103 protein-coding genes and 4 pseudogenes (2 of these 107 only partly in view) are annotated in these 115,343 nt (G+C 45.2%); 19 read left to right on the top strand and 88 right to left on the bottom strand.

The genetic code is table 11. The features are described 5' to 3' along the window. The 4 genes from E6W40_RS12375 to E6W40_RS12360 form a co-directional block, all read right to left on the bottom strand. A protein-coding gene (locus E6W40_RS12375) for an undecaprenyl-diphosphatase (RefSeq protein WP_136605728.1) crosses the window boundary here: on the bottom strand, positions 1–397 show its 5' portion. Its footprint begins 227 nt before the window's first position; only the first 397 of its 624 coding nucleotides appear in the window; it begins with the start codon at positions 395–397; its stop codon lies beyond the left edge, outside the window. A gap of 113 nt (positions 398–510) precedes the next feature. Then, positions 511–1,917: a HAMP domain-containing sensor histidine kinase gene (locus E6W40_RS12370; RefSeq protein ID WP_136605727.1), complete on the bottom strand. Its 1,407-nt coding sequence runs from the start codon at positions 1,915–1,917 to the stop codon at positions 511–513. Beyond that, positions 1,914–2,324: a winged helix-turn-helix domain-containing protein gene (locus E6W40_RS12365; RefSeq protein ID WP_136605726.1), complete on the bottom strand. Its 411-nt coding sequence runs from the start codon at positions 2,322–2,324 to the stop codon at positions 1,914–1,916. The genes E6W40_RS12370 and E6W40_RS12365 overlap by 4 nt, the downstream gene beginning before the upstream one ends. A gap of 313 nt (positions 2,325–2,637) precedes the next feature. Further along, positions 2,638–3,396, bottom strand: coding sequence for an NlpC/P60 family protein (locus tag E6W40_RS12360; protein ID WP_136605725.1), 759 nt, complete (start codon positions 3,394–3,396; stop codon positions 2,638–2,640). Positions 3,397–4,027: 631 nt separating this feature from the next. On the opposite strand from E6W40_RS12360, the gene E6W40_RS30370 reads away from it, so the two are divergent. Beyond that, a complete protein-coding gene (locus E6W40_RS30370; RefSeq protein ID WP_136605724.1) occupies positions 4,028–5,539 on the top strand; it encodes a COG4705 family protein in 1,512 nt (503 codons plus the stop codon). Positions 5,540–6,198: 659 nt separating this feature from the next. Here the strand turns inward: E6W40_RS30370 and E6W40_RS12350 are convergent. The 23 genes from E6W40_RS12350 to E6W40_RS12240 form a co-directional block, all read right to left on the bottom strand. Then, positions 6,199–6,486 carry a DEAD/DEAH box helicase family protein gene (locus E6W40_RS12350; protein ID WP_136605723.1) on the bottom strand — a complete coding sequence of 96 codons (288 nt, stop codon included), beginning with the start codon at positions 6,484–6,486 and terminating at the stop codon, positions 6,199–6,201. Positions 6,487–8,271: 1,785 nt separating this feature from the next. Continuing rightward, a complete protein-coding gene (iolB, locus tag E6W40_RS12345) occupies positions 8,272–9,084 on the bottom strand; it encodes a 5-deoxy-glucuronate isomerase (RefSeq protein WP_136605722.1) in 813 nt (270 codons plus the stop codon). Positions 9,085–9,138: 54 nt separating this feature from the next. Further along, entirely contained in the window at positions 9,139–10,608 is a 1,470-nt protein-coding gene (locus tag E6W40_RS12340) for a CoA-acylating methylmalonate-semialdehyde dehydrogenase (protein WP_136605721.1), read from the bottom strand. A 53-nt stretch (positions 10,609–10,661) separates the two neighbouring features. Beyond that, positions 10,662–11,675 (bottom strand): 5-dehydro-2-deoxygluconokinase, encoded by a 1,014-nt coding sequence (gene iolC / locus E6W40_RS12335; RefSeq protein ID WP_136605720.1) that lies wholly within the window; start codon positions 11,673–11,675, stop codon positions 10,662–10,664. A 61-nt stretch (positions 11,676–11,736) separates the two neighbouring features. Then, positions 11,737–13,602, bottom strand: coding sequence for a 3D-(3,5/4)-trihydroxycyclohexane-1,2-dione acylhydrolase (decyclizing) (gene iolD / locus E6W40_RS12330; RefSeq protein ID WP_136605719.1), 1,866 nt, complete (start codon positions 13,600–13,602; stop codon positions 11,737–11,739). A gap of 40 nt (positions 13,603–13,642) precedes the next feature. Beyond that, entirely contained in the window at positions 13,643–15,097 is a 1,455-nt protein-coding gene (locus E6W40_RS12325; protein WP_136606966.1) for a leucyl aminopeptidase family protein, read from the bottom strand. Next, positions 15,094–15,999, bottom strand: a complete 906-nt coding sequence (locus tag E6W40_RS12320) for a metallophosphoesterase family protein (protein WP_136605718.1) — start codon at positions 15,997–15,999, stop codon at positions 15,094–15,096. Before E6W40_RS12320 ends, E6W40_RS12325 begins: the two co-directional genes overlap by 4 nt. A gap of 130 nt (positions 16,000–16,129) precedes the next feature. After that, entirely contained in the window at positions 16,130–17,092 is a 963-nt protein-coding gene (locus E6W40_RS12315) for a carbohydrate kinase family protein (protein ID WP_136605717.1), read from the bottom strand. A 276-nt stretch (positions 17,093–17,368) separates the two neighbouring features. Beyond that, entirely contained in the window at positions 17,369–18,379 is a 1,011-nt protein-coding gene (locus tag E6W40_RS12310) for a LacI family DNA-binding transcriptional regulator (protein WP_136605716.1), read from the bottom strand. A gap of 152 nt (positions 18,380–18,531) precedes the next feature. Further along, on the bottom strand, positions 18,532–19,419 hold the full coding sequence (locus E6W40_RS12305) for a CehA/McbA family metallohydrolase domain-containing protein (protein WP_136605715.1): 888 nt from the start codon (positions 19,417–19,419) through the stop codon (positions 18,532–18,534). 21 nt (positions 19,420–19,440) lie between these two features. Further along, positions 19,441–20,349, bottom strand: coding sequence for a carbohydrate ABC transporter permease (locus E6W40_RS12300; RefSeq protein WP_136605714.1), 909 nt, complete (start codon positions 20,347–20,349; stop codon positions 19,441–19,443). A gap of 108 nt (positions 20,350–20,457) precedes the next feature. Then, positions 20,458–22,167 carry an extracellular solute-binding protein gene (locus E6W40_RS12295; protein ID WP_136605713.1) on the bottom strand — a complete coding sequence of 570 codons (1,710 nt, stop codon included), beginning with the start codon at positions 22,165–22,167 and terminating at the stop codon, positions 20,458–20,460. 73 nt (positions 22,168–22,240) lie between these two features. Next, positions 22,241–23,191, bottom strand: a complete 951-nt coding sequence (locus tag E6W40_RS12290) for an ABC transporter permease (RefSeq protein WP_246072979.1) — start codon at positions 23,189–23,191, stop codon at positions 22,241–22,243. 239 nt (positions 23,192–23,430) lie between these two features. Beyond that, complete coding sequence (locus E6W40_RS12285) at positions 23,431–24,150, bottom strand: glycerophosphodiester phosphodiesterase (protein ID WP_136605711.1); 720 nt, start codon at positions 24,148–24,150, stop codon at positions 23,431–23,433. 53 nt (positions 24,151–24,203) lie between these two features. Next, entirely contained in the window at positions 24,204–27,320 is a 3,117-nt protein-coding gene (locus tag E6W40_RS12280) for an alpha-mannosidase (protein ID WP_136606965.1), read from the bottom strand. A gap of 97 nt (positions 27,321–27,417) precedes the next feature. Continuing rightward, positions 27,418–28,185 carry a sugar phosphate isomerase/epimerase family protein gene (locus tag E6W40_RS12275; protein ID WP_136605710.1) on the bottom strand — a complete coding sequence of 256 codons (768 nt, stop codon included), beginning with the start codon at positions 28,183–28,185 and terminating at the stop codon, positions 27,418–27,420. Next, a complete protein-coding gene (locus E6W40_RS12270; RefSeq protein WP_136605709.1) occupies positions 28,182–29,114 on the bottom strand; it encodes an aldo/keto reductase in 933 nt (310 codons plus the stop codon). The genes E6W40_RS12275 and E6W40_RS12270 overlap by 4 nt, the downstream gene beginning before the upstream one ends. Positions 29,115–29,452: 338 nt before the next feature. Further along, the gene (locus tag E6W40_RS12265) at positions 29,453–29,965 is read right to left on the bottom strand and encodes a hypothetical protein (protein WP_136605708.1); all 513 of its coding nucleotides are present in this window, start codon (positions 29,963–29,965) and stop codon (positions 29,453–29,455) included. A 207-nt stretch (positions 29,966–30,172) separates the two neighbouring features. After that, on the bottom strand, positions 30,173–30,589 hold the full coding sequence (locus tag E6W40_RS12260; protein ID WP_168928902.1) for a winged helix-turn-helix transcriptional regulator: 417 nt from the start codon (positions 30,587–30,589) through the stop codon (positions 30,173–30,175). Between the two features lie 100 nt (positions 30,590–30,689). Further along, complete coding sequence (locus E6W40_RS12255; RefSeq protein ID WP_136605706.1) at positions 30,690–31,109, bottom strand: cupin domain-containing protein; 420 nt, start codon at positions 31,107–31,109, stop codon at positions 30,690–30,692. 643 nt (positions 31,110–31,752) lie between these two features. Continuing rightward, complete coding sequence (locus E6W40_RS30480; RefSeq protein WP_136605705.1) at positions 31,753–31,971, bottom strand: helix-turn-helix domain-containing protein; 219 nt, start codon at positions 31,969–31,971, stop codon at positions 31,753–31,755. Further along, on the bottom strand, positions 31,910–33,076 hold the full coding sequence (locus E6W40_RS12245; RefSeq protein WP_136605704.1) for a YhgE/Pip domain-containing protein: 1,167 nt from the start codon (positions 33,074–33,076) through the stop codon (positions 31,910–31,912). The genes E6W40_RS30480 and E6W40_RS12245 overlap by 62 nt, the downstream gene beginning before the upstream one ends. Positions 33,077–33,188: 112 nt before the next feature. Beyond that, positions 33,189–33,968 carry a nuclear transport factor 2 family protein gene (locus tag E6W40_RS12240; RefSeq protein WP_136605703.1) on the bottom strand — a complete coding sequence of 260 codons (780 nt, stop codon included), beginning with the start codon at positions 33,966–33,968 and terminating at the stop codon, positions 33,189–33,191. Positions 33,969–34,162: 194 nt separating this feature from the next. Between E6W40_RS12240 and E6W40_RS12235 the strand changes: the two genes are divergently transcribed. Beyond that, positions 34,163–34,768, top strand: a complete 606-nt coding sequence (locus E6W40_RS12235) for a TetR/AcrR family transcriptional regulator (protein WP_136605702.1) — start codon at positions 34,163–34,165, stop codon at positions 34,766–34,768. A gap of 50 nt (positions 34,769–34,818) precedes the next feature. Here the strand turns inward: E6W40_RS12235 and E6W40_RS12230 are convergent. Then, positions 34,819–35,099, bottom strand: a pseudogene (locus E6W40_RS12230) (cation efflux transmembrane domain-containing protein); the annotation flags it as partial. A 4-nt stretch (positions 35,100–35,103) separates the two neighbouring features. Here E6W40_RS12230 and E6W40_RS30065 point away from each other — a divergent pair. Further along, positions 35,104–35,301, top strand: a pseudogene (locus E6W40_RS30065) (MFS transporter); the annotation flags it as partial. A 575-nt stretch (positions 35,302–35,876) separates the two neighbouring features. Here E6W40_RS30065 and E6W40_RS12220 read toward each other — a convergent pair. Then, positions 35,877–36,149 (bottom strand): DUF2277 domain-containing protein, encoded by a 273-nt coding sequence (locus E6W40_RS12220; protein WP_053493401.1) that lies wholly within the window; start codon positions 36,147–36,149, stop codon positions 35,877–35,879. 639 nt (positions 36,150–36,788) lie between these two features. On the opposite strand from E6W40_RS12220, the gene E6W40_RS12215 reads away from it, so the two are divergent. After that, positions 36,789–37,547 (top strand): FG-GAP repeat domain-containing protein, encoded by a 759-nt coding sequence (locus E6W40_RS12215; protein ID WP_246072978.1) that lies wholly within the window; start codon positions 36,789–36,791, stop codon positions 37,545–37,547. A gap of 161 nt (positions 37,548–37,708) precedes the next feature. Here E6W40_RS12215 and E6W40_RS12210 read toward each other — a convergent pair whose 3' ends face one another. Together E6W40_RS12210 and gap are read right to left on the bottom strand one after the other, a co-directional pair. Further along, positions 37,709–37,948, bottom strand: coding sequence for a NifU family protein (locus E6W40_RS12210; RefSeq protein ID WP_136605701.1), 240 nt, complete (start codon positions 37,946–37,948; stop codon positions 37,709–37,711). A gap of 123 nt (positions 37,949–38,071) precedes the next feature. Next, the gene (gene gap / locus E6W40_RS12205; protein WP_136605700.1) at positions 38,072–39,082 is read right to left on the bottom strand and encodes a type I glyceraldehyde-3-phosphate dehydrogenase; all 1,011 of its coding nucleotides are present in this window, start codon (positions 39,080–39,082) and stop codon (positions 38,072–38,074) included. Between the two features lie 232 nt (positions 39,083–39,314). Here gap and E6W40_RS12200 point away from each other — a divergent pair, with 232 nt between their 5' ends. Beyond that, positions 39,315–39,920, top strand: a complete 606-nt coding sequence (locus tag E6W40_RS12200) for a TetR/AcrR family transcriptional regulator (protein ID WP_136605699.1) — start codon at positions 39,315–39,317, stop codon at positions 39,918–39,920. A 206-nt stretch (positions 39,921–40,126) separates the two neighbouring features. Here E6W40_RS12200 and E6W40_RS12195 read toward each other — a convergent pair whose 3' ends face one another. From E6W40_RS12195 to E6W40_RS30360, 7 genes are all read right to left on the bottom strand, one after another. Then, on the bottom strand, positions 40,127–40,861 hold the full coding sequence (locus E6W40_RS12195; RefSeq protein WP_136605698.1) for a response regulator transcription factor: 735 nt from the start codon (positions 40,859–40,861) through the stop codon (positions 40,127–40,129). A 67-nt stretch (positions 40,862–40,928) separates the two neighbouring features. Then, complete coding sequence (gene cydC, locus E6W40_RS12190) at positions 40,929–42,659, bottom strand: thiol reductant ABC exporter subunit CydC (RefSeq protein ID WP_136605697.1); 1,731 nt, start codon at positions 42,657–42,659, stop codon at positions 40,929–40,931. Beyond that, positions 42,656–44,431: a thiol reductant ABC exporter subunit CydD gene (cydD, locus tag E6W40_RS12185; RefSeq protein WP_136605696.1), complete on the bottom strand. Its 1,776-nt coding sequence runs from the start codon at positions 44,429–44,431 to the stop codon at positions 42,656–42,658. Before cydD ends, cydC begins: the two co-directional genes overlap by 4 nt. A 68-nt stretch (positions 44,432–44,499) precedes the next feature. After that, positions 44,500–45,516, bottom strand: coding sequence for a cytochrome d ubiquinol oxidase subunit II (locus E6W40_RS12180; protein ID WP_136605695.1), 1,017 nt, complete (start codon positions 45,514–45,516; stop codon positions 44,500–44,502). Continuing rightward, positions 45,513–46,877: a cytochrome ubiquinol oxidase subunit I gene (locus E6W40_RS12175; protein ID WP_136605694.1), complete on the bottom strand. Its 1,365-nt coding sequence runs from the start codon at positions 46,875–46,877 to the stop codon at positions 45,513–45,515. The genes E6W40_RS12180 and E6W40_RS12175 overlap by 4 nt, the downstream gene beginning before the upstream one ends. Before the next feature lie 441 nt (positions 46,878–47,318). Further along, positions 47,319–47,672 carry a TetR family transcriptional regulator C-terminal domain-containing protein gene (locus E6W40_RS30365; protein ID WP_425464920.1) on the bottom strand — a complete coding sequence of 118 codons (354 nt, stop codon included), beginning with the start codon at positions 47,670–47,672 and terminating at the stop codon, positions 47,319–47,321. A 33-nt stretch (positions 47,673–47,705) separates the two neighbouring features. Further along, positions 47,706–47,918: a TetR family transcriptional regulator gene (locus E6W40_RS30360; RefSeq protein WP_342774694.1), complete on the bottom strand. Its 213-nt coding sequence runs from the start codon at positions 47,916–47,918 to the stop codon at positions 47,706–47,708. Positions 47,919–48,160: 242 nt separating this feature from the next. Between E6W40_RS30360 and E6W40_RS12165 the strand changes: the two genes are divergently transcribed. The 4 genes from E6W40_RS12165 (at position 48,161) to E6W40_RS12150 (ending at position 51,350) form a co-directional block, all read left to right on the top strand. Continuing rightward, positions 48,161–48,871, top strand: coding sequence for a response regulator transcription factor (locus tag E6W40_RS12165; RefSeq protein ID WP_136605693.1), 711 nt, complete (start codon positions 48,161–48,163; stop codon positions 48,869–48,871). 434 nt (positions 48,872–49,305) lie between these two features. Beyond that, positions 49,306–49,950, top strand: a complete 645-nt coding sequence (locus tag E6W40_RS12160) for a DUF2306 domain-containing protein (RefSeq protein WP_246072977.1) — start codon at positions 49,306–49,308, stop codon at positions 49,948–49,950. Between the two features lie 144 nt (positions 49,951–50,094). Next, positions 50,095–50,364, top strand: coding sequence for a hypothetical protein (locus tag E6W40_RS12155; RefSeq protein ID WP_211147002.1), 270 nt, complete (start codon positions 50,095–50,097; stop codon positions 50,362–50,364). Between the two features lie 5 nt (positions 50,365–50,369). After that, entirely contained in the window at positions 50,370–51,350 is a 981-nt protein-coding gene (locus E6W40_RS12150) for an NAD-dependent epimerase/dehydratase family protein (protein ID WP_136605692.1), read from the top strand. A gap of 389 nt (positions 51,351–51,739) precedes the next feature. Here the strand turns inward: E6W40_RS12150 and E6W40_RS12140 are convergent, their stop codons facing one another. The 9 genes from E6W40_RS12140 to E6W40_RS30050 all read right to left on the bottom strand — a co-directional run bounded on the left by E6W40_RS12140 (position 51,740) and on the right by E6W40_RS30050 (position 61,732). Further along, a complete protein-coding gene (locus E6W40_RS12140; RefSeq protein ID WP_136605691.1) occupies positions 51,740–52,618 on the bottom strand; it encodes a PhzF family phenazine biosynthesis protein in 879 nt (292 codons plus the stop codon). 176 nt (positions 52,619–52,794) lie between these two features. Beyond that, a complete protein-coding gene (locus E6W40_RS12135) occupies positions 52,795–54,000 on the bottom strand; it encodes an MFS transporter (protein WP_136605690.1) in 1,206 nt (401 codons plus the stop codon). Between the two features lie 25 nt (positions 54,001–54,025). Next, positions 54,026–54,844, bottom strand: a complete 819-nt coding sequence (locus E6W40_RS12130; RefSeq protein ID WP_136605689.1) for a MerR family transcriptional regulator — start codon at positions 54,842–54,844, stop codon at positions 54,026–54,028. Positions 54,845–55,937: 1,093 nt separating this feature from the next. Continuing rightward, the gene (locus E6W40_RS12115; protein WP_136605688.1) at positions 55,938–56,732 is read right to left on the bottom strand and encodes an SDR family NAD(P)-dependent oxidoreductase; all 795 of its coding nucleotides are present in this window, start codon (positions 56,730–56,732) and stop codon (positions 55,938–55,940) included. A 41-nt stretch (positions 56,733–56,773) separates the two neighbouring features. After that, on the bottom strand, positions 56,774–57,802 hold the full coding sequence (locus E6W40_RS12110) for a helix-turn-helix transcriptional regulator (protein ID WP_136605687.1): 1,029 nt from the start codon (positions 57,800–57,802) through the stop codon (positions 56,774–56,776). 1,644 nt (positions 57,803–59,446) lie between these two features. Continuing rightward, positions 59,447–60,103: an NAD(P)-dependent oxidoreductase gene (locus E6W40_RS12100; RefSeq protein WP_136605686.1), complete on the bottom strand. Its 657-nt coding sequence runs from the start codon at positions 60,101–60,103 to the stop codon at positions 59,447–59,449. 74 nt (positions 60,104–60,177) lie between these two features. Then, positions 60,178–60,993, bottom strand: a complete 816-nt coding sequence (locus E6W40_RS12095) for an SDR family NAD(P)-dependent oxidoreductase (RefSeq protein ID WP_136605685.1) — start codon at positions 60,991–60,993, stop codon at positions 60,178–60,180. 275 nt (positions 60,994–61,268) lie between these two features. Then, on the bottom strand, positions 61,269–61,451 hold the full coding sequence (locus E6W40_RS30055) for a hypothetical protein (protein ID WP_246072976.1): 183 nt from the start codon (positions 61,449–61,451) through the stop codon (positions 61,269–61,271). Further along, entirely contained in the window at positions 61,448–61,732 is a 285-nt protein-coding gene (locus E6W40_RS30050) for an NmrA family NAD(P)-binding protein (protein ID WP_246072975.1), read from the bottom strand. The genes E6W40_RS30055 and E6W40_RS30050 overlap by 4 nt, the downstream gene beginning before the upstream one ends. A 104-nt stretch (positions 61,733–61,836) precedes the next feature. Here E6W40_RS30050 and E6W40_RS12085 point away from each other — a divergent pair, with 104 nt between their 5' ends. After that, positions 61,837–62,250: a MerR family transcriptional regulator gene (locus E6W40_RS12085; protein WP_136605684.1), complete on the top strand. Its 414-nt coding sequence runs from the start codon at positions 61,837–61,839 to the stop codon at positions 62,248–62,250. Positions 62,251–62,819: 569 nt separating this feature from the next. On the opposite strand, the gene E6W40_RS12080 is transcribed toward E6W40_RS12085, so the two are convergent. The 6 genes from E6W40_RS12080 to E6W40_RS12055 all read right to left on the bottom strand — a co-directional run bounded on the left by E6W40_RS12080 (position 62,820) and on the right by E6W40_RS12055 (position 68,275). Then, positions 62,820–63,266, bottom strand: a complete 447-nt coding sequence (locus tag E6W40_RS12080; RefSeq protein ID WP_168928900.1) for a chromosome partitioning protein ParB — start codon at positions 63,264–63,266, stop codon at positions 62,820–62,822. 409 nt (positions 63,267–63,675) lie between these two features. After that, positions 63,676–65,553, bottom strand: a complete 1,878-nt coding sequence (locus E6W40_RS12075) for a M56 family metallopeptidase (RefSeq protein WP_136605682.1) — start codon at positions 65,551–65,553, stop codon at positions 63,676–63,678. Continuing rightward, positions 65,553–65,966 carry a BlaI/MecI/CopY family transcriptional regulator gene (locus E6W40_RS12070; RefSeq protein WP_136605681.1) on the bottom strand — a complete coding sequence of 138 codons (414 nt, stop codon included), beginning with the start codon at positions 65,964–65,966 and terminating at the stop codon, positions 65,553–65,555. Before E6W40_RS12070 ends, E6W40_RS12075 begins: the two co-directional genes overlap by 1 nt. A gap of 225 nt (positions 65,967–66,191) precedes the next feature. Continuing rightward, the gene (locus E6W40_RS12065) at positions 66,192–66,932 is read right to left on the bottom strand and encodes a hypothetical protein (protein WP_136605680.1); all 741 of its coding nucleotides are present in this window, start codon (positions 66,930–66,932) and stop codon (positions 66,192–66,194) included. A 420-nt stretch (positions 66,933–67,352) separates the two neighbouring features. Then, entirely contained in the window at positions 67,353–67,598 is a 246-nt protein-coding gene (locus tag E6W40_RS29750) for a hypothetical protein (RefSeq protein ID WP_136605679.1), read from the bottom strand. A gap of 98 nt (positions 67,599–67,696) precedes the next feature. Then, on the bottom strand, positions 67,697–68,275 hold the full coding sequence (locus E6W40_RS12055) for a TetR/AcrR family transcriptional regulator (protein WP_136605678.1): 579 nt from the start codon (positions 68,273–68,275) through the stop codon (positions 67,697–67,699). A 155-nt stretch (positions 68,276–68,430) separates the two neighbouring features. Between E6W40_RS12055 and E6W40_RS12050 the strand changes: the two genes are divergently transcribed. After that, the gene (locus tag E6W40_RS12050; RefSeq protein ID WP_136605677.1) at positions 68,431–69,117 is read left to right on the top strand and encodes an SDR family NAD(P)-dependent oxidoreductase; all 687 of its coding nucleotides are present in this window, start codon (positions 68,431–68,433) and stop codon (positions 69,115–69,117) included. A 319-nt stretch (positions 69,118–69,436) separates the two neighbouring features. Here E6W40_RS12050 and E6W40_RS12045 read toward each other — a convergent pair whose 3' ends face one another. After that, positions 69,437–70,003, bottom strand: a complete 567-nt coding sequence (locus E6W40_RS12045; protein WP_136605676.1) for a helix-turn-helix domain-containing protein — start codon at positions 70,001–70,003, stop codon at positions 69,437–69,439. A 542-nt stretch (positions 70,004–70,545) separates the two neighbouring features. Between E6W40_RS12045 and E6W40_RS12040 the strand changes: the two genes are divergently transcribed. After that, complete coding sequence (locus E6W40_RS12040; RefSeq protein WP_136605675.1) at positions 70,546–70,965, top strand: VOC family protein; 420 nt, start codon at positions 70,546–70,548, stop codon at positions 70,963–70,965. A 79-nt stretch (positions 70,966–71,044) separates the two neighbouring features. Here E6W40_RS12040 and E6W40_RS12035 read toward each other — a convergent pair. The 8 genes and pseudogenes from E6W40_RS12035 to E6W40_RS11995 form a co-directional block, all read right to left on the bottom strand. Then, positions 71,045–71,469 (bottom strand): annotated as a pseudogene (locus E6W40_RS12035) (SRPBCC domain-containing protein). A gap of 18 nt (positions 71,470–71,487) precedes the next feature. Then, the gene (locus E6W40_RS12030; protein ID WP_136605674.1) at positions 71,488–72,444 is read right to left on the bottom strand and encodes a sigma-70 family RNA polymerase sigma factor; all 957 of its coding nucleotides are present in this window, start codon (positions 72,442–72,444) and stop codon (positions 71,488–71,490) included. Between the two features lie 664 nt (positions 72,445–73,108). After that, a complete protein-coding gene (locus E6W40_RS12020; protein ID WP_246072974.1) occupies positions 73,109–74,479 on the bottom strand; it encodes an MATE family efflux transporter in 1,371 nt (456 codons plus the stop codon). Positions 74,480–74,485: 6 nt separating this feature from the next. Continuing rightward, the gene (locus E6W40_RS12015) at positions 74,486–75,313 is read right to left on the bottom strand and encodes an ROK family protein (protein ID WP_168928899.1); all 828 of its coding nucleotides are present in this window, start codon (positions 75,311–75,313) and stop codon (positions 74,486–74,488) included. Positions 75,314–75,336: 23 nt separating this feature from the next. Then, positions 75,337–76,107 carry a DeoR/GlpR family DNA-binding transcription regulator gene (locus E6W40_RS12010; protein WP_136605671.1) on the bottom strand — a complete coding sequence of 257 codons (771 nt, stop codon included), beginning with the start codon at positions 76,105–76,107 and terminating at the stop codon, positions 75,337–75,339. A gap of 444 nt (positions 76,108–76,551) precedes the next feature. Beyond that, positions 76,552–77,949, bottom strand: a complete 1,398-nt coding sequence (locus E6W40_RS12005) for a UDP-N-acetylmuramoyl-tripeptide--D-alanyl-D-alanine ligase (RefSeq protein WP_246072973.1) — start codon at positions 77,947–77,949, stop codon at positions 76,552–76,554. A gap of 630 nt (positions 77,950–78,579) precedes the next feature. Continuing rightward, on the bottom strand, positions 78,580–79,497 hold the full coding sequence (locus tag E6W40_RS12000) for an alpha/beta hydrolase (RefSeq protein ID WP_136605670.1): 918 nt from the start codon (positions 79,495–79,497) through the stop codon (positions 78,580–78,582). Between the two features lie 696 nt (positions 79,498–80,193). Continuing rightward, positions 80,194–81,318 (bottom strand): MFS transporter, encoded by a 1,125-nt coding sequence (locus tag E6W40_RS11995; protein ID WP_136605669.1) that lies wholly within the window; start codon positions 81,316–81,318, stop codon positions 80,194–80,196. A gap of 681 nt (positions 81,319–81,999) precedes the next feature. Here E6W40_RS11995 and E6W40_RS29465 point away from each other — a divergent pair. Further along, on the top strand, positions 82,000–82,140 hold the full coding sequence (locus E6W40_RS29465) for a hypothetical protein (RefSeq protein WP_168928898.1): 141 nt from the start codon (positions 82,000–82,002) through the stop codon (positions 82,138–82,140). A 151-nt stretch (positions 82,141–82,291) separates the two neighbouring features. Then, positions 82,292–82,471 carry a helix-turn-helix domain-containing protein gene (locus E6W40_RS30475; protein WP_136606960.1) on the top strand — a complete coding sequence of 60 codons (180 nt, stop codon included), beginning with the start codon at positions 82,292–82,294 and terminating at the stop codon, positions 82,469–82,471. Positions 82,472–82,609: 138 nt separating this feature from the next. Here the strand turns inward: E6W40_RS30475 and E6W40_RS11985 are convergent, their stop codons facing one another. Further along, the gene (locus tag E6W40_RS11985) at positions 82,610–83,653 is read right to left on the bottom strand and encodes an aldo/keto reductase (RefSeq protein ID WP_136605668.1); all 1,044 of its coding nucleotides are present in this window, start codon (positions 83,651–83,653) and stop codon (positions 82,610–82,612) included. Between the two features lie 13 nt (positions 83,654–83,666). Next, a pseudogene (locus tag E6W40_RS11980) lies at positions 83,667–83,864 on the bottom strand (DinB family protein); the annotation flags it as partial. Positions 83,865–84,190: 326 nt separating this feature from the next. Between E6W40_RS11980 and E6W40_RS11975 the strand changes: the two are divergent. The 4 genes from E6W40_RS11975 to E6W40_RS29740 all read left to right on the top strand — a co-directional run bounded on the left by E6W40_RS11975 (position 84,191) and on the right by E6W40_RS29740 (position 87,679). Further along, positions 84,191–84,790: a TetR/AcrR family transcriptional regulator gene (locus tag E6W40_RS11975; protein WP_136605667.1), complete on the top strand. Its 600-nt coding sequence runs from the start codon at positions 84,191–84,193 to the stop codon at positions 84,788–84,790. A gap of 890 nt (positions 84,791–85,680) precedes the next feature. Further along, entirely contained in the window at positions 85,681–86,874 is a 1,194-nt protein-coding gene (locus tag E6W40_RS11970) for a transposase (protein WP_136606927.1), read from the top strand. A 153-nt stretch (positions 86,875–87,027) separates the two neighbouring features. After that, a complete protein-coding gene (locus E6W40_RS29745) occupies positions 87,028–87,315 on the top strand; it encodes an NAD(P)H-binding protein (RefSeq protein ID WP_211147001.1) in 288 nt (95 codons plus the stop codon). Then, a complete protein-coding gene (locus E6W40_RS29740) occupies positions 87,257–87,679 on the top strand; it encodes an SDR family oxidoreductase (protein WP_211147000.1) in 423 nt (140 codons plus the stop codon). The genes E6W40_RS29745 and E6W40_RS29740 overlap by 59 nt, the downstream gene beginning before the upstream one ends. Before the next feature lie 47 nt (positions 87,680–87,726). Here E6W40_RS29740 and E6W40_RS30470 read toward each other — a convergent pair whose 3' ends face one another. The 11 genes from E6W40_RS30470 to E6W40_RS11910 all read right to left on the bottom strand — a co-directional run bounded on the left by E6W40_RS30470 (position 87,727) and on the right by E6W40_RS11910 (position 101,202). Continuing rightward, the gene (locus tag E6W40_RS30470; protein ID WP_136605666.1) at positions 87,727–87,888 is read right to left on the bottom strand and encodes a MarR family transcriptional regulator; all 162 of its coding nucleotides are present in this window, start codon (positions 87,886–87,888) and stop codon (positions 87,727–87,729) included. A 252-nt stretch (positions 87,889–88,140) separates the two neighbouring features. Further along, the gene (locus E6W40_RS11955; RefSeq protein WP_136605665.1) at positions 88,141–89,148 is read right to left on the bottom strand and encodes an SGNH/GDSL hydrolase family protein; all 1,008 of its coding nucleotides are present in this window, start codon (positions 89,146–89,148) and stop codon (positions 88,141–88,143) included. Next, positions 89,145–90,524 (bottom strand): FAD-dependent oxidoreductase, encoded by a 1,380-nt coding sequence (locus E6W40_RS11950; protein ID WP_136605664.1) that lies wholly within the window; start codon positions 90,522–90,524, stop codon positions 89,145–89,147. Before E6W40_RS11950 ends, E6W40_RS11955 begins: the two co-directional genes overlap by 4 nt. Before the next feature lie 155 nt (positions 90,525–90,679). Further along, positions 90,680–91,690 carry a glycoside hydrolase family 130 protein gene (locus E6W40_RS11945; protein WP_136605663.1) on the bottom strand — a complete coding sequence of 337 codons (1,011 nt, stop codon included), beginning with the start codon at positions 91,688–91,690 and terminating at the stop codon, positions 90,680–90,682. Between the two features lie 32 nt (positions 91,691–91,722). Next, positions 91,723–92,625: a carbohydrate ABC transporter permease gene (locus tag E6W40_RS11940; RefSeq protein ID WP_136605662.1), complete on the bottom strand. Its 903-nt coding sequence runs from the start codon at positions 92,623–92,625 to the stop codon at positions 91,723–91,725. 99 nt (positions 92,626–92,724) lie between these two features. Beyond that, on the bottom strand, positions 92,725–93,624 hold the full coding sequence (locus E6W40_RS11935) for a carbohydrate ABC transporter permease (protein ID WP_136605661.1): 900 nt from the start codon (positions 93,622–93,624) through the stop codon (positions 92,725–92,727). A gap of 71 nt (positions 93,625–93,695) precedes the next feature. Then, positions 93,696–95,099, bottom strand: coding sequence for an ABC transporter substrate-binding protein (locus tag E6W40_RS11930; protein WP_136605660.1), 1,404 nt, complete (start codon positions 95,097–95,099; stop codon positions 93,696–93,698). A gap of 137 nt (positions 95,100–95,236) precedes the next feature. Beyond that, on the bottom strand, positions 95,237–96,871 hold the full coding sequence (locus tag E6W40_RS11925; protein ID WP_136605659.1) for a response regulator: 1,635 nt from the start codon (positions 96,869–96,871) through the stop codon (positions 95,237–95,239). Beyond that, positions 96,868–98,613: a sensor histidine kinase gene (locus E6W40_RS11920; RefSeq protein WP_136605658.1), complete on the bottom strand. Its 1,746-nt coding sequence runs from the start codon at positions 98,611–98,613 to the stop codon at positions 96,868–96,870. The genes E6W40_RS11925 and E6W40_RS11920 overlap by 4 nt, the downstream gene beginning before the upstream one ends. 144 nt (positions 98,614–98,757) lie before the next feature. After that, positions 98,758–99,102 (bottom strand): hypothetical protein, encoded by a 345-nt coding sequence (locus E6W40_RS11915; RefSeq protein ID WP_136605657.1) that lies wholly within the window; start codon positions 99,100–99,102, stop codon positions 98,758–98,760. Positions 99,103–100,446: 1,344 nt separating this feature from the next. Next, a complete protein-coding gene (locus tag E6W40_RS11910) occupies positions 100,447–101,202 on the bottom strand; it encodes an SDR family NAD(P)-dependent oxidoreductase (protein ID WP_136605656.1) in 756 nt (251 codons plus the stop codon). A gap of 230 nt (positions 101,203–101,432) precedes the next feature. Between E6W40_RS11910 and E6W40_RS11905 the strand changes: the two genes are divergently transcribed. Continuing rightward, a complete protein-coding gene (locus tag E6W40_RS11905) occupies positions 101,433–101,816 on the top strand; it encodes a MerR family transcriptional regulator (protein ID WP_136605655.1) in 384 nt (127 codons plus the stop codon). An 82-nt stretch (positions 101,817–101,898) separates the two neighbouring features. On the opposite strand, the gene E6W40_RS11900 is transcribed toward E6W40_RS11905, so the two are convergent. The 13 genes from E6W40_RS11900 to E6W40_RS11840 all read right to left on the bottom strand — a co-directional run. Further along, complete coding sequence (locus tag E6W40_RS11900; protein WP_136605654.1) at positions 101,899–102,570, bottom strand: NUDIX domain-containing protein; 672 nt, start codon at positions 102,568–102,570, stop codon at positions 101,899–101,901. A gap of 260 nt (positions 102,571–102,830) precedes the next feature. Beyond that, positions 102,831–103,700, bottom strand: coding sequence for a GNAT family N-acetyltransferase (locus E6W40_RS11895; RefSeq protein ID WP_136605653.1), 870 nt, complete (start codon positions 103,698–103,700; stop codon positions 102,831–102,833). Between the two features lie 383 nt (positions 103,701–104,083). Next, entirely contained in the window at positions 104,084–104,485 is a 402-nt protein-coding gene (locus E6W40_RS11890) for a phosphorylase family protein (RefSeq protein ID WP_136605652.1), read from the bottom strand. Positions 104,486–104,502: 17 nt separating this feature from the next. After that, a protein-coding gene (locus E6W40_RS11885; RefSeq protein WP_136603897.1) for an IS3 family transposase occupies positions 104,503–105,623 on the bottom strand; the annotation gives its coding sequence in 2 pieces (ribosomal slippage) (positions 104,503–105,374 and positions 105,374–105,623; 1,122 coding nt in all). A gap of 46 nt (positions 105,624–105,669) precedes the next feature. Continuing rightward, positions 105,670–106,089, bottom strand: coding sequence for a nucleoside phosphorylase-I family protein (locus E6W40_RS11880; protein ID WP_136605651.1), 420 nt, complete (start codon positions 106,087–106,089; stop codon positions 105,670–105,672). Positions 106,090–106,377: 288 nt separating this feature from the next. Beyond that, a complete protein-coding gene (locus E6W40_RS11875) occupies positions 106,378–106,926 on the bottom strand; it encodes a GNAT family N-acetyltransferase (RefSeq protein ID WP_136605650.1) in 549 nt (182 codons plus the stop codon). Between the two features lie 248 nt (positions 106,927–107,174). Beyond that, on the bottom strand, positions 107,175–107,990 hold the full coding sequence (locus tag E6W40_RS11870) for a P-loop NTPase family protein (RefSeq protein WP_136605649.1): 816 nt from the start codon (positions 107,988–107,990) through the stop codon (positions 107,175–107,177). 381 nt (positions 107,991–108,371) lie between these two features. Continuing rightward, complete coding sequence (locus tag E6W40_RS11865; RefSeq protein WP_136605648.1) at positions 108,372–109,454, bottom strand: nucleotidyltransferase domain-containing protein; 1,083 nt, start codon at positions 109,452–109,454, stop codon at positions 108,372–108,374. Positions 109,455–109,610: 156 nt separating this feature from the next. Then, positions 109,611–109,877 (bottom strand): CD3324 family protein, encoded by a 267-nt coding sequence (locus tag E6W40_RS11860; protein ID WP_136605647.1) that lies wholly within the window; start codon positions 109,875–109,877, stop codon positions 109,611–109,613. Positions 109,878–110,384: 507 nt separating this feature from the next. Further along, positions 110,385–111,170 carry a copper amine oxidase N-terminal domain-containing protein gene (locus E6W40_RS11855; protein ID WP_136605646.1) on the bottom strand — a complete coding sequence of 262 codons (786 nt, stop codon included), beginning with the start codon at positions 111,168–111,170 and terminating at the stop codon, positions 110,385–110,387. 822 nt (positions 111,171–111,992) lie between these two features. After that, on the bottom strand, positions 111,993–113,003 hold the full coding sequence (locus tag E6W40_RS11850; protein ID WP_136605645.1) for a quinone oxidoreductase family protein: 1,011 nt from the start codon (positions 113,001–113,003) through the stop codon (positions 111,993–111,995). Between the two features lie 165 nt (positions 113,004–113,168). Then, positions 113,169–114,062, bottom strand: a complete 894-nt coding sequence (locus E6W40_RS11845; protein ID WP_136605644.1) for an AraC family transcriptional regulator — start codon at positions 114,060–114,062, stop codon at positions 113,169–113,171. Positions 114,063–114,689: 627 nt separating this feature from the next. Further along, positions 114,690–115,343, bottom strand: the final stretch of a protein-coding gene (locus tag E6W40_RS11840; protein ID WP_246072972.1) for an MFS transporter. It continues 777 nt past the right edge of the window; 654 of the gene's 1,431 nt are visible here — the last part of the coding sequence; its start codon lies off the right edge, out of view — the gene reads right to left on this strand; it ends in the stop codon at positions 114,690–114,692.

Genomic DNA, 115,343 nt, shown 5'->3' with positions numbered 1-115,343 from the left:
CAGACAAGAGCAGCCAAACGATTCCTTCTTTTCGGCGATATATAACGAAAGATGCGGCAATGGCAAAAGCTCCGATGGAGTGATCGCTTGGAAACGACGCGTTGGCCGGATGCGATATCAACTGCAGCACCGTATGGGCTACAAAAGGTCGATCTCGGTAAAATAGATGGCCGATCACCCAGCTGATCCCAAGCCCGATGACAACGGAAACGACGGACTCCGCTACCATTTTTCGATTGCTTTCCTTACGGCTAAACCAATAGACCAATAGACCGACAAAAAATAAATAGAATGCACGCTCCGCGAAAAAACGCATAACAGAATTCAGGGAGGATGCGGATCTTCCCCACTCATTAATGAAATGAAACAGCTCATAATCGATTTGACCGATACTCATTTCTCATACTCCTTCTGCTTTTTCTGATCTGTTAACGATAACGATCGGTGGAAATAAGCTTAACGCAGAATAATGAAAATTTAATGAGAATCAGCCTTTCGATTGCACCGTCATTATAATGATACTGCCGGGAAAGACAAGATTACGCGGGTTCCTTCGTCTTCGACGCTGGTGAGAGCAATTTCGCCCTGATAGTGCTGAATGAGATTTTTGGCGATCGCCAGACCCAGGCCGGTTCCTCCAATTTCTCTGCTGCGGGCCCGATCTACACGGTAAAACCGGTCGAAAACATTCTGGATCTCAGCCGTCGGTATGCCGATTCCATGATCCTGAACGGATATGCGCACCCGGTTTTTTTCTTCATAACTGCGAATGTCGATTTCTTTATGATCCCCTGAATATTTGATCGCATTTTCAATGACGATAAACAGCATTTGTTCCAGGTGAAGCGGGTTGATCCTCACCAATTTGCCGGTACCCTCTCCTTTCATACGGAAAATGAATTCCGGATACAGATCTTCCATCCGGTGGAGAGTTTTGGTCAGAAACGGTTCAATCCGGATCTGTTCAATATGATTGGTAAAGATCGAGGACTCAGCCCGTGACAGTGCCAGGAGCCCTTGAACGAGCCCTTTAAGTCTTCGGACTTCCTGAAGCGACGCCTCCAGCGACTCCTCCAGGATAGCCTGATCCCTTTTTCCCCACCTGTCCAGCAAATTCAAGTGGCCTTCCAGAATGGTGATGGGCGTGCGCAGTTCGTGCGAAGCATCGTCCACGAACTGCTTCTGCTGGCGGAAAGACACTTCCAACTGGTCCATCAGCTCATTGAACAGGCTCGCCAGCTGCGATAGCTCATCCCCGTTTTCGATATTTGCGACTCGTTCCTGAAGACCGTTTTGCTTCACATTTTGAATGGTGACGGCAAGCGCCTTAACCGGTCGTAAAAACTGTTTGGCGATCGCCCAGCCACTGGTGGCGCTAATGCATACGGCCAAAAAGCCCCCGATCACCATGACCCACAGCAGCGTAACGTTAAAATGGTCGAAGGTCTCGAGATTCGTTGCAATTTCAATCGTTCCAGTTTCGTTCTTGATCATAAGAGGAGATCGGTAAACAAGAATATGGTCCTCCTCATGCCACACATCCTGCAAGGAGCTAATTGTGCTCGGAAGCGGTGTGATCCACAGCGGATTAAAATGGTCCGTAGCCAGCAGGAGCTCCGTCCCATTTTTATCAATTAGGCGAATCATTTGATTTTTTCCTAGAACATTTCGCATATAGGAGCTTGTTTCCGGTGACTGCAGCAATTCCCCGTTAGCCGGCTGATCCTCCAAATAAACCTGGACCTGTGACATCATGGCATGAAGCGCGTCCTGCTCCTGGTTCAGCATCCAGTGCTTCAAGACCAGGTACTGGGCAAAGTTGTACGTGGCGAACAGCAGAAAAATGAGTAGCGTTGAGCCAATCGTCAGCTTCCATATAACAGGCAGCCGTTTGAGCCAATCGGTCATCCGTTTCATGGCCGCAACACGTATCCCATTCCGCGCACGGTCTGGATGACGCTTTCTTCTCCGGGAACATCCTGCTTATTCCGCAAATACCGGATGTAAACATCGACCACAATCCTTTCCACCAGCGAATCGTAGCCCCATACCAAGTCGAGCAGCATATCTCTCGTTTGGACAAGGTTTGGATGCTTCATAAACACGGCCAACAAGTCGAATCCACGCTTAGTCAGTTCGACAGGGTTACCGCCACGGGTAACCACTCTGGCATCCAGGTCCACAGTGATATCCCTGAATGTCAGTATTACCCTATCCTGGTGATCCTGCAGCTCGATCCTGCGGAATATCGCGCGATGCTCAAGTTCCAGCTGGATAAAACGCACAAGGCTTTTTTCGTCTTCTATAATAAGTACCCGTTTCATTGATATCTCTCCTCCAGATTACAGTGCGAAGACAAGTATATTCAAATACCATGAGAAATCGATGAGAAGATAGGTAATGACGCTGGTAATGTCTACTAGTTTGAGTCAACCCCTGAAATTGTAAACAAATAATGATAATCCTTTATCACATTTTATGTATAAGAAAAACGTCTATTGACGTACATTCTAAGAGGCCAGACCGCATTTAACGGTAATTCTTGAGATATAAGGAAGCCTCAGACTCCGAAGCTTATACTTTCTTATATCTTCAAAAAGGCAGAGTCTCGCTTGAGACCCTGCCTTGTAAGCTCTTCTAGTGTTCCCCTTGTTGATCCTCTCTATCTGCACTTTCGGCATTTCTCCACTGATGTTTGGAGGAATGCTTCTGTATATTTGTCGGCTTTTCGATTTGGTCCGATACCGAAGGCGCAGCTACGGAAGTGTCGGCAGAATTCTGTCCATTGGAATCTTGGCTGCTTGGATCCTTTCCGTTATTGCTCTGCTCAGCAGCTTGACTTTTTGGTGTCTGCCCGCTGGAAGCTTGTCCATTGTCGGAAATGACGCGACGAGCGGTTACAAAGGTGCGATCCCAGGTACTGCCGGAAAAATTGGACACCGTCACGCCAATACCGACTCTATAAGTATGCAGGACCTGCCCGTTCCCCATATAAATGCCGACATGATTAATGACGCCGTCGTGATTCGTATCGGAGAAGACCAAGTCCCCCGGCTGCAATTGATCCTTGGAAACCGGCGTACCTACCTGCGATTGCTGTCTTGATGAGCGGGGCAGATCAATGCCGTTTTGCTTGAAGACATACTGCGTGAATGAGGAACAATCGAATTCGTCCGTTCGTCCGGAAGGTGCTCCAAACTGGTAGCGAACGCCTAAAAATTGTTTCCCTGTCGAGATGACCCGATCCGCCACGGAGCTGCCGGATACGGAAGCCGCGTGAACCGGATGGGTTGGCAGCATCATACTTCCGGAAAAAGCAATGGAGAGACACAAGCCGATCCCGGTTAAAGTTTTGCCGATTCGGCTCTTTCTGATGAAGTTCGTGTTGTTATCCATAAAGCCCTCCCTACAATTCGTTTTGGATGAAGTGAAATCCATGCATGATTAGCACTTCACCCTTCCCCACTAGTTATAGGTGACAGAAATTAAAAAATGATGAGAAATGCCAATACTCCATGGATGCAATTTTATCCAACGCTTACTGCGCAGCTTCGGTTGAGATAGGTCATTTTCACAGAAAATTCTCATTTTCAGCTGTTACACTCATGGACAAAACCGAATCAACATGGGCAGTATGAGCAGCTGAGGCCGGTGGTTTCTATGACGATAAAGGAGGAAGCAAATGAAACAGTATACGCATAATCAGGAGGGTTGATTCAGCCATCCATGAGCCCGGGAATGCGGATGTTAAACAAAGTACCGCAAGTCAACTAACTTTTGTAACGACGCTGCTGATGACGGTGCTTTTGATGAAGGCACTGATTCTACAGTTCAATCCGGATAAGTATATGCCGTTGGATCTATTGGCTGTCGATCGTATTCATCAGCGTGGTCGGTACTTTAATCATCGATAATCTGACCGACAACCTCGGAATTTAACTTGAATTTGGATGGGTATCCCCTGATTTAGAGAGAATGAAATACAATAAAGTTGTGGGAAACCACTTTAAAGAAAGGATTATTATATATGCAAGAAAACCAAAATAAAATGATAGTTTTACTTAACAAAGTACCACAAGTGACGATTTTCTTTTGGATCATCAAAGTTTTATGTACAACTGTTGGTGAAACATTTGCTGACTTCATCAATTTCAACATTGGACTTGGTTTAACTTTTACTACTATTATTATGGGAGTTGCGTTTTTTATTGCATTGTTTTTTCAACTTAAAGCAAACAAATATGTTCCAGCCATTTACTGGATAACAGTAGTTCTTATAAGTGTATTTGGAACACTGGTAACGGATAATTTGACAGATAATATGAGCGTACCACTTGAGGTCAGTACAGCTGTTTTCTCGGTGTTACTAGGACTGACCTTTTTATTTTGGTATCTTAGTGAAAAAACACTATCAATCCACTCGATTTTCACTAAAAAAAGAGAAGTTTACTACTGGCTTACGATCCTTTTCACCTTTGCACTTGGAACAGCAGTCGGCGATTTATATTCAGAACAACTTGGTTTTGGTTATCTTAACACAGGAATAGGCGTTGTTATTATTATTGCTCTTGTGTTCTTAGCTTATAAATTTTTGAAACTTGACGGGGTATTAGCTTTCTGGATTGCATATATTTTGACTCGTCCGCTTGGAGCGTCACTTGGAGATTACCTGTCTCAACCAAAAGTAAATGGCGGATTAGGACTCGGGACAACCGTTACGAGTGTCATTTTTCTTATCGCTATTTTAGCGATCATCGTTTTCCTTGCCGTTTCTAAAATTGATACAAATGCTAAAAGTGATATAGCGGAAACAAACCAAAGTAATGCAAATAAGAAACATGTGCTAACACAAACGATTGTTTTACTCGTAATTTTCTTAGTTGTTGGTATAGGCGGTTATAACTGGCGCAATAATTATATTGCATCACAAGGTGCTGCTGATCAAGCTACATTAGGAGGTCAATTAAACGATTTTGTTAAAATTGAAAATGATATGCTAAACGCTGTAAATAAAAACGACTTTGCTACAGCAAAAAAAGGCGCTGATAATTTGGAACATCAATGGGATACACAAGAACCTAAGCTTCGAAAAATTGATAGCACTACATGGACAAAAATTGATGGAACAATTGACTCTGTTCTAGCAGCGGTTCGTTCTTCAAAACCTGGTGTTAATCAAAGCAAAACAGTACTTACTAAATCACTTAGTGTCCTAAAAGATGCAAATAAATCAAAATCTGGTGCCCCACAAACAACATTATCTGGACAGTTAAACGATTTTGCAAAAATCGAAAATGATATATTAAACGCTGTAAACAAAAATGACTATGCTTCAGCGAAAAAAGGGGCAGATGAATTAGAACATCAATGGGACACACAGGAACCTAAGCTTCGAAAAATCGATGGCGCTACATGGACGAAAATTGATGGAACAATTGATGTTGTATTAGCAGCAGTTCGTTCATCGAATCCTGATGTAAACAAGTGTAAAACAGCACTTAACAATTCGCTTAGTACCATAAACGCAGCAAATAAATAATAATCTTAGGAATCGCCAACCGCGATTCCTTTTTAAATGGAACTTTTATTAAACTAAACTCCTTAAGTATGTTCCTTCACAACATCGATAAATTAAAATACATTTATTCAATTAAATACCCTTTAACGGATTAAATTAATTGGGGATTTTGATCAGACTTTCCACAACGCGTGGTCGTCTTCGGTTGGAAAAACGTATGTATTTCTCAAAGGGATCCGGACCGGGTAGCCCTATTCTTGCAGCATGATGGGTGTGCTCGGGACAATTAATGGGGAACGTGGATTGCGAATCACAAATTCATATATAACTGCTTTTTTTGATAAATATCTTAGAAACACGAATAGCAATTTTCTTAAACAACATCCATCCGATGATCCCGAAGTAAAAATTCAAATGAAATAGCTAATACCTAATCGACAAAGATCCTCCATAATGTACCCAATTTTGTGTCAAAATCCTACAATGGGGTCACATTTGTGCATTTTTTAGTGACACAAATCTGACCACATAAAATAAAAAAAGCCGAAAGAATCAGGCTTTAGTGCAGTTCGTAATGGGGTCAGATTTGTGTCATTTTTTTGTTGGTTTTGATCTCTTCCTCTGACCAATTTTTCTATCACGTAGACGTTTCTCGCGAGTTTCTTCATCACAATGCAGGTTTAGGTAATATATACATGCTTAAAAAAGGGATAGTCCGCACATTTTTCAATATCCCAAGGCATCATGGTTCCGCATATTATAGTCATGCGTCCACTTTGAGCGATATTTCGTGCAACCCGAAGCCCAATATTTCGGATTTTCTCCCAATCATGTCCAAGGAATTCAACAAGATGATCAGGGTCAAATATATCAAAGTCAGGCATCATTCTCCGCAGCTCCTTGATGACATATGTTTTCCCTGAACCACTTGCACCTGTTACGATAAACAATGGAATTTTATGATCCATTCGTTGTCCCCCACCCATTCGGTTGAGACATGAAACCGCCGTTTAGAAGATACGACTCCCATCCGATAACCTTCGTAAAATCACCAGAGGAGAAATTCACCAAAATCACTCCATTATCCTGCCCGTTAAATTAACTAGCATTTCGCTGTTTACAATCTGGTACCACCACATCATGAATAAAACTGCTCAACTCCACTTATCTTTCTCACTTTTCGTATTGCCCTCTAAATACATCCATCTGCCCGTCGCCCATACAATTGCTATATTAGGTTCATGAACTTGATTAACAAATACCCTGCCTGGAAAGTTCCAATGTATTACAGACAAAGCAGGAATATATTGCTTCTTCTCTGTAAAAGATGATTCAACAAGATAATAGTCCTTAAGGTCTAATTCGATCATAATATTGTCACTCTTTCGTTATTTTTTGCGGGGATTTCTTATAACGTTTTGGATTCACGAATTCGAGAGGCTTAAGGCGCGACAGCGCCGGGTCGTCAGACTTAGCCTCGCAGGATTGTCCGCTGAATCCACTTCCTCGAAATCCCTCATGCGGACCGAGGAGCCGCCAGGCTTTTATCAGATGTTGGCGCCTTCTATGAAATACATTCCGAAATGTCTGTTGTACCTTATATTTTATCTTGTTTCTTTAGTTTTCATTTTTTTTATCTCTTACTTTCCATCCTTCACTATTCCATAGATTAATGAGATTGATCCTAATATTAAAAACAACCAAATAAAGTAGTTACTATTTACGTCGATCGGGATTGGATTGTAATCAATATTGGTACCGTGGGTTGCATATCCTTTTAGAACAATTGCTTCTGAAAGATAAGATATACTTCTTTCTGTTGTATACAAAAATCCACTCGCAACCAAAAATATCGTTCCTAATAACTTGAATTTATTATTTTTCATCTTGTGATCCCTTCGTAAATTATCTGTTTTACGCCAATTTCTGATAACGTCATATCTGCGAACTTCGTGAATAACTCCGTATGTAAAGTATTCGCGAAATTAATGAACTAGCCCTGCTTATTAGCTTAATAAATTAGATCAATAGTTAAATGCTTATCTAATCGGTAATCGGCTCATGTTCTTGTCCTTTTCGGCAATCGGTACAAGTTCTTGTCTTTGGTTTGGGACAAGAACTTGTACCGATAAAATAAAAAAGCCGCTATAATAGCGACTTTCAATGGGGCTATGTATTTGTCCCCCGACAACAGAATAAGAACATTGAAATAATGCTTCTTGTAAGTTGCGTATTGATTGAATTTGATCCACTCATTTTATAAAGGAGTTAGTTAAGAAGAGGTTGTATTTATAATGAGTTACGCCTCAGAATCGAGCTCGAAGATGAAGTACTTAGTTTGGGTACGGAATAAAAAATGCTTCCCGCTTATGGAGACTGGCTCTTTCTTCTACTACAAAGTGTAATTATAAAGATTGATATGTTCTGTCAAGAGTGGTAGGCGGGTTTACAATCCCCACTGACAGGCCTGTCCCCACATATTTACAATGTAAATATACAAGATCTCTTAACAATTTCTTGACATATAATATAAACTAGGTCCGCAAAACAAAAAGCAACCATTTCATTAATGGTTGCTTTTTGTTTGTGATTGGCCTTTGCTGAGAGCTGCAGAGGTGCTAATCCATTAGTCTAGCCACTCACTCCTGTCCGGGTTCCGAAGAAATGAAGAGCAGTTGCGCAGCATCTTGGTTATGGCCAGGACCCCATAGGTCCTTCATCCCGCTTGCAAAGCTGAGGGCATTTTCCAAAGCTTATGACTTCCAATTCATCAGCCAATCATGCGCCGGATCGTTCTGAAACTTCCAGGCTCGCACGGGACCGGCCATCACGTTCAAATAATACACCTCATACCCAGGCGGAGCGGAAACGGGATGATATCCTTTGGGAACCATGACCGCCTCGCCGTCCTGGACGGTAAGCGTCTCGTTTAGGGACAAGTCGTCAGTATAGACGCGCTGAATGGCGAAACCTTGCTCCGGTTGAATGCGGTAATAATATGTTTCCTCCAGCAGGGATTCATCAGGCAACGCATCACGGTCATGCTTGTGCGGCGGATAACTGGACCAATGGCCCTCAGGTGTAAATACCTCCACGACAAGCAAGCTCTCAGCAGCCTCCGACTCCGGTAAAATGTTATGGACCAGCCGCTCGGTGCTGCCGCTGCCTCGAAGCTCAGCCCCTACCTGATTCGGTGGGATCAGCCGTGCTTCCCGCTTCGCCCCTCCGGGGGCCGAACAAACGGCCAGCTCAAGCTCCGTCAGCGCAGTAACTTGAAAGGTGTCCTGGCTAGGGATGTAGATGGAATACGGGGGGATTTTCTCAAAAACACTCATCCGCTGGCCAATATCGGACCAGTTCTCTTTGGATGACTGAATATTCGCACTGCCGCTTAGCAGAACTAGACAGACCTCATTGGCCCCTGTCGTTCTAGATAAGACTTGATCCGGTTTTAGACGAAATACTTCAAATCCGACATAACTCCAGCCCGCGGAAGCAGGAGTAACCGTCAGAACGCTGCCGTCCGAATCCGGCATGGGGCTCGCCGGGACAATCAATTTATGCATAAGACCCTTCCTTTCTGGCATGGGGATTTTGCTAAAAAGTCTTGATGTTTCCTCTTACCAACGCGCAGTCACCATTTTTTTGCGTGTGTAGAATTCCACCCCATCCGGGCCGTTAGCGTGCAAATCGCCGTAGAATGATTTCTTCCAGCCCGAGAACGGGAAAAATGCCATCGGTGCAGGAACGCCTAAATTGATCCCCAGCATCCCTGCGTCAATCGTGTCGCGGAACTGCCGCACATGGCTTCCGTTTTGGGTGAAAAGGCAAGCCCCGTTGGCAAAATCGGATTGGTTGGCAATCTCGATTGCCTCTTCCAGCGTATCGGCCCGCATGACCGACAATACGGGGGCAAAAATTTCATCCTTCCAAATGCTCATATCACACTGCACGCCGTCAAATATCGTCGGACCGACAAAATAGCCCTCGCCGCCCGTGGCAGCATCCGTCCTTCCGTCGCGCACCAATCGGGCCCCTGCTTGTTCTCCCGCCGAAATATAACCCAGCGTTCGCTCTTTATGAGACTCCCGAATGACAGGACCCAGAAATATGCCGGAATCCATGCCATCGCCGATTTTGATCACATCCGCCGCTTCTTTCAGCTTGGCCACAAGCGTATCCCCAATCTCGCCCACGGCAACAACGACGGAACAGGCCATGCAGCGTTCCCCTGCAGAGCCAAAAGCCGCCCCGACAATTTGTGTCACGGCCGCATCCAGGTCTGCGTCAGGCATAACAATGGTATGATTTTTGGCTCCTGCCAGCGCTTGAACCCGTTTGCCATGCGCAGTTCCCGTTTTGTAGACATATTCCGCAACCGGCTGTGAACCCACAAAAGACACGGCGGCAATATCCGGATGCTCCAGAATGCCATTTACAACATCGCGCGCGCCATGGATCAGATTAAACACGCCGCCCGGAAGACCTGCTTCTGCGAACAGCTCCGCCAGCCGCTGCGCAAGCAGCGGTGTCCGCTCCGACGGCTTAAGCACAAATGTATTTCCGCAGGCGATCGCAAGCGGGAACATCCAGCAGGGAACCATCATCGGAAAGTTAAACGGCGTGATGCCGCCGATCACCCCAACGGGGTAGCGATACATGCCGGATTCGAGATTCGATGCGATATCAGGAAGCTGCTTGCCCATCATAAGCGTAGGCGCTCCCGCCGCAAACTCCACGCATTCGATTCCGCGCTGTACCTCCCCGTAAGCTTCGTTGTAGCTTTTGCCGTTTTCCAGCGTAATGATCCGGGCAAGTTCCTCCCAATGGTCAACCAGCAGCTGCTGGTACTTGAACAAAATCCGGGCACGCCGGGGGACGGGAGTTTGGCTCCAGGTACGGAAAGCTTCTTTGGCGGTTTGAACCGCGGCGCCCAGTTCCTCTTTCGAAGAAACCGGTACATACGCAATGACTTCTCCTGTTGCGGGATTATAGACCGGCTCAGTCGTTTCTGACGGAGACCGAACCCACTCGCCCCCGATATAGTTGCTCAGCCGCTGAGGCTCCGTTTGTTCGCTTACATGGATCATCCGAAAAATCCCCTTTCTCGCTTTAATGACGCCACTAGGGCGGGACCGCAACGTTATGAAGCCGTAATCTCCCCACGGTCGCACTTGGCGATATAATCATGCACCTGCGTTGCCGTAGGCATGGCATCGGAGCAGCTGTGGCTGGAGATGACAATGCTGGCCGCCGCGCTTGCGAATGCCATGCTCCGACTGATTTCCCAGCCTTGCATCAAGCCGTACAAGAAACCCGCTGCATAGGAATCACCCGCGCCAAACGTCTTGACCACCTTCGCAGGATAACTAACGGCATGATGGTCCGCCCCATCTTGGGTATAGGCGATGGAACCCTGTTTGCCATGTTTGATGATGACAATCTGCGCCGAATAATTGAACCATTTGGAAGCCGTAATCCGGTCGTCACCGTTTGCTTGCCGGTCAAGTTGCTCCATCATATCGAATTCCTCGCGCGTTCCGATGATAATATCGCACTTTTCGGCAGCCAGATTGTAGTAAACGGCCGTTTCCGTATCTGAAATCCATGTATAGGGACGGTAATCCAGATCGAACACGACGACCACTTCATGCTTTTTCGCGTAATCAAGCGCCTGGAACACCGCTTCGCGGGACGGGCTTTGCGCAAGCGCCGTACCGGAGATCAGCAGCATCTTACTCCTCGCAATCAGCTCCTCCGATACCTCGCCCGGCGCAAGCTTGAGATCGGCGACATTGTCGCGGTACATTAAAATGCTGCAATCCGCAGGACTCTTGATTTCCGTAAAAGCCAGCCCGGTCACCGCACCCGTGAAGTCTGTCACCACACTCGAAGTTTCGATGTTGTTATCTTCCAGATAGCGGGTAATGAATCGTCCCATCTGGTCGTTGGCCACTTTGCCGATAAAGCCGGTCTTGCATCCCAGACGGGACATGCCAATGCAAATATTGGCGGGAGAACCGCCTACATATTTCGTAAATGTCGATGTCTCCTCCATCGGCCGGTTGATTTCGTTCGCATTCAAATCGATGCATAATCGGCCGATCGCAACAAAATCCATCTCTTTCGAAGCATCAAATGTGATATATGTCTTCATAACCGCCCATCCTTCCCAATTGGCAGGGGCCTGACTTAAGTACGCCCCTTGCGCCATACGTTTAATAGGATTTTGCCTGCTTGGTCCGGGCTGTCACATCACGGTACGCATCGTTCACTTTACGGGAAGACGAAACCTCGGGCACATCCACGCGCCACCACGATTCGTAACCGGATGTGTTCGTTCCCGGCACGACCGAAATTTCGATCAGCGTTGTCAACGTCTCGCATTTGGCCAGTTCCAGCGCTTCGCGAAGCTCTTCCGCGCTCCGGGCTGTAAAGGCCTTGGCGCCAAGACTGCGCGCGTGGGCCGCGAAATCGATCGGGAGGTATCCGCCCGTCAGGCGACCGGTCTCAGCGCAGCGGTAACGAAACTCATTACCGAAGCCGTCGCTGCCATGCTCCCGCTGCAAATTATGAATGCACTGGAAACCATGATTATCGAACAAAAGAATCGTGATTTTGCGGTTTTCCTGTATGCTGGTCACCAGTTCGGAATGCATCATCAAATAACTTCCGTCGCCGACCATGGCATACACTTCACGGTCCGGCTCGGCCAAGGCAGCCCCGAAGGCGCCGCTTACTTCATAACCCATGCAGGAGAAACCGTATTCCAAATGATAGGTTTTCGTCTCTGATGGACGCCAGAGGCGATGCAAATCCCCCGGCAAGCTCCCTGCCGCACCCACAATAACCGAGTTCTTGCCGATGGTTTCATTAATAACGCCAAGCGCCCGGGTCTGAGATAATCCTGCAGGAGAATCATCCGAATACAGCCGGTCTACCTCTTGATCCCATGCGTGCTTATGCTCCTTCAATTCCTCCGCCCTATACCCAGCCCTGTATCCTCGTATCTTCAGCTCCGCTTGCAGCGCGATGACCGCCTCACGGGCATCAGCCGTGAGCGCAGTTCCATCCAGCTTGGCGGCGTCAGCAGCGTTTACATTCACATTCAGCACGTTCACGTCCGGATGCTGGAACAAGGATTTTGAAGCCGTGGTGAAATCGGAATACCGTGTCCCTACTCCGATCATGAGGTCCGCTTCGCGGGCGAGACGATTAGCCGCAAGCGTTCCGGTGACGCCGACGCCGCCCATATTCAGCGGATGGTCCCATGGGAGCGCACCCTTGCCGGCCTGCGTCTCCAAGACCGGAATGCCGAAAGCTTCTGCGAACGAGGCAAGCACCTTCTCCGCATCCGAGTAATGCACGCCGCCGCCCGCAATTAATACCGGCCGTTTCGCTGTGGCAAATAGCGATGCCGCCCTATCGAGCGCCGCCGGGGATACAGGTCTCCGGTCTATAACGTGAACCCGCTTGGCGAAGAACGCCTCAGGATAGTCATAAGCCTCTGCCTGCACATCCTGGGGGAGGGCGAGCGTCACCGCGCCTGTCTCCGCCGGATCTGTCAATACCCGCATCGCCTGCAGCGCTGCGGTCATCAGCTGCTCCGGTCTGGCAATACGATCCCAATACTTGCTGACCGGCTTGAAGCTGTCTGTGGCCGAAACCGTATAGTCAGCCGCATATTCAAGCTGCTGCAAAACGGGGTCCGGCTGCCGGGTGGCAAAATTGTCTCCAGGAAGCAGCAGAACCGGGATTCGGTTCACCGTTGCAGTCGCTGCAGCGGGCACCATATTTAAAGCCCCCGGGCCGATGGACGAAGTGCATGCGAAGATTTGCCTGCGATGATTTTGCTTGGCAAATGCCGTGGCCGCATGGACCATGCCCTGTTCATTTTTCCCCTGAATATATGTAAGCTCGCCCGGACTGCGCTCCAGCGCCTCGCCGATCCCGGTTACGTTGCCATGTCCGAATATCCCCATAACGCCCTTTACAAATTTCGTTTCTTTGCCGTCGATGGATATATATTGATTGTTCAGGAAGCTGAGCAGTGCTTGTGCCATGGTCAGACGGATGGTCTTCATTCTTCTCTCCCCCTCGCTTTTCTTCTTCGCATCTTGCGAATTAAGATAGATTCGTCACATAATGAGCCAGCATGCGGGCTCCAAACCCGGTCGCTCCGACAGCAAATTCGCCTGTACAGGAAGCACTCTCTTTGGGTCCATTCATGTCTATATGCGTCCATTTCAGCGAAGGGTGGACAAACTTGCGCAAAAACAAGGATGACGTAATAACCCCCGCTTCGCCGACACTGCTGATATTGCATGCGTCGGCATAATCGCTGTGCATATACGCTTCGTATTCGTCTACCAGCGGCATCTGCCATAAACGCTCGCCGGAAGGCTCCCCGGAGGTCTGGAGAGCGTCAGCCAGTTCGTCGTCTCCCAGCACAGCCGCGACTTTCGATCCCAGCGCGCCAACGACCGAATATGTCAATGTTGCAAGGTCAATCGCTTGTTTCGCGCCAATCCTGTGCGCATATATAAGCGCATCCGCCAGAATAAGCCTTCCTTCGGAATCGGTATTACCGACCTGAACGGTTACCCCGTTCGCATAGCGGATCACTTCGCCAGGCAAAAGCGCCCGGTCGGATGGACTATTCTCCGCAGACGGCACCAACACGGCGACATTCGCTTCCGCCCCGCTTCTGACCAAGATATCCAGTGCGCCCAACACCGCTGCCGCTCCGGCCATATCCATCCGCATATCGCTGATGTCATTATCCCGCTTCAGACTGATCCCGCCCGTATCGAACGTAACCCCTTTGCCAATCAGCGCAATGAGAGGTTTTGTCTCATCCGTACAATAACGAACCTCGATAAATACAGGCGGGTGGATACTGCCTCTCCCCACCGCCGTTAATCCTGCAAATCCAAGATGCTCCAGATCCGGCTCTTCATAGATGGCTACCTGCGCTTTTGTACCGGCGAATCTTTCCGCCGTCCTTTCCGCAAGATCACGGGGACGCAAGCCATTCGGAGGTTCATTCGTCAAATCGCGGGCCCACATCGTGCCTTCCGCACGAATCTGCCCCACGCGGATGGCTTCTTTCCATGCCGCACCCGCTGTACTTTTAAAAATAATTGTCGTTTCTGCCTGCTCTGCGACACTGCTTTTATATTTATGAAAAGAATACGTTCCAAGCAGCGAACCTTCCACCCAAGCTGCAATCACGGCGGGCATACAACCGCTCAGGATCTTGCGGGACCCTAGCGCCTCGAAAGTGACGACGGCACTAGAGCGTTGTTCCTTCTGCAGCGCACGGCTGGCATTTCCTGCTGCTTCCTGCATCATATACGGCTTGAACTTGGCTTCTTCGCCCATACCGAGGATCAGCAGATCCGGTTCATCTTCGGCAGGGGCATTAATCCAGGTGACGCCATGCCTTGCCCCTACATGCGGCAACAGACGATCCTTACGCACGGTCTTACCGTCATTGGACAACTTCGGCAAATCCTCCACGAATACCGGGAGAATGACAACCTGTGCAACACTCGAATCGCTCACCTCGAATTTCAATGAACGATACCTCCATCCGCTTCGACGATCCATGTCTCAAAGCCGCGTTTTCCTTCATGCAGCCGGATGACACGGGCGCCCCTTTGCAGTTTGCCGTACGTATTGTAGCCGGTGACACGCCCATAACAAAGACGAATGCCATGAACCTCTCCGGTATAGTCGTTGTCATGGTCATGCCCGGCAAACGTACCCATCACATCCCCCATATGAACCATCGCGCCAAACAACCCCGTATTGATTTTCGCGCATTCCACGTTTTCCTCTTTGACACCTGTCACTTGTTCACTGCTCCAGGCTTCGTTATATTCAGGAACCGGAATGTGAAGGAAAGCAAGCGCAGGCAGCGGACCTCCGTTACGCGCTGCAATTTGCTGCGACTGCTGCGTATACCAGTACACCTGATCCGGATGAATCCAGGCATAGCCGCCAATATGCTCCGGAGCCTCGATCCCGGAATCGAAGAAATACAGCGCTGCGGACTCACATGTTCCCGCCCGATCCTTCACGATCAACGTATAGTTCCCGATTCCGTTAATTTCATCTGGGCCAGCAACGGATAAACATTGATCATGCTCCTGCTGGATGGCAAGCAGCTCTTCCCTGGTTACCCCCGCTTCCGCATCATGATTGCCAAACACGGCCGCCCAAGGAATTCCTGAAGCCACGACCGGAGCAATCGCCCTGCGAAAAGAATCCTTGGGAGCCGGGACGCCATGACTCCAGATCATGTCTCCCGTAAGAACAATATGGTCCGGTTGTACAGATGCAATAACGCGTTCAACAAGCTCCTTCGTTTTGGCGTCTTTCTCCCGGTCCTCCTCCTGATCCTTCCCATAATGCATATCTGTCAATTGCAGAATCGTAAACGTCTTATCTTCGCGAAACTTTAGCCTGGCGCTCATTCATATTCCTCCATTCGTCATAAATATAGATGTCATTATAAACTCAATATTTATCATGGAATTAATATCATAGGAGCGGCTGTTACGGCTCCCTGACATGTTGAATCTCTTTTGCCGCTCAATCCACAAGCTAATATGCCGCCGCTTCCCAGCCATCCGTCGTCTGGCCGGCTTTCTCCGTCACGAACTCCATCAAGGCTGCACCATCCGGAACCCCCGTACTTCCGCCATATGCACTCACGGACATCGCTCCGCATGCATTGGCATACAGGAGACATTCCTCCGCCGGTTTGCCTGTCAGAAATCCGTAGATATATCCTGCATTAAAGGAATCTCCTGCACCGGTCGTATCTTTGACAGGCACCTGAAAACCGGATCGATAGTTCACCTTGCCGGCAATCGCCGCCACCGCGCCCTCCGCGCCCAGCTTCAGAACGACATGGCGGCTATGCTGCGACAGTTCCCGGATACAGTCTTTAGCCGCAGAACAGCCGGTATAATGCTCCGCCTCGGTTTCGTTCATGAAGGAGATGTCCACTTCCCTGATCAGTTCGAATATTCCAGCATACCATTCCCCGGTATCATCCCAGCCAACATCAATTGAGGTCGTTAAGCCGAGTGCCTTGAGCTTGCGAGCCATTGCGACATATTGCGGATGATTTTCTTTGCCGCGGTAGCCTGTCAGATGGACATGACGCCCGAGTGAAGCGCTTTCCATATCAAGCTGATCCAAGCTTAATTCTGCATTCGTGCCTTGATAGGTAATAAAAGAACGGTCGTTTTCCGGATTGATGGCAATTGATATCCCTGTATTGTTCATGCTGCTCGTTCGAATAAATCTGGTATCGATTCCATAATGAGAAAATTGATTCCTGATCAATGTGCCGAAGTCATCTTCTCCAAGAACACCATGAAAGGCAACCTTCACTCCAAGCTTCGCCAGAGCGAGGCTAAACAGAGCCGCCCCTCCGCCTACATGAAGACTCATGTTTGATACAAGCACTTCTTGACCAGGTCCAGGTATATCATTGCATCCTGCCACAACCAGATCGATATTTACATCTCCGATTACAATCACATCATATGGGCTCAAACTTGATCACATCCTCTTACTACATAGATTGAATTAAAGTTTGTTCCTTGTCATCCCTTGATCCGCAGAACTCCCGTGTCAGAGATGTATCTTTCTTTAATTCATTATATGGCTGTTTTATGGCTTGAGGATTTTGCAAAAATCCAAAAAGCGGCTCCTCTTCAGCACGGTTCCAGATCGAAACGGGTATGTGCGTTCATTGCATGCCGCTCCCCTAAAGCAGCTTCAATTGCATTTTTGCAAAATCCTTTCCTCTTCATCAAATACCATTTCGACTTACTCCATCTTGCTCATACAGCTATCGCGCATTGCCAGATTATGCTCCAACACAATATCGTCAGCCAGGTCGGTCTCGCCGGCGATCAGTTTCAAAAGCACATCCATGGTCACCTCGCCCATCTGGCGAATCGGCTGCTCCATCGATGTGAGCATCGGGCGGACCAGCTCTGTCAGCTGGCTGCCGTCAAACCCCATGATCGATATATCTTCCGGGATGTTCAAATGGTGATCCCTGAGGCAATTCATGGCGCCGACCGCCATATCGTCACTGACGGCAAACACCGCCGTAGGCGGGTTTCCTGTGCTCAATATTTCTTCCATCAGGTCATAGCCGCTTTTCACCTTGTAGTCCCCGAAGCGAATATGTTCAAATACAAGCTTTTTTCCTGAATCGGCCATCGCATTCCGGTACCCGCTGTACCGGTTTTGGCCCGAAGTGATGTCCCGCATGTCCCCGCCGATAAACCCGATTGTTTCATGCCCAAGCTCAATCAAATATTTCGTCGCGTCATAGGCAGCTTGATAGTCGTCGATAATGACCGAAATTAAATTTTGATCCATCGGCTTCACGCTGGAGAAAATGACAGGTATATCTATTTTGTGGATAAACTGGCGAATCTGCTCGTTGATTTTCTCGTGCATGATAATAATGCCTTCAACCCGCATTTCCTGGCACACGTTCAAATATTTCAGCTCTTTGTCGATATCTTCATTAATGTTGCATACAAGCAAATTGTAATCGTTTGCGGTAGCCCTCTCTTCGATGCTGCTCAGTATGGTCGAATAAAAACTAGAAGTAAGATCCGGCACAATGACACCAATCAGATTCGTTTTTTTGCGTACCAAACTGCGGGCAATATGGCTCGGAGCATATCCCAATTCTTCAATGGCTTTATTCACTTTTGCTTTGAGATCGTCCTTGACATATTTTTCTCCGTTTAACACTCTGGATACCGTCGTCACGGAAACACCTGCGTGTTTGGCTACATCTTTAATCTTGGCCTGCAAAACCCTTCCCCCATTCGAATACTCCCAAGCTATCTGTACAGATTGAACTAAAGCTGTGCATTGCTGTCTCCCGATTCGAGAGCCATGGGCCTCGCTCTAGTTCATTCTTTATTGGATTCACCGCTTGCCTTCCATCCCTTTTGGTTATCCCTTTATTTTACGACAAATAACGGCTGGGAAAAAGCAGAATAACCGCCTTCCAAATAAACTGCGATACGAACGTATCCTTCATCGCCCTTACACTCATATTTCGCCTGCTTGATTCTGCCGGAAGACTCCTGCAGTACTTCACCATTTTTCCCGAAAAACGTGACGTACTTATACATTTTATCCAGCAAATCATTCGAACGCAGATCGGCTACAACTGTATCCCCTTCCACGCGGATGGCATCAAAGCCATAGCCAGTCGAGACATAGAAATTACCGTCTTTGATGGCTTCGATAATCGCTTCGGGAGTATTCTCGCTGGCCATCACCATGTTCCAGGCCCGTTTTTCCTGTCCGTAAACATGGGAATCGTCGTTGCCAAACCCCCATACCTTGCGTCCCGAGGACAACACGGCATCCCATTTATCAAACGCGATATCATACTCCGGGTTGCCGTCCCCATTGTAAACTTCAATTCCAATATAACGCTCCAGCTTGAGCATGTCTTCCAATTCCCAAAAATTCGAGAAATAGCGGTTTGGATGAACCAGCACGGCAAAGCCACCGTTATCGACCGCACGGTCCACATGGCGCTGATAGTTTTCGATTGTAAACGCGTTGCTATAGTTCTCCATCAAGTCCCGAGGCGGATTGACGAGCAGCATATGGGTCTGCTTACTGCTCACTTCAATTGCGTCAAATACAGTCTTGATGGTTCTGTTCCCTCTATGATCCGTTATTTTATCATGGTCGGAAATGCCGAGAAAATCATATTCAGCGTACATTTTATATACCGTTTCAAGCGGAAACCAGCCGTCACTGTTTGTCGTGTGATTGTGGAAGCTTCCGCGCAGCCACTGCCCTGTTAATTGATATGGATTTAATATGTTCATGTGTCCTCGCCCTCTCCGCTTCTACTCTTTCATCGAACCAATCATGATCCCCTTGGCAAAATAACGCTGTACAAAAGGATAGATAATCACGATCGGCGTCACGACAACAATAATCGTCGCCATTTTCAATGAATTGCTGGTAACCTGAATGCGTTCGATCATATCGTAATTTGTGCCTGCCGCCTGATTTAATGTGTCCCGCATCGCCTCCGCGCTTGTCAGCATTTCCTGCAGCAAAGTGGAGAGCGGACGCAAGGCCGCTTTTCGGACGTAAAAAGCCCCGGTAAACCAATCATTCCAGTGGCCAACCGCATTAAACAAACTGATGACGGCGATGACAGGTCTGCTTAAAGGGAGGATAATCTTCATAAAGATTCTGAAATCGTTATAACCATCAATTCGCGCCGATTCTTCCAAGCTGGGGTGGATCTGCTGAAAAAACGTGCGAATAATAATCAAATTCCATGCGCTATATAAGCTCGGGATAACATATACCCAAATCGTATTGGTCAAATGAATGGATTTGAGGAGCATGTAATAAGGGATGATTCCCCCGCTAAACAACATCGTAAAAAAAACGAACATCGTAAAAAACTTGCCGCCCGGAAGCGTCTTGCTCTTTAAAGCATATGCCGCCATTGCCGTCAAAAAGACGCTGGCAGCCGTACCAACAACCGTACGAAAAATCGAAATCGCAAAAGCCTGGCCGATATTCGCCGCTTCAAATACCTTGCCGAAGTTTTCAAACGACCACATCCTGGGCCAAAAATAAATGCCGCCTCTCTCCGCATCTTTACCGGGATTAAACGCAAGTGCAAAGATGTTGAGAAAAGGAAGAATGATCGATAAGCAAAGTGCAATGATCAACAAGTAGTTCACGACTTTGAAAATTTTCTCCCCAGCGCTAAGCCTATAAAATTCTTTCCCCACTTTTCTCCGTCCTCCTAAGAAGAGCAGGCGGCCGCCTTCACCCGCGAACACAACCGCCTATCTCTTTAAATGGTTAGGATTTTGCAAAAGCCTCTGTTCCTACGATCCTTAGAATTTCACTTTTGTTTTTGGATCGGCATTTTTCTCTGCGACAAGCTTCAGATAATCGTCCAACCCGGCGGAACGCATTTGCTTGAGAGCACTTTCAATAATTTTATTGGCTTCATCCATACTCTTGGCGTAATAAGCTTTGACCAGGCTGTCTCGGTAATTATCAAATGCAGCCTTCAGTTCGGTTCCTTTAGCAAACTCGCCCAAGAAGGAGTTCGGGGTGTATCCGTCAATGACGTCCGCTTTGGCGCGTTTCTCATCCCATTTCCATAGCTCCGCGATTTTTATCGCACCTAAATCTGCGTCTTTTTTCAGTTTGTCGCCATATTCCATCTCACCAAAATCCGCCATATTGTCGATGTCTGTGCTGCCAAGCAGATCGCCCCAGTTATTACCGACGCCGCCAAAACCCAGCTTCTTCGCTTCATTCGGATCTTTTGCCTTGAGGTCAAGCACCTCTTGTTTCACCAGCGGATTGCCGTCCTGATCGAGCGTATAATCGCGGCCCTCGAGGCCGTATTTCCACAGTAATTTACCATCACGGCTTGCCAGATAATCCGCAAATTTCACAATCTCCTCCGGATTTTTCGTGGTGGACGGAATCGCCCATCCAGAATAGCCGGATTTGAAATCAACCTGCATTTCGTAAGGCCCGTCGATCGTGTTCAAAGGACCAACTGGGACATAGTGCATATCCTGAACAAAATCTTGATAGTTGTGCATATTCGCGATAATGGCCCAGGTGCCGTTGATCGCTCCTTCCGTGGCGCGGCTTTCGTCCATCGTGAAGAACTCAGGCTGCAGCAGCTTTTCTTTCAGCAGCTTTTGCACGAACTCAATCTTTTTCATCACATAAGGCGATTCCGCTTCATGAAGCACATTTCCACTCTTATCCTGCTTTATAAACTGGTCGTATTCGCCCCATTCCAAATCCGCGAACAGACGGGTCTCTTCCTGTCCTCCCCAATAACTAGGGCCAATTGGCGTAACCGGGTTGCCGTTATCGTCTTTGAAGTTCCCAGCTTGAATCTTTTTGGCCAAATCATACAATTGATCTGTCGTTGTAATGGTGCTCGGTTCGATATTCAGCGCTTCAGCGATATCTTTGCGAATATAAGGTCCGCCTACGTATTTCCGCGTGTCAGCGCCGCCTTCACGGTTAATGTTCATATGCATAAGATATGTCGAACCTTCGAATTCCGGTCGGAACATAACACCGTATTTGGTGTCAATCGGCAAATAATCGTCTTCCAGATACTTTTTGTACACCTTCGTATCTTTGATTAACGGCGTCAGATCGGTAAACATGCCTTCACGCGCCGCTTTCAGAAGAACAGGCATTTCCGGACGGCCGCTGTTATTCAAGTAAAACGCAATAAAATCGGGCAGGTCGTTGGCTGCAAGTCCGGCAATCAGGCCGTCAATCGAATGGTCGGCTTTCATGATCTCAATCTCGAAATCGATACCCGTTTGCTCCTTGATCTTCGCTTTGATCTCCGGGTTCATATCTTCGGTGTAATCATCGGTACCCATAAATACAAGTCCTTTAATTTTGCGGTCCGCGATCCAGGTTGCAGGCTTATTGGTGTTCGAAACGGTTGTCTCTTTGCTTTCTTTGCCGGTGTCTTCACTGCCGCTGGAACAACCTGCAATAAACATCGCCGCGAGCAGCGGAATTGCAAACAACTTTGCCCATTTTTTCCCCATGCCTTTTACCCCTTTAACTGGATTATTATGAAATACGTCTAAAGACGTCCCCCACCATGAATAAATGGTATCGTCACCATAATGAAGTTTCCGAAACTTTACGGGATATCCGGTTCGCGAGAACGACCAGTACGAGCCCAATGACCCCTTGCAGCATCCCGACAGCTGTTGCATATCCGTATTGGCCGCTTTGCAGTCCCACACGAATAATGTAAGTATCCAAAATATCCGAAAGCTCCATATTTCCAGGCGTTCTAAGCAAATAAAGCTGGTCGAATCCCGCAGATAAAATATTGCCCAGCGACAGGATGAACAGGATAACCACCGTCGGCGTGATGGATGGAAGCGTAATATTCCAGATTTCCCGGAACTTGCTGGCTCCGTCCATTTTGGCTGCTTCGTACATGTCTGGATTCACACCTGAAATCGCTGCCATATAAATGATCGAATCCCAACCGATGGATTTCCAAAAGTGGCTGCCAAACATAATTTGGTAAAAGTATTTCGGCTCCATCATAAAATAAGTGCTGCCATCCCCGCCCAAGCCCGATATCAACTGGTTCAAGAGCCCCGTGTCCGGCGCCAAAACCCGCTGGAGCAACCCCACAACGACGACCCATGAAATAAAATGCGGCAGGTACAAGATGCTTTGCGATACGTTTTTGAACCATCGGGTACGAATTTCGTTGAACATCAGCGCAAGGATAATCGGAAACGGCAAGTACAGAAACAGCTTCATTCCGCTAATGATCAGCGTGTTCTTCACGAGCTGGCCGCTTTGGTACGAACTGAAGAACGTTTTGAAATACTCCAGCCCGACCCATGGACTCCCCAGAATGCCTTTATTGAACTTGTAGTCCTTAAAAGCCAGGAGCAAACCGCCCATCGGAATATAGGAGAAAATAATGAAAAATACGATGCACGGCAACAACATGAAGTACAAATAACGATGCTCCAAAACCTTTTTCCACAGTTTCCTTCCTGTTTGATCCGGCTTAAGCAATGACGATGAACCTTGAGACACGATGCGATCACCTTCTTCATTTTTAATTGCTTAACAGCGGTACTGGTATCGATTTCATATTGCGCAATGACCTCGCTTAGAAAGCGCTTTCCTTTGGCTTATTATAGCAACATTGATTGTTATTTTCTACCGATTTATTTTAAATTCCATCTGTTTTTTTTGTTAAATTTGAAAATCTGGTAAAAATCACAAAAATGAATGCTATCAGGACATCATCTGCTAAATCCTCCGCTATCATTTCACGGATTCCGATCATTCAAAAGCGTGATGAGAACATCCGGTTTTCGCGTTGTAATAGCATCCACACCACCGCGAAGCAGCAGTTCCATGTTCGGCCGGTCATTTACGGTATAGACCCATACTTGCAAGCCACAGGCATGCGCATGCTCGATCAGCGGAAGGCGGAGCGTCAGGCCATTCACGTTGAGTCCGGTATACCCGCCCTGAACCGCTTCCCGGCATACTTCCGCCGCGTAATCGTCATATTGTTCCTGCTGCTGCAAAGTCAGCTCATCCGGCGTATTCAACATGACCTGAATGTCCGGATAATTTGTTGTTATGTGATCGGAGCAGCCAGTAATATACACCCGCCTTACTGCATCAAATTTGCGAATCAGCTGCACGGCAGGATCAATGCTTGTCGCCGCTTTCAGATCCAGGTTCAATTTCAGGCTACTCTCCAGCGACAGTTCCAGAACCTGCTCCAGCGTTGCAATTTCATATTCCTCATAGACAGGCTCAAGGAGCCGCCGGATTTCCGGCCGATTTAATTGTTCATAGGAATATTGGTGCAGATAAGGTGAATCATCATGCATCAGAATGGCCGTACCATCATGAGCTACCCGGACGTCAACTTCGGCTATATCCGCACCAAGCTCCATGGCCTCCATAAACGAAGCCAGCGTGTTATCCGGGTGAATGCCGCAGCCCGTATGGGCTGCAACCATCGTTTTCCGCATGAAACCCCTCCTTGCTTAAGTTAAGCCTTCTTCTACAAAACAAATCTATCAAATTATGCCCGCATATCGATCAAGAACGTCTTAATCTCATACGGCGCCAGTTCGAACTCCACTTGATCACCTGCTTGCAACTCCCCAATAGGCCGTTCCATCAGATCGCATTCCTGCCACGATACGATGTTCAGATCGCTTGAAAGCGCCACCCGTTTCCGAAGCCCGGCATAATCATGAAGACGCAGGATCACCCGGTCGCTATCCTCTGCTTTTTTGACCGCATCAATCATGATGTTATCGCTTGAAGTACGCAGCAGGGATAACTGCGGCTTATTCAACCCTCCGCCGCTAACCGTCAGCGGATTATTAAGCGCCCACGCTTCTTGCACCGTATCAGCCTCATACCAGTCGCCTTCGTGAGGAAGCAGTGCATAGGTGAAGGCATGCGCCCCTTGGTCCGCTTCCGGGTCCGGTTCTTTGGCCGATTTGATTAATGACAACCGCATCGTATTTCCTTTGATATCGTATCCGTATTTGCAATCATTCAGCAGGCTGACGCCGTATCCTCGTTCCGCCAGGTCCGCCCATTGATGACCAACCGACTCGAAGCGGGCCCAATCCCAGCTTGTATTCCAATGCGTCGGGCGTTTCACGTTGCCGAATTGGATATCATAAGTCGCTTCGGTAGAACGGATATCCACCGGGAATGCTACTTTTAACAGCTGCTGGCGTTCTTGCCAGTCCACGTCGGTTACGAAATCAATGCGTTTTGAATGGGCATATACCTTCATGATCTGAGTGATCATCGAGTTCATATACTTCCAAACGAAACGAACGGATGCCGACAACGGGCCGGATTCAATCAGATCAACTGACTGCAAATCCTGCACAACTCTCATTTTTTGCTGATAATAAATATCGATGTCCCAGGCGTCGAACATCAGCGGCTTGTCTTCGAACACTTGCAGTACGTTTCCTGCCTCTCCGCTCGCCAGCACTTGCTTTTGTGCCACCGCATCCCAAATTTCAGTCAATTGACCGGCTTCGTTCCACTTGATGTCATAATGCGGCGTAACGATGCCAGAAGGGTCATATTGGAATGGAGATGGCTCCAGAGCCGCCGCGGCAGCCGGTTTAAAACAAATGGTCGTATGCCCGGCAGCAGGCGCTTCCACTTGCACCAGCCATTGATCACCTGACTTCTGTGCTGGCAGAACCTCTCCGCTTGCGTCCGTCCAGACTCCATCTGTTTCAGCCCGCTGAACCGCCAGCACGTCCCGGCGCGTCCAAGGAGAGGAATTCCACACGGTGTATTGCTCTTTGGCAGGGGAAACCGCTGCTTCCGCCGCATGCGCCCAGGCCGAACGAACGATGCCTTCGGCTTCAGCGTATTCCGCCGCGCTATCCTCGTACACCTCCCGAATCGAAGATCCGGGGATAATATCGTGGAACTGGTTGCGCAAGATGATTTTCCAGCCGTTATTCAGTTCAGCTTGACGGTAAGCGGCCCCACTACCAGACAACAAACTGGCGTAAACTCCAAGCCATTCAGCTTCCCGATAGGCAAGCTCCAGTTTGCGGTTCATCTTCTTGTTGTAAGCCTGGCTTGTATAGGTGCCGCGGTGAAATTCGAGATAAAGTTCTCCATCCCATGTATGAACGTATTGATCCGTCGTTTCAACTTGCTGCTGAAGCCTCTCAAAATATGCGTCTGCGGTACCGTTCTTCACATGCGGCAGTCCCGGCATTTCGTCCAGTCTGCGGCGCATTTCGAGCATTTCGCGGTTCACGCCCCCGCCTCCGTCGCCATAACCGTAAGAGAGAAGCAGTTCCTCATGGATGTTCTTATCCCGGTAATTGTCCCAGATGCCCTTGACCATTTGCGCTTCGACGACTCCGTTGTATGTATAATAAGGACTGTCATGTTCATCCGGTGTCGTAATGAAATGTGTCAGCACTTCCGAACCGTCGATTCCGCGCCATTTAAACGTATCATGCGGCATCCGGTTGAACTGGCTCCAGCTGATTTTGGTCGTCATAAAAGTATCGATGCCCGATTTCTTCAAAATTTGCGGCAAGGCCCAGCTGTAGCCAAATACATCCGGAAGCCACAAGTAGCGGCACTCTGTACCAAACTCTTCGCGGAACAGCCGCGTGCCAAACAGCAATTGGCGCACAAGCGATTCCCCGGAGGTTAAATTGCAGTCCGCTTCCAGCCACATGCCGCCAGCCACTTCCCAGCGCCCTTCACGGACTCGCTCGCGTATTTTTTCGTAGATTTCCGGATAATCGTTTTTGATGTATTCATATAATTGGGGCTGTGTTTGCAAAAAGACGTAATCCGGGTACATTTCCATCAAACGCAGCACGGTCGAGAACGAACGGGCCGATTTTTCACGTGTATGCTTTAAACGCCATAACCAGGCAACGTCAATATGCGTATGTCCGATGCAAGTCACCGTCACGCGCGAATGCTTCTCGATCTCCGACAAATCACTCCGCAGTAGCTCAATCGCCCTGTGTACGGAATCATAATAAGCGTCAGAACGCGGATAGGACCAGTCGATCAGAAGCAGCGAACGATCTACCGCACGAATGAGCCGCACACGATCCGGATGATTCGCATCAAGCGTCTGAATCGTTTCCCATGCGGCCCGTGCCGTGTAATAATAGTCATCAACCTGCTCATCGAGCCAGCATATCTCCGCGAGCCGAATCGTATGTTTCCGTGGTTTTGGCGGACCACCGCCTTCTAAACCCGACCAGAGACGAATATCCATCTGGATCTCGCTTCCGATGGCTTCCTCCGGAAAAAAAACTTCCTGATGGTTCGAGTCCACACCTTGATAAGGTAATCCGTTCAAAAATAGCAAAGATTCGAAACCGGAGTTGTTCCCTCCCCCTGTTTCACCAAAGTCAAACCGGCCAAGTACCTTGCGCCCCGCCCATTCCTTCGGCAACATCGCCTTATGGGATAACCATGCATACCGGTCACGCCCTTCCCAAGTATCGTTTAAGCGAATGGAGGACCATTCACCGCTCCGCGGGGGTTTGGCCGCAATTTCGCCGTCTTCATCCTCCATCCAGCGGAAAGCTTCGATTGCGATCGCATCCCGGTATCTCGTGTTCTCGATTTCCTCCAGTCTTTCCTTGATTTTCGTCTCTGTCAGCAGCATCGATTCCAAGCTCCTTCCCATATCAATATGGCTTGCCATATCGCTTTTACGTCCCCAAATTAAACCCGTTCGTTCCCCTTCCTAGCTGTTCCCTCGCTTAGCCTCTCGTTATTTCCGCTTCCATCTTCAGCAAGTTTTCCAGACTGAGCTGCAAGCTGTCCATAGGGCTGCCCGGGCAATAATCCTGCTCAACTGCAAACCATTCCACCCCGTGATCCAGCCCCCACTGCAAAATCGGAATAAAGTCGATCCTACCCGTTCCAATTTCGGCAAAATATTGTTTACCGTCTGCGGTCATATCTTTCAGATGGAGGATTGGCATGCGGGAAGCGTAGTTCCTGATGCAGGACAAAGGATCAACCCCGGCTTTTTGGACCCAGTACGTATCAATTTCTGCATAAACGGGCTGGGAAGGATCTAATTCGAGCACATAATCCAGTGCATACTTTCCGTCCAACGAGGTATGAAATTCGAAATCATGATTATGGTAACCGACCCGGAACCCCAGCGGCGTCACTGTTTTGGACACTTCGCGTAAATCATGTCTGACCGACTTGTAACCCTCCACGTTTTTCAAAGCGTCAGGCAGAGAGTGGCAGATGATATCCTTGGTGTTAAATAATTTCCCCTCTTCCAAAACCGCTTCAAGATCATGTTTCATGCGCTCAAGCCCAACATGCATCCCAGCGGTCTGAAGTCCGGTTTCCTTGAGTACGGCTGCGATCTCTTTTGCATCATAACCATGAAGCCCATCAATCTGAACGGCCGACCATCCCATTTTTCTTAACTCTCTTAAAGTGCCGGGAAAATCTCGTTTGACTTCGTTTCTGAGCGTAAATAATTGGGCTGCAAATGTAGTCCTCACTTGGCTGTCAGCTCCTCTCGTTCAAGGTTCAACCATGCAAGCTGCTCTGGCGTTAATTCGATGTCCATCGCTTTCACGGAATCTGAAAGTTCCTTCTCGCTTCTTGGTCCGATGATGGCAGCGGTTGGAAAAGGGCGGTTCAGCACGAAGGATAACGCGATCTGGATCGCTGTTACGCCTTTCTCCTGAGCTAGCTGTACAGCACGCTGGTATCGTTCCCAGTTTTCGTCGCTGTAGTACACTCTGACCATTTCTTCGTTTGACAAGTTATCCGGGGAGAAGTTGCCTGAGAAAAAGCCCCCTGCTTGCGCAGACCAGGCCAACAGCGGCATTTGGTTGTGTGTATGCCACTCGCATGCCGCACCGTCAGCGGATACGCACCCTTCCCATCTTGGTTCTTTTGCAATCGCAAGGCTCAGGTTCACGCTATCGAACATAAAACCTTTCAAGCCATGCCGGCCCGCGTAGTCATTCGCTTCTTGTATGCGCTGATGCGTCCAGTTGGAAGCGCCGATCGCCAGCACCCGTCCGTCTTCTAAATGCCGGTTCAACTCTTCGATAATGGGACCCACTTCAGCGGAAGGATCATCCCGATGCAGTGCGTACAGGTCGATCCGGTCCGTACCCAACCGCTCCAGGCTTTCCATGAGATCTTTGCGGATCGCTCCGGGATTCACCCTCGGTCCGGGACTTCCGTCATCGTGATGCGCCCCCTTGCTCATAATGACCAGCTGATCGCGGTTACCTCTTTTCCCCATCCATTTTCCCAAAATCGTCTCGGCCTCCCGATACTGATGAGCCGTATCGATGGTTGTTCCGCCGGCAGCAACGAATTGATCCAACATATCACAGCTGCCCCATTTCTTTAGATCACCCGTTCCGATCATAAGTTGAGATAATGACAAGCCATTTACATCGATAAATTTCATGACTGTACCTCCGCATATGGTATCGATTTCATATTGGATAATAAAGCGTTTTCAATTTTATGGTCATATTATAGTCTATGCGATCACCGTATGACAAGAAGAAAAAAGAAGGACAAGCGGGCAAAAAACGGGGATCTCCCGGAAATACGCTGCAAACGCCATAGCAGAAGTTTGATTTGGGGAACGCAAAAAGCGTGCCAGTCAAGTCATAGAGACTCCGCGCACGCAGGCGGGATCACCGATTTTCCTTAATTCCACGTAGATGTTCACGACGGTATACGCATGGCTGGCACCTGATCTATTTTCATGGCATTCCTTGTACTTTCCCCGTCCAAATGTTACTGCCGATCCCCGAAAAAGAGGGAGAGCGTGTGCCTCATCAATTCTTTGTGTTCTTCGAATTGACGGTGTTTATGTCCATTCGCTCCGGAAGGATGCGGAAATCCCCAAAGCACCTGTTGCTCCCGGATGCGGCCTTGTTCTGGGAACCAGCGGAGAACCCGCTCCACAGCCTTTCCTAACGGAATGATCAGCACATCTTGCAACTGCTCAAGCTCTTCACAGGTAGAACAAACCTGCTGCCGCAGCAAAGGTGAGGATAACGTCTCCGGATTTGTGCCCGTGTAGTTTCTTTTCTCCACAAAAACAGGATAGCGCAGCAGCGATGTCGTATGAAGAAAATCCCCAGCCTCTTCAAAACCATTTAAAGCATTTTCATAGTCATTCTCTTTTTTAAATAGAACAGTTACATTACAATGAGCTAATGCTACGTGATTCGTAAGATGTTCAGCGATTAGGAATTTATGGAATGAATGCTTCTTAAATAAACCATAACGAGGTGCGTATTGCACCTTCTTATTGTTTTCATAATTCTTTTTTATGAAAATTCCATGGTCTAGAATCAATTGTTTTATATTTGGTACCAATTCGTTCCTTACTATTATTCCTATATCAGGTCTGATAAAATCCCCATACGGTTCACCTTAACGCTCATAATGCCGAAAAATGCGAAAGGAGCTGCCACGGCAGCTCCTTTCGTCGAATATATGAGATTGATCTTACTGTGAACGTACATCGTCGAAATTCCGTAGAAGGCGTTGCTCCAGCTCTTTTTCGTTCGTTTTTAGTTCTTGCATGATCGGAATACTCATATCGGTATTGGGATTGTACTCAAGGCCCCAATGCATGATGGCAAAAATGACCGGAATTAGGTCAAGTGCTTTTTGTGTCGGCCGATACATCGTTTGTGCCCGATTTGACTCGCCTTCAATTTTGACGAGTAAGCCTGCTTCAACTAGTGATTGGAGCCGTGCGCTCAAAATATTGGTTGCGATGCGCTCGCGTGAAGCCAGGAAATCGCGGTAATAACGCTTGTTATGGATAAGGACGTCACGAAGGATGACGAGGCTCCATGGATCGCCCCATATATCGAGCGCATATACAATTGGACAAACGGTAGATGTTCGCTTTTTCATGAGCATGATTATACGATCTGTGCTTGCATTTTGCAAGTTTTATTGTGGTGGTTCTAATCAGGTTGCCCTTTACCTGTCATGATCAGTCTGGGGCCTAATATCATACCTGCCAGGTCACAGGTTTATCGAGTATGACGCCATCCGTCTGTACCCATTGACGGAGACTGCCCGCTTGGACTTGAATTACGATGAAATTCAAATCGCCAGTACCGTTGTTGCGAAGCGTGCGTTCGCCTTCAGGTGAAACACGAATAGCCGTTCCTTCCTTTACATCAACAATCTGTCCATCTACCTGAAACTGACCTTGGCCGCCAATGAATAGGTATAGCTCCTCATTCTCGCGATGGGTGTGATAGAACGGGACAGAGCCTCCCTCCGGCAGTTGGTTCAGAGAAACTTCCATGCCGGTTAGTCCAAGCTTGTCCTTCAGAAAGAGCTTACCTGGGATGGGATCCTTCGACATACTCAAAAGATTGCTAATAGGACCTGATTCCAAAACGCTGAAATGATTACCATTCATTTGTAAACTTCCTTTCGGTTTAAGTTTAGTACCGGCACACTAAGATTTATCTAAATGTTAAACTATAGGGCCGGCAAGGTTTTGCCTGTTTCTGTCATCAGCCGTCCCGGCATTTCGCCACCGGCTTCGTTATGTGATAAATAGAGTATAGAATTTGTACTTTCAAATTGCAAGTACAAATATTTTCGCCGTTACTTGTGATAAGGTTCGCCTTGATTAATCTTCAACTATCCTGCCCGTTAGCTTAATGAGATTGCATGGATGTTAGATACTTATCTAATCGGTAATCGGGACAAGAACTTGTTGCGATAAAACAAAAAAGCCGCTATAATAGCGAATCTCAATGGGACTATTTCTTGTCCCTCGACAAGAACAAATCCAACCCCATTACTTCCTTTCCCTTTCATTTGTACGTCAATTAAAGAAAAATAAAAACAACTCGCATTAGAATGCCGAGTTGTAATTTTTAAAAATAATTATTTGATTGTGGATTGAGTTTGCAAGTGGGTATTAAAAGCTAGAATCCCCCTTTAAACGAATTAATCACACCTTGATGAAGTGTGATTATCGGTAGCAATACTCAACTGACTATTTGAAATGATTATTTCCCGCTGTTCATCATCTCATCTCCTCGGACAAAACGTCATGTTCGCGGAGACTGGATAATCCCATGATTTTTAATATCCTTTAGCGCCAAAGATACAGATGTGCGATCCATTTCAATTGCTTCTGCTATGTCCTTTTGACTTATACTTACGAATTTTCGCGAGTCCGCTATCGTTAACAAATGAAATAGTAGTCTAAACGTCTTTTTGGTTGTTTTTTCGACCTGCCTTAAATCCTGAAGCGAGAAGCAGCACAAGAAATCCCACGGCTACGCCCCCCAAGATCAATGCATTTGAAGAAGCCGCATCCAGTCCTCCGAAGTACATCACTTCCCGCAACCCGCCTGTGGCGAACCGTAATGGCGTCCACGAATAGATCCAATCTCGTGTTATCTGTGGCAAGAACTCGGGAGCCATGTTCAGCAGCGGGATGGAGAAGAACATCAGAAGTACGAGCAGCGGCATCGCTCGGAATCCGATCCAATTCAGCAAGGAAGATTGCAACAGGAAAAACGTCGATCCGGCCAGCCATAAGAACAACCAAGTCACCCCTGCATCCGCCATTTCCATGTCGTACCACGACATGGCCATCCAAATAGTAAAGCCTGATGCAATGCTGATGATTGCAAGTCCCACAATCGCTTGCACCGCGATGACCGACCATCTACTTGAAGCTGCGGCAACGTCTTTCTTGCTGACCAAGAACAAGATAATTCCAGTCACCAGGCTTCCAATCCACATAATCTGGGTCAACAAAGCCGGCGCGTTTCCCGACGCATTGTTCATCCCCGGTGAATGTATGACTTCTTTCTGAATGTTCACGGGTGTCACTAAAGCTTTAGCTGTCTCAACTGGAACTTGCTCCTTTTGCTGTCCGAGCTGCTCAAGCAGCTGAAGTGACAGTTCTACGCTGATCATTCTCAAAGCTTGCCCCAATGCCTGTGTTACTACCGTAGAGGCTTGAGTGCTCATTCCCTCGTTGGATATGATCTTTACATGAGGGTAGACCGGCGAAGAAGTTACTAATGAATACAAGCCGTTACTAAGACCAGCCGGAAGTACCAACGCTCCGTAATAATCGCGATTATCCAGTCCTTTCCGAGCTTCTTCTTCGGAGCCCACAACATACCAGACGAACGGCAGCGCCGAGTTCGAACTTAATGTCGCCTGGATCATCTTCCCTATCTCTAACGTTCCGCCTGTCGGCAACTCCATCGGTTGGTCAAGGACAACGAGGGCCACTGGGAGCTCCTTTGGTTCTGACCCAAGCACTGAACCCATCATCGCAAATCCGAATACAATCAATACGACCAAGACAATTGCCACTCCCAGCCACGTCATTTTTTCTTTCAGTATTCTCATACTTCTCTACTCCTTGTCCGTTTACAATGAACATATAGTTAATGATCATTTTGTTAAGAATAAAAAAAGCGTTGCTTTTGCAACGCTTTTATATCCATTTGAAGGGAAATCCTCAGAATCTACTGTTTGAATTTTTTCGTTTCTCCACCGGCAATATGGCCTCGATGACGTCCCAATGCTCAGCGATCTTTTCGTTCTCTACGCGAAACAGGTCATAGAAAGCAGTTTCTTGACCATTGAATAGACCTTCACTCACTGCAAGTACAAAATCACCTTGTCCTATCACTTGATGGAGATGAGTATATTCAAATTTTATGTTTTTCTCATTTAGAGCCTGCAATGCAGCATGGAGACCGGATAGGCCGTCTGCTATATGCGGACTATGCTGAATGTAATTATCCCCATAAAAGTAGGAGGCTAGCAGGCCTGGGTTCTTCCCAAACAGGATGTTCTCAACATAGCTTTTGACCAATTGTTTGTTAGCATCCGTTTTGTCGATATCCTTTATCATGACTGACCCGTCAATCATCGTGTGATTGCTTGGTGTCTTCCCCTCCATCTCTTGCATATTGTCCCAGTGTTCAACAATTAAGCCATCCTCAAAGCGGAAAATATCAATAATGATTTTGGGGCCAAAAAATTCATATACAGAATGAAGAACTACATAATCTGCATCAACCAAAGCACGCTTAATACTTACCTTCGTACCAATTTGTTTTAAATGATCAAGTGCACCAAGCATGGCTGCACGTCCATCGGATAAGCTTTGATTGTGCTGAATATATTGATTTGGATTAACGTAAGCCGTAATCGCTTCGGGGTTGCCGCTCTCAAAACTTTCCAGAACAGCGATCGCCTTAAGAACAAGCTCATTTTGATTTTTTGATATCATTTGGGTATCCTCCTTGGTTTTTACAATCATTTGATAAATAATAAGCACTTGTTGTTTATTTATCTATCGCTCATTATAATAAAGGCTATTATTACACTCAATATTCAATAATTTTAGTTTTGAAGGATAACAGACAACTCATCAAACTTTGTCGTATAACAACTCAAAATAAAATTAGGAGGGTCTCAAAAAAAATGCACAAAAAGACCGACCTGAGAATACTGCGCACGAAACAATCCATTCGAAAGGCATTTTATGAGCTTATTCAGGAAAAGGGATATGAATCGATAACAATCCAGGATATTGCCGATCGGGCCATAATCAACCGAAACACTTTTTATCTTCACTATCAAAACAAGCCTGATTTATTGGAAACATGTATAAATGAATTGTTGAGCGAACTAAAGGATGCCGTAGTTCTTTGTCCCATTAGCATGAATCCCTTCAGCATTTCTATACTTGAAAGGGTCATGAAAACTGTGCTGGAATATATCTCGCGCAACAAGACCTTTTACTATGCCATGTTAATTGAAGAGAACAGAATCTATCAATTTCGAGCAAAAATAGAAAATATCATTAAAGATAAATTAAATGGGATGGGCGATCCTTCTCAGGGACAATCGCATTTAGCGATTTCCAAGGAATTGCTGCTCGAATATCTTGTATCGGCTTTCATGGGGGTTGTTAATTGGTGGATTAAAAACGATCAGCCTCTTTCTGTGGAAGAAGCTTCATCTCAGTTTAGTAGAATTGTTACCTATGGGCATTTGAAAGCTGCGGGCATTCTCATCGAGGAATAAAAGTAGCGAGGGGCTATCCTGCCCGCTAGCTTAATGAAATTTACATTGGCCGAAGTGACACCATAATGATCGGTCGATACGGACCATAGATGAAGCTCATGAACATCTTTGATCCATTCAAATGGTACGAATATCCTTACGGATGGCGTCCAGGTCGAAATTTGTATAGCACGGATTCCATCAGCACCAAGTAAGATTCGCGGATAATTTTAGTTCCGCCGATAAAAATGATTCCTCCGATGATCATGCTGATCAGCGGGTCTAGATTATGATATCCGGTAAAATAAATAAGGACGGCAGACAAAATAATACCTACAGAGCTCAACAGGTCGCACAAGCCTGTTCCTTTGATCAAGCAATTAGCTTTGTTAAGAAAACCTCAGGTTTTGGTTGCATTGGCGGTAACTTTTTTCTGGTTAGGTGGATATTCTCTCGCTTATACCTACATCTCCCCTTTTCTGCTAGAGGTGACTCATTTAAATGAATCGTTGATTAGCGCAGCCCTGCTCGTGTTCGGAATTGCTAGCTTGATTATGTGGTATTGAGGAAGATTTTACGTTAGCAGTAGTTGCTCAACTATCGGGGAACGTTAGTTTAATCTAATAGGCTGCAAATTTTAGACTTATTACCTATAAAATGAACTCTCCAGACATGGAGAGTTCTTACTTTTTTATCCGGGTGGTGTCAGCTACGCTGGTATTCCCTATTCTGGATGCCATCATAAGCAACAAACCGATTCCCACAGCGCAAAGTCTACATTTTCCGCTTGGCCCAAGAGCTATGATTATGCCTTTATAAACATAGGAAGAAGGACACTAAAGTAATCGGTGGCCTGATTGTCGGTGAATTCAAATGTCGTGTCCAGTTAGTTTGATGCTTATCTAATCGGTAATCGGACTATGTTCTTGCCCTTCGACTGGACAAGAACATAGTCCATCGTACCTCTTCCATAATATAAAAAGCCGCTTAATCAGCGACTTCTAATGTTACAATGTTTTTGTCACCGGACAATTAATTGATACCGATGATCAACGTATCAATTAATTGTCGATAATAATTTAAGCGCTCTTCTTTAAGGTACCTCTAATGCGATTCCATCTTTACCCGCTTAGGATTCCCCGAATCGCTTAGCGGATCGTGCCCGGGCCCGAGCGATCTCGACCTCTCGATTGCGGGGTTCGGCTTGAGTCACCAGAGAATCCAGCAGCTGCCGTGCAACGACGGTAAACTCTTGCACTGCTTGGTTAAACGCCGCTTCGTTCGCTTTGGAAGGACGGTTAAAGCCCGAGAGCTTCCTTACGAATTGCAGCGCTGCAGCCTGAATTTCTTCATCCGTCGCAGGCGGGTCGAAATTGAATAAGGTCTTGATATTTCGGCACATGGCATTTTAAACCCCTTTCTTGAAATGAACGCACTTTGTTGTATTCAGCATAACATAGTTTGTTCATTCAAGTAGTTCCTCAACCTCTCATATTAAAAAAAGAAGCCACGGATAACGCGGACTTTGTAAAGGAACGAACCAGAGTATAAAAAGTATACAACTAACTGCACTGATTAGGTTGCTAATACTTATTCGAATAAAGCAATAAAATATCCAGATAATAAACTTCCCTCCGGCAACTACCCATATAAGAAAGATCAGGTCTAACCTGCGCTCTTTGCTGTGCAGCATGATCCAAACCGCTGCCAAACCGAGTACGGGAATCTACTATCAGTCTCCTTTAACAGACCCCAACACAGTCCCTCTTCCGCCCTGAAGGAATCTGCAACATAGAATCTGCTAGAAAATTCGATATGTTATAGATTGATTTACAGAGAGCCGTATCATAAATATAATGCATTTGTTACACTATCCTGCGCGTTAGCTTAATAAAACGGGCAGCGCGACAAACATCTCGTCTTAACTTTAATTAATTTTCAGAATGGGTATTCTGATTCGTGGGCGAATGAACTGTCGACTAGGTACTCACCTACATATAGTAATCATTAAGGCATGAGTTTCGAATAAGGAGGGTTCCATATGTACGAATATTTATTTGCACCCATGTATGCGCACGAGATTGCTTCAAGAAGTATGGTCTTGTTAGATGCAAAAATAGGGGATGTCACTGGTGACGGTGTTAACGATTATGTGTATTTATATGGGAATAAGCCTGGTGAAGGGAATTTTGCTGTTCAAATAACCTTGATTATTCAAGATGGGCGCACGGCACAAATCACCCAAGTACCTTTGGCGAGTAATGCGGGGTACAATGCAAGATTGTTCCTAGGGGATTTTTCAGGGGATCGCATTTCGGATATTTTAGTCAGCATCGATTCAGGGGGTAGCGGTGGTTACGGTTTTTTTTATGTATTTTCCTTTAAAAATAATGCACTCCGCATGATGTTTGATTATGAGGCCTTCAACAAGGCGCATCCTTTCCAAGTACATTATCAGGATTACTACAAAGTTGGTGTGAGCAGCCCACAAATGGATGTGTTGTTCCTCATCGACATCAGCAATAAAGGTTCAGAATATCTAGCACAGTATTACAACCCGGATGGAAAATTAAAGCAGCCTACCAAAGGCGAGGTTTTGGCTCTGGGGAGCCTGTCACCGATCGTGTCCCATGAAAAAAACACGCGCTACGACTTGATTGCGACGCAGCGTATTATAGGACCTACAAATGCAGATACCCTCGGCTATGTGGTGAACCATTTGACATGGAAGGGAACGTATTTCGACACAGCCAGATTAACGGTCACCATCTTAGGATCAACGTTGATTAGCTTGTACTGATTCGTGGCTTTCCTTCATGACATTCGGCAGATCCAAGACTATTAAAGTGGATAAAATAGAATAAGCGGGGACCATTGTCCCCGCCCTCCATATTGAAAGAGCTATCGTTGGCCTTTACTTTAGGACAAATATCTTGTAACACGCGCATGGAAAGAGGCTTTCTAGAAGACTTGAGCGACTTCATGAATGCCATCCACTTCTTCAAAAATGGCACTTTCAATGCCAGCCTTCAATGTGATCGTTGCACTAGCACAGCCGTTGCACGCTCCCAAGAATTTTAATTTAGCCACTCCGTCCTTGACCTCAACCAATTCGGCATCTCCGCCATCGCGCATTAAAAAAGGACGTAGTCTTCTCAATACATCATCTACCTCTTCGAACAATTCCTCAGAATCTCTCATTTCATGACTCCTTTCTATTGCCAATACAGTCAATGACGTGTACAGCTATAAGATTAACAGGATATTCGGAAATCCCCTGCTCTTTGACGCTTGCAGCTAGAATCAAGAAGAATTGCAGCGATGTTACTCAGCGATTTTTGAGAAATATTCTAATGTTCTAACCAGTTGCGCGGTGTAAGACATTTCATTATCGTACCAGGCTACAGTTTTCACCAGTTGCTGGTCGCCAACTGTTAGAACTTTTGTTTGAGTGGCATCAAAAAGAGACCCGAATGTCATTCCCTTCACATCGGAAGAGACGATTTGGTCTTCCGTATATCCATACGTTTCTGGATCAGATGCTTCTTTCATAGCGGCGTTCACTTCATCAACTGTTACTGTGGTGTTCAATACGGCTACGAGTTCCGTTACGGAGCCTGTTGGCACAGGCACACGTTGAGAGGCGCCATCAAGTTTGCCCTTCAGTTCAGGAAGAACGAGGCCAATGGCTTTTGCTGCACCGGTGGAGTAAGGAACAATGTTCTCTGCAGCAGCCCGTGCTGCGCGGAAGTCTCCTTTTGAATCTGGCGCATCAAGGGTATTCTGGTTGCCTGTATAGGCGTGAACGGTTGTCATCAACCCGGATTGAATGCCGAATTTATCGTTCAGTGCTTTAGCCATGGGAGCCAGACAGTTCGTTGTGCAGGAAGCACCGGAAATGACGGTTTCCGATCCGTCTAGTGTTTCATGGTTTACGTTGTACACGATGGTCTTCATGTCGCCTGTTGCCGGAGCGGAAATAACGACTTTCTTTGCTCCGCCTTTCAGGTGAAGCTCGGCTTTTTCTTTGGTGGTAAAGAAACCTGTACATTCGAGTACGATATCTACGCCAAGCTCGCCCCAAGGAATTTCTTCAGGGTTACGGTTAGCCAGCACTTTAATTTCTTGACCGTTAACAGTAAAGGCTCCATCATGAACTTTGATGTCACCATGGAAAGTGCCTTGTGTTGTATCATATTTGAGCAGATGAGCCAGCATTTTTGCGTCAGTTAGATCGTTTATCGCTACAACCTCGATATTTTCCACCTCTTGAATCCGACGGAATGCGAGTCTTCCAATTCGCCCAAAACCATTAATGCCTACTTTTACACTCATTGAATGATCCTCCTAGTTTCGTTCGAAATCCATTCCACATTAGTTTGTTCAATAGAACTTAAAGGTAAGCACTGAGCCGAAGCCAGACAAGTTTGCCTTTGGAATGGTTTTGCTTTAAAATAAAAGATACCGATCGGTACCTTTATTATATCAGGATTTAAAACATTGGCAAGGCTTCGGTTTTAAAATTTGATATAATGTTAAATTAGAATAAGATCATTCGGAGGAACACATGAAAAAAGGAGATCGAACAAGAGAGCATATTATTATGAAATCGGCAGCAATATTTAATCAAAGAGGTTATGCCGGTACATCGTTAAACGATATTATTGCCGACACCGGAATTAAGAAAGGGGGCATCTATCGACATTTTACAAGTAAAGATGAGATTGCGCTTGAAGCCTACAATTACGCTGCCAGTATGGTTAGCGGGAAATTTGCTGAGGCGGTCGACCTAGAGCTGTCTGCGTCAGGGCGGTTACTTGCATTTTTTCGTGTGTATAAAGATGTTGTTGATAATCCACCCTTTATTGGCGGATGCCCCATGCAGAATACAGCAGTAGAAAGTGATGATACTCATACGGAGCTTCGTGATCGGGCAAGGCAAGGGCTGCATACCTATTTGGATATGATGAAGAGTATAATTCTTGACGGGATGAATAGTGGGGAGTTTAAGGAAGATTTGGATGCGGATGCACTTGCTTCATTTGCCGTTTCCTTGCTCGAAGGAGGCATTTTGCTCAGCAAATTGGATGGGGATAATAAGCATATGCAAATGAATACAGCATGCTTTGCGTCCTATTTGCAGGATTGTTGTGTAAAAGTGATAGCCCCCTAATCATGAAACGAGACCTGTTCCACATGCCACGCCTCTCCATACCCTCTTCTAATCCATATTATAAATGAAAACCCGCTTCCTTACTGAGGGAGCAGGTTCATTTTCATTGTTGTTTGGAATGGAATTCCGCTGCGTCAGTTGGATACCAATCACTTCGGATTGGTGCCTCATTCGTCCATTTTTAATGTAATTTTGGTTTCCCAAAATTAAAGTTTATGGAACATATATCCACGTCCCCATAATGTCTGAATGCATTCTTTTCCTTCCGGATAATAGGAGAATAGCTTCTCACGCAGGCGTTTAATGTGGGCATCTACTGTACGCTGTTCGTAAATCTCTCTGTGCGATGACTTCCAAACTTCTGTAAGCAATATTTCACGAGAATATACTGTTTCTTGATGTGTGATCAGGAAATAGAGCAGATCATATTCTTTCGGAGTCAGATGGACATCATTTTGTTTCACCATAACACGGCGTGCTGAAGGATAAAGTACAATTTCACCAATCATGATAGCGTTATTTAGCAAATTATCGGTTTCAGAAACATAGGAACTGGGAGAATATACACGGGTTATCATGTTTTGTATACGCAGCACAATTTCCCTTGGGCTAAATGGCTTGATGACGTAATCGTCTGCTCCGGCTTCAAAACCTTCAATGCGGTCCCTTTCTTCCGATCGCCCAGATAACATCAGAATCGGAATATCAGGTTGTGTCTGTTTCATACACTTGCAAACCTCAATCCCATTCAAGTCAGGCAGTAACCAATCCAGCACGATCAAATCATAATTTTCGTGGTTCTCACCATATCTTTGGATGGCTTGTGTACCACTCGGTGCTTCTTCGACGATGAATCCCTCTAACTCCAAATACATTCGTAGGATGGTACGAATGCGTGTCTCGTCATCAACTAGTAAAACTCTTCTATGGTTTGTCATCATTTTCAATCGCCCTCCTACGGCCTGAGTGAACCGAACCAACCAATTAGCTTACAGGAGCTCAAGCGTTTTAAACTCCAGATTCACCAATCATCTGTAGTTCAATCTGTTTTAACTTATAAAAGTATCCCTTCTGTTCCATCAATTCCGTAAATGAGCCGATCTCCACAATTTCGCCCTGCTCCATGACGACAATCTGATCCATCCTCTCTAGACCGGTGAGGCGATGACAAATGAGAAGAAGTGTATCTCCGCTAGCTTGCTCGTACAATTGCTTTAGAACGCGTTGCTCGGTTACATAGTCCAGAGAAGACGTTGGTTCGTCCAGCAACCAAAGTAGTCCTTTGCGTAGCATGGCTCGTGCTAAGGCAAGACGCTGTTTTTCTCCATCGGATAAGTTTTCACCTTTCTCATAGACCTCCTGGTTTAGCGAAACATTTGGTAATTGGGCTTTAGCAAGTACCTCCATTAGCTCCTCGTCAAAATGTTCATCTGCATCTTCCAACAGATTTTCACGAAGCGTCCCTTTGAAAAAATGACTTTGTTGCAATACTACATTTGTCAATTCCCAGATGTTTGCCTCCTCCAATTCGTTAATCAAGACTTTGTTTATGCGTATATTCCCCGATGTTGTTGTTCGCAGTTTGAGCAACAACTCGATTAACGTAGATTTTCCTGACCCGCTCGGCCCAACAATCGCTGTTTTAGAACCTGCAGCAAGATGTAGTGAGAAATTCATTAGTGCTGGCCTCCACTCCCCCTCGTATTGATAAGTAGCGTTGCTTATTTCAATGGATACAGGTAAATCAGTTGGTAAAGACTCAGACTTACTTAATCGCAATGTTGTCGCTTGAGATGGTATTGTTTCCGTCAGCCGATGGGCTGCATGTTCGCTATCTTGCTTATATGCAGGTAATACAGCCAAAGCAGCTGATTCTTCGAAAACGGTTTGCGTGGCCATAACCAGCATGGCAAGAAATACGCCAGCAAGTCTTCCGTCCATAATCAAATAGGCACTGAGCGTCAGCACACCCCAAGCCATAAAAAATGTAACAAAAACATGCATGGATTGTCCCAGTAACAATTGTTTAGCAGCTCGTTGCTGTTCAGCTGCCAATGAAGCTGAATAGTGCTGAAGTTGCTCCTCACGCTGTGCCAACTGCCCATAAATCTTTAAATCCCGAAATCCATACAGTGTTTCTGTGATTTCCGTGGACAGTTTCGATCGCTGCTCACGGACACGCTCATGTATTTTTCGTTGTCCCAACAGAACAATTCCAGGCACGACCAGTGAAGTCATCAACATTCCCAATACCAGTAAACCAGCAATCCAGAAGGAATAGGAAGCTGTAAAAAGTACCGTTGCCAAAAACACCATAATGACAACAAGCGGCGGATATGCAACGCGCAGAAAGTAGTTTTGTAAACTTTCTACATCTCCAACGATCCGTGCAAGTAGGTCCCCACTTCGATTTTTATTGAGTATTCCGGGTGTCAAAGGGATGAGCTTAGAGAAAAAGGAAGTTCGTAAACGGCTGAGAATGGAGAACGTCGCCCGGTGGGTATACAATCGTTCTCCATAACGGCTCGAGGACCGGAGAAAACCAAGAAATTTCACAAGAGATGTAAGGATAATCAATGTATAGAGCGGTGGCGCAAATACCGTTTGAGCAATCAGATACCCACTTGCGGAAAAGAGAGCTACACCGGCTATTCCAGCAATAAACCCTCCTAGTATCGAAAAGATAATATCCTTCCGCTCCTGAAACATCGCTTTTGACAACATAGCCAGCTCACTCATGCTAATCCTCCTTTTTGTTGAACAGCGACCATTTCAGCATATTGGGGCAATCGTTTCAGAAGTTCCTCGTGACACCCTGAATCCACGATCGATCCATGGTCTACAAACAAAATGTTGGTGGCATGTTGAATCGTATATAAACGATGTGCCACAGTAATCATGGTAGACGTTTTCGACAAAGTGGAAATGGAACGTTGTAGTATGCTTTCGGTGTGCAAATCGAGCCCTACTGTAGGCTCATCGAACAATATGATGGCCGGTCGTTTCAAAAATGCGCGTGCCAAGGCCAGACGTTGCTTTTCACCACCAGATAGTCCACGTCCGCCCTCGCCAACGAATGTATCAAACCCCTTATCCAATTGTGCTGCAACCGCTGTAAGTCCGGCTTCCTCTGCCGCTTTCTCGATTTCTGCCCTAGAAACGTCTCTCCCTGCACCGATCGCAATATTTTCTGCGAATGTACCTGCAAAAATGTGAGGGTGTTGTGTGATGTAGCTAACATGTTTAAACCATACTTCTTCATTATCTTGAGAGAGCGGGTTTCCATTAACCAGAATGATCCCCGAATCCGGTTTCAGCAAACCGGCAATAAGATGAAGCAGTGTCGTTTTACCGGCTCCACTCTTACCAACAATGGCAATGTTGTCCCCCGGTTTAAGAAACACACTTCCCGAGTGGAATTCAAATGAATCAGGAGCATACTGAAATCGTACATTTTTCAGTTCTATCGAAGGGGGTACTGGAAGTGGTATTGCATGGGATATTTGAACATTTGGCATCTGATCGTTTCCATCCCTTACATGCGCTTCTACCCTATTCTTCTCAAGCATACTCTCAACCTTACGGATCGCTCCCATGCTTGTTCGCCCGCTATGAAAAGCGGTGCCTGTATTTTTTAAGAGATTATAAAATTCTGGAACGAGTAACAGAACGAGTAAAGCAGTGTGAAACGCCATTGATTTGTAAACAACCAACTGAATGGCCAACTCAAGGGCGACAACACCGATACTAAGCATCACAATGGATTCCAACATGAACGTATTCATGAATGCGATTTTCAAAATATCCATGGTTGTATCACGGTAGTTGAGACTACTGCGCTCTATCTCCTGTTGCTGACGCTGAGTTCGCCCGAATATTTTCAATGTAACCAACCCTTGAAGCGAATCCAGAAACGTACCGGAAAAGTGGGCCAGCTGTGCATATTTTTCTTCCGATTTATTTTTCGTCTTTAGCCCCACCAAGATCATGAATATTGGAATAAACGGAGCCGTAAAGATCATGATCCAACCTGAATTGGCATGTTGAGTGAATGTAACGATCAGGACCAAAATAGGAATTATCATCGCTTCCACCATTTTCGGGATGTACTGACTGAAATAACTATCCGCCTCGTCTACGGCATCCAATGCTACGCTAACCCTCTCTCCCGTCTGTCCCTGAAGACTTAAACCCATGGAAACACGGGTCAAGTTGTGCAAAACAGATTCTCGCATGTTGGTCTTTGCAGTGGCAGCCATATGGAGACCAATTCTCCCATTAACAAATGATAACAACGTACGTAAAGCCATAATCGCCAAAAGCATGCCAAGGATCATAGCCACGGATGAGAAAGAGGCTTTTTCCACGAAGATACGCTGGATGGCTTCTGCAAGCAATGCAGCCTGACCAACAATGGCTGTACCAAGTGCAAAGGATATGATGCCAAGAAGAACAAGATATTTTCGTTGTGCAGACATGTGTTGAGCAATGAGGTTCTTACTTCTCTTCACGTAAAAACTCTCCTCCTTCCGGAAAGTGGCTTTGTGGGAAATATTACTGTAAGAAACAATGTACTATTCTATTTGTTTCCTTTCACATAATCCGCATCAAACAGAAAAAGCCTGAAGACCAAGATCAATGAAGGAACTAAGAGACACATACCACCGATAAACGCCACAACCAGTGCGAATCCCATAGACGAAGAGGTGACACTACTTTGAATGGTGATGTATGGATCAAGAATGTAAGGATATTGTCCAATGCCGTAAGCAAAAAAAGCACTGAAGAATTGCAGCATGATGCATATAAACGCCATCCCGTAACGACCTCCTCGATATAATAACCACATGGCAATCATGAAAAAGGCAACGGAGAGCGCGAGTAGCCACCATAAATCCATCATATTTTGGAAATGCCGCTCATTGTGTTGACCCAAAAAAATAAAAGCTGTCAGTGCGATAACGATTGTAGGCGTGCTCCAAAAAAGCGCATAGGTTCGCATCAATTTCAATGCAGCATGATCTTCAGCACGCGAAGCGTAAAAAGCCAGAAAAGCAGCGCTAATGAATAAAACAGATACGATGGCCAGTCCAACGATGCTCCAAGACAGTGGACTGCTCAAGAGTGCCCAGTAATCCAACGAGGCCGTCTCTCCTTGTTTCAAGATAAACCCGCCTTCGGATAATGTCAGCGCCACTGACAATGAAGCAGGAATAAGCACTCCGGTTGCTCCATACAGAAACAGATAAACCATATTATTTTTGGAGCCATAATTTTCAAATGCATAGAATGAGCCGCGTATAGCGAGCAAAATGACCGCAAGACTTCCTGGGACAAGCATGGCTGATCCATAATAATAGGAGGTTTCTGGGAAAAAGCCGATCATGCCAATGTAGAAAAAAACGAAAAATACATTCGTGATTTCCCAAACTGGCGATAAGTAACGAGAAATCAGTTTATTGATTACAGGGTCCTGTTTGGTTAAACGAGCATAAAAGGCAAAGAAACCTGCGCCAAAATCAATGGAAGCGATGATGATATATCCGTACAAAAACAACCAGAGCACTGAAATTCCAATCAATTCGTAATTCATCATGTGTGCTCACCCTTCCATGTTGATTTGTCGCTTGCATGCTGCGTCCACGTCTCCATCTCAACTTCCGCCGGATTATTATTGAACATGCGACGAAGCACAAGAACACTAACGGTTCCCAATACAATGTATAGTAGAAGGAAAAAGAAAAAAAGGATCCTGACGCTTGGGGATGTCGTAGCCGCTTCCTCTACACGCATATATCCTCGGATAATCCAAGGTTGCCTGCCGAGTTCTGCGTAAAACCACCCCAGTTCAACTCCTAAAAAAGCAAGCGGTGCTCCTAATGCAATCATTCGCAGCATCCACTTGTTGAGTTCGTTACGCTTTTTCCAAAGTACAAATAGGAAATACAGAAAGGAAATGCCTAATAATACAAATCCAATCATTGCCATTAAATCGAAAAAGTAATGAACCACGAGTGACGGTTGTTCGTCGATAGGAAACTCATTAAGACCCGTTACTTCTGCATTGAAATCTCCAAAAGCCAAGAAACTCAGAAATTTGGGAAGGTGGAGTGCTCCTATAATTTCATGCTCAACATTAAGCCACCCTAAAAAAATCAAATCTGCGCCGCTTTCAGTTTCAAAATGCCATTCGGCTGCTGCGAGTTTTTCAGGTTGATGTTCGGCCAAAAACTTAGCGGATACGTCACCGGCTAATGTGTTTACTAAACTGAACACCAAAACGACAGCCATCATCAGCTTTAAGGCTTTTTTGTGGTATGCTGAAACCCCTTTTCGAAGTATTGCAAATGCTGCAACACCTGCCAGCAGAGCAGCTCCTGTTAAATAAGCCGAACTTAATACATGAAACACCTTGGAGAATGTTGCCGTATTCAGCATTGCTTGAACGGGGTCAACGGCTGTGAATTGTCCTCCTTCAAGCGTAAATCCCCCCGGTTGATTCATAAATCCGTTTACCGTCGTGATAAAAACGGCAGACATCCCTGCACCGACGACGACAGGAATCGTTAGTAACCAATGCATCATCGGGTTTTTAAACCGTTCCCACGTGTACAGGTAAATGCCTAGGAAAATGGCTTCAAAAAAGAAGGCGAACACTTCCATAAACAATGGAAGCGCAATGACATTTCCCGCAAGTTTCATGAAATTGGGCCATACCAAGGAGAGTTGTAACGAAATTGCTGTTCCTGTGACTACGCCTACTGCAACAGAGATAATGAACCCTCGTGACCACCTCTTTGCCATTAGAATATAGTGAAGATCTTTCTTACGAATACCGATAAACTCGGCGAGTGAAATCATTAACGGGATCCCCACGCCAAGTGTCGCGAAAATAGCGTGAAATCCTAGCGTCATTCCAGTTACCAATTTACTCCATAGTACCGTATCGATTCCCATATTTACTTCCTCCCTCCAACGCTGTTCCTGTCTATAAAATGAAGAATTAATACATCAGGTTTAGACGTAAAATTTTACGACCTTCGGGGGCTAACATATGCTCAGCTCCTTCATGAATAAATAGAGAACTTTTTCACATAGTAAGTTGACATTTCCCCAAATTTGTGAGAAATGCAGTTGAAATATTACAAAACCTGATATTTATAATTTATTATATATTCGACGGTTAGCCTTGCAATCGTGGTCACGCCTTCTCCTCTAAACGTTCAAGTAAAGATCAATTCTTTCTTACAACTCCGTGAAAAATATAAAAACCACCCGTTCGGGCTATTGCATAAGACAGCTTATACTGAAAAGAGACGATCCATCGAAAGTCTAGACTCTGAGCTTGAGTTGTCATCGATGATGCCCAGCTCCATTCCGATGTGCCAGTACACCAGATTAACTGGTCTTTAAGCAGCATTGCTGCAAATAGGATGAGAAGATTTTTTTATTCATTAGCATGTGCTTGTTATCCCCATCCAACTTGCTGAGTAAAATCCCTCCTTCGAGCAAGGAAAATGCAAATGATGCTAGCGCATCCACATCCAGATCCTCCCTAAACTCCCCAGCTTGAATGCCGTCACGAATAATACTTTTCATCATATCCAAGAAGGTATGCATCCCTTGCCTTGCCTGGCCACAAAGCTCCAAATGAGTGTCGTCACTTTCTACAGCTGTATTCTGCATGGGGCATCCGCCAATAAAGGGTGGATCGTTGACGACATTCTCATATACACGAAAAAAAGCAACCAACTTTCCTGACGCAGACTGCTCTTGATCGACCGCTCAAGAAAATTTACTGGAGACCATACGGGCAGCATAATTGTAGGCTTCAAGCGCTATCTCGTCTTTACTGGCAAAATGTCGATAGATGCCCCCCTTCTTAATTCCTGTGTCGGCAATAATATCGTTTAACGATGTACCGGCATATCCTCTCTGGTTAAAAATTTCAGCCGATTTCATAATAATGTGCTCTCTTGTTCGATCTCCTTTTTTCATGTGTTCCTCCGAATGAACCTCTTTATTTCATTTGTTTTAAACAAATTATCCAATTCGACCTTGCAATTCACTCATATCATGATAATATAAAAAATACCGATCGGTCTCTTTCGCATTATACAGTAAGCCATTCTAGAATGAAATAGCGCTGGGTCATTTTTATTTCATCACAGGCATTCGCTTAAAACTTATAGGGAATTTTTCAATGACTGAGACGCAAGGACAAGGAAGTGATTATATATTTGTTAAAATACGGAACCAAAATTCTCATTGTTGCTCGTGATAGACACATTCAAATGCTTCTTAAATCAAATCTTGCGAAGGAAGGCTGCATGGTTGATCAAGCATATGATGGTAAATCATCATTTCTTAAAACACGACAATTCGACTATAGTCTCGTTTTATTGGATGCAGCAATTCCTTATCAGGATGGACTCACTCTTTGCTCTAAGATCAAGAAAGATAACGAGGTGCCGGTTATCGTGTTGACTCATAACAAACATCAGATGCTGGAGAGTTTTCAAGCTGGCGCTGATGATTGTGTACTTAAACCGTTCAGTTCCACAGAGTTGATTCTTCGTATCCAAGCGATCATTAAACGCTACACGCCTAGGAGATCTAACGATTCAATGATTAGTAACAGGGAATTTATTAAACTTTCTCATCTGATCATTGAGCCTTCTGCCCATCGAATTCTAGCGGACCATAAACCTGTTCATTTTTCGTTGAAGGAATATGAGTTGCTATTATACATGGCTAGCAATCCTAATGTTGTACTAACGAAAGAGCATTTATTTCATGTGGTTTGGAAGCAGGAGCAACCCAAAAACTACCGTAGGATTGATACGCATATACAAAGAATTCGAGATAAATTGTCCAAAGCGTCTACAGTTTCACGTAACATGATTCAAACCATATGGGGAATCGGATACATTCTTCGAGACCCCGTGTAATAACAACTAGTGAGAAGGGTAATCGAAATGCTGTATTGGTTTATCTTGGGAGGATTATTTGTATGCGGTAGCGCCTACGTCATGTTAAATGGTGCTAAGCGTGTACGAGAGGATAATGAAATTCAAAAAAGGAAAGCCATTCATTGGACAAGTCACAACAACCAGAGGGGCTGAAGTGAGATGAGTTATCTTTTTGTGACAATTCTACCACCGATTTCGATATACGAATATCGTATTGTTAAGTGTGCAAGCAAGAAAAGCTTTCGTCCAAAATACCATGTAAAGGAGCTTCGCCATGACGATTAATCACACTCTCTTGTTCTCTCTTAATTACTGGTTCTTAGTTTCGCTATTCACATTCGCCGTTTTCCGTTTCACCCGGTTACGCAGTGGACGCGATCCGCGCCGAACGTCCGGTAAAGCGCCGCAGCCTGATGAACGCTAAAACGGCTTTCCGTCTCCTGATCACTGTTTCCGCAGCCTTTATTTTCTGGATGCTCTTGAATCGCTTCGCGGTGGATCCGGATGCGACGGATTTCTTGAGCCACAAGACCAATCTCACCCGTTCGATTAACTTACCGGTCTGGCTGACTATGCTGAACGTTCATGTCGTCTTCGCCTGCCTCGCATTCGTTGCGGGCGCCATAAACTTTGCTAGTGCCAAGTTCCGAAAGTACCGGAAGTTGCATTGTATCCTCGGCTACGTCTATATCGTCGCCGTGCTGGTCGTATGTTTAACATCAGGCTATATGGCTCCTTTTGCGACCGGAGGCAAGATCGTCAGTATAGCCTTCAATCTGTTAAACATCCTCTGGATATTCATAACAGTGTCAGCATACTTTCAGATTCGACAAGGACGGATTGAAAATCACCGCCGCTGGATGATCCGCAGTTACGCGTTCTGCTTCACGAACCAGATGATACATACGCTTATGCTGCTTTTCATCGACGTGCTGGGAATGAGCTTTGAAGTCGGATATACGACGAGCGTTGTCGGATCGATCGTCTTTCTCTTCTTGGCGGCTGAATGGATCATTCGTAGACTGCAGGTCGGCGGGGGGCCGGTGCCGTTTCAGTGAAAGTCTGCATCCACCGCTTCTCGTTGCGAACGATGAAAGTAATTCCATATATAGGGTATTCGCAAAAATTTTTAAACTAATGGCGCTGTGCGAAGGCTGGGACGATTACGTGCGGCAGCTCGTCCACGGCTCTACGCAGCGATAATGAGCCGCATTCTCGACGGCGCTGAAATTCCCGCCGCCGAGCAGGCCTTTGCGCTCCTGATACAACGCATCGCGGCTATCGCCGCCGAGGGACGGCTCGCGCTGACGGTCGAGGTGGCTGCCAACTCATGTGGGCGTCTGCGAATGCTGCATCCCTACGTTCACTTCACAGCTCGGCTACGCAAGGTGGAACCACCCTCTTCTGCGGTTCTTGAGCAAATACGCAGCGGCGCCATGCAGTCTATCCTGAATTCCGAACCGAAAGGATGATCACAATGAAAATTCTCGTCACGGGAGGCACCGGCCTGCTCGGCGGCCGCCTGATCCCGAAGCTCGTGGAGGATAGTCACCAGATTTTCGCCCTCACACGCTCCGTATCATCTCACGCCAAACTCAAGGCCATGGGTGCGACGCCGATCAATGCCGATCTCGAAAGCAGCACGCCATTCGTGTTACCGGTGATCGATGCGGTTGTGCATGCGGCCGCCCTTTTCCGCTTTTCAGGGCCTCGCGAACCCTTCTTCCGTACCAACGTCGATGGCACCGCAGCCCTGCTGAAGGCAGCCGAGTCCGCCTGTGCGAAGACATTCGTCTACATAAGCGCGGCGGGGATCCACATGGATAACGGCGGTACGCTCATCCGCGACGCCGAAGAAAGCGCGCCGACTTTCCCGAACCACTTCTCCGCCTACCTGGCGAGCAAGGCACGGGCCGATTCATTGGTTCTGGCAGCCAACAAACCCGGCTTTCGCACGATCGCGCTTCGCCCACCGGCTATCTGGGGGCCTGGTGATCCGTTTAGCCGAGCGCTTCCCGATGCAGTCAGATCTGGGCAGTTCGCGTTCATCGACCGCGGCGATTACCCTTTTTCAACCTGCCATGTGGACAACGTGGTTGAAGCCATACAATGCGCTCTTGAACGCGGAGAAGGCGGCCATGCCTTCTTCATCAAAGACCAGGAAAGGCAGACTTTCCGTGAGTTCGTCACCTCGCTTGCGAACTTGCAGGGCCTGTCCATCGATAAGTTGCGTTCGATGCCCTACTGGCTCGCCTCTGCCATTGGCCGGCTGTTCGACACTATCTGGGCCGTCACGCGGAAAGACGGCGATCCGCCGATCTCACACTCGATGATACGCATGATTGGGCGTGAGTTCACCGTCAACGATGCCGCTGCACGTCGAGAGTTGGGCTATGTCGGAAGAACTTTGCGCGACGCCGGCTTGCAAAGCTATGAGGAACCACTTGCTCGACGATAGGGCTTTAGAGGGCCCCAGATGGACTTTTCTTCTTTTTATTTCTTGTTGATGATGAATTTTCATAATTTCTAGTAGATTTGTTACAAAGAACTACACCCACTGATTTATTTCTTAGTCAGTGGGTTTTTAGCATTCATTCATGCAGCATCGTCTCACGTTAGTTCATTGCAACTAAGTGTTGTTCGCGATCTTTAACGCAAGCGGCCTAGCATTGCCGGAGGGCTTGTTCGATGGCCCCGAGGAACGCAAAACGATCAAAATCACGACAGATTGGATGAAGAAATGCTCACGCAAGCATCCCCCCGCTATCAAGCCTCGCCTTGCCAGTAGCAGAGTAAAAGCCCGTTTGCCCCCGGTACGGTGGCTGCAAACAGGCTTTTTGATTACGCTTATATCGTGATATGTTTTCGTTCAATGCCAACCACTGCACCGCCAACCCGAACCTGCTTGATTTCACCGCTCTCGCTCAGGCGCAATCCTACCTTGATTTCAGAAGGACAATCCATCGAATACCCTTGCCTGAACATGACGTGCTCCACTTCCCGCGAAGATCGTTGGCCATGTTGGTACAAGTAGCTGAGCAGGGCACCGTTGGATGTTCCTGTCGCGCTCTCCTCGGGAATATCATACAGAGGCGCAAAATTCCGGCATTCCGCAGCAGCATCGTCTGGAGTATCCATCGTGAACAGATGATATCCAACCACATCATATTTTTCGCTGATGGCGGTTATGGCGTCAAAATTTGGCTGAACCTCATTCAAGAGTTTCCTGCTGCGGATCGGGATCAAAATGTCCCGCAGCCCCGTCGAAACAATCTGGATGGGCAACCCGGTTTCCAGATCCTCGGCATCCATTCCCAAAGATGGGGCGATTTCCTCAAAGGATATCCTTTCAAGAAATTGTGGTAAAGCCTGTGACAAATAAACAAGACCCTCAGGGCTAATATCGATATCCAAAATCCCTGCCTTGGTTTCTATCGTATAGGAGGTCCCTTTCTTTGCCAAACCCAACGTATGCAGTAGTCCAAATGCTGCAATCGTGGCGTGTCCACACAGATCAACTTCGCTGGCGGGGGTGAAATAGCGGATTTTGTAATCCGCAAGCAAGGATTTCTCAATAAAGGCCGTTTCCGAAAAGTCCAATTCCTTCGCTATGAGCTGCATTTCGGCAGCATCCAGTGAAAGACCATCCTCTAAGACAACGCCTGCTGGATTACCGCCACGCTCCCCTTTCGCAAACGCATTTAACGTATACACTTCCACATTCATGTTCCGTTTGTCCTCTCCTTATCTTCGAAAAACCGATGTGCGCAACTGCTAGTCCCACTCGCTGCCATGAATCGGATGAATATGTATTTCAAGGAGCATTATACCCAAAGTTAATCCTCCCACCACTTTTACCATAATGACGAGTTTTAGCCCCGGAAAGTTCGAGCCACTTCCGTTTATTGAAAACTGCTACTTGAATTTAATTTTTCATCCATCCCAGCTGGGTTTCCAGTCCTACTGCTTATTTTTTTAAATAGTAAGATGGCAAGAAGCAAAGCTATGCTTACAGCGGCAAAACCCAGCCAATTCAAATACAGGACAGATGTACGACCGATGACAATCCCGCCTAATCCAGATCCCAGTGCAAAACCAAACTGGATGAACGAAGTATTTACGCTAAGGGCAAGGTCCGGATTTCGAGGTGCCAGAGTAACCAGATATAGTTGCTGGGCAGGGGAAATACTCCACGTTGCTAACATAAAAATCATTAATACCACGATTAATACAAAGAGATTGACTCCGGCTAGAGCGAATAAAAGAAGAGTCGTCCCTTGTAACAAGAGCCCGAGACAAATGGTAAACTTCGGTCCCTTTGCATCTGCCAATTGTCCGCCCATTCTTGAACCGACAAAGCTGCAAACCCCCGCCAGGAATAGAACACCGCTAATTTCGGTCATGGAAAGTGAGGATGCCGCCTGCAGAAAAGGCGTAATATAAGTGAACAGTGTAGCATAGCCGCCGACATACAATAACGTAATAACCAAGGCAGTCAGAATGGTTGGATTTTTCAATATGGAGAGCTGCATTCTGAGGGTAACCTTTTCTTCTTCTTTGATTGCCGGTACTTTTTTAAAGATGATAAGGAATGGAAGAATACTTAATATACCGATTAAAACAAACAGAAATCTCCATCCAAACATCTCACTAAAAAATGTGCCAATAGGAACACCGAGTACTAGCGAACTGCTAAGCCCCATCAAAATGATACCGATGGCATTGCCCCTTTTTTCTTTTTCAACGAGTCTTGTCGCTACGGCCATGGCTACTACGGTAGTGATTCCTCCACTAGCCCCTTGTATAATTCGTACCCAAAGCACTGTCTCATAAGCTAGATCAGCGAACATAAGCCCGTTGCTGGCAATAAACACACCAAGGGTAGTCATCAGTAGCTTCTTGCGATCTGCATTGATCGTGAGTGTAATCAAAATCGGAGCGATAATGGCCGCTGAGAGAGCAAAAACAGTCACCAGTAACCCGGCTTCGGAAGTAGATACTCCCAAGTCCATAGCGATCATTTCAATGACCCCTGTAATAATATATTCGATGGTCCCGATCAGAAAAACAGCCAGTGCCAGGACGTAAATGATCCCTTTATTTTTCAATGTACTCCAACTCCACCTTCTTCAGTTATCGATTTAGTATTGGAATTTGTATTTCTATGAATTGTGCATCTTGTTCTGGAGATAACGGCAGATATAGTTCCCTACCCGCTTCGTTTTCCTTGATCTGATAGTTATTTTTCTCAATCCATTTCGCTAAATGAACGCAGGCCGCACCATCAAATTTAGAATTTGAATGAAAAGCCATTGTGGCCATCATCGGCTCAGGAGGAAGCGTCCGCAGATGAAACGGGTCTGGCGGTGATTCCAGCTCACAGGTTAAAAAGTAACCGACTTCAAATTCAAACTCATCCTCTCTTCCGTCGATTTCTTTCCACAATACAACCTGAGGTCCTTGAATCAATTGGCGAATCTCCTTGGGTAATAAATCATCAAATTGACGAAACAAATCTGGAATGTCCTCTTCTTTCCCACATGCTCTCCGAAAAAGAAAGGATTGTGCACCTTCTGCCTTGATTCTGACTTCTTGACCTGTTTCGAATTGTCCCTCTTTTTCGATAAGCTTCATACGCTCTTCAATCCTGACGAGCCTGGCTTGTTCTGTATCAATAATTTGCTGAATTTCACTTCTTTTCAGCTTAAACATCCCTTGAATATTCGAGAGTGTAATATCTTCTTGGAGCAGCTGTACGATCTGTGGTAACGTGAAACCCAATTCCTTGTAGATTAGGATTCGGTTGAGCTCAAGAAGCTGATCTGCGGAATAGTAACGGTAGCCCGTATCGTGATCTACCTTTCTCGGCTTAAGTATGCCGATCTGGTCATAATAGCGCAGTGTTTTTAAGGAAACCTTGCTTAGCCTGGAAAACGCACTGATTTTGAACAAAATATCATCTCCAATCTATAACATAATCCGATTATACAGTTTCCCCTGCAGGGGAAAGTCAAGGGTGTGACCCTGCCTGCTAAACATCGGCTAGCATATTCGACAAAAACAACGACACCTGCCAAATTTGCAAAAACCTGCCGTAATAATTGCATGAAGCGCAACAACGACTGAGCTGTGAATCTAAGTTCCAATCAAGTTTTCACCCAAAGTGTGAAATATAAAGTCTGCTATATTTGTCATTTGCGTCTTTATTTCAAGAGGGGAATTATCCCAGTTATACCCACTCAAAAGGATTCAGCTCCTTTGTTCTATAATTAGATCATTTAATCTGCGCTAATTGATAATAACACGGGGTCATCCTGATTATGGTAATTGTTGTGTTTATTAAGCAAATCTGCCCGGTAGCTTAATGAACTAGTGCAGTGAAATGTAGTTTGATGCTTATCTAATCGGCAATCGGACTATGTTCTTGTCCATTCCGGCAATCGGTACAAGTTCTTGTCCTTGGCTTGGGACACAAACTTGTACGGATAAAATAAAAAAGCCACTATAATAGCGACTTTCATTGGGACTATGTTTTTGTCTTCCGACAGTTCTTGTCCCCCGACACACATGAGATCGAGTGCGGGGTGAAATCATATCGGGAATGTAACCATGCTTAAGTGGTCCGTAAAAATATGAAGCCGTGGCTCCACCGTCAATTAGGAAATCAGACCCGGTGATATAAGCTCCCTGTGGCATCATTAGCAGCTATTGCGGGTTGAAGAACTCGCAGAAGTAGCCCATATGAGCGTATCGACATTCCATCGAAATTTTAAGGAAGTCACCCTAGAACAGACGTAAAGCATTTAATGGAATAATACGACCCGCCTAAAAGTATGGTCTTCTTGGGAGACTAAAGGTCGCTTTGTGATCGTGAATCCCATAGGCCCGTGCTGTTGTCATTGTCATATCGTTCGACGTAAAAACGGCAACCATGATGCGGTTGCCGTTTTTACGTATCTTCTGTATTCTTTTTGGGTTTTTTAGAAGCTCGTATTATCCCACCGGATATGTACTCGCTCAAATATCCTCTGCATCTTATCTAAAATTAAAATATGGTCGGTACCATTCCTCCGTCCATGCGGATCGAAGATCCTTTGAAGGCGGAGGCCATCGGGCTGCAGACGAATGCAGTCAATCGGCCGATTTCCGCAGGTCTGATAAACCTTTGGATTTCGGATTGAGGTAGGTTCTTCGTCATAAAGTCTTTCTCTTTAGCCTCGAAGGTCATCTCTTCGTTCGAATAAATGCTCTCGATGATCTGCTGCACGTTCTCGGAGAGGGTCGGTCCCGGCAAGATCGTGTTCACGGTAACCTCCGCGCCGCGGGTCAGCTTGGACAAGCTCTTGGACAACGACAACAGCATGGATTTGGTCACGCCGTATTGAGGCATCTGTCCGGAAGGCATGACGGCTTCCTCGCTCGCGATAAAGATAATGCGGCCGTAATCACGGTTCAGCATGGAAGGCAAATAAAACTTGGTTAATCCGTTGGCGGCGAGAACGTTTGTGCGGAAGTATTTCTCCCATACGGCATCGTCTACGTCGTCATAGGACATGATCTCATATATGCCCATGCTGTTGACGAGAATATCGACGTGGGGGAACTTTGTGATTAAAGCTTCTCTTTGCCGCGCATCGACGAGATCGGCCGTTGCATTCCGAGGTTCCGTCTCTGGGAACGCCGCTTGGATCTCCGCGATCGTGCGTTCTACATCATCGTTGTTCCGACCATTTATGAGAACGTGAACGCCTTCTCTGGCAAGTTCAAGGGCAATCGCTTTTCCTATACCTTTGGTTGATCCCGTTACTAGAGCTGTTTTATTCTTCAATCCCATATCCATCTGCCTGCACTCCTTATGTCTAGGATAGGGATAATGATACTTCATTTCGCCTGCTCGGTAACTAGCGAGGAGCGCCAATTCTCTTGCGCGACGCGCCAATTGGCGGGAGTCTCCCCTTCCCATGAACGGAACGCACGATAGAACGAATTCTGGTTCTCGTAGCCGACGAGAAAAGCGACCTCTTTGATCTCCAGCGACGGGTCTGCCAAGTAAGCGAGGGCTTGCTCGTGCCTGGTTTGCGCCAGCAACTGCTTGAAGCTTGTGCCTTCGTCCGTCAGCCTGCGCTGCAAGGTACGATCGCTCATCCTCAGCTCGAAGGCTACGGTCTGAATGCTGATTCGCCCTCGAATTAGGTATCGAGATAAGACCCACTTCACCTTAGCGCTCATGGTAAGCTGGGTCTTTCGTTCATCTAACGTACGTTCCAAGGCGGGAGTCAGAATTTCGAGAAGTTCTTCGTTGTAAGACGCGAATGGGCGGTTCAGATCGTCGCGATTCAGCGTTAGCCGATTGCGGTCCGTCCCCGTCCGAACGCGGCAGCCGAAATAGCCTTCCAGTGCTTGAACGTCGCCCATGGGGTGTGTGAATTCGACGGAACGAGCCGTCAAATGGCGGCCGGTTCCCCGGCGCCCGAGCTCAAGCAGGTAGGCGAGCGTGATGCCGACAAGTACCGGCGGTCCGTGTTGCTCGCCATACTGCCACTCCAATTCTATCGAGCATTGCTCACCTTCTTCCCGAATGCGCAAGCTTTCCGGAGGGCACATTTGCTTATAGTGCGCCATTCGGTTCAGCGCGTCCCGGTAGTCGCGAGCGTGGAAGGTCGCCAAGACGGCCGGCGGATACTGTGCCGTCTCGTAAGTAGACGCAAGCTTGATGATTCCCGTAGCGGTGTCTCCGACTTGTTCGGAAAAGGCTTGCCAGATCGAGTAATATTGGGAGGTCGTGACTAACGGTTCGTTGATGACGGTTAGCGGTAGACTAGCTTGGCGCGCTATGTCAATGGGTTCTACCTCTATTCTTCTCAGGCTTGTCCAGAAGCCTGGTGAGATCTTGATACGATCTGCGTTCATAGCTGTCAACCTCCAAGGACGATGTCCAATTGCAGTTGGTCCACGGAACTTCTGGACCATTGATTCTTCTGATTATAGTTTAACCATCGAGTAGCGTCATCTGTTCTTTCATATAATGCATGCCATGAACAGCATTCTTGGAGCTGATCGATCCGTTCAAGGTCCTCCTTCGAAGAACAATGTGATTCGTTTTCAGGTGGCAGGGTCTCGCGGATAATAGTGGGTAATTCGGCAGTTGCGCCTCAATCTCAATTTGACTGGCTGCTTCGCCGATCAACAGCTAAACCTTACATGCCCGTCTATTTCATCAGACGGTACCCTAAGCGCTATAAGATAATGTTCATGTCACTCGACAATTCATATGGATAAATATGACTTAACCAATCTATATCACTCGATATATTTTTCATTTTATATGGATAAATATGTTGCAGAAAAAAGCCGCCATGATGAATTTTCCCAAGAAATTCGCCCCATTTTTCGTAAAGCGATTCATTCCAATCTTCATCCGACACTTCTTTTCCAAAGAGACTTTTCATATTAAACACAATTAAGTCAATTACGGCATGCTCGATGTCGTTTTCTCAAGGTTTTGTAAGTGCTATTCTAAATCCAAGATCATCTATCTTGAGATCGGGCATGCTTTTCCTTCTACTCGTTAAACTTTGGACTGTTCCTCCACTCCCATCACAGGAGATTCATCAGTCGTTGCCCTGCCCTCACAAGAATGAATGCATTTCGTCAAATACCTTATAGCAACCGTTTCGGGTGACAGCCCTTGGTGCAACTTCCCTTGTTTTCCAAGTCTCTTACAACATAGCTCTTCTTTCTGGACTTAGGTGCTTCCTCTAGGCCTGTGAGTTTAATGCCGCCATTTGTTCGGTATAGCGTATTTCATAGGGGGAATTCTTCTTTACGCCGCTCACCCCACCGTTTGATGGTCCATATGTTTCCATATGTTCTAACTTTAGATCCGTACATTCGGTGTTCATCAGTTCCTTCTGTGGAACATTCTCACCATATCCAGTTTTTCCAGCCGCGTGGCATATCCGTTGGCATACCTTTTCATTCGAATGGCTCCAGCCTTCTTCTGCCGAATCTACCATTAGCAAAAAAAGGGGAATGAGGGGAATGGCGATAGTATGGGGGACAGTGGAACTCTTCCAGAAGCAAATAAATAATAATTATTATAATTAATTGTCGTCTTCGTCGTATCCTGACTATGTGGAACTAAATGTGGAAAATATAACCTTCAGCTCGGCAGGCAATAAATCCTTCAAATTTAATGTTGCAGGTAAAAATGGTTCAAGCTCTGGATACAATCTGGCATTGACTATATTAATCTAGTACCAAACTGAAAAGAGCAGCGATTAGTAGCGCCTTTCGTTTATACAGAACATAATTTAGGCTTCTTATTTTTCATCACGTTCAACTATCGGTCTCCCTCAATTCAAAGATGGTTCCTTGATTTACCTTACTACATAGCACCTTAAATACGGCTAATGCGTAATTGATTATCCTTATCACGGTTAACCATATATGTTCTTGTCTTTTTCGGAATACGATATATGTTCTTGTAGTCGGGTTTTACAAGAACATATATCGTTAAAACAAAAAAAAGCCGCAGTTACGCGGCTACTAAGTTTATTTTTTGTAGTAGCTCAAATCGTAAGTATGAATTGCAGAATCCTCATTAATGACCTGAAAGTTATATTTAGCAATATCTACATGAGTTGCAAGACTAAACTTTGTTCGATCTCTATTCAATATTCCTTTCGAAGGACCGTCTGAGATTATGCCTGCCCTATGCACAATCCAATCCACATCTTGTGCTTCTTCAACTAAATACTCAATTACAGTTTCATTATCTTTATGCTGACCGAGAAGACCGTTATATCTAGCTAAAGTGTTTCTAAGAATCCAAGTCACAAAAGGGAGTCTTTCTTTATATCGACGCGTGAGTCCTCCGGCCTGATATAGGAAACGTTTTACACCTTGTCTTCGCATAGCTGGGATAAGCTTCTTAATAAAGATAGTATTGATTGGCGCCTTATTTTGTTCCTGAGCATTTCCAAGCATACAAATTACAAAGTCGACCTCATCTAATAATTCGTCAATATTTTCATAATTTGTGATGGAACCTTCGATTATCTCTAAATTTATATTTTGAATTCTAAATTTTTCTGGATTTCTAACTAAGGCTTTTACTTTATGACCCTCTTTAAGCGCTATGGAAACAAAGTGTTGGCCAGTTCTACCGGTTGCACCAAATACTAAGAATGTTGATTTTAAATTTTTCATTAATAATGATCCCTCCAAAAAGAGATTCAGAAAGACGTATAAAGCCCGTGACACCAGCAATCAGTCAAGAGAATTCATGCACCCGTGAGTTTATGCGACAAATCAATAAGAGACTTTTGATCCTCTTTATTTACTTCGATTGCAAATTTACGTTGGAAATTACCGGCCTTGTTCCACATGTATGCCGATGTTCCTTCGCCATTCAGGAGTGCCTGAACAGGGTTACGAGCCGCCAATTCGGCTGAGTTGAGAAAAGGTCGTGCCACTGCAACGCAGGCTCTGAAATACCATGGCGCATTTTTAAAGATATCCGTTTGAGCAACCCCCGGGGTTGTACATCCCGTGAAAATCTTAGGATGCGTCTTGGTAAGATAGTCTGCATAATGCATACACGCGCCAACGATCGGTAGCGTCATCGTCCAGAAATTAAATTTTTCAAAGGATTGGAACATCTTGATGTCGAATTTGGGAACCTTTTTAACTGTGCCCACCATCATTAATACCCGAGGATGGTCTGCCTTAAGAAGTTTTGGCAGCAGGAGTTGAGTTAAGTGGTAACGGCTTAAGTAAGCCAACGCGAAAAAGAGCGGGAGACCGTCCTTTGTTCTGATGTCCCTTGGATCAAAAATGCCCGCCGAGTGTAACAGTCCGTCGACTTTGTCGGTTATTTCGTTGATCTGTCGTGCCGCATCTTTGACTCCATCGTGAGTCGCGAGATCCACCGAGAGAAATATTGCTCGATTACGTGCTGTTCCAAAAGATGCCAATGCGCTCTCACCTTTTTGTTTATCGCGCCCCAAAATAATCACGCGATTGCCCGCATCAATAAGTTTTTGAGCAGACTGCAGGCCAACACCGCTATTACCACCTGTAATTACAAAAGTATTCATACTCTTTCACTCCCCTTATCTTTATTGACAATCTCTATATATCATGCGCCAATAGGCAAAAGAATCACTTTACCCTAGGCTTATCCGCTCTTGCTGATGGAAGGTTTGAAATTACTGCGACCGCTCGATGTCCTAGATCTGTAAAAGGCCCCTCCGACCTCCATCCCAATCGTTCCTGTGTCAACGCACTCGACGTCGGATTGTCGACTGTCACGCTTGGATAGAGAGGCTAAGCAATAACAGGTTCTTTTGTGACCTTCTCCATTTAACTAACACTATTCCGTGAAATAATGTCCTTGCTCCAGATCTGCGAGAAGTCCAAGCTGGACAGGCTTCCAACCGAGCAGCTCCTTCGTCCCTTCGCTTGATCTTGCTAAGTAAAGCAACGCAACCATGCCTAGAAAACCGAAGACTGGTTGTGTCTCTTCACGCGGGATGCTGACTACCGGTACATTCAAGTGACGACCGATGACACCGGCAATCTCGCTGAACGGAATGCCTTCGTCGTCCACGCCATCCAGTCGCGAGCCTGCGGGTGCACACCGTCTGAAGTAGCTGCACAGTTGCGCAGTAAATCCAGATCCTTTATAACACCGCGAGCCACCTCAGCTCCCAAGTCTAATACTTGAACACCTTTCTCTGAACGGGTCAGACAAACTACCTGATGGCCCGCACCAATGAGTTCGCGAACAACAGCTGTACCAATATAACCTGCTGCACCTGTAACGAATATTCGCATAATCGTTTTACGCCTCCTTAAGCATTTGACATTTGACTAAGATATGACTCTAGACTAAACTATAAAGTAAACTCTATGGCAAGCGTTTGGAGGTATGAATTCATATGAAAATTCAAGAATTGGCAGACTTGATGGTTCTAACACCACACACCATTCGTTTTTATGAGAAGGAAGGCTTGTTTGACAGCAGGCATATTCAGCGAGAGAAGAATAATTATCGCAACTACTCAGACGAAGCGATTGGGCGGTTAAAGCTGATTAAGAAATTTCAAGGCATCGGCTGCTCGTTAGCTGAACTGAAGACAATATTGCAGGATCACGATACGAACGCGCGCACGAACGAAGAAATAATTGATTGGATTCTTCAGAAGATTAATGAAATCGAGCGTAAGAAGGACGAATATGATCATATGCTTGTAACGCTTAATTGGATGCTGACGTACAGGAAGCTGCTGAACGAAGATCCACAGCAAGCTGAGGCTATGATGGAGGAATTACGTCGTAGAATTAACATCTAGTTGTATACACGAGTATCTGGACATTCATCAGCCGATCCCCGTATTAATTTCATCAACTTGAAAACGTTTATCGAAATTCCGTTCTTCTTTCTATCTGTATAGGTGACACCGATTTGCATCGTTCCCTTTGGACCAGTTGATATGCCACATAATATAGGTTTGTTTATGAGTTATTTTCCTCGCATGAAATACTAAGTTGTTTTTCTTACTTACCATAACTGATTCAGCTATCCTGCCCGTTGGCTTAATGAACTAGTGCAGTGAAATGTAGTTTGATGCTTATCTAATCGGTAATCGGATTATGTTCTTGTTCTTTACGGCAATCGGTACAAGTTCTTGTCTTTGGTTCGGGACAAGAACTTGTACCGATAAACAAAAAAAACCGCTAAAATAGCGGCTTTCATTGGGACCATGTTCTTGTCCCTCGACAATCCATCATTAAAAAAACCTGATTCACAATATAAAAAAACCTGAAAAGTCAAAGTTCCCTAAAAAATAATTTCATGTTTAGTTGAAGTATAAGACTTAGAGATAACTTTAAGTCAAGGATTTTCGCTTATAGAGTTTCTTCATTGAATCACATCCGCCGTCGGCAATGGAATATACACGGCGTCAATTTCACTTTTTTCATCCATCAATGCTTTTGCAATTCGATGTCCCCCATCAATTAATTGTCCATCTGAACATAATAATATGGGGTACTCCATGTTTGCGTTGATAATCCGCTGACAATGTAGCGCCACATTACGTATAGAAGGAATGGGTGTCCTCCTACTATCTGTAAACCAACAATCCTGATCCAGTTCCTTTATTGAATCAATCTTGATTTTATGAACGGGTAAGTTCTTAGATAACGTCCATAGTTTCTCTACGTCCCAGAAATGTCGCTTTCCGTCAATCATCCTTCCGTGTATATGTTTCATTGAAAGTAACTCTTCCACACTAATCACCTCGTTTTTTTCATAATCATTGCTGCCATGTCCTCTCACAATTATCAATGTTGCCCGCGCAGTCATATACAACATACAATTCCCACAAAAAAAATAATAGACTCATATTAATTTTTTTTATATACTATTATGCATCCATGGCATTTTTAGGAATAACATTTTTTTATATATGAACATTACGAACCGGTACCTAATTGTGCCGGTTTTATTTTTTTATTAACGTTAACTACGTTAACGTAACGACGGCAGCCGAACATTTTAGCCGGCTGCCGTCTGTCATAATTGAGCTATTGCGCCTTTTAGTCTCCAACAAACACAGCAGCCAATTACTTGCCGGCTGCTGTGTTTATTTTTTAACTAATGTTTCCCGTTAGTTTAACATTGATCAAATCTTTCATTTTCCTTTTTTAGAAGGCAATCCTATTTCCAGGACTGCATAGGCTTACTCGCGGAAGAGCAAAGCTTGCTTAAAATATTATTTCTGCACCGCTTCTTTCAGAATTTCGACCTTCTGTTCCTTGGACATATCCCATGTGGTTGAAATGCTGTATTCGAAGCCGCCTTCATGCCAAAAAACGTATTTTGGATAGATATGTGCCGGTAAGTCATCCTCAAAGAAACCGTTTTTCTTGTTGCCTTCTGAGTCCAACGTATATTTCGAAATGGCCAGCGTATCTTTCCCGTTTGTATATTCAAGACGGATGGTTGCCGCCTCTTTCCAGTCTATCTTTTTCGCATAGACGGGTTTATCGCTCTTCTTGCCTTCGGCCCTTACTTCATCAAGGAATTTTCCTTCGGTTGGACCTTCGATTCTTGCTTTGGAAAACTTATATCCCTCCGGCAAGTTGGCGGGCTGCTTCAGAAAGGAACCCTCGAGCGTAGCAGTACTTTTCAAGTAGTCCTCGTAAGTGGAGAATGTTTCTGTCCCTCCCCAATAACTTAGGTCGAGTCCGCTGTTAAGATCCTTATATTTATGATACAGAACGTACATATCGCCTGTCTCTTTACTTAGCTTCTTCACTCTATTGGTCTCATCTTCGATATACTTTTTTTCCTCTGGAGTTAGAGCCTTGGCTTCAGCTACTGCTTTTTTTTCCGCTTTTTCCAGTTCTGTCTTGTAAAGCTCGCGGTCTATATCCCCCTCGGGATAGATCATATCCGGCACATGATTCACAACAGCTTTTGAATCCTGTTCCGATTGCACGGGAGCCTTTGGTGTAGCGCTCCCTGAATCGCTTTCCTTAGCATTAACCAATGTCACGCTGCCAAGCGCGATAATCATCCCCATAGCCAGAATGGATAGGCGGTATGATTTTTTGTTAAAATTTTTAATCATCGTAAGTCTCCTTTTCATTTGTTTATGCGTGGCGGACAGGCCGGCAAGTCCCGGTTGGCGTTGGTTTCCTGAAAAATGCTCCAATACATGGATGATCGTTTGTCCGTATGCATTGTTTTGCTGCGGACTCATCCGATTCAAGGCGCATGCATCGCAGGCCATCTCCTGATCCTGTCTTGCTTTACGTACGGCTAGCCATAATAGCGGATTAAACCAATGGATGATCAGGATGATATGCATCAACCAGTTCACGACGACGTCCCGCCGCTGAATATGTGCGAACTCATGCGCCAGAATATATTGAAGTTGATCTTTTTTCAGCGTAACGAGCAGACTGGGCGAAATAACGATCGCCGGTTTGCGAAAACCGACCACGGCAGGTCCGGGAATTCGCTCGCTGGCCACAAACTGCACTTTTCGCTTTACGCCTAATTGTTGTTTCGTCTCGTGAAACACGGCCGATAGCAAAGGAGTATCTATTTTTCGGCCCGCGCGCAGAGCTTGTTTCAATCGAAGCTGGTCGCATACCGTTTTCGCCGAAAAAAGCAGCACGCCTGCAAGCCAGACCGACATCAGCGTATTGGCGAAGCCTATTTGCTTGAACCCATTCCACCAAAATCCGCTCTCCTGCACAGGTCCCGATTCAAATGAGAGAGCAGGTACTTCCGAAGTTCCGCTTGCTTCCGGGTTTATAGAGCGCTCAACAAGAACCGTTGTCTCGCTTATTCTCCCCGCTTCCTTCGAGCCCAAAGAAGCTTGAGTTTGTTGATGAATACCGGGCGCTATGGCCTCCAGGGACAAAACATTGTATAGGCTAAGCGAGGATTCCGGGGCCCATGGGAGCAGCAAGCGAATGGCCACGGGAAGCCAAAGCCAATATTTCCATCTGGCTTCAATCTTGTTTCTTAATAGAAACTGCAGGATCAGGACAAGTACAATGAGGATGAAGGCCATGAACGATCCGCGAATCACCCAGCCAAAAAAAGACGATACATTTTCAAGCAATGTAAGACTCATCAGGGCTCTCTCTTTTCTTTTTCCCCATCGCTGCGGTTTTCGTCAAACAAAGCCTTTAGATCCTCGATTTCTTGCGCATTCAGTTTTTTATCCTGCAGAAAGTTGGCAAGCATCGGCTTTAAAGCTCCCCCATAGAGCTTTTTCATGAAGGATTTGGTTTCGGACTGCAGATACTCCTGCTCGCTGATGATCGGATAAAATAGTTGGGTGCGCTTTGAACCCTTTTCCAGTTTCGCACCCGCTGCTTCCTTCTGCACCAGACGAGTTAGGAGCGTCCGGGTCGTATTGGGGCTCCACCCCATTCGATCCGTCATTTGCTTTACGACCTCGCTGGAAGGGCAGTCGCGATTGGCCCACAATACACGCATAACTTCCAGTTCTGCATCCGTAATCGGTGGTATTTGATTATTCATGTATGAAACCTCCAAAGTCAATGTACTAAAACTACATATGTAGTTACTATACACATGCTACAATTGTAGTTTAGTAATGTCAACTTGTATGTGAGAGCGTAGTTTTCGCGTTTTTGTTACACACAAAAATGTTTCGCACGCCTGCGGTCATGACGATCTCCAAAAGAACCCATGTAATCGTATTTTGGACACCTGTTCGAGAAAACCTATAGCTGAATTAAAATTTTATTTTTTCACGGCTGCTTTTAAAATTTCAATCTTCTGTTTCCTGGACATATCCACAGATGAGGTTGAAATGCTGTATTCGAATTTGCCGCCATCATTCCAAAAGACGTATTTTGGAAAGACATGTGCCGGCAGCGTATCGTTATAAAAGCCCTTCTTCTTGTTTCCCTTCGAATCTACCGCATACTTGGAAAGGCCCAGCGTGTCTTTTCCGTTCGTATATTTAAGTCGGATCGTTGCCGCCTCTTTCCAGTCGATCTTTTTCACATAGATGGGCTTTCCGCTCTTCTTACCTTCGGCCCTTACTTCATCAACGAACTTTCCTTCGGTCGGAGCTTCAATGACCGCTGTTGAGAACTTGTATCCTTTTGGCATGTTCGCAGGCTGCTTCAAGATCGATCCCTTTAGGGTAGAGGCTTTTTTCAAGTAGTCCTCGTATGTTGTGAATTCATGTATCCCTCCCCAATAACCAATATCAAATCCGCTATTTAATTGGGGGTATTTATAATACAAGACATACATATCACCAGACTTTTGGCTCAACTCCTTCACTCTTTTGATCTCTTGTTCGATAAACTTTTTCTCCTCTGCAGATATAGTCTTAGCTGCTTCGGCCGTTTTTTTAACAGCGGCTTCTTGGACTTTCACGGAGGATTGCGCCTTCGCCGCGAGGCTGACGGAAAAGCCCATTAACAAAATGGTGCTTAGTGTCGCGATTGCTACTTTCGTTGCTGCTTTCACTTGGTAATGCTCCTCTCCTATAATTAAATTTTCGTTTTTGTAAACTACAGATGTAGTTTACAAATCAATACTACAACTGTAGTTTACTAATGTCAATACGGTTTGTGCAGAAATTTTTTAGTTTTCGTTAAATACAAAAAAAAGCCGCTAATCTAAGCGACTTATTATGGGACCATGTTCTTGTCCCTCAACCAGTTAGTTATACATAATTAAATTAATTAAATCCCTATCTCATTTTGCCGCCGGAAATTTTCAATAGGACGCGGGCATAGATACCCATTTATAGAGAAGTTGACGCCGTTACACCAGTCGCTTAGATGATTATAGCAAATGTAATCCCTATTTTCGGGGAGACTTTTGTTATAACTATTCTCCCGTTAGCTCAACGCCTGCAGCCCAGATATAGCTATGTAATTCCGGCTACGCGAACATCGGCTTGTCGCTGTCGATTTCTTCTTTAGGCACTGCACAGCCACGTATATATAGATGATTAGAACTATCCTTCATTGCTTTCACGAAATAGCTCAATGCCTTATACTTCTGAAAATGAACAACGTTAGGCTCGCCGTTTTCCGAACAGACCGGTCTCTCTTGCTCTTTGAATCGGAACCCGTCTCGATAGCATCCCGTATGCTTACGTTCAATTTGAATACCCTTCCATTCCAAACAATTCGTAGCTATCCAGCCGGAGAATCTATAGGTACAGCAAATTGGACCATTAATAAAGAAAAATAAAACGACTATATTTAGCACTACGCTGCCCGTTAGCGTAATGCTCCTTCGATAGACTGAGATCCAGCTACTATAAATAAAGCAATCTTCTTGGCGACTTCATCTTTATTCGTGGTGACGCTACCTGTGGCCCATTGCAAGCCACCTTCATGAATGATTTGTGCAAAAATAGGCACAAACATGTTCTTTTCGTTATCGGTATACATTTGTTCCAAACTTTTCGACAAAAAAGACTTCAATTCATTTAGTATTTTTTCTTGCATTTGAGGTAAGACCAAGCCACCATAGCTGCTGCGACATTCAATGTTCGGTTGTTGGTAGAAATCAGATACCGCTAAAATGAGTTGATGTATGCTATCCAGATCGAATTTCACAACACCTGAAGTATGGTTTTCGATAGAGGCTGAGGCGAAATCCCCCATAATAAAATCGATTAAATCGTATTTATCATTAAAGTGTGCATAGAATGTAGCCCGATTAACCTGCGCTCCCCTTGTTATATCCGCTATTGTAATTTTTTCAAAATCCTTTTCAGAGGCCAAATTGAAAAAAGCATTAATCAATGATTGTTTCGTTTGTGTCATTCGTATATTCCTTGCTTTTGTGGCCATTCCCTTCACCTCTAACCCAACAATTTATTATTCTTGTGGCTATAGCAACATTCGCACAGGGTTGTTGATTGCTGCATTAAACCTTTGGCTGTATAGTTTTCATTAAAGCAACATATGTTTCTTTTAATATATCATAGATAAGGAGCTAACGAAAAATGAAAACTATTGTCATAGTTGGTGCAGGTCTTGGATTAGGTTTGTCTCTAGCAAAAAAATTCGGAAAGAATGGATTTAGGGTAGCAGTGATTGCACGTAACCCTGAGAAATTAGCAATTATCGAACGTGAACTTAGAGTATTGAATATTGAAACGCAATCTTTTGTAGCGGATGTCACGGACTTAGCTGCTTTAAAACAAGCCATTCAAGCAGCTAAAAAAGAGTTTGGTTCGATTGATGTACTAGAATTTAGCCCCTATGCCAGGGAGGATAAGTTCACAAACGTGCTAGAAACTACGCCTCAAAGTGTATTAGATATAATGAAAAGTTATTTGCTGGCAGGCGTTCTTTCCGTTAATGAGATTCTACCGGATATGATAAATAACGGTTCTGGTGCAATTTTATTTACAACAGGCGTATCTACAATGTTCCCTTTACCTTATGCCGGGAATGCCGGAATCGTTGGGGCTGGTATTCGTAATTATGCCGCAAACCTACACAATGAGTTGAAAGTGAAAGGTGTGTTTGTCGGACATCTTTCAATCGGAGCCATGATACAACCCGGAACAGCAGGGGACCCAGATGTTATTGCTGAAGCTTGGTATAATTTGTATGAGAAAAAGGACCATTTTGAAGAAATATTCCCTCTAGGGCTTGATCCAACTAAAATTCTTGGTGAAAATTAATACGAAAGAGATAAGACAACTAATGAAATGATAGTTGTCTTATCTCTTTTAATGCCTAGAGCAATCTCTAATCGACAATCGGAACATGCTCTTCCTACGCGAACATCAACTTATCGTTGTCTGTTCTTCTTTCGTCACTGCTCAGCCACGTATGTTTAGATGCTTAGAACTATCCCCCATTACCTTTACGAATTAACTCATTTCCTTATATCTCTGGTAACCAAACAACGTTTCATTATCCAGGCAAGCAGACTTCACTTAATTACCCTTAATTGTGAATCTGTCTTATTTCCTAACATTGGCCTATCATGATAATTTTTTATGATTCTCTATATTCCTGGGGTGTAAGCCCATAGTACTTTTTGAACACTTTGATAAAATAATGCGGGTTCCGGTAACCTGTCTGTTCTGCAATCTCGTAGATTTTACGGTCGCCGGTCGTTAGCAAGTGAGCGGCCTTCTCCATCCGTAGCCTGCATAAATAATCAGATATATTCTCGCCTGTCTCCATTTTATAAATCCTTGATAAATGGGTCGGATGCACGTAGACATGATCTGCCAGCATCTGAAGCGATACATCTTTATGAAGCCGTTCCTGTATAAATTGTTGAAGCCGCTTAATCATGCCGGAATGCCCATCATTTGTGACGCGCTCCATCATAGGCTGCAGATCCCCTAAGATCCGGAATGTCCACTGCTGCAAATGCTCCTCCGACCGAATGAGCCTTGCCTCTTCTAGATGCAAATACCCTGTTCCGAATAACGAAGCCAGATGCAAGCCATTCTTATGAGCCATATATAAAAAGGAGGAAGAAATCGAGAAGTAAGCCTCGAGCAATATCTCCCGCAGACCTAACCCGTAAGAAGCAGTCCAAGCAGTCCGCACTAAATATTCTCTCTTTATTTCACATTACCGTTGTACATTTTCTGCACAGATTCATAATAGTCCGTTAGTTTAATTATCTTTCAGATAACGTCATTGTATTCACGAACCCTCACTGGCTTAAAGGGTGCATACCCCGGGTATAGGGACTGAGTTGAGATCGATTATGCGATCTGTTGTCCAGCCGAATCGTAAATATTGCCGCGGATGGGCGGGATTGGATACGCCCATCGTGATCATGCCTGTCTGGCGTTCCTAGAGACTCCCTCGACGAACTGTAGATAACCAAAACGTATGATTAGTGAATAGAACAGGAGAAATGTAAGCATGAAGAAGACATTTAACCTAATACTGAATGGGGCGACGGTTTCGAATAAGAGTAAGCAACCTTACGGGAATGGCGGGTATCCGAACTCAATACCAAGTTGTTTTTCAAAATTTACGCTTCCGAATCCATGAGACCGATGAATTCCCGGATCGGCTATCGTCTATATAAACGAAGGCATAAATCAACATAAACTAATTTACGAAGAGGTGTTTTGAAAATGGCATTAACGTCCGCATTCACGAGCTTCAACCTGCCTGTAAAAAACGTAGAACAATCAAAAGCGTTCTTCACCGGACTCGGATTCGAGCTCAACTCGCAATTTCCCAATACCGAGAATTCGGTAGCCATCGTGATCGGCGACAACTTGCAGGTCATGCTGAGCAATCATGCAATCTTTAATACGCTCACGGAGAAGGAAACCGTCGATACGAGCAAGTATGCGCAGATGACGATCGCATTGGCCTTCGAGAGCCGGGAAAAGGTTGATGAAATCGTGAATACCGCGATCTCCTTGGGCGGAAAATTGCACGCTGAACCTGAAGATCATGGGTTAGTGTATCATTGGGGCTTTGTTGACATGGACGGCCATCTGTGGGCTATTAACTACATGAACATGGATGAGACACAAGGCTGTTAAGACTAATGGATAGCACGCAGGTACTAGGGTTCAAAAAGAAAGACGCCGGGTATTTTTTCCGGCGTCTTCTTCGCGATGATTAGTTTTGTTCGGTATAGGTTTTGAAATTGACCATGATTGCTTGCCAGCCTGCTTGCTGGAACTCGACGGGATTGGAGCTTTCCGCGTCGAACGTTTCAATGACTTCGTCTTATTCCCTTGATCGATGAAAGCTTTATCCACTCTTCTTCCGCCTTCCATGGTGTAGCCTATCGTCACATGCCGATTCACGGCATCGTAGACGCCGACAAAATCCAAGCCCATGCTGCCATCCTACGCTTCCATCCGTTTCAGTAACTTGCCGCCGACTCGCAGATTGTTTTTGGCTCTCGTCGCATGCCAGTCCTCGGACGCTTGATTCCACTTCATGATGTGATCCGGCTCGGTCCAACATCGCCATACCTTCTCGACAGGGGCTTGAATGACGGCTTGCAACGTAAACCAATGACGAAATTCATTGGTCAATTCGCTCTGGCAGGAAATTCATTGGTCAATTCGCTCTGGCAGCCCAAATCGCGAAAATAATGGCCTATGAATGAAGTTTTGAACGTGCAAGATTTGATTTTCTTTGGTTTCGATGACGTGGATGCCCCAAGGTACAAGGCCAGAGCCCTCTTTGTCCGTAATATACTGGGCCAACGCCGGATAACCTCCATTCACCGTAATGGGCACAAATCGCGAACCTTCGCAATGCCAGCGAGTAAGCGAATAGAAGGCGGACAAATCTTCCTTGCCGCGGATCCACATCTCGAAGGGCGGCATCGACATGCACCCTTCCTCGTGGAACAGCGCGACGAGCGCAGCAATATCGAATTGCTCGAAGGCCTCCACATACCGAGACAGCAGCTGCTGCTCCGGTTGAACGTCCATGCTGCTGAGCTCATCCGAGCGAAGCTGAGCCCGGTCCATCGTCTCTCGGGCTCTTTGCAAGGCGCTGTTCACCGCTGCCGGCGACATCGCCAATGTTTCCGCGATCTGCTTGGAGGACAATTCAAATACATCCTTCAAAATGAGTACCGCGCGCTGCCGCGGAGGCAAGATCTGCAGGAGAGCGATGAAGCACAGTTGAAGGGTATCTCTGCGGACGAGCCGATCCTCCGGATTGCCCCCAAAGTCGGGAGACGGCCAGATCCAGGCAGAGTCCGGCAGCGTGTCGCGCGGCTCGACGATGGCGACGGCCGGGTCGAACAGGTCTACGGGAAGCGCGCGGCGTTTGGATTGTCTCAGCTTGTCCAAGCACAGATTGGAGGCAATCCGATAGACCCAAGTTTTGAATGAGGAATCCTGTCTGAACGTGCTCCAGCTCTGCCAAACCCGAATACTCGTCTCCTGAACGGCATCGTCCGCATCGTCCATGGAGCCTAGCATTCGGTAACAGAACGAGGTTAAGCCCGGCTTCAAGCTTGCAAATAATGGTTCGTCAAATGCGGTCTCGTTCATTGCGGCCTCCCTTAATAATCTCCCCGAAGGGTGGTACCTTCATTATATGCAATAAATACATCGCCCCAGCCGATAAAGAACCTTTTGCGTTTTGAAGGGCGTGATTACGAAAAAGTGATGAACACCGGTGAAATCAATTGTTTCGTACCGGGTGATTATTTTCGGTGGGAGAAAGTAGCGGCCTCCTATAACTACATATTGTTGTCCCCTACTTTGCTTCATCAAGTCGCAGACGAATCGGATACGACATGGAAAGGACAAGATGATTAACGAATAAACTAGCTGTTTATGACCCCAAACTCGTTCAATTGAGTCAATGGTTAGCGGATGAAGTTAACGGCAAAGGATCCAGGGGTAAGCTTTACATAGAATCATTAGTCAATCTGACGGCCCTGCGCCTGTTGGACATACTCACCAATACCGGCGCAGGTCCGTTAAAAACATTGCATTTGAAATTTCATTTATCGTCCGCTTTATGCATTGGATGTACAGCATAAAGCGGACCTTCAAATTAATTATCTTACTTCCTCTGCCTGGCCCTATCTGCCGGCATTTATCGTTTCATGCATTGTTTTTTAATTGATTATGAAGAATTCGAAATGGATGCCGTTGGTTTTGATACTAACGATCCTATAGGAAACAGATTTAAATAATGGGAGCCAGTTTAGGCGGAAGGCTCATGCTTGATGGAACGCATGTGCAGTTTCCTGTGAAAGCGGAAGAAGAGATAGATCGCTCTTACGAATAAATCGGCGGATATAGCGATCCAGATTCCGGCAATCCCCATCATGAGCACGCTGCCTAGTACATAGACGCCAACGAAACGGATCAGCCATACCCCGATAAACGTACTATACATCGGGCTTCTAGTGTCCCCGGCACCTTGGAGAGCGCCGGCAAGGACAAGGGTCCCCGCTAGCGCGGGCTGCGAAAATGCAGCAATATGCAGCGCCGTTTCAACTCGATGGATGGTACTGGGGTCCGTCGTAAACCATAAAACGAACCAAGGGAGAAGAAGAATAAATAATAGGATGCCGACGATGGACATCATGATCGCTCCAATAGCGGTGGACAGCACACCATATATCCAGGCATCTTGCTTGTTTTTTTGTCCGATACTGTAGCCGACCAAGGTCGTTGCTGCCGCACCTAGTCCGTAGCCCGGCATAAAGGCCAGTGTTTCGATATTTGCGGCGATAATGTGGGCAGCATAGACGTCCGTGCCGATGGAGATGACTATTCCCATGTAAGCTACAGAGCCTAACCGACTCAATAAACGCTCAACGACAACGGGGCCGGACAGTTTTAACAGTAGGAGTATTTCGATTGCTTTGCATTGAAGCAATTTAGCAAGCGGGAAAGACACCACCGATTTTCTTACCGATAGAATCAAAATTACGACACCTAGGATTCGCGCCACGACCGAAGCCCATGCCGCCCCGACAATGCCCCATCCGGAAAAGCGCCACAGACCAAAGATAAACAGATAATCCAACAGTATATGAATGGCGTTCATCCATAATCCGGCTTTCATTGGACTTTTTGTATCGCTTGTTCCACGCAAAATACTCCCCAGAACAATCATTAGTGCAGGAAGTACGGAGGGAATGGCGACAATTCGAAAATATGCATTTGCATCTGTCAACATTTTACCGGTTGCCCCGAATAATATCAGGATCGGTTTTGAGAATAAAAAAGTGAGACACCCGAGCAATAGCCCTGCCGCACACGCTACTAGGACGGATTGCACCGCGATGCTTTGCGGCTTTTCGTCTTCGCGGGATCCGAGGCTTCTTGAAATCAACGCATTAGTCACTACGCCAAGCGCCATAAAAATACCAAAATAAACAACCATTATATTGTTGGCCATCCCAGCGGCAGCCACTTCCTGCAATCCCAGTTTGGATACAAAAAGGGTGTCGACAAACCCGACAGCGGTTTGCAGAATATTCTCCGTCATCGCAGGAGCGGCCAATGTGATGACCGCTCCTGCTTTGCCATAATAATCCTTCGGAAAGAGCGGTTTGGGCACCATCGCCTGTTACGAGCGGAACGCAAAGCGTCTGGCTCCTTGAGCCACCATGAATCCAGGTTCCTTAGATTGCTCAATGGTGCAAGCGTTCCATAGATCGGGTAGTGCATGCTGCTGCGCATGCTCCAGTGCAGCCTTGTAATATCCTTTATACTTCAGCGTGCCGCCTCCCAACACAATCTTTTCCGGATTCAACAAGTTAATGACAATAGCCAGACCGATTCCCATATATTTTCCTGCGGTTAAAATGACTTCTTGGGCTTCTTGGTTTCCTTGTTCAAGCCGCTGCTGCAAATCTTCAGCATCCGTGCCTGCCATTTCGAGGACTCCAATACCGCCGGCGAGTTTGGCCAATCGATTCGTGCCTTCCGGAGTCGGGATGGGGATATAGCCCAGCTCGCCCGACCAGCCGTTGGCCCCATTGACGAATTGACCGTTGGCTCTGATCCCCATGGCAATTCCGGTTCCGATTACGATAACGACAGATGTCGTATTTGGATCGATTGATGAGGTTTCGTGAAGGGTCGCCGCCTTCACATCATTTATGAAATATACAGGAAAATCGCCGACTCGCAAATCGCTTGTCGTGATTCCGGTAAGCGAGGATAAACTTGAAAATACGACCTTGTTCTCGTTTTCAACGAATCCCACAACAGCGACGCCCATGCCGGAAGGAGTAAACGGCAAGCCTTGAATAAACGATACGATCTCGTTTTTGAGGTGCTCTCTGGTAACAGCAAAGCCTGTTGGAACGGTTTTCGTAATTTTTTCACCTTGATATTCGGCTAACATCAGCATTTTGGTGCAGCCAATGTCAATGCCTACGAATCGGTCCATTTTCATTTCCCCTTTTCCTCGCATTAATCGTAATCGTGTTCTCCTATAACCATCACCTGAACATCCGCATCCAATCGCTGAACAATTTCCAAAGGAAGAGAGCGATTCGTTATGATGTGATCGACTGCCTTTAAATCTAACGCCCTGAATTTATGAAGCAGGTTGTGCTTTGTATGATCAATGAGCAGGAAGGTTTGACCAGCGTGCTTCACCAGCTCCCGTTTAAACTCGATTTCTTCCTCGTTGCCGTAATAAATTCCTTTGCTAGTGATGCCGGCGGCACCGATGAACACTTTGTTAAATTGATAGTCCGAAATTTTAGACAGGGTGGAATATCCAAACACATGACGGGATATTTTGTTCACTGTCCCTCCCAATAAGTGAACCTCCGGTTTAACCGAATGGGTCAATGTGTTGGCAATATCGATGGAATTCGTCACGACCTGTACATTCAACTCATTCATGAATTGGGTCATCGCGTGAACGGTTGTGGAGATATCCATAAAAATCAAATCATCGTCTTCGATCAGCTTCGCCGCTTGCTCACCGATTTGCAGCTTCACCTCCGATTTTTCTTTTGACCTGGATTCGTAATCCCGCAACTTTCGATATAATGAGGGAACGGCAATCCCTCCATGGGTGCGGCTGACCAGTCCTTTAGATGAAAGGTGGACGATGTCGCGTCTGGCCGTGTCTCTGGATACGCCGAATAACTCACAAATTTGCTGTAAAGACATCGTATTATGTTCATCCAAAAATTCCAGAATGTGAACGTATCGTTCCTCTTGATTCATATCCATCCTCCCAAGTTTAATTTAAGTTATATTAAGTATTTAATCAAGGGTTTTATGACATTCAGTTGCACAAATGCTTGTGTATACTTAAAATGATGCATACCATAAGATTCTGATTGGATAAGATGTTCTAAGGTACAAAAAAAACCGTCAAAATGACGGTTTTGCAGTGTATTAAGAAGCATTCCAGAAGTACCCCACAGCCATACTTAATCAGCGTCAAAAAGATTTATCATCAGAAGAATTTCTCAAGTTAGTGAGAACCTATATTCAAGAGGGATTACGCCTTCCTAGTCGGTTATTCAACTATCGTTCCCCGTAAGCGTAATATTCTTGTCCCGCATTAATTGCGATAAAAAAGTGTCCCACCTACAACGGCTTTAATGTAACACCCTGGGCTGCCGCCATGCCATGATTAGCTATTGTGTTCCGTTAGTTTAGTGATTACTTCATTAAGAATGGGATAATTGAATCAATTTGTATTGCTCGTGATGCTTTTAACAAAATTAAATCATTTTTCTTAATTGCTTGGTTTAGTGCATTTGCCAACCCTTTTTTATCTTTAAATGTTTTTACAGCACCTGGTGGATATCTCTTTATTGCTTCTGATGCAATATGGTAACTGAGATTACCGAAAGTATAAATATAATTTATTTTATCCGGATCAAGGTTCATACCAATTACTCGGTGGAACTCTTCTTCATGATCACCAAGTTCAAGCATATCACCAATGACTAAATGCTTATCATTATAACCCGTCAGTTCTTGAAAAGTCTTAATTGCTGCATTTAGCGAATCCGGACTAGCATTCCATGCATCATTAATTATGGTAAATCCCGATGGTGAAATAATCTTCTCTAATCTCATATCAGGCATTTCCAAATGAAGAAATCCTTCATTTATTTCTGCAGAGTTTAAACCCAACCTTAGAGCAATGGCTATTGTAGCTAGTGCATTATTAATATTATGGGCACCGAGCAGTGGAAGGTAGTAAATGTCGTTTGCGACAGAGAATTGGGAACCATCGGAGTTTGATAATACATTCTCGACGCTCACATCATTAAAATTCCCCTGACCAAAACTAATGATTTCTAATGAGCTAATTTTTTTAATTTCAAAGATTTCTTTAGTTAATAATGGCTCGTCACCGTTGAAAACAAAACATCCGCCACTCTTTAGACCGGTAACGATTTCCAATTTTGCTGCTGCTATTGCTTCTCTGGAGCCGAGGCTTGATAGACGGGAAACACCTATCATTGTAATTACTGCTATGTCAGGGTTGGTAATACGAGAAAGTTGCTCAATTTGCCCTCTTTCACTCATCCCCATCTCAATTATTGAAATTTCAGCATCTTTTTTTATCCCTAATACCGTTAATGGAACACCTACTTGACTGTTTAAATTTCCTTCTGTTTTATAAACTCGAAATTTTGTCTGTAAAACAGAATTTAGCATCTCTTTTGTAGTTGTTTTACCATTACTACCCGTAACACCAATAACTTTGACTGGTAATTCTCGTCGATATTGTGCCGCTACTTTTTGTAAAGCTCCTAAGCAATCATCTACATAAATTAACGGTAGATGATCTGGTGGGTTAGGGTGATCCTTTTGCCAAAAAGAAGCAATCGCTCCTTTAGTTATTGCTTCACTAACATAATTATGCCCATCTAACTCCCTTATAATTGGGATAAATAAATTACCTGGCTTTACGGTTCTGGAGTCAATAGACACTCCTTGAATCAAAAGTCCCTCAAACTCCGAAGATAACCCAACGCCTTCAGACATTCGTTCAATAACTTTGAGTTCATGAGTAATCATCATTGCACCACCAAATAAATTCAATTTTTAAATCCAGTGCTTTCACCATTAATACTACCTAATCTAGATAATGCCATGTGTGAGAAGAGATCAAAAGATCCATCACTAAGGCTTTTTCTTTAAGGGGTGGTTCTAAATCAACTATCCTCCCTTTAGTTGAGAAAAGTCTGCCGCGGTAATCGGCTCATGTTCTTGTCCTTTTCGGCAATCGGTATAAGTTTTTGTCTTAGGCATGGGACAAAAACTTGTACCGATAAAACAAAAAGCCGCTAAAATAGCGACTTTCAATGGGTCTATGTTCTTGTCCCTCGACACCTATTTTAATGACACAAATGTGACCCCATTACCCTCCGTTTCCCTCATTGTACGTCAATTAAAAGAAACAAAAACAACTCGGGTATTCTGCATCGCCATAGGTTAGTGCCAATCTCCTTCAAAATATGAAAAACTTAGGTCAGCGTGCTTCCGCTGCGTGAACCTATTTGAAGTTCTATTGCCTGTCGGAATTATGCATTTGTTATGAAATACTTGCTTCTTTTCTTTTTACGACTACATTTTCTATGAAATATCAAAAATACAAATATCAATAGGATACAAGAGAAAATGCCGATAAACATTGACGCCTCAGATTAAACACCCTCATTTTGAGTTTACTTAATTAAAATTCTTTTTAACAAAGTCAATGAGCTTGGACTTTAATGCATCGCCGTGCTCCCCCTTATGGTACATATCTGTTCCATGATAACCACTCTCATCCACAATTAGCTCTTTATCAGTTGCTCCGGATGCTTGATATAATTTGCGCACTTCTTTTTCAATTGAGCCTCCATAATCACCAGGTGAAAAAACAAACAGGGATGGCACTTTAATCTTTTTGACGCTTGGAATTGCATCATGGGGCCCACATTGTGCAGGAGAAGAAAGTATGATCAGCCCCTCAATAGGCAACTCTTGACGAACGCCTGCAATGATTGCTGTACTACCACCGCATGATGCTCCTGCCAAAAATACTTTCTTTGCACCCAATCGTTTGAGTTCGCTTAAGGCTGCATCGGCATCACGATCTATATTCTGATTATCCTCTTGAATTTTCTGTGAGGCACCATGATTACGATATTCAGGAATAACGACTAGATATCCACTGTCGGCCAGTTCAGTTCCCATGTCAAGAAAAGAGCAAATGTTATAGCCTTGCTCGTGTGCAAGCAGGACTCCTTTGTCTCCGCTGCCAAGCACAAGTGCTGACAGATACACCCCATCACTGGTTGTCAATGTAGTTGCTTTATCGCGTAGCTCGCCTGGAACACAACTATTCACAAGATGCCCGCTAGAAGACTTCACTGTACGATCCGGCCAGGCAGGATCATACTTAACCGGTGGGATCGTTGGTATGTTCGACACTTTGGGTGCTTCATTCCCGGTCTCGGTTGTGGGGGATGTATTTTGAGGTAGATTAGTTGAAGAATGATTTTCATTTGACGATACAGGCATTTTTGCGGAGCATCCTGTAATGATTACTAACAAAACGAGCAAGACAAGTACCATTTTTGTTTCTTTAAAAGATATAATCATAGATTTTCCATGACCTCCAACTTTCACTGAATTTATAACAGAGTGTTCCATTATCACTTTGAATTAAAGTTATGAACATCTTTTCATTTGACGAATAAATCGATTGAAGATGAGCATCTTCGTAGAGCGAACGCTGTTAAAAGCGTTACTACTGAAACCAAAACGATTGAAAAATATTTTTTTCTTCATTTTTTGTACCTCCGTGTACTTCACTTTTTCTTCTCCAAAACAATACAAAAATCAAATTTTTAGTTTCATATATTTAATATAGTCCAGAGATATCATCATTTATTGAACAAATTGTCAACAAATTGTCTCCGAGTTTCAATCTGTTAGATATTTATCTAATCGGTAATCTGGCCATGTTCTTGTCTTTTACGGCAATCGGTACAAGTTCTTGTCCTTAGCTCGGGACAAGAACTTGTACCGATAAAATAAAAAAGCCGCTACAATAGCGACTTTCAATGGGACTAGGTTCTTGTCCCTTGACAATTATTTATAAAAGAAGAGGGGCAAATTTTCTATAGTGAAAAGCAGTCGTTCACTCTGGCTGGCTGACGTCATGTCTTTATTGATGCTATCGTCTCCCGTTAGTTGAAAGCTTTAGCTCCTCTGTACTATCTTTCCACTCGACTGTAACATTGATTATTTCGTCTTTCTGCGCAACGGCACCATTGTAGATTCTAAAACGAGATATCATTTTGTTTTGAGTTTAAATACTAAAGTTACATAGCCAATGATAGAAGACCCAATAAAAAGAGTATAATATCCTGACAAATCAGCTATTACCCCTGACAATATAGCCCCTACTGCTTGGCCGAGTGCAAGTATTAAGAACGGTACACCTAACCCGAATGATGGATTAGTCTTAAATACGGAAATCCCCCATACTAATAAGACTCCTGTCATGAAAATATAAGAGCTTCCAAAAAGAACTGGTGAAAGGAACCATATTATATTGTTATCTGGGTAAATCCCTAGAATTAGGGACGAAGTTGAAAGTACTAATATAGAAATCCTGTACGCACTCATTAAACCAAACTTATCTATAAATGCACCGGAAGTTCCTCCTAGTAAACCTGCTAGTCCAATAATCACCCAAAACCACTCTCCTAGAGATGTGGGAACATTATCTAAATTTAGTATAAAATCTTTAGAGAATGTCCAGTAGGCAGAGCAGGATATTCCTATAAGTAAAGAGGCAATAATTAGTTGAATAGAGTGCCTCCATTCCTTTTTAGAGAAGCCAACTATCGCCTTCTTTTCTGAAACCTGCTGCTTTGGAAGTACTTTATAATTAATAAAGAGAACAAAAATAACAATGACCATAAATATCAAATATGTTTCTCTCCAACTATTTGTCATAAGGATAGCAATTGCCCCGGTAAAAGCTGTTCCAATACTTGTACCGGAATTAATCCATGAATTAGCCTGATTTTGTAACCTTGTTTCTACGTTAGTGCTAACAATATTAGCGTATGGTGGGGATGATAGTCCTGTACTTAGCCCTGCCAGGAATATACCTGAACCAAGTACTACCGAATTAGGAGAAATAGAGATTATACCCAAACCAATAATAGATGATAATCCAGCGGCCATAAGAATAGATTTTGGAGTGAACTTATTAGAAAACGCCATTGCAAATATGATTGCTATACAATAAGCAATGTATGATAAAGACGAGATTAACCCACTAGTGGATTGATCCATATTCAATGTACCGTTAATATATGGGAGCATTAAACCATAACTAAACCGGGATAAACCATAAGTCACGGCAATCATTGGCAAACCTACTGCTGTTATTTGTTTTGTATTCATAAAATTCACACCTTCTTTATATAACGTTCATTATAAAAATATTGGAGACAATCTTAAATTTTCTAGACACTATTCTCTCTTTATATTTTATAAAGTATCATCATTTGGAAATCTGAATACTTTTCTCTAAATCCATTGCAGTATCTAAATATTCTTGTGTGTAAAATAATACGAAATGTAGAAAGAAGCCCTAGACCTCACCCCTTTTAGATTTTAGTGGGGTTCACAGTTACTGGATCTAGACCATTAATATATACATCAGACTGGCGATTCTAGGTTCATACGGCCCGAAGATCATCAATCTTTTATCCGCTTTAGATATACTAAACTAAAGCTTCCATTCCAAAACTCGCTGTTCAACGCATTCGTGGCAATAATAACTTCATTTAGATAAACACAAATCGGCAATAGTACCATGTTCTTCTCTTTTTCGGCAATGGGATCAAGTTCTTGTCCACCGAGTTGTAAAAAGGCAAAATAATAATTTACGACTTTGCTTGCCCCAATTTATATGGTCAAATTGGATTTATGGCTCCAGGCACCTACGTAAAGGGAGACTATAATGACGAGTTACGTGCAGCGGTATGTAACCCAATGCCTGGATCATTCTTAGTACCGACACGTTTATAAGTGGTTATGCGAATGGATGGAACATAGCGCTTATTAAGGGAGGAAATGAAAGTGAAGAAAAAGAAAGTGATAGCAATTGCAGCTATTCCTCTGAGTGTAGCAATCATGGGTGGATCCATCATGTTGTTTTCCCATGACTCTGTCGTTAGTTCACAAAGTCAAGTTCTTAGTGCCGCGGAAAATGCAACTTAAATAAACCTGGAATATATCAAGGTGACTACGTATGGTGTCGATCCCTGAACATAATGAAAAACGACAACTTCTAGGCAAGCTTTTCAAAGGCTCTACCGGACAATCCTTTAGCGAATTCCTTGATCATACGCGGCTGGAGAAAGCCAAGTAACTGCTAGTTACTACCAATGAAACGGCAGCCAAAATCAACGAATCCGTCGGAATATACAACATCACGTACTTCTCGACCTTATTCAAGAAAAAGTATGGGATCTCTCCTTCGGCCTACCGAGAACAAGTTTCTATGAGTCTAAACGAGAACAGATCGGATTCTAATGCCGATGACTCTTAAATGAGCACTACCTGACTGGGAAAATTGGGAAGGCAATTTAGGCGTGTTTAATGTGGGTCACCAGCAATCCTCGTAAGTGTCAGATAGTCCACATCTTAAATCAAGATGAGGACTATCCCATTGGAGATTTATTCTTCTTTAATACCCGCCAACGAATGCGTGTCGCCTGCGCCGTTCATCACTCATCCACTCAGGAGTCCAGGTTTGCTCTTTGTCATCGATGCGTTTGCCTGGCGGAACAATGACGTCAATCGCATCCAATATATCCGTGCCGAGTCTCAGTTCTGCACCGGAGATATAGGATTTTAATTGCTCTAAAGTGCGTGGTCCCCATAGCGTTGATGTGACGGATGGATGACTTTGGGTAAAAGCGATTGCCATATCCGCCAGTCGAATCCCCGCTTCATTTGCAAGCTTGTGCAGCTTTTCAATGATGTTAAACTTATATTCATTATCAGCCAGCTCAGGATCCAGCGTATCTGCATATCCTTTTAATGTGGCAGCGCGTGAATCGCTTTGCGCAGCCTGGCCGGCCTTGTATTTACCCGTTAGTAAGCCGCCGGATAAGGGACTGTACACAAATAAAGAGAGGTCATATTGTTTAGCGACTTCAGCAAGTTCAAACTCCATTCGTCGATTGATCATAGAATAAGGTGTTTGCTCACTTACAAAACGCTGAATATGATATCGATCACTAATGGCTTGTGCTTGAACCATTTGCCAACCCAGGTGATTTGAAGTGCCGATATGATGAATCTTCCCTTCTCTCACCAGATCATTCAACGTTAATAGAATCTCCTCATAAGCAACAGATTCAAAAGGAAGATGAAGCTGGTAAAGATCTATATAGTCGGTTTGCAAACGTAAAAGACTTTGTTCAACAGCCGTTCGAATCCAGCGGCGAGATGCACCACTTTGATTTATTTCATCTGTCGCCTCTGCCCCAAATTTAGTAGCTAATATGACATTTTGACGTCTGTTCTTAATCGCTTTTCCGATAGTGCGTTCTGATTCCCCTTTTCCGTATCTGTTAGATGTGTCGATCAGATTGATGCCAAAGTCCAATGCCTCATCAATCATTTTTATGCTCTCTTCTTCGCTTGCCCTTGATCCAAAACTGGATCCGCCTAATGCAAACGTGCTGACTTTGGTACCCGTCTTTCCAAGATATCTATATTCCATGATCGTTCTCCTCTCATGTGGATTTAATTTTCATGTCCCCTGGTTCCTTATACCAAAATAATGAATAATCATTCTTGATAGATGCGTATCCCAATTGACGAAGCATCGTAGATATATTGCCCCTATGATAGGTGCCATGATTGACGATTTGAAACACAATCTCAGATAATCGTGTCTTTCGAATTCCGTTGGAAGGATCGTCAAGTATAATGCCATGCGTGATATTTAAACATTTGTGCTGGATGGTTCATTCGTGACTCCTTCCTTCTGTACAGAGAAAGCATTATGAATACCCGATGGAGTTACACCTGACGCGCTTAATCTTGTGCCCGTTCCTTCAAGTCAGCGAGATTTCATGTGGTTCTCCTTTAATTTTCTCATCCCGAAAATGAACTCGTGTTGATTAAGGCTGTAAAGCCAATTATAATGAAGCATACTGAGGAGATCAATGAATATAAAAGGCCAAGTGTTGATTAGTAGATATACCATCAAAAGTGTTGATTAATAGATCCAACATTCATGCAAGGAGGTAAACAAATGATCGAAAATAGTATCGATAGGAGAGTAATCCGGAGTCGTACATTAATGGAGAGCGCATTGTTGTCTATTTTAGATAGAGAAGGTATTAAAGGGCTGACCGTTAAGAACCTTTGTGAAAAAGCCGGAATAAATAGAGGCACCTTTTATTTACATTATACAGATATCTTTCATCTGATCGAAGAAACGTCGTTTGTTAAAGGATTATTAACGGCATTCGAGCCCATCCATATTCAAGACTTGATGCAACATCCTGATCAACAAGGAGCTTATCCCCCTATCACCGAAGCCTTTCAATACATGCAAAAGCATGCTAGCTTTTTTAAAGCACTGTTCCATTCGGAAGCTCCAGCAGAATTAAGAGAACGGCTTCAGTATTTAGTAGGCACTCGCTTGTATGAAAACTTGAAACAAGATCAATCATCTATGACCAATGAAAGCCGCTTATTTACTGACTATGCCATTGCTTATTTAGGGAATGCCCAATTTGGAATTATCCAACAATGGTTTACAACGGATCAGGCAATTCCTCCGGAAGATATTGCGAGGATGCTGACCGTGTATATACGTAATACACCATGTCTTGATCACAAAGCTTAACATATTTGACATTAACTCAAGAATTACTATTGAATTTTCAGGTATCTGCTGTTTTAGAAATTTCTTCTGGGTCGGAGCTTTAAAAACCCCCTCACTCTTCTTCTTACTCCGTAAATTGCTTAACCTCAGCCTTTTCATACTGATTTCACATCACTTCAGCACGGGTAAGAAGTACCCACTGATTAACTTCATCGTATCCAGAAATTTCGGCGATCACACGATAGCCTTCAGCAAGAGTTTCAGATTTCAGAGCGGAAGTGTCCGTTATTCATACGGACTGAGGTTCCTATACGTTTATCAAGGTACCTTGTGGAAAAAAGCTTCGATATACCCTTCCACTCGAGTCCCGAGAAGGAACAGTCATTGGGTCCGATACTAGTATTCCTTACCGTGTTGAAGCTGCTTATGGCAGTGTTCCTCGAATTCCGCCTAACTCATTTCCTTGTAATAGGATTCCTGCACATATAGTGGATACTCTGCCATCATGAAATGATAGAGATCATGCTTACGATTTGATGTGGTACTCGGTGCTTGCCGACATGCATAACTTGGCTTTCAACATTATGTCTTCCATAATACACTCCATCTCGTTGGTGGAAATGCCGGTTTGATTAGCGGGGCGATGGTACGGATGGCATTCAGCCACGATCCGGTATGCCTTGCGGATAGCCTTAATGTTTATGCTTGTTTTTTAAAATGACAATCGTTTAAAGATAGAGTAATTGAACCGTTATTTAGTTGGTTAGAACCTCGTTTTTTACTTGAGTGTTTTGCATAAACTTGATCCCTTGATACACAAGGATTTCTAAGCATAAAAAAGGGACTTCACCCCAACTTGGAGAAGTTTTTCGGTGACCAAACCAAAAACCCCAAGAACGGAGGAAGTCACCTTGTATATTCTACAAGAAAGTCTATTTTCCTTTGAAGATATGCTAAAAATGAATTCAAAAGATCGATTGCCAATCTTCTTTGGCGTCTTGGATCTTCGTCCTTACGCCAAACAACTGAGAAGTTGTTCACCCCGAGGTGCTGATGGTCATTGTAGAGAAGGGATTTTACGTGCACTCTTAGCCGCACCACTTGAGCATATTCAAACTTTTACGGGCTTGCATCATCGTTTGGATACCGATCTTCGATTTCGCTATCAGTGTGGACTTCCGCTAGATCGCGAAGTCCCTTCCATCTCGACGTTAAGCCGAGTCTTCAGCGAGCTGACTAAGAAAAACCTGGCTAAGCAACTCTTCGAAGATCTGGTCAAACGCTGTCAGCAAGACGGCATTATTGATGGCAGCCACGTTGCAATCGATAGCGCCGCCATCCATGCTTTCGAAAAGAAGCAGCCCAAACGAAAAAGCGAGCAGACCGGCAATGCGAATTGGGGTGCGAAATTTGACTCCTTCGGAAACAAGGTGACTTGGTTCGGTTACAAGCTCCATTTGGCTGTGGATACAAAAAGCGAATTGCCGCTCGCACTGGAAGTCACGCCAGCGCATGTCAATGACGGGGAAATGGCACCGGGTTTGATTGAAAAGGCGGCTGTCAAAACAAAGGCGCGATTCTTTATGCTCGATGCGGGCTACGACCAAATGAAAGTTTACGAAGCCGCTCGAAACGTGAAGGCGCAAGCCATTATTCCCCTCAACCCCCGAGGAGAGAAAGAACCTCCTGCTGGGATGACATCAAACGGAACGCCTTGTTGCTCGATGGGATTCGCGATGACTTATTGGGGTGCTGACGGTGATTACTTGAAGTTCCGATGTCCTCACGCCACGGGTAAAGTTGATTGCCCGTTAGGAATGTCCGCCTGTTCGCCTTCCAACTATGGCATGGTCGTCAAAGTAGATGCAAAGGACGATCTTCGGCGATCTAGCAGCCCGCATCGGGATACCAAACGCTGGAAGGAGCTTTACAACGAACGTACCAGCGTGGAACGATGCAACTCCAGAATGAAAACCTATCTTACTGCAGATGACATGCATGTCTGGGGCATTCAGAAAGTAACGACTCACCAGTATCTGAATGCCATCGTCCTGCTTGTATCCGCTCTTTCTGCTACCACTAGAAAGAACCAAAACGCAGCTTAAAAATTTGCAAACGCTGAAATTCTGCAGGTCTGCCCATTTTTAGAATTGAGCCACTACAATTCCCCGGATGCAATTAGATTTTGCTGCCTTTCTAACAAAAACGGAATTATGCAAAATGCTCACTTAATAGATAGAAACGAAAGGAGCATTAAAATGAATGTATTTATTATTGGGATTACGGGCAACATCGGCGGTCTGCTAGCGCAAAGACTCATTTCCAAGGGAGATTCCGTACACGGGCTCGTGCGCCGGAATGAACAGCAGGCAGACCTCGCTGAGAGAGGAGTTAATACGGCAGTGGGAGACTTCGCTAATATGACCGTGGATATGCTAGCGGACGTCTTTGGCAACGTTGACGCCATCGTGTTCAGCGCAGGGTCCAATGGAGGCAAGATGGAAGTTACAAAGTCGATCGATGGCGATGGTCACGAAAGCGATTGAGGCGGCTCAGCGAGCACAAATCAACCGTTTCGCGCTTGTGTCAGTACTCCCAGAGTCTTGGCGGGAGCGTAACCTAGGTGACGAAGTCGAGTATCATTTTACTGTGAAGAAAAAAGCAGACATCGTACTTAGTCGCAGCGATCTAGATTGGTTGATTCTTCGTCCGTCACTGCTTGTCGACAATCCTGGAACAGGTCTCGTATCGCTCGGGCCAGCCGAGTTTCACGACCAGATAGCTTACGCCGATGTCGCCGAAACTCTCGCCGAGCTGCTCCACGAACCTCGCATCAGCCAACAGATTCTGGAACTCAATACCGGGTCTACTCCAATCCGAGATGCCATCAACGCTAACATCCGTCGGTAATAGACGCTGTCGTGTGCCCAGGATCCCAATAGAGATGCTCAGGGCAATTAGATTCTCATAACCCGGCCATCATGGTGATCGGGAGAATTCCGGATGAAGCCGGCCTTCCGCATTCGCTGTAACAAACCAGACAGCACCGAGTGCTCGATTAAGAGCGTTCCTAGAATATCGATCTGAGATAACCCTTTATGATTCCATAATAAGATCATCAACGAAACGCCAATTGCGTAATAGTAACTCTATGCTGTTTCATTTGCGTATCCAAAACCAAACCCATTTAATTCGTGTAGTTCAATGGTTCGCAGCAACTAGACTATTAAGATTCGATCTCCTTTTAATCCGACACTAAACCTCCGTGCCGAAGCACGGAGGTTTAGTTGATTTAATGGATTATTTGAAGTTGATCTACATCTTAATGAAGGCATTATCTCCAGGAATATCTCAAATATTGCGAAAACTCGTCACTCTGCAAATTTATTCCCTACCCGGAACGCACATTCATGAAGTTTGCGGAAACGCCGGCCCAGCAACTCATACCCTTCGGCTCCCGGGTGCAGGCCGTCCGTCAGAAAAGATTCATCCTCCGGACCGAGCCAATTCAGGCCATCCTGATAGTACAGCCGGTGATCGCCCCGTTCCCTGAGCAGTTCTACGGTCTCGCGGATGCCTTCACGCATCATGGGCAGGGTGAAGCCCAGCGAATTGAGCTCCGTTTCGCGGACAGTGCCATAAATCGGTGAAATGATAAGCATCGGAGTCTCCTTGTGCTTGTCGCGGATCGTCTCCACCAGCCCGATCAGCAGTGGCTTGAACATGCGAGGGCTTAAGGTACCTGCGCCATAGATGTTCACACCCGCACATATGGAGATGAAATCGGCCGGCAAGTCACGAATCAGCCGCCCAATCATAGGTTCCATGTGGCAGTTGCCGGAGAAGCCAAGATTGGTCAAGCTGAAGCCGCAGGCTTCGGCGGCAATGGCTGGCCAAGCGCGAGAGGGGCTAGAAGCTGCGACGCACTGGGTAATGGAGCTGCCATAAGTAATCCAGCGTGGCCGGGTATCCGGCAGTGGGACTGCGACAGCCTCATCGTCAATCCGCAGACCGGTGATGGTCATTCCTATATTTTGCGGAAGCCAGATCTCCAGATCCTTGGTATCGCTCGAAAATCTGCCGAACATGGCTTCCGTTGTACCAGCAAGCAGTCTGAGCGACTGAAGCAATTCTCCTCCCGCCACGAAATCCATATCGGCGGTCTCTGCTAACGGTGCAAAGGATACGGCCACTTCTGAGGAATCCGTGCGCATCCGCAAGCGAATGCCTGCACATATTTCGCCTTTCCCTTCGATCCCCTCAGGTGGATATAATTCATAATCCTTGTAAGGAATACGCCAAGGCTTGATTCCATCCTCCCGCTGCTCGAGTGATACGGCACCGTGAAACCACTTATCTGTTAAGGAAAGCTGTTTCACTGCGAATTCTCCCCTTTGTGTTTCTCAGCCGGCATGAAATCCTCTCCCAGCCATACATCCTGCTCCAGCAGCCGCCGCTGAAGCTCAGTAACGGAAATACCCCGCGAGCTGGTGCCGACTTCCAGTGCCAATGCAGCCGCCGTCCCCGCGGCTTGACCCATGGAGAAGCAGTTGGGCATCACCCGAAGGGAGCCTTGGACCGCACGATCCGAGGATACGGAGCGTCCGGCGACCCAAAGGTTGTCGATGCCGACCGGCAGCAGAATCCGATACGGTACGCCATGTGAAACTCCCGGCGGCAAGTGGTTAAAGGTCATTTCGCTTTTGCTGTTGGCGAGATGAATGTCGATGTAATAAGCGTTGCGGGCAATGTCATCCGGGAAGGAGCGTGCAGCAATAAAATCATCGACTGTCAGGATATAGTCCCCTGAGATGCGCCGCGTCTCTCGGATGCCGAGCTGCTCCCCGCTTGCCACCATATGGGCGTGTTCAAAGCCCGGCACATAGCGGCGGAAGAACTGCAGCTGGCGTTCCGCCATACGGCGTCCTTCAATGGCTCCCCGCGTCAAATCCTCGGCAAGGGTACCGTCCACGCCGAATACATGACCGAAGTTGACACCTACCAGGTAGTCGCTGACCCAAGCAAGGCCGGAGATCGACTTGCGGCCCTCCGGCAGCGCACCGTCCTCGATCGCTCGTTCAACCGTCTTGTGCAGTTGGCCCGTATCCCCGCTCTCCTCCAGGAATCGTCTGAACTTCAGACGGTCCACGTTCGCTAGCAGATAGCACATGCTGCCGGGCTGAAGCTCACCCGCTTCCCCGCCCTTCTGAAAAGGAACTCCCGCCAGCGCAGCAATATCCCCGTCTCCCGAGCAATCGATAATATACCTGCAGGAGATGAAAGAACGTCCCGTCTTGTTGACGACAACGACACCTTTCACCGTCCGGCGGTCCTCGGACAGTATGACATCATAAACAAAGGTGTGATACAGCGGCGTAACGCCGCTTTCCAGGATGGCATCGTCATAGACCCGTTTGAGCACCTCGGGATCGATGGGCACCCAATCCAGCATTTGTTGATATTCCTCGCGGTATCCGGGGTTGCACGCTTGTTTCATCCGCTCCATCAGCTCTAGGCCGAGGCCGCGGATAATGGGCTTCCGCTTGTCTGTAAAGGGACAGAAGGCCGGGACGAGCGCAACGGTACCCATCCCGCCAAGAAACCCCCTCTGCTCCACCAACATGGTTTTCGCTCCACCTTTTGCTGCGGCAAGGGCCGCGGCGACGCCGGAAGCACCTCCCCCGATGACCAGCACATCCACCTCGCGGGAAACCGGAATGCTGGCGGATGGCAAAGTAATATGTCCGTATTCCATAGAAACCTCCTCTGAATATATATAAGCTGGCTTTTATCTTTGGATTGCTATCACTGCCAGTGGTTAAACAGAACATCCAAACATCACAGCGGCCGAAAGTCCAACCATTCCCCGCAGTGATGACCATAACCAAGATATTAAGTTTCACATTCAGCTTACTTGACCGCTCTTTCCAGACAAAGGCGAAGCAGATCCTCCACATGCGCTGTAGCCAGGCATTCTACGGTATCGGCGGCGCCATAGTAGATTTTGACTTCGCCGGAATCCTCCAGAATCATGCCGCCTGGAAAAATAACATCATTGCGAAAGCCCCCGCTGATTTCATAAGGCGCCTCCGGTACAAACAGCGGTGACTCTGCCCTGCCGATGATCCGGCTGGGATCGGCCAGATCCAAAAGCATAATGCCGGCGGTATAGCGTTTCTTCCAGCTGTCCTCCCAGCCGTTCTTACCGCGGCTGGGATCGAGGTCTACGGCATGGAATAAGGTCAGCCAGCCTTTGTCGGTTTTGATGGGCGGAGCGCCGGGGCCTACCTTGTCATTGGCATAAGCCACATCTTCAACCGTAAGCAGGAGCTTGGAATTGCCCCAGTACTTCAGGTCAGGTGAGTCGCTCATCCACATGTCAAAACGGTCTTTTCCGTTCCGGCTGTATACGGGCATCGGACGTTCCAGCCGCATATATTTGCCCCTGATCTTCTCCGGAAATAATACCATGTTGCGGTTGTCCGGCAGCGAAAGGCTCAGCACCTCGAAGGAACTGAAATCCTCGGTTACAGCTATGCCGCCGCGCAGTCCATGCTTCGTATCGACTGCAAAGCATATATAGCATTGTTCGCCGATCACTGTCAGACGCGGATCATACACACGGATGACCTCTTCATCATGCCAGGACCAGCATGGCTGCGGCTGTACCTCCCACGTTATTCCGTCATCGCTGAAGGCCAGCCCGAGATTGGTTGTATGATGAGGGGCAACCTTACCCTGACGTACATCGCCGTAGTCATTGCGGAAAACCATCACATATCTGCCTTTAAATTTGGCGACCCCGGCATTAAAGACCATCGCAGGACCGTAGGGCACATCGCCCGGCGACAGAATCGGATTCCCTGAATGCCGGGTAATCACCGGGCTGGAAAACAATGATCCGATTATAAAATCACTCATATGCATAATGCTCCTTGTATATGGAATTGGATTCAACCTTTGACTGAACCCGCTGTCACTTGGATAAACGTTTTGTTCGCTACAATATAAGCGAGCAGCATCGGCAGGATGGACATGCACGCACCCGCCATCATCAAATGAATCTGCATGGCCGCCGAAGATCCGTAGCGAAGATTCGCCAGCCCGACGGTGAGCGTCTGCAGCTGCGGATTGGTCATCGTGAACACCAATGGCAGAATGTACTCATTCCACGCATGGCGGAAGGCGAACAGCCCGGCAACGCCCAGCCCTGGTGTCAAGAGCGGCAAAATAATGCGGAAGAAGGTACGGATGAATCCCGAGCCGTCCACCATTGCCGCTTCATCAAGTTCGCGTGGTATGGCCTTGAAGAAGCCCTGCAGCATAAAAAACGTGCTGGAATGCGCGCTGATCAGAATCAGGATGACACCCCACAAAGTGGTATTCAGGTGCAGCGCCACCATCAGATCAAATTGCGGGCGCAGCACAATGGCGCCGACGGATATGAACATCATCGATGCCTGTACCGCCACGTACAGGGATTTTCCGGGGAAATCGCGCCGGTCCACCACATAGGCCGCCATGGAAGCGACCAGAAGCGTGCCTGCTGTAACCATGATGCTGACAAAGGCGCTGTTCCAGGTATAGCGGGCGAAATTGGCCTGCTTCCAGGCTTCCCCATAGTTCCCGAATTGCAGCTTGGCCGGCAGCAGGCTGCCGCCGGTCATCATTTCGGCACCAGTCTTGAGAGAACCGGATAATGTCATCATCAGAGGGAACAAGGTCAGAATCGCCGTTGCCAATAAAAACAGCCACATGAGCGTACGGCCTACTATTCTACCTGCACGGCCGGAAACAGGACGAGCTCTGCTTTTTCTGTTCCTGCCCGACTGTTGGGATAATGCTTGTTCGTTCATTGCTGGACCTCCTCTATGCCTGCAGCCATTGACTATAAACCGGGCTGCGGCATTGTTGTCAAATCTTAGAGACATTCGCAAATTCTGCGCTACGCGATTCTAATATACTTTGTTCATTTTACGGCTCAAGAAGAAATACAAACCTGTGATCGCTCCGACGATCACAGCGCTTGCGAAACCTACGGCACTGCCGTATCCAATCTGCTGCGCTACAGGAGATCCTGTGGATACTGGGAATAGCAGTTTGTACAGATAGAGGTACATGACCTCGGTTTTGCCGATCGGCCCGCCTTCCGTAATGACCATGATGCTCTCATAGCCTTTCAGGGAAGCGATAATCGCCAGCATCATGACCATCTGGGCAACCGGGGCCAGCATCGGAAGCGTGATGTGCAAGAACCGCCTTCCGGCGTTCGCACCGTCGATGGCTGCGCTCTCGTACAAATCCTGCGGAATGCTCTGCAGTCCGGCAAGGAACAGAAGCATATAGTTGCCGACCGCGCCCCATACCGCCACCAGAATGACCGTAAGCATCGCATGCTTTGGCCCAAGCCAGTCGATCGGTTGCGAAACCAGATGCAGCTTCATCAAAAGTGAGTTAACCATCCCGTTATAGGAATTGAAGATGGTATAAAAAACGACGGATATAACCGCGGTGCTAATGACCGTCGGCATAAAATAGATCCCCCGCAGCAGTTTTCCGCCCCGCAGTTTACCATTCAGGATGACCGCCAGCAGCAGGGACAAGGGAAGCGTCAGCAGCAGCTTGCCTCCTGCAAAGACAAAGGTATTCCCGACCGATTCCCAGAACAGGCCATCGCGCATCAGCCGGCTGAAATTGTCCAGGCCAACGAATAAGGCCTCTCCATACCCGGCATAATCATAGAACATATAGCGCAGCATCCAAAGCAAGGGATAGATGCCAAGGGCTGCTGTCAGAATGATGCTGGGAAGGAGAAACAGAGAATTCTCCCCCAGTCGTTTCCATTTAAAGCTCATGATTCGTTCCTCCTTCGGGGAAAGAAAAGGGGCATCCGCGAAATCTTGCGCGGCAGCCCCATCCTTGCCTGTTACTTATCCTGCGGTTTGCTTGAATCAAAACCAGGATTCGGCGTTACGGTAATCTCGCCTTTTTCCACTGCCTTGGACAATGCGGCGTTGTATCTGGCGTTCAAATCTGCCGTGATCGTCTTCGAATCTCCACCAGCGATCATATATTTGAAGAAAGCGTCTGCATAATTGGAACCTTCCGGGGTAACGTTTGGCGAAGCGGGCCAGAGCGAATCGTGTTCTCCGACCAGAAAGCCCTCCATGCCGCCTATCTCCGGATTTTTGGCCTGCTCCAAAATGCTTGGCACAATGGCAATCCCGAAGCCTTTTTCATGATAGGTCTTCAAAACGTCATCGCCGTACATATACTGCATGAATTTCCATGCCGCTTCCTGGTGCATCGATTTGGCGCTGATGCCGAGCCAGGTTCCGGCGGACACGATTTCAGAAGTTCCCTTGATCTGTCCATCCAGTGTTGGGGCCAGGGTGCCTGCCCATTTGATGTCCGTCGGGAATTGGTCCTTGTACACGCCCGGCTCCGTAGAGAAGGAGAGGTACATGCCGATTTTGCCTGCTGCAAATTGCGCTCGCAGCGGGTCGATGTCCAGCGTTTCCGCGCCGGGAAGGATGCTTCCGTCTTTATGCATCTGTTTGAAATATTCGATGACCTGCGAGTAAGGCGCGAAATCGAATTGGCCAGTTTTCATGTCAAAGCCAAGTCCCTGATAGCCGCTCAACGAGAGAATCTCCCGGATGGAACGGTCAAATGCCTGCTTCGGATTTTTGAAGTTCAGTGCAAAGCCGTAGATGCCTTCGGACTTGCCGACTTCGGTGATTTTCTTGGCATCGTCCACCATTTCCTGCAACGATACCGGAGGATTCTCGATGCCTGCTTTGGCGAAAATATCCTTATTGTAGACTAGGCGCATGGTGAGTCCGGTGTTGGCCAAAGAGTACACTTTGCCTTCAAAACGGTTGACATTGTCGATCAGCAGGCTGCCGAATTTCGTCTTCATGTCATTGGTTAGGTAACCGTCGATCGGGGTCAGATAGCCTTTTTTGACAAACTCGGACGTATTGGCACTCTTCAGACGCAGCACATCCGGCGCCTGGTTGCTGGAGAACGCGATATCGACGCTTTGTGTGTAGTTCTCGGACATCACGGTTAATTCCACCTGGATATTGTCGCCGTTCGTGTCATTGAACTTGTTGATCAGTTCCTTGATATACTCCTGATCATGACGGTCGTCGGTCCAATATTTAAGCTGTACCGGCTGGCCCTTATCGGCAGAAGGAGCTGCCACGCTGCCATCAGACTTACCATTCGTCGTGCTGCTTTTGTCACTGCTGTCGTTTCCGCCGCAGCCTGCGATTCCGGCGGCCAACATGAGGCTCAAGCTTAGACCTAACCATTTTTTTCGCATACATTCTTCCCCTTTTATTTTCTTTTGTATTATGAGCTCGTTTTTTATTGTAGACCTCCGTGCTGAGAAAAGGAGTGAGGCAAATTCACTCTCCAGGGATAGAAATCTATGGTCTGTGTGGCACGCCCATACTCGTCTTACGCCTCCGGCCGCTCCGGGTGATATCCTGCTCTGAACTCCGACGGTGTCTGGCCTGTGATCTTCTTGAACATCTCGCTGAAATATCTGCGTTCCTCATAGCCTACGGCCGCAGCCACCTCCTGCACCTGCGCTCCCTCCACCAACAGCAGCTTCGCTTTCTGAATGCGCTCTGAGGTCGTATACTGGGTGACTGTCATCCCTGTCACTTTCTTGAACAGGCTCGAAAAGTAGCTGGCGCTGAGATGAACATGGGCGGCGCATTCGCCGACGGTGATATCCTGGGACAAGCGGCCCTTGATATAGTCAATGGCTTCATAAATTACCCGCTGTCCTTCGGATAAACTGTTACGGCGTACCAATTCGGCTCCTTCTGAACATAAAGCACGCAGCTGTCGCTGCAGAGAGGCCAGCGACAGCCCCGCTTTCCCTTGCACCATCCTGAATTTTTGGATCAACGGCTGAATGTCCGGATACGGAACCATCTCGTAAAAGGTGCGAATGGCTGAAGCGGCCAGCTCATCGTACAAACTGAGGAGATAATCCGGGTTTTGCCGGGAGATCAGACTCCGCAGCGTTTCCGATATCGCGGTCAGAATGGCGTCCGTCCGGCCGACATTTCCGGAACGGAGAGCTAGCAGCAGCTCATCCTTGTACTCCAGAGCCAGCGGCTCCTGGCTTCCGCTCTGGTAAATATCGTCGTAGTTAATAGCCGCATTGCCTTCGGTGAACAGGTGATGGGTGAGCGCGCGCTGAGCCTGACGGTAGGAATCCGGCAGCTCGCTGATCTCCTCCACTCTGCCGCCGACCCCGACCGAAACCGTAAACTTGGTATACCGGTCAATATTACGGCAGCACAGCTCGGCTATTTCGATCGGACTAAAGGGACCGGATCCGCCTATATCGTTCAGTACGACCAGGTACCTGTCGCGACTGGCGCGAAAAACCACGCTGCGCGCATAGTCGGCCAGTGACTCCTGCATGATATTCAGCAACGAGAAGCGGATCAGCTCCATCTCCCGAATGGACTGCTCGGCTACCTGCTCCTGAAAACGATCGATTTCAATCAACATTACCACGAAGCCGTGAGGCTTCAGCTCGATATTCAGAAAATCCCACCGCTTCGAAGCCTCTTCCCATGAAGTGCGATGACTTACGAGCAGCGTAAAGTATTCCTGCCGCAGTATCGGCATGCTCGCGCGCAGCTTATTCTCCATGTCCCTTAGACTTAAGCGTTTGGATCTCTCTTCCATAATTTCAGTCTTTGCTCGCAACACCGTCGACATGATGTCTTCCTCAGAAAAAGGCTTTACGACAAAATCGAACGCACCCAGCTGCACAGCCTGCTGCGCATATTCAAAATCGGCATATCCGCTGATCAAAATGACCTTGCAGCTGCGGTTTTCTTCCAGAACCGCACGCAGCATGCTCAGCCCGTCCATTCTAGGCATCCGTATATCGGTAATGACCAGATCAGGCCTTAGTCCATTGATCAGCTTAAGTCCCTCTTCCCCATTGCTCGACGCGCCAGAGACCCGAATTCCCTGTTCATCCCAGTTCATCGCCGTCAGGCCATCCACCACGCTTTTGATATCGTCGATAATGCAGAGACTGACCGGCTCATGTTTGCTCATTCCGAATGCTCCCCTTTCTTAGGTAAAGAAATCCGAATTTCCGTTCCGCCTCCCGGCGAACTATCCACTTGAAATTCGGCACTGCCGCTGTAATATAGCTGGAGCCGCCGAATCAGATTGGAGACAGCATACCCCTTCTCCGATTCCTGCCTAAAAAGCCCGTGCACCTGCTCTTCGTTCATGCCGATGCCGTTATCGTGTACGACAATCGTCCAGCGTTCCCCGTCTCCGGCAATTTCGATCTCGATCAGGCCGCCGTTCTCCAGGTCACGGAAACCATGCAGTATGCTGTTCTCCACCAGCGGCTGCAGAATGATGCGCGGAATCGCAAGCGAGGTCAGCTCCTGATCACGGACAAGGAAATCATAAGAGAACAATCCTTCATAACAGCTTGACTGCAAATCCAAGTATTGGCGCACATGCTCTAATTCTTTCGATAATGTCGTAATTTCCTGCCCGTTATTCAGTCCGAGCTGGAACAGCCGTGAGAGCGACATGACCATTTTTTGCGAAGCCCCGACCTGTTTCAAATTCAGTTTCCAGTAAATCGTGTTCAGGGTATTATACAGAAAATGCGGGTCCATCTGAGCCGATAGTGCCTTGATCTCAGCGGACCGCTTATGCGTCTGTGCTTCCGTGACCTCCTCAATCAACACTACAATCTGCTCCAGCATCCGGTTGAAACGGAAGCCTACCTGTGCCAATTCATCTCCGCTGCCACTCTCAAAGCGAGCAGTCAAATCATTGTTCTCCACCCGCTTCATCACCTTCAGCAGCCCTTGCAGCGGCTTTAGCAGATAGCGCGTAAACGCGCCGGAAATCAGCGTTGTTACGGTAAAAGCCCCCAGTGCAATCCCGGCGATCAGCCATTTTACATAAACCATGTCCTTCAGCACGACGGCCTGAGACTGGATGGTGGTCATCGTCCAATCCGCAATGCCAAGCTGAGCATAATTGAGCAAATAGGATTTGCCGTTCAGTTCAAAGGATTGGCTGCCTTCCGGGCGGTTCATCATATCCCTCAGATACCCCGAGTTCGCCGCCTGCTGGACCAACGGCTCCTTCATAGGATAGACCGACTCACCTTCGGTGTTCAGCAAAAAGCTTGACGCCCCTGTCCCTGTGTCTCCCTGCACCAGCTTGCGGAAGCCGTCCTCACGGATATTTACGACAATATAGACATCTCTGACCGGGATGTCAAAGATCGGCTCCAGAATCAGCGAGATGACACGGTCCCTACCGGAGAAGAGCATATCCTCGTGACCCTCCACCCAAATGTTCTTCTTCTCCTGTTCAATCCGGTCATACAGAAAGGTATCTTCGAACGCTATAAGCCGGTTACGGTTCAAGGAAGAAGGATAGAACTCGCCAATCGGTGTAGTCACATAGATGGACTGTATCAGCGGCTCGGCAATCCGAGCCTGCGAGAAAACGTTGTCAAGATCGTTCAAATGCGTGTAATAACCGCTGGCGTCTCCTGTGGCGGCATCCTTCAGCATGTCGTGAAAAGGCTGGCTTATCATGAACGTCATCATGATAAGCATCAGCTTATTCAGCTTTTCATCTACGATCTGCGAGGACCTGACCACTGTATCCTGCGTGAGTTTCAGCGCGTTCTTTTCCAGGGTAGCAGCCGAAATATAATAAGACAGGCCGCCGGTCATCAGCACGGAGAGCAGGATGACGGCTAAAAATGCGATTTTGAGTTTGTTGCGAAACGATTGTCTGTGAAGGTACCCCACGTCTCTCACGCCTTCCGTTAAAAATTTCTATCCATCGATTATGTCATTGCAAACCCCGATTCGACAATGCAAAAAACAAAGCTGTCCCGTTCAGCCAAATTCATGGCATGTAGGAGCAGCTCCTTCGTATGATCCCTATAAAATTTACGTTGTCTGGACCAAAACATCACCAACAACTGCACCTGCGGAGGTGGTCCGTAATCCTATTTTCCCTGCTGTCAGTTCCGTTAGGGGATTGGTCCATTTCACTTTTAATTGTCCATCCATATAACATTGTATCGTGTTTCCTTGGATGGCATTATTCAGCGTATAGCACTCCTTCTCCTTAGCTGCAAAAGATGTGCTGGATACGAGAGTCATGACGATGTCCACGGTCTTGTACAACTCCAGCTTGTGATTCGATGAATTGGTGCGATACATATAATAATGGTTTGCATCCTTCAACCTGATGACCATTCCTGCGTTTGCATTGGTGATGGGCATACGCATAATAATCCGTCCATAAACCACAGCTATTAGCGGAAATCAGGGACGTGGTCGTCTGGTTCCCGCGACGGCTTGGAATTGGCAAAGAGGATGCCATTTACATTACTATTAGCGGTCGCATTCAAGTCGTTCAGGTTTGTGGCAAGCTTGCCTCCAACATAAACATCAGCAAATATCACACCATTAGCCATCCTGGCTCTCATTGATGTCAGATAACGTCATTCTCGATTTTGTATAGATCCTGGAATCCCTTGAGATTCTTGATGGTCACGTTGTTGGAGCGAACAACCATGGTTCCCATTGTATCTTTTTACTGTCATGATGGATTATAGTTCCTACCCAAGAAGTATGGAGTGGGGCAAGCCTATTTTTCAGGGATACATTTTAACTGTTCTTCATAGCACTTGGACTTGTGCTTATAAAATAATAAGCTCCTAAAATAACAGCATTAAATGGGACCATGGGGGAATGGGACGAAATTCATCATTTAAATGCAAGTAAGGCAACCGATTGGCTGCCGCTGCTGATTTAACAATAAAAAGGAAAGATTAGAGAAAGAAGCTAAAGTCTTGTTTAACCTAATCGTGGAGGGCCCTTGTTTAATTGGAAAGAGGGCGATTCAATGAAAGCAATTTGGAGGAAAGAATGGATACATGACTATGAAACTCCCTGGTCAATATTTGAAAAAATGTCTTTAGCTAAGGACGTGAATAGGGACGATATTCTTGTAATTCTTGATAATGATCACGTCAAGATCTAGTATCCGTGGCATCTTTATAAATGTCATTTTTATTACATATGGACATTACGAACCAGTACCTAATTGTGCCGGTTTTATTTTTTTATTAACGTTAACTACGTTAACGTAACGACGGCAGCCGAACATTTTCGCCGGTTGCTGTGTTTATTTTTTAGCCAATGTTTCCCGTTAGTTTAACATTGATCAAATCGTTTATTTCATTTCCTTTTTTAGAAGGCTCTTGACAAAATAAAAAATTATCCTATTAGCAACATAGTAGTAAACTCCCAGCCTGTTTTAGCTTTCGAGAATAAATTGATTATTGACTAAACCAACAACTCTAAAGTAAAAAATAGACCAATATTTCATTTTTTTAATACCTAATAACCCGTGTTTACCTTTTTCGTCGTGTCATTTGTCCCATAACAATATGAACATTTTCATGTATTATGGTACTTAATGAGGGTTTAATTGGCATGACCTCAACGTTTAGATATGCATCTAATCGGTAATCGGACTATGTTTTTGTCCATTCCGGCAATCGGTACAAGTTCTTGTCCTGATTGCCAAAATGGACAAGAACTTTGTCTTTGCTGCTGTTATTAAGATTAGATGTTCTGACCACCCGAGACTTCGATTCTTTGCGCATTAACCCAGCGATTATCGGATCCAAGTAGGTTGGCGACTACAGGACCAATGTCCTCGGGTACGCCAACTCGACCAAGGGCAGTCATCGAGGCAAACGTGTCATTGTAAGCAGGTATGTCACGTACAGAACCTCCTAGAAAATCGGTTTCGATTGCTCCAGGTGCAATGGTATTAGCGGTAATACCTCGGTGACCAAGTTCTTTGGCCAAATAGATGGTTAGAATTTCGACCGCGCCTTTTGCGGCAGAATAGGCGGAGAATCCAGGAAAAGAAACGCGAGTGAGTCCCGATGAGAAGTTCACAATTCGACCACCATCTGCAAGAAGTGGCAGAAGTGCCTGAGTCAAGAAAAATACGCCTTTGACATGCACATTGAACAGGCCATCGAACTGAGCTTCTGTAGTTTCGGCATAGTCTATCATTTCTCCGTGGCCGGCATTATTCACCAAATGATTGAAAGTGGCACTATCCCAAGTAGACCGCAGGGTCGAACGAACTGTATCAACAAAGGCCGTAAAGCTAGCAATATTTTCAACATCAAGTTGTAATGCCACTGCTTTACGACCCAGAGATTCGATCTCAGCAACAACAGACTTTGCTTCTTCTGCTTGGCTACGATAGGTCAAGATGACATCATCGCCATGACGCGCAATACTGATGGCAGTATTGCGACCAAGTCCACGGCTACCACCTGTGACGATTGAGATATTTTTCATTGTAACTTCATCCTTCCAGAGCTCATTTTTAATTACATTGTTATCATAGATTATAAAGTTCACTTTAAGTCAAGACTTTTTCTTTGAAAAAAAAGTGTATAATTAAACAGTGAAATATTGATTTAATTATCTCTTTCTCTTCTTTTATAGCGTAAATTTGGATTTTTTAATTAGATATGCCATAAAAATCAATTAAAGTTCACTTTAATAGGAGGCGATGAGTTTTATTTATGTTGACTATAAGGAAAGTTACTGAATTGACAGGAATAGCGGCTCCCACACTTCGATATTACGAAAAGGAGGGGCTACTTCCACATGTGAAGAGAAATGAAAATGGGAAGCGGTTATATGACGAAGATGATTTAAGCTGGATTCACTTTGTTACTGCGCTTAGAGCAACAGGAATGCCGATTGCTCAAATTCAGAAGTATGTATACTTGTATAAAGAAGGGGATTCGACGATTTCGGAACGAAAAATGATGATGCTCCATCATAAAAAAGAAATTGAGAAAAGCATAAGGGAACTATATTTTAACTTGGATAAAATAAACTATAAACTTGCTCTATATGATGTAATAGAATCTCAGATAGAACGAACTAACATCAAAATTTGATTATGCCCAAATACAAAGTAGCTAAATTAGTCTGAGCCGGCTGTGTTGAGTCAGCCCCTACGTTAGTAAAATCATCTTGAAATTAACCTACAGAATTTTTTAATTTTTGAATGTCATTTCTTGAAACATAGATGTGACCACCACTATAAGCGGGCCCTAGTGATTCAATTTGTATTAGTTCATCTTCATAATTATCTTTAATGAGTACATGATTACCAATTATTCTGAATCTATCATTCATTAAGTTAGGATATAAAAATCGGTTTTCCTGATTATCTTTTAATCGGTATAGTAACTTTTTATTTCCCAAATCAGTAGTAGCTCCTTTTAAATAAGCTTCTTCTGCTAATTTAAGTACGTCAGTTCTTAGACCGTTTCCTTCTAGTCTAGTTACGACTTGTCTTGCAGTTTCAAAATTCATAACTACTCTACCCGTGGTTTCAAACCCATCTGGTAACGGCACATATTTACTTACTCTAGCGACCACAAAAACAGTGTATATATCGGTATTTTCCCAATACCAACAAGCAAAGGGTATTCTAACTGACTCCAAAATAATACCTGCTTCTTCAACTGTCTCTCGATCTAGTGCAGTATGAATATCTTCATTATTCTCTATCCTTCCCCCAATGGTTGTTAAGCCTTTTTCGTTTTTATCCCAAGCCATAATAACTAGACCATCTTCTGTAATAGCAACACTATGAATACTGGCTATTTTTTTGTCTTTTGGAAATTCGTTAATTGGTTTCAACATGTAATTCACCTGATTCTATAATTTTAAAATGATTTGTGATATTTCCGATACATTCTTGTATTCACGAAATGACCCAGCCTTAGATAGCTCTTATCTTAGGCTGGGTCGTTTGTTGTCTGAGCTTCCTTCCATGATTAGCATCTGCATCCAAAGGGTGATAGCCCTGCAGCGTGAATACTATGTTATAGGATTTCAGCGTCTTCTTTGATACCAACAATATCTTTTACTTTGTAACTAGTTCTTTTCCTTATCTTAATCAACTAAATGTTATTAATAGGGATCACATAATAAAGAGATTCGGCAGAAACATCAAATCCTATTGACTGATAAAGACTTAATGCACGTCTATTTTGAGTAACTACACTCAAGCGGATTTGAGGGTACCCTTGGCTTAGCAAAAGCTTAACTACCCTCGAAAGAATTTCACGGCCATATCCTCTCCCCTGAAATGCGGGAAGCACACAAAAATCATGGATAATGGCAGTATTCGTATGAAGACAATTAACTCTAATCATCCCTACTGGTGTCAGACCGTCCATAGCAATATAAGTAATACGTGAAGACTCTTTAGTATGGCTCAAATACTTCCTAGTCCAAGACTCTGAATCTCCAAAAGCCTGAGATAAACACTTAATCAAAAACTCTATATCCTGTTCTACAGCCAATCGCAAATTAACGTCTCCGAAACATAATTTTGTATCTTCTACGCCCTTGAAGGTCATAGAGAATTCAGATGAACTAAAGCTAGCCCCTAAATGTCTTATACAATCAATACCTGACTCAGAGTTTGATGGAATTCTGAAACGGCAAGTAAGGATGCCATGCATTTGCATCTCCGACGTTGCCCTTTTAAGTAATCCCCGAAAAACACCTGAACGGCGGGATTGCGGATGAACCATACTATTAATATTAGCTTCAATCCCATCTGATGAATACCAACTTAGAAAACCGATTAACTGATCTTCGTGTTGGCAAAGAAAAGCCTGATCTCCATCTATCTCTTTAAGGCTTTCGATCCCCACCCTCAAACTTGACTTATCGTATATCCTGCATAACTGTTCTAGCATTCTGATTTGATTGATCTGATCATTTGAAAAATCATTCATTCTTATAATTTGATATTCTTGCATGTGTACTGGTTGCCCTCATCAAGAAAGAAACACGCAGTTTATGGACGAGTAGGCGCTATCCTTCTAGTTTCTGTCCGAATATTCATGGTTACCAATTGAACCGCCTCCTTGATAAGCTATGTATACATTATTAATTTTATCATGAGAATAATCAATGTTTTCACGATAATCATGTGCTTTGCCTGAATCCACTTCCCCGAAATGCCTCTGGCAACCAAGGCCCCTTTTGGGCCGCAGTGAGAATACGGTGTTATATGTTGTAGCCGCCTTCTTCGATTTCGCATAATTTATTTATGTTGTCATATTTACATTTAACACTTGGTTGTCTATTTAGTATTTCCCTTTTTATAAATGCATTAATAAATGGATTATATCTATTCCAGTTATAAAGAACTGCATATCCGCATTGATATTTGAACAAGGTTTATTCTTATTTCTGATCTGCTATTCCAACTTCGACTATCCCATTCGACACCACTTAAATCATCACCGCCATACAAGATAATACCTAATTTTACATTTCTAAATTGTGAAACAGCCATAAATGCTGCTGCTTCCATTTCTACAGTTACACACCCTTCTGCTTTCCGCAACTCAACCTTTTCTTTCGTTTCTCTATAAAAAGAATCTGTCGTCCAAGTTTTTGCCTTTATATATCCGATATTATGTATATTAAAATCGTCCTCTATGATTTTTAATACCTCTAGGTTACATTCAATTTCTCTTGATGGCTTAATGTAATGGTATGATACTCCTTCATCTCTCACTGCAGAAACTGGTACTATGGATTGTCAACAGTAAATCAGACAACTTTTTTAAGGGCTTCTTGGCGATACTGAACAGGAGTCATATAACCTAATGTCCCATGAATACGATGCTTGTTGAACCAATTAACGTAATCGTATAATTCCAGTTCCAGATGACGAAGACTTTGGAAGTTCATCTGGTTCACGAACTCTGTTTTCATGATTTTGTAGGTAGCTTCGGCTACAGCGTTATCGTATGGACAGCCTTTCGCACTTAGAGATCTGCCGATCTCAAACGTCCCCAGAAGCTCGTCTATCTTTTGATTTTTAAACTCGCTGCCGCGGTCCGTATGAAACCACTGAATCTGACGTAAATCTCCCTGGACGTTCGCAAAAGCGCGGGAAATCAGAGCAGCGTCTTTATTCGTACCTGCACTATGGCCAATGATCTCTCGATTGAACAAGTCGAGCAGCACACATATGTAATGCCATCGGTTCTGAACCTTCACATAAGTCAGATCGCTGACAACGAAGCGCTTTGCTTCCTCCTGCTCGAACTCACGGTCCAGAACATTCCCTGTCGTTGCTTCATTAGAAGCGGTTTTATGGGGCTTATATTGAGCCACAGTGTAGGTGGAAACTAGCCCTTGCTCTTTCATAATCCGCCCAATTCTACGTCTGGAAACGACGAATCCGCGTTCTTGGAGCTTGACCTTGATCTTTCGTGTACCGTAAGCTTTTCGATTGTTGTGGAATATCTCAAGAATCGCTTCGGTTATATCGTCTTCGTTCGGTTGTTCTTTCGCGTCATAGTAAAACGTACTTCTTGCGATTTGCAGGACGTCGCACATTGCTGATACCGAGTATTTATCGAGGTTGTTCTGGATGATAGCTACTTTCGTCCCATGATCAGCGCGGCTTGCTTTAAAATATCCACCTCCATTTTCAGACGTTGGTTCTCTTTTCGTAATGCAATTAACTCGTTTTCTTCTGACGAGCGATTGTCCTTCTCCTTGAAGGAGCCCGTTGTCTGAGCTTGTTTGATCCAGCGGTCTAAAGCAGAGGCTGTGAGATCATATTCCTCCACAATGGCTGCTCTGGATTTCCCATTTTCATAGAGTTCCACCAGTTGCTTTTTGAATGCTGAGGTAAAGGTACGTCGTTCTTGTTTTGGCATTGTAGAGTTCCGCTCCTTAATGATGATAGGTTTATTCTACAAGCCCTTATTTTTTCTGTCCAACTAAGTGTAGACGATCCACTATTACATGTCCAACAGCAATGTCTTTTTTTAATACACCTGCACCACCACAAACTATAAATTTCTGAAAACCATAGGCTATCAGTTCTTCTAAGAATCCTGCTGAACCTGCTGCTCCCAAATACCCCACAGTAATATGTACTTTTTTTCCTTGATAATATGTTTCATATATTGGCAAATCTACAGTCTCGCAATGTAGGCATGCAACTTCTTTCAATTTTCCTTCCGTTTGCATTTTTTCAATTACATCTCTAAAAAATGTTATTACACAGTATTCAAATTCTTCTTTTGGCTTGATAAAATTAGTTGCCTCAATTATTGCAACTCGCGATTCATCAAATTCCAATATCGGGAATTCTTTATTATCAATTTTTTTGCTCTCCATCTCGACTTACCTCCAAAGTAAATTGAAATTTTTTTTTATTTCTTTGCGGCTATTTCTAATAACGTTCTTGTATTCACGACGTCCATTCACCCTAAACTGCTCGACGCACGACTTGTGCATTCGGCTGGCCGCGATGCGGTTGGGTGAATGGATGTGTCGCCTGAGTTAGCTTCCTTGCTTAATCTTCTAGCGACCGAGGCGGCTTTTCCGCTGATGCGTTAACATATTGTTATATGATGTACTTGCCTTCCTGAATCACTACAAAATAAAATGATTCCTACACACATGCTAATTAGATGAGTTAGATATATTTAAATATTCATGCTTCAAGATACTCATCATTATACGATCGACATATTGACCATTTTTATAGACTTCGTCTCTTTGTATGCCATCCTTCTTGAAACCCGACTTTTCATAACTCCGAATAGCACCAGGATTATCAGCATCTACCGTCAAATACACTTTATGAAGATTTAAACGCTCAAATGCAAATTTTAGAACAACACTTGTCGCTTCTGTAGCATAACCTTGTCCCCATACCCTTTTGTCCCCAATCCAAATACCAAATTCAGAATGCTTGGACCAAGGATGGATATTAAACAATTGGGTGTTGCCAATCGGGATACCATCTTCTTTTATAATAGTAAAATAGACAGCTGATAGATCTGTTTGTGCGTACCTCAGTACACGCTCTTTGACCACACCCGGTGTTATCGGCATACCACTTCCCGATGGTAACGTTCGGTTAACTGCAGAATCGGATAGCCATTCAAATCGCTGTATCCAATCTTCTTCAACAACCGGCCTTATTGTTACTCGTTGTCCGTATAGCATATTTTCCCCTCCATGTAACTGAAATAGCACTTTTTTAACTCATAATTATGGGTATATTACATGTGTTGTAAGAACAGGTTTTATCTAGCAAGTATGTCATATAACGTTTTGTATCTATGAAACCGAGAGGCTTAAGGCGCTCAGCGCCGGGTCCAACGGACTTAGCCTCGCAGGGGTGTTCGTTGAATCGACTTCTCTGCATACTCTTCTTGCGAACCAAGGGCGTAGTCCGTAGCGTAGATACAGTGTTATACGGGGTTCATGACATCTTTGAATTCGCAATCAAGAGTGCTCTTTATACTATCAAACATCTTATTCCAATCTCTATCTGTATTATTCAAAATATACGAACGAAAAGGTAGCGACTTAGCCGTGCTCAGTTCTAAATTTTTGCGTTTTATGTAGTATTCGACTGTTTCAGGAATTGACCATTTTGGTTTTGAGCGAATAATAGCCGTATGTTTCAATGATTCTTCAACACTATTCTGCGACATATAAAATAAAACTGGATTTAATGGGCTAATTATAACTGCAAGATTTCTTATGTATTCGATGATTTCATCTTCTGTGATTTGAGGATACAATCTATTGATATCATGAATCTGGTGCTGAAATAAGACACTCTCGAAAATAGTTACTGTGTCCTTGTTAGACATTCTTGTAACACATTGTTCAAAACGTGTATAAAATATCTTCTTATATGTATAAAATGGGACAATGGCCTTATTTGAATAACAAAATTCTTTAAAAGATAAATATTCGGCTAATTCATCACTCCATGGTTTCGGCTCAGGTACTTTATAAGGTGTTAAGATATAATCATATTCTATAATAGAGTTTAATCGAATCCATTCTGCTTGTTGAGGAAATCTTATTAGTAAATCGTTGTATTCATTCTTCGTAAGATAAGCATAAAAAGGCAAATCAATTGGATGTTCACTACCTTCAATATAAACTTCTGTATTTACGCCAACTTCTTTAAGATATGTATATAGTAATTGGGATGTGGTTGTTTTGCCTGAACCTGGTATACCCTCAAACATAATTAATTTAGTCTTTTTCACTCTCTTCACCCTTATCATATATTAAATTAAACCCATTATTGAATTTTCCATGTTAATTTAATTGATAATTTTCAAGGTCTTTGTATATTTTTTCATGAATTCACCTAACGTTTTATTCACGAGCTTCGTAAATAACTCCATATGAGGGTATTCGCGAAAACTTTTAAACTATCCTTCCTGTTAGCGTAATGCTTCCGCCTTTTTGCTCGTTCAAACACTTCAATCGTTCCGCCAAAGGGTAACCCGTGTACCCATCATAGCGAAAACCTCCAAATGAAAAAGACCGTATAGAAACTACACAGCCCTTCAAAAATCCTATTTTATTTGATAGATTGTCAACAGTCACGTTTCCGCGGACTTATTACGAACTGGGATATAAGATCAATGATTAATATAATGGGCATATAATTGATCGAAGGTTGTAAAACGTTCGACTTCTCTGCCGACCTTACCATATTCGACTACATATTCATCCATCATTTCAAGGAACTTCTCTTCCATTACTGGTAAATCATTTGCATCAAAGTACTGCATGAGATCAAATTTCTTAGTTCCTTTCTCCGCAGCCATTTCATCAAGATATCCTTGTGCTCCAAAAGCCGAAAGAAAGGCATAGGAGGCATCGTTCGTTTTAACACTGTTCAAGATTTTATTGCGACAATTGCACCACAATTCTTCGTAAGTTCCTCTCAGATTATCAAAAGTCGGAGCAGGTTTAACAATGAAGCTATCACACATCTTGCTATGTAACCTCATAATGCTATTCAACATATTAAAAGATGCAATTCGGATATCTTCAATGTTATGAGCTTTGATGATTGACATGTATAAGGATTCGAGATCATCCGGAACATAGCGATACGAGCATATTTCTTCCGAATATCGCTTGATTCCTCGTTTGATGCACGTGTTATTCATGCTGACCAAGGCATTGACCAGATTGTACAGAACGTCGGCAGATGCATGTCGCACTGAACCGATATTATCACCCAGCATCGTATCGCTGTATGCTTGCTTAGCCAGATCGATCCATTTTTTTGCTCGATTAAGACACGCTTCTCCTATCGGATCCGCAAGCGCATCAAGAGCTTTTTGCCTGAAGTCGTTCAATTTCTCCAAATCCTCAGGCTTTGCATAATAGAGAATTTTGAGCTCGGTTAGGCTCGATACGTTGGGACTCTCTAAGGTGGATTGCTCGTGTATTCTTGTATCCCATGGCGTGCAATAGATGTCATATCCAACGTCATCTAAGATGAAGCAATCGGATATTCCCCATCCCCTTTCTGTATTATTAATAATAATTAAATCAAGATCGCTCTTCTCGTGAAAGTCCCCGGTGCTAAACGAACCAGTAAGCCCAATAATTGCGATATCGTCTAGAAAATCTCTTCTTGCGCGTTCGATCACCATGTTGATCAGCTGTTCATTTTTGTCCAGCAGCTTCTTCTTTATGATTTCGTTCATTCGTTACACTCCTTCGTACGAGTCGGCCGTCCTTCATTACAACAACCTCAACTAGAGTCTACCGATTTAGAGATGCGGTTGCTATGTATAAGTTGATTTAATTCATCTTTGCACAAAATCCGCTAAACCGTCGATATGACGATTTAGCGGATTTCATTAGTTCTTTTTATAAATAATTTTCTTTATGCTTTCGCAGGACAAGAAATACCGATCCGCCAACTCCCTTATGCTGACTCCATTGCGAAATAGGGATTGAATCTCGGCGTTTCGAGCAGAGACCACACCCTTGCTGCGTGTTTTCTCGCCCCATTTTAAGTGTGCCGCTTTGGGTTTTGGGATATAAACCAATTCGCCTTGAACGTATTCTTGAATGATACGAAGCAATTCTTCTGGAAAAATAAACTCGGCTTTTGAATATTTCACGTGCCTCACTCCTTATTTAATAAATCAATAAGGTGCAAAGCCAGTTAGAAAAATATTACGATTCGTTGTTGGCAATGTGATTGTTCCTAAACTCTATGCAAAGCATTGCCATATCCTTCACTGGCTTTGCATAGAGCCATGCATGTAAGAATCCTACCCCGATTGTTTTCAATAGCCTCACCTCCTAGAGAATAGATGCCTGCTATCTGCTATTATATCAGAGCTTGTTGTTCAAGAGTTTATGAATCATGTCTCTTTTGTCTGACACGATTGTACGCTTATATTGAAGTACCAGCCGAAGAACTTTCAATTGTTCCCTGCGAGAGATGTGCTTGAACCGCTGTTGAACATTTAAATGTTCAGCGGCTTAGATAGTAGTGGCTGCCAGCGAGTTCTAAATTATTTCTTTCCTGTTAGCCACAGTTCATCATTACTTGGAAACCATCCTCTCTTGACCCATTAAAAATGGTATCTCGATACAGCCTCTTAATGAACTGCTAATCCGTATTATGGTTCAATAATTTGTCTGCCCACATTCACATCGTCTATCTTCCATTGGTTATCAACAAACTTATAGAATACATAGCGATCAACGAGCTCGAGATTGTTAGGACCACTTTTAAAGTAAGCAGATTGGTGCATTCTCGCCGCTGTAGTGCTGCTGTAGGTAATATCGGCTGTTTTTGTTAGTATAGCGTTATTTTTAATGCCATTACTGTAAGTAATCTTGTTTATAAATGAGTCCGTGAAATAAGGTCTGAAATATGTTCGAATTTGCGAAAAGCTTGAGAGATCAGTGGCTTCATTAATCTTTGCATTAAGTTCGTTTATTCTCTCCTGACTCATTCTCCAAGGCTTGAGCGGCTCTGTATGGATAAAGACCTGTTGCAAACCGATCGTAATGGTTGCTTTTCGTCCTTGTTCGGACCATAGCGCTGTACCACCAAAGGCTTCAGCAAAAGCACGTGCTGGAACATAGGTTGTTCCATTATCAATTCTTGCTGGCACATCAAGGCTGAGAACAGCGTTATTTAATAAAGCGGTACGAGAATTAACAAGCAGCAACAGCTCTCGTTTGCCACGAATAATCGTAATGCTTTTTTTTGCCTGGTTCCAAGTCACTTCTGAATTGAATCTCTCTGAAACAGCACGTAGTGGAATAAGCAATCGTCCATTTTCAATTTTTCCATTGTCAACCGTATTCGAAAAATTATTGGCGAGGCTTACCGCTGGATTACCGATTAGTAAGCTACACACAAAGGAAAGTGATAGTGCGATTTTTGTTTTTTTCATAGATGATTACTCCCATGGTTCTATTATACTTTGGACCCTAGCTCAATTCTGTAGTCAAAACTTAAACGCAATTCTAATGGATAATGTTGCAGATTATAATTAGAAATATACCAACTGTATCATATTCCGCAATACCAAGCCTGCCGAAATAAACTGCTTAAGAAATCCACGATATCCTGTTTGAACAGAATGAGCACAATGCATTTCGAATGACGTATATGAAAGAATATCTTAAAAATTGAACACAGGCGCCATTTCCGGCACCTGTGCTGCTCCTTCTACCAAGGCGTTTCCGTTTTGTGTTCAATTACTTGCGACACTTGGGTTCAAGAATTTGTTTCAATTGTTCCAGCGTACGATCGTCATCAGAAGCTCCTCTATGCGGATGGGCTTGGAGTTGTTTTTTAGCCTGCGTACTTGCGGTTTTTTATATTTTCGGTTGGGCGTCTATGAATTGCGAGAAGGCGGGCAGCGGCAAGAATTATAACCTAGCCATGGAGGGATTATACGAATTTAAGGGCTCGGGGAACACAACCATTCCCATCTTTAGCAACCAGGCCTTAACACGATCCGGTTAGTTCTACATATATGGATTTGTTTCGATCATCATCAAATCGGTAATTGGACCATGTTCTTGTCCTTTTCGGCAATCTTGTTGTCTGGTTTTGACAAGAACATATATCGTTAAAGCAAAAAAAGCCGCAGCTGTGCGGCTATTAAGCATATATTTTCCTGTCGTCTTACATCACGACTGCCGTTTCTTCGTTATTCATTCTCCATCGAGACTGATGTCAATTACATCAAAACTGAATGTCCGTTTATTTAATCTTGCGGAATGGCCAGAACAAATTTTCCGAAGTTGTCCCCCTTTTCCATTCGGTGCAATGCATCGGACGCCTCTTCCAGCGAATAAGTTTTATCCAAAACAGGGCGAATCTTGTGTTCTTCCACCAACTTGAGCATCTCGGCAAAATCTTGCGGGCTTCCCATCGTTGAGCCGATCACGGAGATCTCTTTTACGGTCATATTTGGCAGGAAAAGATTCGGGACAGGTCCTCTCGTAGCCCCGAAGCTTACGATGCGGCTTCCGATTTTGCCCAGAGACAGCAGGTTGTTGAAGACTTCGCCGCCAATACTGTCGAAGGATAAATCAATCCCATCAGTTAATTTCTCTAATTCCTTAACCCAATCATCTGATGTATAGTTGACGCCTCCAGTTGCGCCAAAACTTTTTGCTTTTTCGATCTTCTCTTCTTTGCTAGATGTCACGAAAACTTCAGCATCGAGTGCGGCTGCAAACTGAACGAGAAAAGTGGCTACGCCTCCGCCAACACCGGGGATCAGAACGGTTTCGCCTTTCTTCACTTGGCCCTTCGTAACCAAAGCACGGTAGGCGGTTAATCCCGCAAGCGGGAGCGCAGCCGCCTCTTCCCAAGATAAATGGGAAGGTTTTGAATGGACATTTTCCGCGGGCACCTTCACATATTGAGCATAGGTTCCGTTAGTAGGAACACCGAGAACTGTGAACTCTGCCCTTTTTATGTTCATGTCACTGCCCCAGTTCAAACCAGGATTGATGATCACTTCGTCACCGATTAAGACATTGTTGACTTCATCTCCTATCGCAACTACTTCCCCTGCGCCATCGGAGCCCGGAATCGCAGGCAGCTTAATCCCCGGGTATCGCCCGTGTACGACCATCAAATCCCGTCGGTTAAGAGCTGCCGTCTTTAATCGGACGACGACTTCTTTCGAACCTGGATTAGGCGTTTCTACATCTTCCAATTTCAATTGGTCTGGTCCGCCTGTTTCTCTTAACATCATTGCTTTCATATCTTTACACCTATTCCTTTCGCTATTGGCTCAAATATTAAATTTCCAGTTAGCAAATCGTTTTACCATTTCGGGGTTTCTTTTCTGTTAAGCTTATTTCGTTTGTTCATTTAGCTCATTCTTTTATTATAAGGCTGACAACAGTATAATCATTTATGCCTTCTCCTACTGCTTCTGTCTCTGCTGTCTATACTTCGAGGGTGGGAGTCCGAATTTTTCCTTAAACACTTTGGAGAAATGTGCAATATTCTCAAATCCGCTTGAGAAACAGACATCGGTAACCGTTAAATTCGTCTCCGCCAACAGTTCTTTGGCCTTATCCAGCCTCCGATTGCGAATCCACTTGAGCGGGGAAGTATGGTATTTCGCTTGAAAGTCCCTTTTAAATGTCGCCAGGCTTCTTCCGGACAAAAAGGCCAAATCGTTGAGGGAAACAGGATTGGCGATGTTCTCCTCCATTACTTTCACAATGCTGCCTCTTTCCTTGTTCATTGGTTGCATCAATTGATATAAAAACCGTTCGTGCGAATCTGCCACGTGAAACAACAGTTCCATCAGCTTGATCCGAACCAGTCCTTCATTGATTTCGTCGGGCTTTTCTATATAGGGTTTTAACGACTCGATGTAGCTCCTAATGCGATCGTTAACCGGAAGAACCGTTACCGGAATAACATCATCCACGGGATAAATCGTTTTGATCCCCGCAAATTTAAGGAATTCATCCACGATCTTATCATTCAGAAAAACCATCATATAGTCGATTGCGTAATTGTAGTAAGGATCACCCTTTTTCTCGAACTCAATTGCAATTGATTTATGAATAAACATCAATTCATTACTCCAAACCGTGTAGGTTCGATCCCCAAACCGCAGTGTATAGACTCCGGAACGAACGATTAGCAACAGATGATCTTTCAGAAAATAGGATCTCTTTCTGCTTTCCGTGTGATAGCTAAATTCAATTACGGACAATCCGTCCAGCTTGATGCTGACTTTTCTGGCTGCATTGTTTGGCAACTCTCGAGGCACCTTGATCATTTTGTCTGATCTTGTTTTCATACCCGTTTTCGCCTTAATTCTTTCCGCGATTGCTCGCAGGTGATACCACCTTTAAGCATTTGGATCAGCGCAAGTTTACTATCCGCATGAGTATCCACTTCAATCTCCTTTCGGTATCGCCAACTTGGTTCAATTCTAGGATAACCGGAATCCAACTTAAAAACTTTACTGGGAAGCTCAAAACACTTGTTCATTTGGCTCAAAATGAAAGGCGTAGGACCTATAACCATAACATATACACAAAAAATAAGCGGCGCCCTTGGACCAAAATAAAGTCCTAGACTGCCGCTATTCGATTGAACTAACGCTCCCAAAGGTGAGCCTTTTTAGTTTTCTATACTAAACTGCCCATTAACCAAAAAGCCCCACCAACTTGCGATGGGGAGGGCTACTGAAGTGACCATTTCAATTCTTTTGTGCCCTCCAAAAAAATTGCGTCATATATGATACGGTTCTCCACTCTTCTTACTTTGGTAAAGCATTGAACACACTTCGCGCCGTCCAGCTTCTCGAACGGCGCTTCCACGCTCCAGAAGCAGCCTCCGCGAAAATGGAAGATTGGTCATATAATGCATTTCTCTCCGCTTGCGTTTAATTGCCGTTCTGATATTTACTTGCGAGTGTATCTTATTTGTCCCCTGGAGACAAACGCCTTGGCTCCATCTGCACGACGGTGCGTTTCGCTCTATCTGCCGGCAGCAGCAAGGTCAAGACTGTAGCGAGTGAAGCCGCCAGGAAAATGACGGAGCCCCCAATCGATACGGAGATCGCATGGGCAAAAGACGTATCGGAAGGAACTGCCGATCTGCTCGCCGCCTCGAAGACGGTGATCATAACCGCGAGTCCGAGCGAAGATCCGGTCTGATGAGCGACATTGACGAGCCCTGACGCCGCTCCTGCATCCTTGGTCTCCACACTGGACAACCCTAATGTCGTGAACGGTTGGAAGATCATCCCGGCACCGCCCCCCATGATCACCAACGGGAAAAACAAATTAGGGAAAAAGCTCGAATTTGCCGAAATGAGACTCAGCCAGCTTGTTCCGGCGATCGCGATTACCAATCCGAAAATCAGTACTTTAACGTTTCCGAATCGAGATACGAGCGAAGGCATGACATACATCATCCCGAACTGAACGGCCGTGAACGGCATAATCCCAAGTCCGGCTTCCAATGAACTAAAATGCAGGACGTTCTGCAGAAATTGCGGGACGAAGAAAAAGATCGGAAAGTTTCCGCACAAAAGCAACAGCCTTCCCAAGTAAGCCCCGGATCGCGTTCT

Source organism: Paenibacillus dokdonensis (assembly GCF_004916975.1).
GTDB classification, from domain to species: domain Bacteria; phylum Bacillota; class Bacilli; order Paenibacillales; family Paenibacillaceae; genus Paenibacillus_AQ; species Paenibacillus_AQ dokdonensis.
This window is presented reverse-complemented; position numbering and strand designations above follow the sequence as displayed.

Coding starts and splice junctions, on each gene's coding strand:
- E6W40_RS11895 (WP_136605653.1), bottom strand. CDS start 103,700: ATGCAAGAATATCAAATTATAAGAATGAATGATTTTTCAAATGATCAG.
- E6W40_RS12080 (WP_168928900.1), bottom strand. CDS start 63,266: ATGACTGCGCGGGCAACATTGATAATTGTGAGAGGACATGGCAGCAAT.
- E6W40_RS12040 (WP_136605675.1), top strand. CDS start 70,546: ATGGCATTAACGTCCGCATTCACGAGCTTCAACCTGCCTGTAAAAAAC.
- E6W40_RS12155 (WP_211147002.1), top strand. CDS start 50,095: ATGAGCCGCATTCTCGACGGCGCTGAAATTCCCGCCGCCGAGCAGGCC.
- E6W40_RS11930 (WP_136605660.1), bottom strand. CDS start 95,099: ATGCGAAAAAAATGGTTAGGTCTAAGCTTGAGCCTCATGTTGGCCGCC.
- E6W40_RS12365 (WP_136605726.1), bottom strand. CDS start 2,324: ATGAAACGGGTACTTATTATAGAAGACGAAAAAAGCCTTGTGCGTTTT.
- iolB (WP_136605722.1), bottom strand. CDS start 9,084: ATGCATAAATTGATTGTCCCGGCGAGCCCCATGCCGGATTCGGACGGC.
- E6W40_RS11975 (WP_136605667.1), top strand. CDS start 84,191: ATGATCGAAAATAGTATCGATAGGAGAGTAATCCGGAGTCGTACATTA.
- E6W40_RS12085 (WP_136605684.1), top strand. CDS start 61,837: ATGAAAATTCAAGAATTGGCAGACTTGATGGTTCTAACACCACACACC.
- E6W40_RS30050 (WP_246072975.1), bottom strand. CDS start 61,732: ATGCGAATATTCGTTACAGGTGCAGCAGGTTATATTGGTACAGCTGTT.
- E6W40_RS12215 (WP_246072978.1), top strand. CDS start 36,789: ATGTACGAATATTTATTTGCACCCATGTATGCGCACGAGATTGCTTCA.
- cydC (WP_136605697.1), bottom strand. CDS start 42,659: ATGAGTGAGCTGGCTATGTTGTCAAAAGCGATGTTTCAGGAGCGGAAG.
- E6W40_RS12280 (WP_136606965.1), bottom strand. CDS start 27,320: ATGCTGCTGACAGAGACGAAAATCAAGGAAAGACTGGAGGAAATCGAG.
- E6W40_RS12350 (WP_136605723.1), bottom strand. CDS start 6,486: ATGGATCATAAAATTCCATTGTTTATCGTAACAGGTGCAAGTGGTTCA.
- E6W40_RS11850 (WP_136605645.1), bottom strand. CDS start 113,003: ATGAAAGCAATGATGTTAAGAGAAACAGGCGGACCAGACCAATTGAAA.
- E6W40_RS12180 (WP_136605695.1), bottom strand. CDS start 45,516: ATGATGAATTACGAATTGATTGGAATTTCAGTGCTCTGGTTGTTTTTG.
- iolD (WP_136605719.1), bottom strand. CDS start 13,602: ATGAAGACCATCCGTCTGACCATGGCACAAGCACTGCTCAGCTTCCTG.
- E6W40_RS12195 (WP_136605698.1), bottom strand. CDS start 40,861: ATGATGACAAACCATAGAAGAGTTTTACTAGTTGATGACGAGACACGC.
- E6W40_RS11845 (WP_136605644.1), bottom strand. CDS start 114,062: ATGAAAACAAGATCAGACAAAATGATCAAGGTGCCTCGAGAGTTGCCA.
- E6W40_RS12140 (WP_136605691.1), bottom strand. CDS start 52,618: ATGAATGTGGAAGTGTATACGTTAAATGCGTTTGCGAAAGGGGAGCGT.
- gap (WP_136605700.1), bottom strand. CDS start 39,082: ATGAGTGTAAAAGTAGGCATTAATGGTTTTGGGCGAATTGGAAGACTC.
- E6W40_RS12010 (WP_136605671.1), bottom strand. CDS start 76,107: ATGAATCAAGAGGAACGATACGTTCACATTCTGGAATTTTTGGATGAA.
- E6W40_RS11915 (WP_136605657.1), bottom strand. CDS start 99,102: ATGCGTATGCCCATCACCAATGCAAACGCAGGAATGGTCATCAGGTTG.
- E6W40_RS30470 (WP_136605666.1), bottom strand. CDS start 87,888: ATGATCTTATTATGGAATCATAAAGGGTTATCTCAGATCGATATTCTA.
- E6W40_RS12050 (WP_136605677.1), top strand. CDS start 68,431: ATGAAAACTATTGTCATAGTTGGTGCAGGTCTTGGATTAGGTTTGTCT.
- E6W40_RS12150 (WP_136605692.1), top strand. CDS start 50,370: ATGAAAATTCTCGTCACGGGAGGCACCGGCCTGCTCGGCGGCCGCCTG.
- E6W40_RS12015 (WP_168928899.1), bottom strand. CDS start 75,313: ATGGACCGATTCGTAGGCATTGACATTGGCTGCACCAAAATGCTGATG.
- E6W40_RS12075 (WP_136605682.1), bottom strand. CDS start 65,553: ATGAGTCTTACATTGCTTGAAAATGTATCGTCTTTTTTTGGCTGGGTG.
- E6W40_RS12220 (WP_053493401.1), bottom strand. CDS start 36,149: ATGTGCCGAAATATCAAGACCTTATTCAATTTCGACCCGCCTGCGACG.
- E6W40_RS12115 (WP_136605688.1), bottom strand. CDS start 56,732: ATGGATATGGGATTGAAGAATAAAACAGCTCTAGTAACGGGATCAACC.
- E6W40_RS11910 (WP_136605656.1), bottom strand. CDS start 101,202: ATGAAAAATATCTCAATCGTCACAGGTGGTAGCCGTGGACTTGGTCGC.
- E6W40_RS12070 (WP_136605681.1), bottom strand. CDS start 65,966: ATGAATAATCAAATACCACCGATTACGGATGCAGAACTGGAAGTTATG.
- E6W40_RS29745 (WP_211147001.1), top strand. CDS start 87,028: ATGAATGTATTTATTATTGGGATTACGGGCAACATCGGCGGTCTGCTA.
- E6W40_RS12020 (WP_246072974.1), bottom strand. CDS start 74,479: ATGGTGCCCAAACCGCTCTTTCCGAAGGATTATTATGGCAAAGCAGGA.
- E6W40_RS12245 (WP_136605704.1), bottom strand. CDS start 33,076: ATGAGAATACTGAAAGAAAAAATGACGTGGCTGGGAGTGGCAATTGTC.
- E6W40_RS11995 (WP_136605669.1), bottom strand. CDS start 81,318: ATGAATACAAAACAAATAACAGCAGTAGGTTTGCCAATGATTGCCGTG.
- E6W40_RS12285 (WP_136605711.1), bottom strand. CDS start 24,150: ATGCGGAAAACGATGGTTGCAGCCCATACGGGCTGCGGCATTCACCCG.
- E6W40_RS29740 (WP_211147000.1), top strand. CDS start 87,257: ATGGAGGCAAGATGGAAGTTACAAAGTCGATCGATGGCGATGGTCACG.
- E6W40_RS11875 (WP_136605650.1), bottom strand. CDS start 106,926: ATGCTATACGGACAACGAGTAACAATAAGGCCGGTTGTTGAAGAAGAT.
- E6W40_RS12320 (WP_136605718.1), bottom strand. CDS start 15,999: ATGAGCGCCAGGCTAAAGTTTCGCGAAGATAAGACGTTTACGATTCTG.
- E6W40_RS12305 (WP_136605715.1), bottom strand. CDS start 19,419: ATGAACATATTAAATCCATATCAATTAACAGGGCAGTGGCTGCGCGGA.
- E6W40_RS12270 (WP_136605709.1), bottom strand. CDS start 29,114: ATGAAATTTATCGATGTAAATGGCTTGTCATTATCTCAACTTATGATC.
- E6W40_RS12260 (WP_168928902.1), bottom strand. CDS start 30,589: ATGAAAAAGCGAACATCTACCGTTTGTCCAATTGTATATGCGCTCGAT.
- E6W40_RS11855 (WP_136605646.1), bottom strand. CDS start 111,170: ATGAAAAAAACAAAAATCGCACTATCACTTTCCTTTGTGTGTAGCTTA.
- E6W40_RS12210 (WP_136605701.1), bottom strand. CDS start 37,948: ATGAGAGATTCTGAGGAATTGTTCGAAGAGGTAGATGATGTATTGAGA.
- E6W40_RS11945 (WP_136605663.1), bottom strand. CDS start 91,690: ATGAGTGATTTTATAATCGGATCATTGTTTTCCAGCCCGGTGATTACC.
- E6W40_RS12160 (WP_246072977.1), top strand. CDS start 49,306: ATGAACGCTAAAACGGCTTTCCGTCTCCTGATCACTGTTTCCGCAGCC.
- E6W40_RS11880 (WP_136605651.1), bottom strand. CDS start 106,089: ATGGAGAGCAAAAAAATTGATAATAAAGAATTCCCGATATTGGAATTT.
- iolC (WP_136605720.1), bottom strand. CDS start 11,675: ATGAAGACATATATCACATTTGATGCTTCGAAAGAGATGGATTTTGTT.
- E6W40_RS12000 (WP_136605670.1), bottom strand. CDS start 79,497: ATGATTATATCTTTTAAAGAAACAAAAATGGTACTTGTCTTGCTCGTT.
- E6W40_RS12240 (WP_136605703.1), bottom strand. CDS start 33,968: ATGATATCAAAAAATCAAAATGAGCTTGTTCTTAAGGCGATCGCTGTT.
- E6W40_RS12370 (WP_136605727.1), bottom strand. CDS start 1,917: ATGAAACGGATGACCGATTGGCTCAAACGGCTGCCTGTTATATGGAAG.
- E6W40_RS12030 (WP_136605674.1), bottom strand. CDS start 72,444: ATGAACGAGACCGCATTTGACGAACCATTATTTGCAAGCTTGAAGCCG.
- E6W40_RS12235 (WP_136605702.1), top strand. CDS start 34,163: ATGCACAAAAAGACCGACCTGAGAATACTGCGCACGAAACAATCCATT.
- E6W40_RS30360 (WP_342774694.1), bottom strand. CDS start 47,918: ATGAAAAAAGGAGATCGAACAAGAGAGCACATTATTATGAAATCGGCT.
- E6W40_RS12110 (WP_136605687.1), bottom strand. CDS start 57,802: ATGAACGCAGATCGTATCAAGATCTCACCAGGCTTCTGGACAAGCCTG.
- E6W40_RS11865 (WP_136605648.1), bottom strand. CDS start 109,454: ATGAACGAAATCATAAAGAAGAAGCTGCTGGACAAAAATGAACAGCTG.
- E6W40_RS11940 (WP_136605662.1), bottom strand. CDS start 92,625: ATGAACGAACAAGCATTATCCCAACAGTCGGGCAGGAACAGAAAAAGC.
- E6W40_RS11950 (WP_136605664.1), bottom strand. CDS start 90,524: ATGGAATACGGACATATTACTTTGCCATCCGCCAGCATTCCGGTTTCC.
- E6W40_RS12055 (WP_136605678.1), bottom strand. CDS start 68,275: ATGGCCACAAAAGCAAGGAATATACGAATGACACAAACGAAACAATCA.
- E6W40_RS11905 (WP_136605655.1), top strand. CDS start 101,433: ATGTTGACTATAAGGAAAGTTACTGAATTGACAGGAATAGCGGCTCCC.
- E6W40_RS12100 (WP_136605686.1), bottom strand. CDS start 60,103: ATGAAAAATTTAAAATCAACATTCTTAGTATTTGGTGCAACCGGTAGA.
- E6W40_RS11985 (WP_136605668.1), bottom strand. CDS start 83,653: ATGGAATATAGATATCTTGGAAAGACGGGTACCAAAGTCAGCACGTTT.
- E6W40_RS12175 (WP_136605694.1), bottom strand. CDS start 46,877: ATGGGAATCGATACGGTACTATGGAGTAAATTGGTAACTGGAATGACG.
- E6W40_RS12340 (WP_136605721.1), bottom strand. CDS start 10,608: ATGATCCATGTAAGCGAACAAACGGAGCCTCAGCGGCTGAGCAACTAT.
- E6W40_RS12295 (WP_136605713.1), bottom strand. CDS start 22,167: ATGGGGAAAAAATGGGCAAAGTTGTTTGCAATTCCGCTGCTCGCGGCG.
- E6W40_RS11925 (WP_136605659.1), bottom strand. CDS start 96,871: ATGAGCAAACATGAGCCGGTCAGTCTCTGCATTATCGACGATATCAAA.
- E6W40_RS12095 (WP_136605685.1), bottom strand. CDS start 60,993: ATGAATACTTTTGTAATTACAGGTGGTAATAGCGGTGTTGGCCTGCAG.
- E6W40_RS11900 (WP_136605654.1), bottom strand. CDS start 102,570: ATGTTGAAACCAATTAACGAATTTCCAAAAGACAAAAAAATAGCCAGT.
- E6W40_RS11935 (WP_136605661.1), bottom strand. CDS start 93,624: ATGAGCTTTAAATGGAAACGACTGGGGGAGAATTCTCTGTTTCTCCTT.
- E6W40_RS12200 (WP_136605699.1), top strand. CDS start 39,315: ATGAAAAAAGGAGATCGAACAAGAGAGCATATTATTATGAAATCGGCA.
- E6W40_RS30370 (WP_136605724.1), top strand. CDS start 4,028: ATGCAAGAAAACCAAAATAAAATGATAGTTTTACTTAACAAAGTACCA.
- E6W40_RS12255 (WP_136605706.1), bottom strand. CDS start 31,109: ATGAATGGTAATCATTTCAGCGTTTTGGAATCAGGTCCTATTAGCAAT.
- E6W40_RS12360 (WP_136605725.1), bottom strand. CDS start 3,396: ATGGATAACAACACGAACTTCATCAGAAAGAGCCGAATCGGCAAAACT.